This window comes from Kitasatospora sp. NPDC008050 (genome assembly GCF_042957465.1).
In the GTDB taxonomy this organism is placed as follows: Bacteria; Actinomycetota; Actinomycetes; order Streptomycetales; family Streptomycetaceae; genus Kitasatospora.
Genome location: NZ_JBIBIJ010000017.1, coordinates 113,652 through 204,748 on the forward strand (window position 1 = coordinate 113,652; position 91,097 = coordinate 204,748).

Below are 91,097 nucleotides of genomic sequence, written 5' to 3' on the forward strand. Positions count from 1 at the left end.
GCTCGGCGAACGGCCGCAGCCAGGGGCGCGCGTAGGCCGGGGAGATGCCGGCGAACCACATCAGCCAGTCCAGCCGCAGGTGGTAGGGCGCGTACTGGCGGGGCCGGCGGCGCACGTCGCCCGGCTTGCCCCGGAACTCGTACTCGCGCCACACCGTGTGCGCCGTCAGCCGCTCCTCGTCGGTGCCCTCGACGACGACCTCGAAGCGGATCCGGTTGATGCTGCCGAAGGCGCCGTAGGTGTTGACCAGGTGCAGCCGGTTGAAGGAGTAGTTCATCAGCTGCCCGCGCGAGAGCAGGTTGCGGGCCGGCCAGTAGCTGAGCCAGACCACCAGCGCGGTCGCGGCCAGCACCAGCACCTCGTACCAGAGCGGCGCCCGCGCGGTGGCCAGGTGTCCGGCCCCGGGCAGCCGCAGCACGCCGAAGGCCAGCGCGATGGTCAGCCAGTTGAGCCAGGCGAAGTTGCCGGAGGCGACCAGCCAGAGCTGGGTGACCACCATCGCCCCCGCCGCCCAGGAGGCGATCGGCTGCGGGGTGAAGAGCAGCACCGGCAGGCCCAGCTGGGCCAGGTGGTTGGCGGCCACCTCCACGCGGTGCAGCGGCATCGGCAGGTGGTGGAAGTACCAGCTCAGCGGGCCGGGCATCGGCTGGGTCTCGTGGTGGTACTTCAGGCAGCTCAGGTCCCGCCAGCAGCGGTCGCCGCGCAGCTTGATCAGCCCGGCGCCGAACTCCACCCGGAACAGCAGCCAGCGGAACAGGAAGAGCACCAGGACGGGGGGCGCGACCTCGGCGTTGCCCAGGAAGACCGCCAGGAACCCGGCCTCCAGCAGCAGCGACTCCCAGCCGAAGGAGTACCAGGTCTGTCCGACGTTGACGATCGACAGGTAGAGCAGCCAGAGCAGCGCCCACAGCAGCATGGCGGCCCACAGCGGCACCAGGTCGGCCAGCCCCGCCGCCACGGCGGCCGCGAGCAGCGCCCCGCCCCGGGCGACGGCGGCGAAGGCGCGGTCCGAGTAGCCGAACTGGAACAGGCTCGGCGCCTCCCGGAAGGACCGGTAGCGCAGGTAGCGCGGCACCGGCAGCATGCCGTGCTCGCCGATCAGTGCCCGGAACTGCCGGGCCGCCGCCAGGAAGCCGACCAGGTAGACGAGGGCCAGCAGGCGCAGCAGCACCAGCCGGCTGAGCGCGTACCCGGGCGCGGTGAACCACTCCACCCGTCCATCTGACCACCCGGCGCCCCGACACGCCGTCCGGGTGGAGCGCGCGGCCCACGCATGAGGACGGCCCAGTAGAAGAGGCGGGCCCAGGGCGGCATCCCTAGGCTTCCAGACATGTCAGATGCGCACGCGGCCCGCCGGGAGCGGCTCAGCGAGTACTGCAGCGCCAGTGGGGCGGACGCGGCGCTGATCAGCAGGTCCGCCAACGTCCGGTACCTGACCGGCTGCACCCCGTGCGGCGCGGCCCTGCTGCTGACCCGCGAGCGCGCGCTGCTGGTGCTGCCCGCCGAGCTGCCGCCCGACGACAGCGGCGAGCCGCCCCTCGACCCCGGCCTGCCGAGGCTGGCCGCCGACCCGGGCCAGGACACCGTGGCGGCCGCCGCCACGGCCGCCACCCGCCTCGGCGTGGCGGACCTGGCGGTGGAGGAGCACGACCTCACCGTCAGCCGGCACCGCGCGATCGCCGACTCGGCCCCGGGGGTGCGGCTGGCCGACGTCAAGCGCGCGGTCGAGCGGCTGCGGGTGGTCAAGGACGAGCAGGAGCTGGCCGGGCTGCGGATCGCCGCCGAGATCGGCGACCAGGCGCTGGGCGAGCTGCTGGAGTCGATTCTGGTGGGCCGCACCGAGCGCCATCTGGCGATGGAGCTGGAGCGCCGGATGATCGACCACGGCGCGGACCGGGCGGGCTACCCGGTCTCGGTGGGCACCGGCAGCCACTCCGGGCGGGCCGACCACCGGCCCACCGACCGCAGGGTCGAGGAGGGCGACTTCCTGACCGTCTCGCTCGGCGCCCAGTACCGTGGCTACTCGGTCTGCACCACCCGCACCTTCGTGATCGGCGCGGCCCCCGCGGCCTGGCAGGTGGAGCTGCACCGGCTGGTCTTCGAGGCCCAGCGGGCCGGGCGCGAGGCGCTGGCCCCGGGCGTGCCGGGCAGCGAACCGGACCGCGCCGCACGCGAGGTGCTGCGGGCCGGCGGGTACCAGGAGGAGCGGCCCCAGCCGTTCGGGCACGGTGTGGGTCTGGAGGTCAGGGAGGCGCCGCAGCTGGGGCCCGCCGAGATGGGTAAACTGGACAACCGCGTGCCGGTCACCGTCGGTCCAGGGGTTCACCTCCCGGGCCGCGGCGGAGTCCGGATCGAGGACACGCTCGTGGTGCGCCCCCTCGAAGAGGGCGGACCCGAGCTGCTCACCATCACCACCAAGGAGCTCCTCGCCCTGTGACCACCGCTCCCGGTGGGGGCAGGCCCGCACCCTTGGTTCCTTGACAGCTATATCAGGAGTTAGTGCGCCCGTGGCTTCCACGAACGATCTCAAGAACGGCATGGTCCTCAAGCTCGACAACGACCAGCTCTGGTCCGTCGTCGAGTTCCAGCACGTCAAGCCGGGCAAGGGCCCCGCCTTCGTGCGCACCAAGCTCAAGCACGTGCTGAACGGCAAGGTCGTCGACAAGACGTTCAACGCGGGCACCAAGGTCGAGACCGCGAACGTCGACAAGCGCGGCATGCAGTACTCGTACAAGGACGGCGAGTCGTTCGTGTTCATGGACATGGACACCTACGACCAGCTGTTCATCAGCAAGGAGGTCGTCGGCGACGCGGCCAAGTACCTGCTGGAGGGCTTCGAGGCCCTGGTGGCGGTCTACGAGGGCGCCCCGCTGTACGTCGAGCTCCCGGCCTCCGTCGAGCTGGTCGTCGAGGAGACCGAGCCCGGCCTGCAGGGCGACCGCTCCACCGGTGGCACCAAGCCCGCCAAGCTGGAGACCGGCGCCGAGATCGCCGTCCCGCTCTTCATCACCACCGGTGAGAAGATCAAGGTCGACACCCGTGACGGCAGCTACCTCGGCCGGGTGAACAAGTAACCGTGGCGTCAGCACGCACCAAGGCGCGCACGCACGCCTTCCAGATCCTCTTCGAGGCCGACGGCCGGGGCGTCGACCCGTTGTCGGTGCTCGCGAGCTGGGTGGCCCGCGCCCGCGAGCCCAAGCCCGACGAAGGTGTGCCGCAGGTCGGCGAGTACACCATGCAGCTGGTCGAGGGCTATGTGCAGCACGCCCGCCGGATCGACGAGCTGATCTCGACCTACTCCGTCGGCTGGACGCTCGACCGGATGCCGGTCGTGGACCGCAACGTCCTGCGGCTCGGCGCCTACGAGCTGATCTGGGAGGACGGCGTCCCGGACGCGGTCGTCCTGGACGAGGCGGTGGAGATCGCCAAGGAGTTCTCCACGGACGACTCGCCGGCCTTCGTGAACGGCATGCTGGCCCGCTTCATGGAGCTGAAGAGCACGATCCGCCGCGACTGAGGCGGTCTGTTCTGCATCGCCCCAGCGCCCCCTTCGATGGCCGTCGGACCTTCCGGTCCGGCGGCCATCGCGCGTATGTTGTTACTGATCAGTAGCCAATTGCGAAGGGCGTTCCGCCATGACGACTGCGACCCGGACCGACAGCGAGTTCGATCAGGCGATCGCCCTGGAACCGGACCCCGGCACCCCGGGGCGCCACCTCGGTGAGCTGGGCGCCGGCTGGCAGATCGGCGGCGGGGTGAACGGCGGGCTGCTGCTCGCGGTGGCCGCCAACGCGCTGCGCCAGGAACTGCCCGAGCACCCCGATCCGCTGTCGATCAGCGGCTACTACCTGGCGACCTCGCACCCCGGCCCGCTGTCGGTGCGAACCGAGACCGTGCGCCGCGGCCGGTCGCTCTCCACCGCCACCGCCTCGCTCTACCAGGACGGCGCGGACGGCACGCCGGTCGAGAAGCTGAGAGTGCTGGCCAGCTACGGCGAGCTGGCCGCGCTGACCGACGAGGTGCACACCTCCGCCGTGCCCCCCACGCTGCCGCCGGTCGAGGCGTGCGTGGGCATGGAGCACGCGCCCCGGCCGCTGCTGGAGCAGGCCGCGTTGCTGGAGCGCTTCGATCTGCGGCTCGACCCGGCCACCGTCGGCTGGGCGCTGGGGCAGCCGGCCAGGGCGGGCCGGATCCAGGGCTGGTTCAGGCTGGCCGACGGGCGCGAGCCGGACCCGCTGGAGCTGCTGCTGGTGGCCGACGCGCTGCCGCCGGTCACCTTCGACCTGGGGCTGCCCGGCTGGGCGCCGACCATCGAGCTGACCGTCCACCTGCGGGCGGTGCCGGCCGCGGGCTGGCTGCGGGTCAGCCACGCCACCCGGAACCTGGCCGGCGGGTACTTCGAGGAGGACTGCGAGATCTGGGACTCGGCCGGCCGCCTGGTGGCGCAGTCGCGCCAGCTGGCCCGCGCGCCCCGCGGACAGGGCTGAGGGCCGGCCGGCCCGGCAGCCGGATACGCCGACGGCGCGGTCCCCCCGGGGACCGCGCCGTGACGTTTCTGCAGCCTGCGAGGGTGTCCCGCGCTCAGCTCGCGTCCTCGTCGCGCACCGCGCGACGAGCGTCCGAGTTGAGCACACCCCAGCTGATCAGCTGCTCGGTGAGGATGGACGGCGACTGGTCGTAGATCACGGCCAGCGTGCGCAGGTCGTCCTGGCGGATCGAGAGCACCTTGCCGTTGTAGTCCCCGCGCTGGGACTGGATGGTGGCCGCGTAGCGCTGCAGCGGGCCGGCCTTCTCGGAGGGGACCTGGGTCAGTCTCTCCAGGTCCAGCACCAGGCGCGGCGGCGGCTCGGCCGCACCGCCCGGCGTGCCGCCCGGAAGCAGCTCCTGCACCGGGACACCGTAGAACTCGGCCAGTTCGGCCAGCCGCTGCACCGTCACAGCACGGTCGCCACGCTCGTAGGAGCCGACGACGACCGCCTTCCAGCGTCCCTGGGACTTCTCCTCGACACCGTGCAGGGAGAGACCCTGCTGAGTGCGGATAGCGCGGAGTTTTCCTCCGAGCTGCTTCGCGTAGTCGCTGGACATTGTTCTCCCCGGACGAGAATTTCTTGATCATGACGGTCACGGGGGAGTGGGGATGATCCCGTCTCCCAAAGAGCGTCCTACCGGTGGGTTCGACGTCTGTTCCGTAACTCACTGTGAGGTTACGTAGAGTAAGGTAGCTGCGTCAAGCCGAATGGGGCAGTCGTGCGAATGGTCTGCTACCTCTGCGTGAACACGACACGACGGATGGCGGGCGGCCCATGATCGCCCTGGTAGCATGGGCACGGCTCCGGGTGCGACCCGGCGGCCACTCCCGACATCCTTTAAGACCCGTCCCGTGAGGCGGGGAAGGAGGTCCGCTTCGGCATGACCACACCACAGACCGACATTCCGCGTCCGCCGCACCAGGTGCTGGACGGCGCCGACATCTCCCGGGTGATCACCCGGATCGCGCACGAGATCGTGGAGCGCGCGAAGGGCGCCGAGGACGTCGTCCTGCTCGGCATCCACACTCGCGGTGTCCACCTCGCCCGCCGGTTGCACGCCAAGCTGATCCAGATCACCGGGCGCGAGATCCCGCTCGGCACGCTGGACATCACCATGTACCGCGACGACCTGCGGCTCAAGCCCGCCCGGGCGCTGGAGCACACCGAGATCCCGGCCGGCGGCGTCGACGGCCGCCTGGTGATCCTCGTCGACGACGTGCTCTTCTCCGGCCGCACGGTGCGCGCCGCGCTCGACGCGCTGGGCGACATCGGCCGCCCCCGGGCCGTGCAGCTGGCCGTCCTGGTCGACCGCGGCCACCGCGAGCTGCCGATCCGTGCCGACTACGTGGGCAAGAACCTGCCGACCTCGCTGCGTGAGGCGGTCCAGGTCCGGCTCGCCGACGCCGACGGGCAGGACGCCGTCCTGGTCGGTGACCGCGACTACGCCGCCCGCAGCTCGCAGGCACTCGCCAACCCGAACCGCCCGGACCCCCAGATTTCGGAGTAATGGTCCCGTGAAGCGCCACCTCGTCTCCGCCGCCGATCTCAGCCGCGACGACGCGCTGCTGATCCTGGACACCGCCGAGGAGCTGGCCCAGCTCTCCGGACGGGCCGTCAAGAAGCTCCCCACGCTGCGCGGCCGCACCGTCGTCAACCTCTTCTTCGAGGACTCCACCCGCACCAAGACCTCCTTCGAGGTCGCCGAGAAGCGGCTGAGCGCCGACGTCATCAACTTCGCCGCCAAGGGCTCCTCGGTCTCCAAGGGCGAGAGCCTCAAGGACACCGCGCTGACCCTGCAGGCGATGGGCGCCGACGCCGTCGTGATCCGCCACCACGCCTCCGGCGCGCCGGCCCGCCTGGCCCAGTCCGACTGGCTGCACGGCAGCGTGATCAACGCCGGCGACGGCACCCACGAGCACCCCACCCAGGCCCTGCTGGACGCGCTCACCATGCGCCGCCATCTCAACCCGGGCCTGGGCAACGACCTGAGCGGCCGCCGGATCACCATCGTCGGCGACGTGCTGCACAGCCGGGTGGCCCGCTCCAACGTGCTGCTGCTGCAGACGCTCGGCGCGCAGGTCACCTTCGTGGCCCCGCCCACCCTGCTGCCGATCGGCATCCCGAACTGGCCCTGCGAGGTCAGCTACGACCTGGACGCCGCGCTCGCCAAGACCGACGCGCTGATGATGCTGCGCGTCCAGCGCGAGCGGATGAACGCCGCGTTCTTCCCCACCGAGCGCGAGTATGCGCGCCGCTACGGGATGAACGCCCAGCGGATGGCCAAGCTGCCCGAGCACGCCATCGTCATGCACCCCGGGCCGATGGTGCGCGGCATGGAGATCACCGCCGAGGTGGCCGACTCCCCGCGCTGCACCGCCGTCGAGCAGGTCGCCAACGGTGTCTCGATCCGGATGGCCGTCCTGTACCTGTTGCTCGGCGGCGCCGTCTTCAACGACGGTCCCACCGACGCCCCCCGCACCGAAACCAGTGAGGCCGCCCAGTGACCAGCTACCTGATTCGCAACGCCCAGCTCCTCGGCGGCCCCGCGCAGTCCATCCTGATCACCGACGGTGTGATCAGCGAGATCGGCACCGGCCTGACCGCCGAGGCCGACGTCGACATCGACGCGCACGGCCTGATCGCCCTGCCGGGCCTGGTCGACCTGCACACCCACCTGCGCGAGCCGGGCCGCGAGGACGCCGAGACCGTGCTGACCGGCACCCAGGCCGCGGCCAAGGGCGGCTACACGGCCGTGCACGCGATGGCCAACACCTTCCCGGTGGCCGACACCGCGGGCGTGGTCGAGCAGGTCTGGCGGCTCGGCCGGGCCTCCGGCTACTGCGACGTGCAGCCGGTGGGCGCCGTCACGGTGGGCCTGGAGGGCAAGAAGCTCGCCGAGCTCGGTGCGATGCACGACTCGGCCGCCGGCGTGCGGGTCTTCTCCGACGACGGCAAGTGCGTGGACGACGCGGTGATCATGCGCCGCGCGCTGGAGTACGTGAAGGCCTTCGACGGCGTCGTGGCCCAGCACGCCCAGGAGCCCCGGCTCACCGAGGGCGCCCAGATGAACGAGGGCCAGGTCTCCGGCGAGCTCGGGCTCGGCGGCTGGCCGGCGGTGGCCGAGGAGGCGATCATCGCCCGCGACGTGCTGCTCGCCGCGCACGTCGGCTCGCGCCTGCACGTCTGCCACGTCTCCACGGCCGGCTCGGTGGAGATCATCCGCTGGGCCAAGGCCAAGGGCTGGAACGTCACCGCCGAGGTGACCCCGCACCACCTGCTGCTCACCGACGAGCTGGTGCGCAGCTACGACCCGGTCTACAAGGTCAACCCGCCGCTGCGCACCGCCGAGGACGTGCACGCGCTGCGCACCGCGCTGGCCGACGGCACCATCGACGCGGTCGCCACCGACCACGCCCCGCACCCCGCGGAGGACAAGGACTGCGAGTGGGCCGCCGCCGCGATGGGCATGGTGGGCCTGGAGACCGCGCTCTCGGTGGTCCAGCAGGCGATGGTCGACACCGGCCTGCTGACCTGGGAGGGCGTGGCGGACCGGATGTCGCACCGCCCCGCCCGGATCGGCCGGCTCAGCGGTCACGGCCGGCCCGTCTCGGTCGGTGAGCCGGCCAACCTGGTGCTGTTCGATCCCGCGTACCGTGGCAGCGTGAATCCGGACAGTTTCGCCTCCCGCAGCCGCAACACCCCCTACCGCGGGCTGGACCTGCCCGGCCGGGTGCACGCCACCTTCCTGCGCGGGGTGGCCACCGTCCTGGCCGGCGAGCTGGTCGAGCAGGGCGAGCTCGCATGAGCGCGGTACCCACCCTGCTGGCCATGGAGAAGGCCAAGGTGCACGACTGGCCGAACTACATCGGCTGGTCGGTCGGCCTGCTGATCGTGATCGCGGTCGTCTACTGGCTGATGCGCCAGGGCTGGAACTGGCGGCGCACCCTGCAGTCCGACCTGGCCCAGCTCCCCGCTGTGCCGGGCGAGACCGGCACGCCCATCCTGGAGAGCAGCGGCCGCTACCACGGCAGCACCCTCGCCGGGAGCTGGCTGGAGCGGGTGGTGGCGCACGGTCTGGGCGCCCGCAGCCTGGCCGACCTGACCCTCACCGAGCGCGGACTGCTGGTCCGCCGCCCGGGCCGGCCGGACCTCTGGCTGCCCGCCGAGGACCTGACCGGCGCCCGGACGGACTCCGGCATCGCCGGCAAGGTGGTCCCCGCCGGCCTGCTGGTGGTCGGCTGGCGACTGGCCGGCCCCCACGGGGAGGCCGGCACCGAGCTGGACTCCGGCTTCCGGCTGGACCACCCGGACGACCACGCGGCCTGGGTCACCGCGATCGCAGAACTTGCAACACGGCCGGCCACGGCCGGTACGACGAAGACGGAAGGCGTAACACGATGACCGCACCTGCCCCCACCGCGCCGCGCCCCTGGCGCGACCGCGTGCCCGCCGTGCTGGTGCTCGAGGACGGTCGCACCTTCCGCGGCCAGGCGTACGGCGCGATCGGCGAGACCTTCGGCGAGGCCGTCTTCAACACCGGCATGTCCGGCTACCAGGAGACCCTCACCGACCCCTCCTACCACCGTCAGGTGGTCGTCATGACCGCCCCGCAGATCGGCAACACCGGCGTCAACGACGAGGACCCGGAGTCCAAGCGCATCTGGGTGGCCGGCTACGTGGTGCGCGACCCCGCCCGGGTCCCGTCCAACTGGCGCTCGCAGCGCTCGCTGGACGCCGAGCTGATCGAGCAGGGCGTGGTCGGCATCAGCGGCATCGACACCCGCGCGCTCACCCGACACCTGCGCGAGCGCGGGGCGATGCGGGTGGGCATCTTCTCCGGACCGGCGCTGGCCGAGCCGGCCGAGCTGCTGAGCCGGGTGCTCCGGGCACCGGAGATGAAGGGCGCCGACCTGTGCGCCGAGGTGGCCACCACCGAGCCGTACATCGTCCCGGCGATCGGTGAGAAGAAGTTCACCGTGGCCGCGGTCGACCTCGGCATCAAGGCGATGACCCCGCAGCGGATGGCCGAGCGCGGCATCGAGGTGCACGTGCTGCCGGCGAACGCGACGGCCGAGGACATCTACGCCGTCCAGCCCGACGGTGTCTTCTTCTCCAACGGCCCTGGCGACCCGGCCACCGCCGACCACCAGGTCGCGGTGCTGCGCGAGGTGCTGAGCCGCAAGACCCCGTTCTTCGGCATCTGCTTCGGCAACCAGATCCTGGGCCGCGCGCTGGGCTTCGGCACCTACAAGCTCAAGTACGGCCACCGCGGCATCAACCAGCCGGTCCAGGACCGCACCACCGGCAAGGTGGAGGTCACCGCGCACAACCACGGCTTCGCCGTCCAGGCCCCGCTGGACCAGGTGAGCGACACCCCGTTCGGGCGCGCCGAGGTCTCCCACGTCTGCCTCAACGACGACGTGGTCGAGGGCCTGCAGTGCCTGGACACGCCCGCCTTCAGCGTGCAGTACCACCCCGAGGCGGCGGCCGGCCCGCACGACGCCGCCTACCTGTTCGACCGCTTCGTCGAGCTGATCGCCGCTGCCCCGACCCGCACCACCGCAGGGAGCTGACCCGTGCCGAAGCGCACTGACATCAAGTCCGTCCTGGTCATCGGCTCCGGCCCGATCGTGATCGGCCAGGCGGCCGAGTTCGACTACTCCGGCACCCAGGCCTGCCGAGTGCTGCGGGCCGAGGGCCTGCGGGTCGTGCTGGTGAACTCCAACCCGGCCACGATCATGACCGACCCGGAGATCGCCGACGCCACCTACGTCGAGCCGATCACCCCCGAGTTCGTCGAGCGGATCATCGCCAAGGAGCGCCCCGATGTGCTCCTGCCCACCCTGGGCGGGCAGACCGCGCTGAACACCGCGATCTCGCTGCACGAGAACGGCACGCTGGAGAAGTACGGCGTCGAGCTGATCGGCGCCAACGTCGAGGCGATCCACAAGGGCGAGGACCGCCAGCTCTTCAAGGGCGTGGTCGAGGCCGTCAACGCCAAGATCGGCCACGGCGAGTCGGCCCGTTCGGTGATCTGCCACTCGATGGACGAGGTGCTCGCGGGCGTCGGGACGCTCGGCGGCTACCCGGTCGTGGTCCGCCCCTCCTTCACCATGGGCGGCGCCGGCTCCGGCTTCGCGCACGACGAGGAGGACCTGCGCCGGATCGCCGGTCAGGGCCTGGCGCTGTCGCCGACCACCGAGGTGCTCCTGGAGGAGTCCATCCTCGGCTGGAAGGAGTACGAGCTGGAGCTGATGCGCGACCGCAACGACAACGTCGTGGTGGTCTGCTCGATCGAGAACTTCGACCCGATGGGCGTGCACACCGGCGACTCGATCACGGTCGCGCCGTCCATGACGCTCACCGACCGCGAGTACCAGACGCTGCGTGACATCGGCATCGCGATCATCCGCGAGGTCGGCGTCGACACCGGCGGCTGCAACATCCAGTTCGCGATCAACCCGGTCGACGGCCGCGTCATCGTGATCGAGATGAACCCCCGGGTCTCCCGCTCCTCGGCGCTGGCCTCCAAGGCGACCGGCTTCCCGATCGCCAAGATCGCCGCCAAGCTGGCCGTCGGCTACACGCTCGACGAGATCCCCAACGACATCACCGAGGAGACCCCGGCCTCCTTCGAGCCGAGCCTCGACTACGTGGTGGTCAAGGTCCCGCGGTTCGCCTTCGAGAAGTTCCCGAGCGCGGACGCCACGCTGACCACCACCATGAAGTCGGTCGGCGAGGCGATGGCGCTGGGCCGCAACTTCCCCGAGGCGCTCAACAAGGCGCTGCGCTCGCTGGAGAAGAAGGGCTCGCAGTTCACCTGGATCGGCGAGGTGGGGGACAAGGCCGAGCTGCTGACCCTGGCCCAGGTGCCCACCGACGGCCGGATCAACACCGTGATGCAGGCGATCCGGGCCGGCGCCACCCAGCAGGAGGTGTTCGAGGCCACCCGGATCGACCCGTGGTTCGTCGACCAGCTCTTCCTGCTCAACGAGATCGCCGTCGAGCTGGCCGAGAGCGACAAGCTCGACGCCGAGCTGCTGCGCCACGCCAAGCGGCACGGCTTCTCCGACCAGCAGATCGGTGAGATCCGCGGCCTGAAGCCGGACGTGGTCCGCGAGGTGCGCCACGCGCTCGGCATCCGCCCGGTCTTCAAGACGGTCGACACCTGCGCCGCCGAGTTCGCCGCCAGGACCCCGTACTTCTACTCCTCCTACGACGAGGAGAGCGAGGTCGCCCCGCGCAGCAAGCCCGCGGTGATCATCCTGGGCTCGGGTCCGAACCGGATCGGCCAGGGCATCGAGTTCGACTACTCCTGCGTGCACGCCTCCTTCGCGCTCGCCGACGCCGGCTACGAGACCGTCATGGTCAACTGCAACCCGGAGACCGTCTCCACCGACTACGACACCTCCGACCGGCTCTACTTCGAGCCGCTCACCCTGGAGGACGTGCTGGAGATCGTCCACGCCGAGCAGCAGGCCGGTCCGCTGGCGGGCGTGATCGTGCAGCTCGGCGGCCAGACCCCGCTGGGTCTGGCGCAGGCGCTGAAGGACAACGGCGTGCCGATCGTGGGCACCCAGCCCGAGGCGATCGACCTGGCCGAGGAGCGCGGCGCGTTCGGGCGGGTGCTGCGGGACGCCGGTCTGCCGGCGCCCAAGCACGGCACCGCCTTCTCCTTCGAGGAGGCCAAGGCGATCGCGGACGAGATCGGCTACCCCGTGCTGGCCCGCCCGTCCTACGTGCTCGGCGGGCGCGGCATGGAGATCGTCTACGACGAGCCCTCGCTCGCCTCCTACCTGGAGCGGCACGCCGGTCTGATCTCCGAGCACCCGGTGCTGATCGACCGCTTCCTGGACGACGCGGTGGAGATCGACGTCGACGCGCTCTACGACGGCACCGAGCTCTACCTCGGCGGCGTGATGGAGCACATCGAGGAGGCCGGCATCCACTCCGGCGACTCGGCCTGCGCACTGCCGCCGATCACGCTGGGCGGCCACGACATCAAGCGCCTGCGCACCTCCACCGAGGCGATCGCCAAGGGCGTCGGGGTGCGCGGTCTGATCAACATCCAGTTCGCGCTCTCCGGGGACATCCTCTACGTGCTGGAGGCCAACCCGCGCGCCTCGCGGACCGTGCCCTTCACCTCCAAGGCGACGGCCGTGCCGCTGGCCAAGGCGGCGGCCCGGATCTCGCTCGGCGCCACCATCGCCGAGCTGCGCGCCGAGGGCCTGCTGCCGGCCGAGGGCGACGGCGGCACGCTGCCGGCCGACTGCCCGATCTCGGTCAAGGAGGCCGTGATGCCGTGGAGCCGCTTCCGCGACATCCACGGCCGTGGCGTGGACACCGTGCTCGGCCCGGAGATGCGCTCGACCGGTGAGGTCATGGGCATCGACAAGGTCTTCGGCACCGCCTACGCCAAGGCCCAGGCCGGCGCGTACGGCGCGCTGCCGACCAAGGGCAAGGTCTTCGTCTCGGTGGCCAACCGCGACAAGCGCAACCTGGTCTTCCCGGCCCGGGCGCTGGTCGAGCTGGGCTTCGAGGTGCTCGCCACGGCCGGCACCGCCGAGGTGCTGCAGCGCGGCGGGATCCCCTCCACGCTGGTGCGCAAGCACAGCGAGGGCGAGGGCCCGAACGGCGAGCGGACCATCGTGCAGCTGATCCACGACGGCGAGGTCGACCTGATCATCAACACCCCGTACGGCACCGGCGGCCGCCTGGACGGCTACGAGATCCGCACCGCGGCCGTCTCCCGCGGGGTGCCCTGCCTGACCACCGTGCAGGCGATGGGTGCGGCCGTCCAGGGGATCGACGCCCTGACCCGTGGCGACGTCGGGGTGATGTCGCTGCAGGAGCACGCGGCGCTGATCAACTCCGCCCGCCAGTAACGCGATCCTGTGTGGGGGGCACCGTGCCTCGGTGCCCCCCACAGCCATGCGAGGAGCCACCTGTGTACAAGCTGCTGTTCAATCTGGTCTTCCGGAAGATGGACCCCGAGAAGGCCCACCACCTGGCGTTCTTCTGGATCCGGCTGGCCGCCTCGGTGCCGGGCCTGCGGCAGTTGGTCGCCCTGGTGCTGGCCCCGCGCGACAAGGCGCTGCGCACCACCGCGCTCGGCCTGGACCTGCCGGGCCCGTTCGGCCTGGGCGCCGGGTTCGACAAGAACGCGGTCGGCATCGACGGTCTGGCGATGCTCGGCTTCGACTACGTGGAGATCGGCACGGTGACCGGTGAGCCGCAGCCCGGCAACCCGACGCCGCGGCTGTTCCGCCTGGTGGACGACCGTGCGCTGATCAACCGGATGGGCTTCAACAACCAGGGCTCGACCCGGATCGCGGCCCGCCTGGCGCAGCGTCAGCGCGGCTCGCTCTCGCCGGTGGTCGGCGTCAACATCGGCAAGACCAAGGTGGTCGAGGAGGCCGACGCGGTGGCCGACTACGTCAAGAGCACCGAGCGCCTGGCCAAGTACGCGGACTACCTGGTGGTCAACGTCTCCTCGCCGAACACCCCGGGGCTGCGCAACCTGCAGGCCGTCTCGCACCTGGGCCCGCTGCTGAGCGCCGTGCGCCAGGCCGCCGACCGGTCCACCCCGCACCACGTGCCGCTGCTGGTGAAGATCGCGCCCGACCTGGCCGACGAGGACGTGGACGCGGTCGCCGACCTGGCGCTCGAACTGGGCCTGGACGGCATCATCGCCACCAACACCACGATCGGCCGCGAGGGGCTGCGCGAGCCGGCCGCCCGGATCGAGGAGATCGGCATGGGCGGGCTCTCCGGGGCGCCGCTGAAGGAGCGCTCGCTGGAGGTGCTGCGGCGGCTGCGCAAGCGGACGGACGGGCGTCTCACGCTGGTCTCGGTCGGCGGGATCGAGACCGCCGAGGACGCCTGGCAGCGGATCATCGCCGGGGCCGACCTGGTGCAGGGCTATAGCGCCTTCATCTACGAGGGGCCGTTCTGGATGCGCCGGGTGCACAAGGGCCTGAGCCTGCGGCTGCGCCGCGCGGGCTTCAAGAGCCTGGCGGAGGCCGTGGGATCGGCGGCCTGAACGAGCGGGCCCGCCAACAGGGCCCCTCTTTCAGTACGAAAATCTGACGGTATGTCATAAATCGGGGGGATGTGACAGCCGACAGCCTGGTTTGGGAGAGTTCCGGGAGCCAGCCAACCCAGAAGCAGCCAGAGCGGTCGAAAGGGGCCTGACCATGGCCAACCCCCTGCAGCTGCGGGCCGAGGTGCTCGCCAACCACTCCGAAGGGGCTTACCACCGCCTGGTGCTGCACGCGCCAGGGGTACCGCAACGGGTGCGGCCCGGCCACTTCGCCACCCTGGCGGTGGGCGGGCCCAGCTCGGCGCTGGTGCTGCGCCGGCCCTTCGCGATCCACCGGGCCGACCCGCACAGCGGCACCGTCGAGCTGGTGATCGCCCCGCGGGCGGCGGGCAGCCGGGAGCTGGCCGGCGCCCGGGTGGGCGAGCACCTCGACCTGATCGCCCCGCTGGGCACCCCTTTCCCGCTGCCCGAGCAGCCGGTCAGCGCCCTGCTGGTGGCCGGCGGCTACGGCAGCGCGCCGCTCTTCGCGCTGGGCGCCGAGATCCGGCGGCGCGGCGGGCGGATCGGCTTCGTCCTCGGTGCGGCCGGCACCGAGGGGCTCTACGGCGTCGAGCAGGCGCGCGCGCTCACCCAGGACGTGCTGCTGCTCACCGAGGACGGCTCGACCGGGCTGGCCGGGCGGGTCACCGACCCGCTGGCCGAGGCGATCCGGGCGATCGGGGCCACCGTGCTCTACGCCTGCGGGCCGATGCCGATGCTGCGGGCCGTCACCGAGATCGCCGTCGCGCACGAGGTGCGGGTGCACACCGCGGTCGAGGAGGCGATGGCCTGCGGGGTCGGCATCTGCATGACCTGCGTGCTGCCGGTGGTCGGCGAGGACGGGCGCAGCCGGTTCGTCCGCTCCTGCACCGAGGGGCCGGTCTTCGACGGGGCCAGAGTGCGCTGGGCGGACATCGGCAGCGTCCCCGACGACCTGGAGGGCGCCGCCGCGATGGGAGGAGGGCTCCGATGACGGCACGACTCGAACCCCGGGCCATCGACCCCGAAGGCATCGACCCCCAGGACGTGGATCTCAGCGCCCCGCTGGGCACCCTCACCCTGCCCAACCCGCTCAGCACCGCCTCCGGCTGCGCCGGCTACGGGCGGGAGCTGGCCCGGTTCGTCCCGCTGGACGCGCTGGGCACCGTCACCACCAAGACGATCATGCCGTACCCGCGCTCCGGACAGGCCACCCCGCGGCTGGCCGAGACGCCCTCCGGCATGCTCAACGCGATCGGTCTGCAGGGCGCGGGCATCGAGCACTTCGTGCGCCACGAACTGCCCTGGCTGGCCGAGCGCGGCGCCCGGGTGCTGGTGTCGATCGCGGGGGAGCGGCTGGAGGAGTTCACCGAGACCGCCGAGCGCCTGAACGGGCAGCCAGGCGTGGTCGGGCTCGAACTCAACATCTCCTGCCCCAACGTGGCCGACCGCGGCCTGGTCTTCGCCCGCAACCCCGCCACCTCCTACGACGTGGTGCGCGCGGTGCGGAAGATCGCCGACGCCGAGCTGCCGGTCTACGCCAAGCTCTCCCCCGATGTCACCTCGATCACCGAGATCGCGGCCGCCTGCGTGCAGGCCGGGGCCGACGGTCTGTCGATGATCAACACCTCGCTCGGCCTGGCCATCGACCTGGACACGATGCGCCCCGCGCTGGCCGGCGGCACCGGCGGCCTCTCCGGGCCCGCGCTGCGGCCCATCGCGCTGCGCTGCGTCCACGAGGTGCACGCCGCGATGCTGGCCGGCCGGATCCCGCGCGTGCCGATCCTGGGCATGGGCGGCATCCGCAGCGGGCGCGACGCGCTGGAGTTCACCCTGGCCGGCGCCAGCGGGGTGGCCGTGGGGACCGCGCTCTTCCAGGACCCGGCCGCGCCCCAGCGGATCCTCGCCGAGCTGCGCGCCGAACTCGCGATCCGCGGCTTCGCCAAGTACACCGATGCGGTGGGGTACGCCCACCGCCCCTCCTCGCCCGCGGGCTCGCCCCGCCGGCCCTCTCCCACCGAAAGGCCCTCATGACCCTCGCTCCCTTCGGCGCCCGGCTGCGCCACGCCATGGACGACCGCGGCCAGCTCTGCGTGGGCATCGACCCGCACGCCGCCCTGCTCTCCGCCTGGGGCCTGGGCGACGACCTGGCGGGCCTGGAAACCTTCAGTCGCACCGTGGTCGAGGCGCTCGCCGACCGGGTGGCCGTGCTCAAGCCGCAGGCCGCCTTCTTCGAGCGGTTCGGCAGCAAGGGCGTCGCCGTCCTGGAGCGGACCGTGGCCGAGGCCCGGGCGGCCGGCGCGCTGGTGCTGATGGATGCCAAGCGCGGCGACATCGGCTCCACCATGGCGGCCTACGCCGAGGCGTTCCTGCTGCCCGACAGCCCGCTGTTCTCCGACGCCCTCACGGTCAGCCCCTACCTGGGCTTCGGCTCGCTGCGCCCGGCCCTGGATCTGGCCCGCGAGCACGGCTGTGGCATCTTCGCGCTCGCCCTGACCTCCAACCCCGAGGGTTTCGAGGTGCAGCGCGCGATGGGTGCGAACAACGTCAGCGTGGCCCAGCAGGTGCTGCGGCACCTGGCCGCGGAGAACGCCGACGCCCGGCCGCTCGGCTCCTTCGGTGCGGTGGTCGGTGCCACGCTGGCCGACGCGGGGGTGGAACTGGCCATCAACGGACCGCTGCTGGCCCCGGGGATCGGCGCCCAGGGCGCGACGATGGCCGACCTGCCGCGGGTCTTCGGTGCTTCGGTGCCCGACGTGGTGCCGAGCGTGAGTCGCGACGTACTCAAGCACGGACCCTCCGTGACAGCACTGCGGGAGGCCGCACAGCGCTTCGTCGACGATGTGAGGGCTGTCACACTCGCTTGACCATGAGGGCCCAAACCGGGCCGTTTTCTCCCGAAAAGTCCTGGCCTACCTGTGCTGACCAGGACTTTTCGGCTTCTTTTCCTGACGTGGGCGCGCAATACGGGTAGTGTCCGGCGGTAGGTGCCCTCGGTGGTGCGATTCTCGTTGCTCTCGCAGGTCAGAGCGGCTGGGTTGCACTGCGGTCGCAGCCCGAACGGGCTGTGGCAGGCGCCTGGTTCGACCAATGTCCTAGCACTTCATTTCCTTCCAGACCCTGAGGTGAACGGCGTGGCTCTTCCGCCCCTTACCCCTGAACAGCGCTCCGCCGCGCTGGCCAAGGCCGCCGAGGCTCGCAAGGAGCGCGCCGAGGTGAAGAACCGGCTCAAGCACTCGGGAGCCTCCCTGCACGAGGTCATCAAGTCCGGCAAAGAGGACAACGATGTCATCGGCAAAATGAAGGTCTCCGCACTGCTGGAGAGCCTTCCGGGCGTCGGCAAGGTCCGCGCCAAGCAGATCATGGAGCGTCTCGGCATCAGTGAGAGTCGCCGGGTCCGTGGTCTCGGCACGAACCAGATCTCCGCGCTGGAGCGGGAGTTCGGCGCCGCGTCGTCCTGACGCGCGCCGGTTCGGCGCCGGGTGGTCCCGGGTCCGTCCAGGATCCGGGATAATCGGTGCATGAGTGAACGTCCGCGGCTGACCGTGCTCTCCGGCCCTTCGGGGGTCGGCAAGAGCACGGTCGTCGCTCATATGAGGCAACAGCACCCCGAGGTCTGGCTCTCGGTGTCGGCGACCACCCGGCACCCGCGGCCCGGCGAGAAGGACGGGGTCCATTACCACTTCGTCGACAGCGACGAGTTCGACAAGATGGTCGCGAACGGCGAACTGCTGGAGTGGGCCGTCTTCGCCGGCAACAAGTACGGCACCCCGCGCGCGGCCGTCGAGGCCAAGCTGGAACGCGGCGAGCCCGTGCTGCTGGAGATCGACCTGCAGGGCGCCCGCCAGGTGCGGGAGTCGATGCCGGAGGCGCAGCTGGTCTTCCTGGCTCCGCCGAGCTGGGAGGAGCTGGTCCGCCGGCTCACCGGGCGCGGCACCGAGGCCCAGGCGGTGATCGACGAGCGGCTGGCCGCCGCCAAGGTCGAGCTGGCCGCCGAGCCGGAGTTCGACACCACGCTGGTGAACACCTCGGTCGAGCAGGTGGCGACCGAGCTGCTAGCCTTGCTCGGTGTAGACTGATCCGATGTTCTTCTGCTAGCGATCGCACATGATCGGCGGCAGGGGATCCGGTTATCAGGGTTCTGTTTTTTCCACCCTTTCGGAAGGTTTTCGCGTGTCCTCTTCTATGACCGCGCCCGAGGGCATCATCAACCCGCCGATCGACGAGCTGCTTGAGGCCACGGACTCCAAGTACAGCCTGGTGATCTACGCCGCCAAGCGCGCGCGTCAGATCAACGCCTACTACTCGCAGCTCGGCGAGGGTCTGCTGGAGTACGTCGGCCCGCTGGTCGACACCCACGTGCACGAGAAGCCGCTGTCGATCGCGCTGCGCGAGATCAACGCGGGCATGCTCACGGCCGAGGCCGTCGACGCCGCGTGACGTGACTGTGTGAAAGGGCCCGCCGGATTCGTCCGGCGGGCCCTTTTGCGTGCCCTGTCTGCCGGTCGGTCCAACGTGCCGCTCGGTCTAAGGTGAACACGCATCTCTTGAGTGAACGGAGTCCCATGAGCCAGCCCCGGGTGGTCCTCGGTGTGAGCGGTGGCATCGCCGCCTACAAGGCGTGCGAGCTGCTGCGGCGTTTCAGCGAGTCCGGTCACCAGGTCACCGTGGTGCCCACGGCGGCGGCGCTGCACTTCGTGGGGGAGGCGACCTGGGCGGCGCTCTCCGGCCGGCCGGCCGCCACCGAGACCTGGGAGCGGGTGCACGAGGTCCCGCACGTGCGGATCGGGCAGCAGGCCGACCTGGTCGTGGTGGCGCCGGCCACCGCTGACCTGCTGGCCAAGGCCGCCCACGGCCTGGCCGACGACCTGCTGACCAACACCCTGCTGACGGCGCGCTGCCCGGTGGTCTTCGCCCCGGCGATGCACACCGAGATGTGGGAGCACCCGGCCACCCAGGAGAACGTGGCCACCCTGCGCCGGCGCGGCGCGATCGTGCTGGACCCGGCGGTGGGCCGGCTGACCGGGGCGGACACCGGCAAGGGCCGGCTGCCCGACCCGGACGCGATCTTCGCCGCCTGCCGCCGGGTGCTGGCCCGCGGTGCGGCGGGGCCCGACCTGGCGGGGTGTCATGTGGTGGTCTCGGCCGGCGGCACCCGCGAGCCGCTGGACCCGGTGCGCTACCTGGGCAACCGCTCCTCCGGCAAGCAGGGCTACGCGCTGGCCGTCACCGCCGCGGCGCGCGGCGCCCGGGTGACGCTGCTGGCCGCCAACGTCGGGCTGCCGGACCCGGCCGGGGTCGATGTGATCAAGGTCACCACCGCGCTGGAGCTGCGCGAGGCGGCGGTGAAGGCGGCGGCCGAGGCGGATGTGGTGGTGATGGCCGCGGCCGTGGCCGACTTCCGGCCGGCCGAGTACGCGGCGGTGAAGATCAAGAAGCGGGACGGCGTGGAGCCCGCGCCCGTCGCCCTCATCCGCAATCCGGACATCCTGGCGGAGCTGTCCGCCCACCGGGCCCGTCCGGGGCAACTGGTGGTGGGCTTCGCCGCCGAGACCGACCAGGTGCTCGCCAACGGCCGGGCCAAGCTCGCGCGCAAGGGGTGTGACCTGCTGGTCGTCAACGAGGTCGGCGAGGCCAAGGGCTTCGGGGCCGACACCAACGAGGCCGTGGTGCTGGGCGCCGACGGCTCGGAGCACCCGATCGCGCCGGGGCCGAAGGAGGACCTGGCCGACGCGATCTGGGATCTGGTCGCGGCCCGGCTGGGCGGCGCCGGGCAGCCCTGAGCGGAGCCGGGCCGGGTGGCGTGATCTGGCGCACCTGTTCGACCGCGCAGACGCTCGGCCCGCCGGTCGGCCAGGCGGTGGGCCGATGGTTGGCGCGCCCACCAAGTGAGACGCAGCGTCCATGAATCGGTGAAAGGAGTGTCGAAGGTCGATAGCCGACCGTTACACTCCAGAACATCAAGTCTTTCCGGATGCCCTTCGATCGGGGGCATTCAGTCAGCAGCCGCTGCAACCCCAGGGAGCGCTGTGTCTCGCCGCCTGTTCACCTCGGAGTCCGTGACCGAGGGACACCCCGACAAGATCGCTGACCAGATCAGCGACACCATTCTCGACGCCCTGCTCAAGGACGACCCGACCTCCCGGGTCGCCGTCGAGACGCTGATCACCACCGGCCAGGTGCACGTGGCCGGTGAGGTCACCACCAAGGCGTACGCGCCGATCGCGCAGCTGGTGCGCGAGAAGATCCTGGAGATCGGGTACGACAGCTCGAAGAAGGGCTTCGACGGCGCCTCCTGCGGCGTCTCGGTCTCGATCGGCTCGCAGTCGCCGGACATCGCGCAGGGCGTGGACACCGCCCACGAGCACCGGGTCGACGGCGAGGACGACGAGCTGGACCGGCAGGGCGCCGGCGACCAGGGCCTGATGTTCGGGTACGCGTGCGACGACACCCCCGAGCTGATGCCGCTGCCGATCACCCTGGCGCACCGCCTGGCGCGCCGGCTGACCGAGGTGCGCAAGAACGGGACCATCCCCTACCTGCGCCCCGACGGCAAGACCCAGGTCACCATCGAGTACGACGGCGACAAGGCCGTGCGGGTCGACACCGTGGTGGTCTCCACCCAGCACGCCAGTGACATCGACCTGGACTCGCTGCTGGCGCCCGACATCCGCGAGTTCGTCGTCGAGCCGGTGCTGACCGGCCTGGACATCGACACCTCGAACTACCGCCTGCTGGTCAACCCGACCGGTCGTTTCGAGATCGGCGGCCCGATGGGCGACGCCGGTCTGACCGGCCGCAAGATCATCATCGACACCTACGGCGGCATGGCCCGCCACGGTGGCGGCGCGTTCTCCGGCAAGGACCCGTCCAAGGTCGACCGCTCGGCCGCCTACGCGATGCGCTGGGTCGCCAAGAACATCGTCGCGGCGGGCCTGGCCACCCGCGCCGAGGTGCAGGTCGCGTACGCGATCGGCAAGGCCGAGCCGGTGGGTCTGTTCGTGGAGACCTTCGGCACCGAGACCGCCCCGGTGCTGAAGATCCAGGAAGCCGTCACCCAGGTCTTCGACCTGCGTCCGGCCGCCATCATCCGCGACCTGGACCTGCTGCGGCCCATCTACTCCCAGACCGCCGCCTACGGCCACTTCGGCCGCGAGCTGCCGGACTTCACCTGGGAGCGCACCGACCGCGCCGAGCAGCTGAAGGCGGCTGTCGGGGCCTGACGCCCAGCACCACGCGGGGGCCGGTGAGCCCTTCGCGCCGACCGCGGCGGCGGCGTCCATCCATCGGGTGGGCGCCGCCGCCGCGGTCTGTCCGTGTCGCGTGGTACCACTGGACCCGGGTGATCCACGGTGGCGGCACGGGAAAGGGGGCCGGCGAGCCCATGAGCAGCGACGACACGCCCCCGGGCGGGCCGCCGGAGCAGCTGGCGCTGATCCGCGAGACGGTGCGCCGGGCCAAGCCGCGCACCTGGCACGGTGCGCACCTGGCCGAGGAGCTGCCGGTGGCCCGGGTGGTGGTCGACAAGGGCCTGCTCCACCTCGACCAGTTCTTCGACTACGCCGTGCCGCTCGCGATGGCCGAGGCCGCCCAGCCGGGTGTCCGGGTCCGGGTCCGGTTCGGTGCCCGGGTCAGCGCCGCGGGCCGGCGTGAGGGCGGCGAGCTGCACGACGGGTTCATCGTCGCGCGGCTGGCGAGCAGCGACTACCGCGGGCCGCTCGCCCCGCTGGCCCAGGTGCTCTCCGCCGAACAGGTGCTGACACCGGCCCTGCTGAAGCTCAGCCGCACCATCGCCGACCGCTACGCCGGCACCCTGGCCGACGTGCTGCAGCTCGCCGTGCCGCCGAGGCACGCCAAGGCGGAGGCTCAGGCCTCGCCGGCCCCGCTGCCGCCGCCCGCCGCACCGGCCGCCGACAGCTGGCAGCGCTATCCGCAGGGGCCCGAGTTCCTGGCCGCACTGAAGGCCGGGCACACTCCGCGCGCGGTCTGGACGGCGCTGCCCGGGCCGAGCTGGCCGCGGGAGATCGCGCTGGCGGTGGCTGCCACGCTGGCCGGCGGGCGCGGCGCGCTGGTGGTGCTGCCCGACGGGCGGGCGGTGGCCCGGGTGGACGCGGCGCTCACCGAGCTGCTCGGCGGGCCCGGGCACCACGCGGTGCTCACCGCCGATCTCGGCCCCAAGGAGCGCTACCGCAACTGGCTTGCCGTCAGCCGGGGTTCGGTGCGCGCGGTGCTCGGCACCCGGGCCACCGTCTTCGCGCCCGTGCACGACCTGGGCCTGCTGGTGGTCTGGTCGGACGGCGACAGCAGCCACAGCGATCCGCGGGCACCCCATCCGCATGTGCGCGAGGTCGCGCTGCTGCGTGCCGCCGAGGAGGGGGCCGCCGTGCTGGTCGGGGGGCTCGCGATGACGGTGGAGAGCGCGCAGCTGCTGCGCACGGGCTGGGCGCGCCCGCTGGCCGCCGACCGCGCGGTGGTGCGCGAGGTCGCGCCGCGGGTGCGCACCGTCGGTGAGGCCGACCAGGCCAGGGACGCCGCCGCGCAGGTCGCCCGGCTGCCCTCGGTGGCCTGGCAGGCGGCGCGCGAGGCGCTGCGCAGCGGGCCGGTGCTGGTCCAGGTGCCGCGCCGCGGCTATGTGCCGCGGCTGGCCTGCGGGCGCTGCCGCACCCCGGCGCGCTGCGCGCACTGTGCCGGGCCGCTGGAGGCCGTCGGCGCGGGGGAGGCGCTGCAGTGCGCCTGGTGCGGGGTCGCCGCGCTGGACTGGCACTGCGAGGAGTGCGGCTCGTTCCGGCTGCGCGCGCAGGTGGTGGGCGCCCGGCGGACGGCCGAGGAGCTGGGCAAGGCGTTCCCCGGGATCCCGGTGCGGACCTCGGGCCGGGACGCGGTGCTGGGCGGGGTGCCGGCCGAGCCGGCGCTGGTGATCTCCACGCCCGGGGCCGAGCCGGTGGCCGAGGGCGGCGGATACGCGGCCGCGCTGCTGCTGGACGGGTGGGCCCTGCTCAGCCGGCCCGACCTGCGCTCCGGTGAGGAGACGCTGCGGCTGTGGCTGGCGGCGGCCGCGCTGGTGCGTCCGGCCACCGAGGGCGGTCTGGTGGTGGTCGTGGCCGAGCCCACCGCGCGGCCGGTGCAGGCGCTGGTGCGCTGGGACCCGGCCGGGCACGCGGACCTGGAGCTGGCGGAGCGGGCGCAGCTGGGCTTCCCGCCGGTCTCCCGGATGGCCTCGGTCAGCGGGACGCCCGCTGCGGTGGCCGATCTGCTCGGGCTCACCCGGCTGCCCGAGGGGGCGGACCTGCTCGGTCCGGTGCCGCTGCCGCCGCTGCGCGGTCAGGAACAGGAGCGTGCGCTGCTGCGGGTGCGCCCCGGGCAGGGCGGGGCGCTGACGGCGGCGCTGAAGGCGGCGCAGATCGCGCGGGTCGCGTTGCGGGGGGCGGAGCCGGTGAAGGTGCGGATCGATCCGACCGACATCGGGTGACGGGCGGGCGCTCAGGGGGCGGGGCCCGGGGTGCAGGAAGTCGGGGAGGCCGACTTCCTGCGCACTGGGGCTCGGTCGTAGCGCCGACGTGAGGCGAGTTGGTGACGGGGTGACTGGGTGCCTGGGTGACTGGGCGTCAGGTGGTGCGGGGTCAGGCCGTGGCAGGTCAGCCGCGCAGGGGCACGCCGGGCCGGTCGAGGCCGCCCTGGCGGGCAGCCGGGACGGAGCGGGCGAGCGGCGCGGCGGCCGGGGCCTGGTTCGCCGGGGCGGGGGTCTCCTCCGCGCGCAGGTCGTCGCGCGGTGCGGCCGGGGCGGGCAGCGTGGCGCCCAGTGGCGCCGAACCGCCGGGCACCCCGCTCGCCGCCGCCGCGCCGAGCAGCTCGGTCGCCGAGCGGCGCATCCCGTACCTGCGGTGCACCGCCTGCTTGGTCACCCCGAGGGCGGAGCCCACCGAGTCCCAGGAGAAGCCGAGCGCCCGGTCGAACTCCACCGCCGCCGCCACCAGGGTCTCCACGCTCTCGCGCAGCTCCTGGGCCAGGCGCACGGTCGGGGCGGGCGCCCGCCCGTACACCACGAAGCCACCCGAACTGCTGGGCCGCCGGGGCCGGTAGACGTTGCCCAACTGGGCGGTGAGGGTACGCAGGGCGTCGACCTGGCGGCGGACCCGCTCGATGTCGCGCACCAGCAGGTGCAGACTCGCCCGTGCCCGGGTGTCGTGGTTGATCTGCTCGGCCATCGTGCTCAGGCCACCTTCCGTGCAAATGATGGGGCCTCGCGCCGGCCCGGTGAAACTCACGGTCAATCTCTTTTGACCAACGCCGAAGCGGGGTCCGGGGTCACGCGTGAGTGCGTTCCGGGATCCGGGAGGCGGGATCCGGCCTCCCGGCCGCGCCGCATAGACTGACGTGCTGTCCGCGTGAACGCCGTCCTGAGACACCGACCTGAGACACCGACCTGAGACCTCGACCTGAGAAGGAGCCCGCCGCCGTGGCGATCCAGCCGATCCGGATCTTCGGTGACCCGGTCCTGCGCGCCAAGGCGCAGCCGGTGACCACCTTCGACAAGGAACTGCGCACTCTCGTCAAGGACCTGACCGAGACCATGCTCGACGCCCCCGGCGCCGGCCTGGCCGCGCCACAACTCGGCATCTCGCTGCGGGTGTTCACCTACCACGTGGACGGCGTGACCGGTCACCTGATCAACCCCGACCTGTCGCTGACCGAGGAGGAGCAGGACGGCCCCGAGGGCTGCCTGTCGCTGCCCGGGCTGCGGTTCGACACCAAGCGGGCGTTCGGCGTGGTGGCGCGCGGCTTCAACGAGTACGGCGACCCGGTGACCGTCGAGGGCACCCAGCTGCTGGCCCGCTGCATCCAGCACGAGACCGACCACCTGGACGGGATCATCTTCATCGACCGGCTGGACCGGGAGACCCGCAAGGAGGCACTGCGGGCGATCCGTGAGGCCGAGTGGGGCGACGGCCCGGCGCCCGAGGTGCGGATATCGCCCCACAGCACCTTCGGGCCGATCCGCTGAACGCCGCTCTCCGTCTCCACTGATCCGCCTCCACTGATCCGAACCGATCCGAAGGATTACTGCCTTGCGTCTTGTCTTCGCCGGAACCCCCGAGGTCGCCGTCCCCGCGCTGGAGGCGCTGCTCGCCTCGGAGCGGCACGAGGTGATCGCGGTGGTCACCCGTCCCGACGCCCCCGCCGGGCGCGGACGCAAGCTGGTCGCGAGCCCCGTCGGCCAGCGGGCGGCGGAGGCCGGCATCGAGGTGCTCAAGCCGGCCAAGCCGAGCGAGCCCGAGTTCCTGGCGCGGCTGGCCGAGCTGGCCCCGGACTGCTGCCCGGTGGTCGCCTACGGCGCGCTGCTGCGTGAGCCGGCCCTGGAGATCCCCGCACACGGCTGGGTCAACCTGCACTTCTCGCTGCTGCCGGCCTGGCGCGGGGCCGCCCCCGTGCAGCACGCGGTGCTCGCCGGCGACCAGGTGACCGGCGCCTCGACCTTCCGGATCGAGCGCGGTCTGGACTCCGGCCCGGTCTTCGGCGTGATCACCGAGGACATCCGCCCCAGCGACACCAGCGGTGAGCTGCTCGACCGGCTGGCCCGGGCCGGCGCCGGCCTGCTCACCGCCACCATGGACGGCATCGAGGACGGCAGCCTGATCGCCGTCCCGCAGCCGGGCGAAGGGATCACCCTGGCGCCGAAGATCAACGTCGAGGACGCCCGGATCGAGTGGCGCCACCCCGCCCTGGCGATCGACCGCCTGGTGCGCGGCTGCGCGCCCGCGCCCGGGGCGTGGACCACCTTCCGCGGCGAGCGGCTCAAGCTCTCCGGACCGGTGAAGCTGCTGGCCGGCAGCGCGGAGCTGGCCGTCGGCGAACTCGCGGTGAGCAAGAACGCGGTGCGGGTCGGCACCGGCAGCCACGAGGTCGAGCTGGGCGAGGTCCAGCCGCAGGGCAAGAAGCCGATGCGGGCCGCGGACTGGGCGCGCGGGGTGCGGATCGAGAGCGGCGAACTGCTCGGCGGCTGAGGGCCGCGCGGCGGCCGGGCACTGCCCGGCCGCCTGCCGGTGCGATCCGGCGTTACTGTTTCTGATATCCCCGTAGCACTTTTGAGGTCCTCATGAGCACCCCCGCGTCGAAGCCCGCCAAGCGCGCCCCCCGCCCGCACCGCCGTCCCAAGAAGGACCCGGCGCGCAGCGTCGCCTTCCGCGCCCTGCGTGCCGTCGACGAGCGGGACGCCTATGCCAACCTGATCCTGCCCTCGCTGCTGCGCGAGGCCGAGCAGAAGGGCATGGACCGGCGCGACGCCGCGCTCGCCACCGAACTCGTCTACGGCACGCTGCGCCTGCAGGGCACCTACGACGCGATCATCGCCGCCTGCATCGACCGGCCGCTGCGCGAGGTGGACCCGCCGGTGCTGGACGTGCTCTCGCTCGGCGCGCACCAGCTGCTGACCACCCGGATCCCCAGCCACGCCGCCGTCTCGGCCACCGTGGAGCTCGCCCGGGCGGAGATCGGCGACGGGCGGGCCAAGTTCGTCAACGCGGTGCTGCGCCGGATCAGTGCGCAGGACCTGGAGGCGTGGATCGCCCAGGTCGCCCCGCCGTACGAGGAGGACGCCGAGGACCACCTGGCCGTGGTCCACTCCCACCCGCGCTGGGTGGTCGCCGCGCTCTGGGACTCACTCGGCCGCTGGCAGCCCGGTGCCGCTGGGCGGGCCGCCGTCGAAGAGCTGCTGCGGGCCGACAACGAGCGCCCCGAGGTCACCCTGGTGGCGCGCCCCGGGCGGATCGCCACCGAGCAGCTCTCCGCCGAGCTGCCGGACAGCTTGCCCGGGCGCTGGTCCCCGTACGCGGTGCGGCTGGCCGAGGGCGGTGACCCCGGCTCGCTGCCGGCGATCCAGCAGAACCAGGCCGGTGTCCAGGACGAGGGCAGCCAGCTGGTCGCCCTCGCGCTGGCCGCGGCCCCGGTGGACGGCCCGGACCGGCTCTGGCTGGACGGCTGCGCGGGACCGGGCGGCAAGGCCGCGCTGCTGGGCGCGCTGGCCGCCCGGCGCGGTGCCGCCCTGGTCGCCTCCGAGCGGCAGCCGCACCGGGCCCGGCTGGTGGCCCGCGCGCTGGACGGCAACCCCGGCCCGTACACCGTGATCACCGCCGACGGGACCAAGCCCGCCTGGCGGCCCGGCAGCTTCGACCGGGTGCTGGTGGACGTGCCGTGCTCCGGTCTGGGCGCGCTGCGCCGGCGGCCCGAGGCCCGCTGGCGCCGGCGGCCCGAGGACGTGGCCGGCTTCGGCACGCTCCAGCGCGACCTGCTGCGCTCGGCGCTCGACGCGGTCCGGGTCGGTGGCGTGGTCGGCTACGCGACCTGCTCGCCGCACCTGGCGGAGACCCGGGCCGTGGTGGACGACGTGCTGCGCGGGCGCGGGGACGTCGAGTGGGTGGACGCCCGACCGCTGCTGCCCGGCGTGCCGGCGCTGGGGGAGGGGCCGGACATCCAGCTCTGGCCGCACCTGCACGGGACGGACGCGATGTACCTGGCGCTGCTGCGCCGCACCGCCTGACGGATGCGCCGCACCGGCTGGGCGATGCGCCGCACCGCCTGACGGATCGTCAACGGGCGGGTAAGGCACTGGACAAGAGGCCGGTCGCGGCAGAGGCTTGGATCATGGAGTACACCAACCTCGGCCGGACCGGCCTGCGCGTCTCCCGTCTCTGCCTGGGCACCATGAACTTCGGCCCGCATACCGAAGAGCGTCGCCGCTGCACGGCGGACTGCTCGGCGGCGTGCTGCGCAAGGACCGCGAGGGGGTGCGGCGGCTGAGCGGGCGGGCGGCCGACGCGGTGGCCGGCAAGCGCGAGCAGCTCCAGGCGTACGAGGACTTCGCGGTCGAACTGGGCCACGAGCCGGGCGACATCGCGCTCGCCTGGCTGCTCACCCGGCCGGCCGTGACCGCGCCGATCGTCGGGCCGCGCACCCTGGAGCAGCTGCACGCGGCCGTGCGGGCAGTGGAGTTGACGCTCGATCAGAAGTCGCTGGACCGGCTGGACGAGATCTTCCCCGGGTACCGGACGGCGCCGGAGGCGTACGCCTGGTGAGCGGGCCCGGCTCGGGTCAGCAGAGCGCGCCGGCCATCAACTCCGCTGAGAGCGCACGGAGTCGGGTGCGCGCCTCGGGATCGTAGGCCTGGTCGTCCGCGGTGGCGGGCCGGAGTCCGTCGAAGTACCGGCCACTGCGGGCGCCGGCCGGGCCGGTGACCAGCTGGAGGGTCGCCTCGACCCCCTGGGCCACCGTGCTCAGGGGGGGCACCGCGGCCTCCTGCCGGCTCCGAGGGCGCGTCGGGGCGGGTGCGCCGGGGGGTGTGCCGCCCGAGGCTGGTGCTCAGGGGATGATAGGGGCAGGCGACCACGTCGGTGGCCGGTCGGTCGAGTGGTGAAGGTTTCGGAAATGGCGCAGATCAACCCCAGCATCCTGTCCGCGGACTTCGCCCGCCTGGCCCAGGAGGCCGAGGCGGTGCGCGGAGCCGACTGGCTGCACGTCGATGTGATGGACAACCACTTCGTGCCCAACCTGACGCTGGGCGTCCCGGTGGTGGAGTCGCTGGCCCGGGCCACCGACACGCCGCTGGACTGCCACCTGATGATCGAGCAGCCGGACCGCTGGGCCCCGCAGTACGTGGAGGCCGGCGCCGGTTCGGTGACCTTCCACGTGGAGGCCGCCGCCGCGCCGGTGCGCCTCGCCCGTGAGATCCGGGCCAAGGGCGCCCGCGCCTCGATGGCGCTCAGGCCCGCGACGCCGATCGAGCCGTACGAGGACCTGCTCCCCGAGCTGGACATGGTGCTGATCATGACCGTCGAGCCCGGTTTCGGCGGCCAGTCGTTCCTGGACATCATGCTGCCCAAGATCCGCCGCACCCGGGAGCTGATCACCAAGCACGGCCTGGAGCTGTGGCTCCAGGTGGACGGCGGCGTCGCGCCCGCCACCATCGAGCGCTGCGCCGAGGCCGGGGCGGACGTCTTCGTGGCCGGCTCCGCCGTCTACGGCGCGGCCGACCCCGCGGAGGCGGTGCGCTCGCTGCGCGCGCAGGCGCAGGCCGCCACCGCAGGGGCGGGCTGGGCCTGCCGGCACTGAGGCCGGCACTGAGGCCGGTGCTGGGGCCGGTGCTGGGGCCGGTGCTGAGGCCGGTGCTGGGGCCCGGTGCTGCCGCGCACCACTGGATTGTTCTCGTGTGATTGTTCTCTTGGAGGGGGAGCGCGTGTCCCAAGCGGTTGGGGTCGGGCGTCGGGCGCTGGCCTGGTTGGTCGACTTCGCCCTGGTCCTGGCCATCGCCACGCTGCTCGTGATCGTGACGATGCACCGGATCGGGCTGCTGCTCACCAACGTGCCCGGGCTGGCCGGCCAGAGCGCCTGGCAGCTGGTCAAGTCGCACGGGCACCTGGTCGGTGCCGCCGAGGGCCTGGGCCGCTCGCTCTGGCACTCGGCGCTCTCCGACGTCCAGCAGGGCCTGGGCGCCCTGGTGCTGCTGACCTTCGCGTACCAGTTCGGGGCGCTCGCGCTGTCCGGCCGGACGCTCGGCAAGGCCCTGCTGCGGCTGCGCGTCGGCGGCCGGCACGAGCCGTGGGTGCCAGGGCCTGTCCGCCAGGCCCTGGGTGGGCGGCGGGCCGCGATCCGGGGCGCCGTCACCACGGTGGCCGACATCGGCTGCTTCGCGCTGGCCTGCTCGCTGCTGGTCGGCGGATCGTTCCTGCTCGCCGCGGTGTGCTGGGCGCTGGCCGTCGCGCTGTTCTGGGCCAACGCCGTCCCCGCCCTGGTGGGTACCCGGCGCTCGCTCGCCGACCGGCTGGCGGGCACCGGCGTCCGCCGCGCCCCGGTCGCGGGGGCCACGGGGGCGGACGCGCAGGTGGGCAGCGGCGGTCCGTGGGTGAGCCCGGTGGCGGCCGGTCGCCGCTGACTGACCGTCAGGACGCTACGGTGGGACGGTGAGCAACCTCGATCTCAAGCCCGTCGCAACCCGCTGCGGTGGTGACGCCAGTACCGGCCCGGTCCGTGACCTGCTGACCGGCCGGGCCGTGCGGCTCGGCGAGAGCACCGAGGTGCGCCGGCTGCTGCCGACCATGGGACGGCGGATGGTCGGCGCCTGGTGCTTCGTGGACCACTACGGCCCCGACGACATCGCCGACGAGCCCGGCATGCAGGTCCCGCCGCACCCGCACATGGGCCTGCAGACCGTCAGCTGGCTGCACCAGGGCGAGGTGCTGCACCGCGACAGCCTGGGCAGCCTGCAGACCCTCCGCCCGCGCGAGCTGGGCCTGATGACCTCGGGACGGGCCATCTCACACTCGGAGGAGTCCCCGCGCTCGCACGCGCGCCTCCTGCACGGCGCACAGCTCTGGGTCGCGCTGCCCGACGCCCACCGCCACACCGCCCCCGCCTTCGAACACCACGCCCAGCTCCCCGAGATCACCGCCGCCGGCCTGCACGGCACCGTGATCCTCGGCTCCCTCGACGGCGCCACCTCGCCCGGCACCACCCACACCCCACTGGTCGGCGCCGACCTCACCCTCGCCGAAGGCGCCGCCGCCCGCCTCCCGCTGGAGCCCGAGTTCGAGTACGCGGCGCTGGCGATGAGCGGCAGCGTGGACGTGGACGGGGTCCGGGTGGAGCCGGGCTCGATCCTCTACCTCGGCTGCGGCCGCCGCGAACTCCCCCTGCTGGCCCGCACCGACGCCTCGCTGCTCCTCCTGGGCGGGGAGCCGTTCGCGGAGGAGATCGTTATGTGGTGGAACTTCGTTGCCCGTTCCGGTGAGGAGATCGTGCGAGCACGAGAAGAATGGGAGACGGGATTCCGTTTCGGTGCGGTGCATGGATATGCCGGTGAGCGGTTGGCTGCGCCAATGCTGCCGCCGGGGGCGCTGAAGCCGCGGGGGCGGCAGCGCTGAACTGCACAAAGCCGTGGCCAGGCCCTGAATGGCGGTGACCTCTGCTCGAACGGGCAGTTCGCCTGTAAAGATCGAATTTACGGCTCAAGCACTAGTTGATCATTAAATGTCATTGACCTGCATAGCTGATCACATTAGTCTACAGCTGTTTGGGGGCGTAATTTGTGATCTAAGTATCGCGCGACTTCCGGGGGGCGGCGATGGATCAACAGGCGGCGAAGGTTCTTGAACCTCAACTCTTACGACAACACTCTGGTCGGCGAAGACTGCCCCATGCGGGGCCACGGAAGACTAAATCGGCGCTCAGCGTGCTCGTGGTCGAAAGCGATGTCCAGGCTGCCGGAAGCCTGGTGCGGGGGCTGCGCCGGCACGGGTATCAGGCCGATAGCGTGGACACCGGCACCAAGGCTCTCCAGGAGTATCGGAACGCCGATCTCATACTGATGGATCTGGATCTCCCCGACCTGGACGGTATCGAGGTCTGTCGCATTATCAGGTCCGTGTGCAACACCGCGATCATCGTCGTCACCGCCCGCGACAGTGCGCTGGAGCGGGTGCTCGGCCTCCAGGCGGGGTCGGATGACTATGTCACCAAGCCCTACTGCTTCCCCGAGCTGATGGCCCGGATCGAGGCCGTCATGCGCCGGGTCCACCCACAGGGCCCCGCCGCGGGGGACATCATCAACGACCCGTTGAGCATCACCCTGAACACCAGGGAGGTCCGCCTCGACAACCGGCGCATCGATGTGACCCGCAAGGAATTCGATCTGCTGTACCTGCTGGCCTCCCAGCCCGAGAGCATCATCTCCCGCAGGCAGATCATGACCCAGGTGTGGGAGGACTCCCGCTCCCAGCCGGGTCGCACGATCGACACCCACGTCAGCAGCCTGCGCAGCAAGCTCGGTTCGAGCAGCTGGATCACCACGGTCCGTGGTGTCGGCTTCCGCCTGGGGCATCCGGGTCCCGCCTAGCGTTCCGGTGGAGATGGCTGCGGCCATCGGTGATCGCCGTCAGGTCCGCGGACCGACGATGACCACCGGTGGCCGCTCGGCCCGGGCGGTCGGGGGACCGTCAGGCCGCCACCCGCCAGCTCGGCAGTGCGCCGGCCGCCCACGAGGTGGCCACCCGGCGCCGGGCCTCGGCCGGCAGCCACTTCGCATCGACCCGTCGCTGTTGGGCCGGGTGCTCCGCCGGCACGCTCACGCGACCGCAGCAGCGGAGCAACACGGCTGTCAGGGCCGCGAGTTCATCTGCATCCAGGGTGCCGCCGGTGATCCGCCAGGCCTGCTCGGGCAGCATCTCGGGCGTGTCCTGCGCCGTGTTCGCCGCTCCCATCTCAGGGGCTCCTCCCTTGACCGGTCGCTCATCGGGTTCGCCGGGGCCGACTGTGCGGCAGAGGGCCCACCGGGGGTCGGGCCCTCTGTCATCGTGTCGGGCCCGGCCCCGCCGCGCCGCTGGAGAGCCCCGACCGGTCTCGACGGGGGTGAGCGGGGGGCAGATCAGGCGGGGTCGATCGACAGCGGGTTCTGGAAGACGTTCTTGGGGTCGTAGGCCCGCTTGACCCGCTGCAGCCTGGGGTAATTGTCCTTGTAGTACAAGGTCGACCACGGCACGCCGGTGGCGTTGAAGTTCGGGTCCCTGGAGTCCACGTCCGGGTAGTTGATGTAGAGCCCGTCCTGCTGGTCGTTCGGGACCGGGAAGCCGCCCGTCGAGGCGTGGACGCTCTCGCGCAGCGTCCGGATCCAGTCCACCTCGGCCTGGTCCCGCGCCGGGTCCGCCCAGTTGGACGCGTACCAGAGCTTGATGATGGAGTCCCGCTGCGCCATCGCGGTGTCCGAGGAGCCGACGGTGTTGATCTTGCCGCCGTAGGCGGCCAGGTACACCAGACCGCCACCGGTGTGCGTCGGGTCGGTCAGGCTCTGGTAGAGCGCGCTGACCTGCGCCTGGGTGAACGGCTTGCGCAGGTATCCGCCCATGGACTTGTGGCGGGTCCAGTTCTCGTAGTGGACCGACGGAATCAGGGCGAAGTCGAGCCAGGCCAGATCCTGACCGGCGACCGTCGGTGTGGCGGACACCCCGGCCGAGAGCGCGGCGAGGTAGGCGTCGAGCAGGCTCTGCGTGTGGGGCAGCGTGTTGTCCATCGTGATGTCCAGCTGGACGATGGTCGCCATCGAGGACATCAGCTGGAACGAGCTGTGCATCATCGCGTACGGCGAGTCGGCCGAGCTGTTGGCCGCGTGCCAGGCGCCGTGGTTCATGACCAGCCGGGTGAAGTTGGCCTCGGTCAGGTCGGCCCACTGCCAGGTGACCATGGTCTTCAGGACGCGCGCCGGGGGCTTCGGCAGGAACCCGGTGGGATCGGTGCCGGTGCTGCCCGGCGTCCGGAACCAGTACTTCGTCACGATGCCGAAGCTGCCGCCGCCACCGCCGGTGTGCGCCCACCACAGGTCGCGGTTGGGGTCGTCCGCCCGTCGGGTGGCCACCACGGTCCGCGCCTGGCCCTCGCAGCCCGGTACGACGACCTCGACCGCGTGCAGGTGGTCGACCGACAGGCCGAACTTGCGGGACAGCGGCCCGTAGCCGCCGCCGGCGACGTGGCCCCCGACGCCGACCTCCGGGCAGACGCCCGCCGGCAGCCCGACCCCCCACCCCTGGTACAGGGCGGCGTACACCTGGCCCAGCGTCGCGCCGGACTCGACCGCGAACGCCTGCATGTCGGCGTCGTAGGAGATGCGGTTCATTTCCTTGGTGTCGACCAGGAGACGGAACTCCGGATTGTCGACCAGGTCCTCGAAGCAGTGGCCGCCGCTGCGGACGGTAATCCGCTGGTTCTTGCCGACCGCCTGGTTGATCGCCTTCTCGACCTGGTCGGCGGAGTGCACCAGCCAGATTTCGTCGGGAGTGGCGACGAAACGGGTGTTGTAGCCGCGCGAGGCCAATGCGGCGTACTGAATGTCGCCCGGCCGGATAATCACCAAGGGCGCTGGTGGCGGGGTGTCATTCCGCCGCGCCGCGAAAGCCGGCGTCGCCGCGCCGGACAGGCCCACGGCGGCGCCTGTCGCCGCCGCCGCCGCGGAACCTATGAATCCGCGTCTCGAAACCATGTCGAACACCTATCTGTCTGAAGGCCGAACGAATCCCCGGGTGATCGCTCTGGGTGCCGGGGTCTGCCACAGCCAAGCAGTCCGAAGGCGGTATCGCTACGCAGTTGACGCGGATCTGTCGTAGGGCGATCCGAAAATTAGCAAATGCAGCCCAATAGGGTCCGGTGCGGCGGAAGCCTCAGGAGCCGTACGGGCGGATGGCCTTGGCATCCCGCAGGGCCCGTGCCCACCAGGTCACCTGGTCGAGGAGGGTCTTGGCCGCGGCAGCGGGCGCCTCCGGGTTCAGGAGCTTGCCGTCGCCGTCGAACTGCTCCCACGGCCCGTGGAAGCTCACGGTGTCCCGGGTCGTGACGGCGTGCAGCTCCGCGAAGACCACCCGCAGGTGCTCCACGGCCCGCAGGCCGCCGGAGAGGCCCCCGTACGACACGAACGCGACCGGCTTCGCGTGGAACTGGGAGTTGTGCCAGTCGATGGCGTTCTTCAGTGCGGCCGGGTAGCTGTGGTTGTACTCCGGGGTCACCACCACGAAGGCGTCGGCGGCTTCCAGGCGCGGTGTCAGTCCGCCCAGGGCGGTCAGCACCTCGGTGGGCGCCGAGGCCGACGGGGCGGCCTGGCCGATCGGCACCTCCGCCAGGTCCACCAGGTCCACCAGGACGTCGTCGCGGCGTTCGGCCTCGCCCACGAACCAGTTGGCCACGGTCGGGCCGAAACGCCCCTCTCGGACGCTGCCGATGATGACGGCGAGCTTCAGTTGGTTGTCGGACACGGGGTGCTCCTTCGGCCGGTGCGGCAGTGGATGGTGATGGTCGGGCTGGTCGGGCTGGTCAGGAGGCGGGGGTGGCGCCCGCCGCGTTCGAGAGCGCCGCGAACAGCGCGCTCTCGGACTGGGATCCGGTCAGTGGCGGCAGGCCGTCGATGAAGAAGACCGGGACGGAGGTGATGCCGCGGCGGCGCACCTCGTCGAGGCGGGCGCGCAGCTCCTCGGCGCCGGGACCGGAGGTGGCGCCGGCCTCGGCTGTGTCCGCAGCCGCGGCCGTCCGGACGCCGGCCTCGGCCGCGAGCTCGGCGAGCGTGCCGGCGTCGCCGATGTGCAGTCCGTCGGTGAAGTGGGCGCGGAAGAGACGCTCCACCATCTGCTCGGCCCGGCCCTGGGCGGCGGCGCGGGCGATGAGCTGGTGCGCCTCGAACGTGCCGGTGGCCACGGCCCGTTCGTAGTGGAGGTCCAGGCCGTCCTGCTTCGCGCTCTCGGCGAGCTGGACGATCCCGGCCACGGCCTGGGGGCCGAAGGTGCGCTCCAGCACCTCCAGCAGCGGCGCCCCCACCGTCCCGGCGCCGGGGGCGAGTTCGAAGGGCAGGAAGTCCACCTCGACCTGCACGCCGGTGGCACGCAGCCGCTCGGCCGCGCGGGCGAAGCGGGTGTAGCCGAGGTAGGAGTGCACGCAGATCACGTCCAGGACGATCTCCGCACGCACGGTGGTGTGCCGCTGCTGCGTCATTGCTGCTGCCTTCCGGCTGGTAGTGGCTCGGACGGGGGACCGGTGGGGTGCCCGTCGGTCGGGTGCCCGTCGGGAGGGTCAGGCCTGTTCCGGTGCCGAGACGGCCAGTTCGGGGGCCTTGGCGCCGGGCGTCGGCGAACTCCGCAGCGGGGTCTCCTTGATGAACCACGCGGCCACGATCCCGGTTGCGGTGATCGCCGCGCTGACCAGGAAGACCAGGCTCATGCCGGAGGTGACCGCGTGCGCGTACACCGCGCGCACGGCCGGCGGCAGGCCGGTGACGTCCAACTGCGCAGACCCGGCCGGGATCCCCGATGCCGCCCCGGAGTGCGCGCTCAGGCTGCTCTGCACCCGCTGGGCGAAGAGCGAGCCCATCACCGCCACGCCGATCGAGCCGCCGACGGTGCGGGAGAGCGTCACGGTGGAGGAGGCGACGCCCATGTCCTTCATCTGGACGCTCTCCATCGCGATGAGCATGGCGGTCTGCATCAGGCAGCCCATACCGGCCCCGAACACCGCCATGTACGGCACCGACAGCAGCTTCGAGGTGCCGGCGTCCATCTGGGCCATCAGCACCAGGCCCAGCGGGAGCAGGATGCTGCCGGCGACGATGAACACCTTGTACCGGCCGGTCTTGGTGATGACCTGCCCCACGAGCAGGTTGACGCCCATCATGGCGCCGAACACGGGCAGCAGCAGCAGGCCGGAGCCGGTGGCCGAGGCCCCCTGGGCGGCCTGCTGGAACAGCGGCAGGAAGGTCATCCCGACGAACATCCCGATCCCGGCCAGGAAGCCGATCACGGTGCCCAGCGAGAAGTTCGCGCTGTGGAAGATCTGCAGCGGCAGCACCGGCTCGGCCGCCCGGCGCTCCACGAAGAGGAAGACGGCCCCCGACACCAGCGCCAGCGCGATCAGGCCGATGACCGTCGCGGAGTCCCAGGCGTAGCGGTGGCCGCCCCAACTGGTGACGAGCACGATCGTGGCGATGGCGACGGTCAGCAGTGCGGCGCCCAGGTAGTCGGCCCGCGCCTGGGAGCGCCGCTTCGGCAGGCGGATCCCCGTGATGACCATGACCAGGGCCAGGACGCTCAGCGGCAGGTTGAGGTAGAAGCCCCAGCGCCAGCCGAGATGGTCGGTGATCAGGCCGCCGGCCAGCGGACCGCCGACCATGGCCAGTCCCATCACACTGGAGAACAGGCCCTGGGCCTTCCCGCGCTCCCGGCTCGGGACCAGGTCGGCCATGATCGCGTAGGAGCCGACCATCAGACCGCCGCCGCCGAGCCCCTGCACGGCGCGGAAGCCGATGAGTTGACCCATGGACTGGGACGAACCGGCCAGCGCCGAACCGATCAGGAATACGACGATCGCGGCGACGAAAACACCTTTGCGACCGTACATGTCGCTCAGCTTGCCCCAGATGGGCGTCGAGGTGGCCGTCGCGAGCGAATAGGCCGTGACGACCCAGGAGAGATTCGCCAGGCCGCCCAGCTGGCGGACGATGGTCGGCATCGCGGCGGAGAGGATGAGATTGTCGAGCGTTGCCAGGAGCATCGCAATCAGCAGCGCGATCAGGGAAACCCAGAGACCGCGCGGTTGGGATAACGCTCCTTGGGGCTCCGCCGTGACATTGTCCTGGGACATCGCCCTCTCACCTTCCGTCAATCGGCAGCGCCGGCGCCAGGCGCTCAGCTGCCGATGGTGCTACGCCACGAGCTTAGCTGACGATATGTCACTCAAGCACATTGACACCTTAGTTGACCTCAATCATGCTGATCCGTCCGGTTCGTCGTCAAGGATTGCCCGATCGTCCCTTGGACCTAGGTCGTCCGATGGAGCGGCATCGTCCGTCGACGATCTGCCCACCTCGGCGGCCCAGTCGGGAAGCCTGCGAACCGCCACCGACGACGGCCTCGCGCCCCGGATCGCGGCGGCCGCCGCATGGCCCTCGCCGCACGGCACGTCCAGCAGGCTCCAGTTGCCCGGTGGGCGCGGTGCGCCCGGGCCGCCGTCGCCGAGGTACGTCTCGGACGTCCAGGGGCCGATCCCGCTGCCGACGCCCTTGAGGTAGGCCTCCTTGCGCGCCCACAGCCGCGCGAAGAACGCCGCCCGCTGCTCGCCGGGGCGAGCGTGCAACTCCGCCCGCTCGTACGGGTGCAGAGCCGGTTCGCAGAGTTCGACGCCGGCCGGCGCCGGCAGCCGCTGCACATCGACGCCGACCGGGGCGCCGGCCACGCCGATCAGGGCCAGGCCATGGCTGTGGGAGAGCGAGAAGTGCGTGGCCGGGTGCAGCCCGGCGAGCACCGGCCGACCGTGCGGACCGCCGCAGCGCGGGCAGTTGGCCCGGGCGAAGGCCACCTGCCCCGGAGGCACCCGCAGGTGCGCGCCCAGCAGCCGCCGCAGTGCGACGTGCGCGGCCACGTACAGATCGCGGTCGGCGGGCCGGCGGAAGGAGTCCGCGCGGCGCCGCTCGGCCTCGTCGAGTTCGTGGCGCGCGAGCGGCGCCGCGCGCCCCTGCGGCTGCGGCTGTGGGAGCAGCCAGAGATCCAGCCGCCCCCGCATCACCGGAGCGTTCATCCGGTTCCGGTCGCGGTCCCGGGTGAAGCGGCCCGGCGCACCTCGTCGAGCAGCGCCGCCTGCCGGAGCGTGTCCTGGGCCGGGGCCGCCTTGGCGCGCACGGCGGTGACGAACGCGGCGACCGTGGCCGCGACCTGGTCGCACGGGTCCAGCCGGATCTCCTCGCTGTCCAGGCCGCGGTGGAGCCCGATCACGGGGATGTGATCGGCAGGTGGGGTGAAGGCCCGATCGACGGTGATCCGGCCCTGGCTGCCCCACAGTTCGTACGCCGAGCGGTAGGCGTGGTCCATGCCGAAGGTGATCTGGGCGGCGACCCCACCGGGCGTCCGCAGCAGGGCGGCGCCGGCGGTCTCCACCACCCGCCCGCGCCCCACCGTGAGTTGGGCGCCGACGACCTCCAACGCGGGCCCCAGGAAGTGCAGGGCGGCGCGCAGCGGGTAGACGCCGATGTCCGCGAGTGCCCCGCCGCCGAGCTCGGCGGCGTACCGGATGTCGCCGTCCGGCGGTGCGGGGATCGCGAAGGCCCCGTGGAACGAGCGGAGTTCGCCGATCGCGCCGTCGGCGACCAGGCGCCGCACGGCCTCGTGCCGCTGGTGGTGGACGAACATGACGTTCTCCATCAGCGCCAGGCCCAGCTCCCCGGCCCGCTCCAGGAGTTGCCCGGTCCGCAGCCGGTCGGTACTGAGCGGCTTCTCCGCGAGGACGTGCTTGCCCGCGTCCAGGGCCGCCTCGACCCACTGGGCGTGCATCGAGGCCGGCAGCGGCACGTAGACGGCCTGCACCTGTTCCAGTTCGAGGAGTTCGGCGTATCCGTGCACGGGACGGCAGTCGAAGCGCCTCGCGACCTCCGCGGCCTTGCCGGGGTCACGGCTGGCCACGGCCACGATCTCGGTGTCGGGGCAGCTCTCGAAGGCGGGGAGCATCCGGCGGACCGCGATGTCCGCGCAGCCGATCACCCCGATCCGCGTCGGCCCGCTCATCGGGCCCTGACCCCGGCGGCCTCCAGGCAGGCCAGCAGGGTGCGGGCCTGGACGTTGAGGAAGTGGCCGTGCCGGACCAGCGAGGTGAGCTGCGCCGGGGTGACCCAGGCGTAGCCGGGCGGCGGGTCCAGCGGGGCGGTCTCCTCGTCGGCCTCGATGATCAGGTAGCGGCTCTCCGCGTTGAGGAAGCGGCCGCCCTCCTCCGAGTGCACGGCTTCGTAGCGGATCCGGTCCGCCGCGGTCGCCAGCACCTCGTCGAGGTAGCGCGGGCGGTCCTTCCCTTGCAGGTGGGCGTAGTTGGTGGGGGTGTACTGGACGGTGGGGCCCAGCTCGATGGTGTCCAGGAAGCCGCCCTCGACCCGGGCGTGCACCAGCAGGTGCGGGACGCCGGCGAACTTCCGGGTGAGGAAGGCGGCGACGCCCAGGCCGACCGGTTCGAACAGGGGCTGGGTCCAGCCGGTCACCTCGCGGTTGCCCGCCGTCACGGCCACGGCGACGACCTTGAAGTAGCGGCCGGCCTCGTGCTCGATCGTGCTCTCGCCGCGCTTCCAGCCGGGAACGGTGTCCAGCGGGACGCACTCGGCCCGCACGGCGTGCCGGGAGCGCTCGTTGGTGATCCAGGAGAGCAGCTCGATGTCCGACAGCAGCGCTCCCGTGCCGGTGTCCGGGTAGGGCAGGCAGGAGAGCACGGTCCGCGAGTCCATGTTGACGACGTTGTCCTCGCGCAGCAGTTCGTTGATCTGGCCGAGAGTGAGCCAGCAGAAGTCGTCCAGCAGCGGGACGTCGCCTTCCGCTTCGACCAGCATGTTGCGGTTGGACTTGCGGAAGAACCACGAGCCGTGCTCGGACTGGAGGACGTCCGCGATGACGCGGCCGCGGCCGGGGCCGACGAAGTACTCGATGTACTTGACGTCCCCGCCCTGGTGGGCCTTGGTGTAGTTGCTGCGGGTGGCCTGGACGGTGGGCGAGAGCTGGAGCAGGTTCGGGTTGCCCGGCTCCATCTTGGCCTGCATCAGGAAGTGCAGGACCCCGCCGAACTCCTTGACGAGGATGCCGAGGATCCCCACCTCGGGCTGCTTGATGATGGGCTGGTGCCACTGGGCGTACGGGCCGTCGCCGTACGGGCCGTCCTCCTCGGTGACCCGCAGGCCCTCGACGGTGAAGAACCGGCCGCTGCGGTGGACGAGATTGCCGGTGGACTCCTCGAACGACCAGCCGATCAGTTCGGCGAACGGGATGCGGTCCACCCGGAAGGTGTTGGCCCGGCCCCGCTCCGCCAGCCAGCCGCGGAAGTCCTCGGTGCGCAGCTGCGCGCCCTGGGCGGTGGTGGCCGACACGGCGATGCGGGCGGACAGGTTCCCGTCCTCGCGCGGCTGCACCGCGACGCCGGCGACGCTCGGGCGGTCGGGTTGGGACGGCATCAGAGAGCTCCCTGCTTCTGGGACGTGAGTTCGGAGGTCGGGTACGTCATGACCCTGCTCGCTTCTGTTGGACCGGCCGGGGTCATACCCGGGTTCCGGCGGTGAAGGTGTCGAGGATCCGGCGGTAGTAGTCGGGTCCGAAGCCCATCCGCTCGACCTGGGGCACGAGGGCGCGCAGCTTCTCGATCGAGATGTCGTGCTGGCGGCCCGCGTACTGGTACTGCCGATGTGCCGTCAGCCCGAGGCTGTGCTGGAGGTGGTCGACGATCCGCTCCACCGGGATGGCGACTCCCGAGGCCACGTTGACCGTCTCGGCCCGCAGGTCCAGCGCGAGCAGCCGGTCGACCACGGTGACCACGTCGGTGACGTCGATGAGGTCGCGGGCGGCGCCGCGCTGGATGCGGATCGTTCCCTCCCGCAGCTGGCGCAGCAGCGTCGGGAGCAGCTGGTGCTCCGGCTGGTCGGGTCCCACGAGATGGCCCAGCCGCAGGATCAGGTGGTCGGCACCGGTGTCGCGCAGCAGCTCTTCGAGTGCGAGCTTGTGCGCTCCGTAGGGCGTGCAGGGCGTCACCGGGCCGTCCTCCCGGCCGGGGCCCTCGGCCAGGCCGTACATCCCGGTGGCGGCGGTCGAGAAGAACAACAGCCGCAGGCCGTCGGCCGCACACCGGAGCGCGGTCCGCCGCAGCAGCACGGCCTCCCTGGCGAAGTCGGCGTCAGAGGTTCCGCTCGCCCAGGAGACGCCGGCCGCGAGGGCGACGGTGTCCGGATACCTGTCGGCCAGCGGACGCAGATTCCGCGCGAGGAATCCGGTTCCCACAATTTCCATACGCCGTCCTGTACTTCTGGGAGCCAGTGGCCCGGGTGGTCAGCTGTGCGCGGCCAGGAACTCCTTGATCGAGGAGGTCATGTAGTCGAGCATCTCGTCGGTGAGTCCCGGGTAGACGCCGATCCAGAAGGTCTGCTCGGTGATGATGTCGCTGTTGGCGAGGTCGCCGACGACGCGGTGCGGCTGGTCGATGTAGGCCGGGTGCCGGGTGAGGTTGCCGGCGAACAGCCGCCGGGTGCCGATCTTCCGCTCCTCCAGGAAGTCGACCAACTCGGCCCGCTCGAAGGTGGCCTGGGGATCGACGGTGATCACGAAGCCGAACCAGCTCGGATCCGAGCCGGGCGTCGCCTGCGGCAGCAGCAGGCCCGGCGCGCCGTCCAGGCCCTCGCGCAGCCGCCGCCAGTTGCGCCGGCGGGCGTCGATGAAACTGTCCAGCTTGGCGAGCTGGGTGAGCCCGAGCGCCGCCTGGATGTCGGTGGCCTTCAGGTTGTAACCGACGTGCGAGAAGATGTACTTGTGGTCGTACCCGGCCGGCAGGGTGCCCATCTGGTACTTGAAGCGCTTGAGGCACTTGTCGTTCTCGCCGGGCTCGCACCAGCAGTCCCGGCCCCAGTCACGCAGCGACTCGACGATGCGGGCCAGTGCCAGGTTCGAGGTGAGGACGCAGCCTCCCTCGCCCATGGTGAGGTGGTGCGCGGGGTAGAAGCTGACGGTGGTCATGTCGCCGAAGGTACCGGTGAGTTGGCCGTTGTAGGTGGAGCCGACCGCGTCGCAGTTGTCCTCGATGAGGAACAGGTCGTGGTCGGTGGCGAGTTGGGCGATCTCGGCGACCTCGAAGGGGTTGCCGAGGGCGTGCGCGAGGATGATCGCGCGGGTCCTGGGGCCGATCGCCTGCGCGACCCGCTCGGCGGTCGCGTTGTAGGTGGTCAGGTCGACGTCCACGAAGACCGGGATCAGGCCGTTCTGCAGGATCGGGTTGACGGTGGTCGGGAACCCCGCGGCGACGGTGATCACCTCGTCGCCGGGCTTCAGCCGCCGGTCCTCCAGCAGGTGCGAGGTCAGCGCCGAGACGGCCAGCAGGTTCGCCGACGACCCCGAGTTGGTCAGGTGGGCCTTGCGCCGCTTGAGCCTGCGGGCAAAGGACGACTCGAACTTGCGCGAGCTGCGACCCGCGGCGATGCGCATCGTCAGGGCGGCCTCCACCAGGGCCACCCGGTCCTCCTCGTCCAGTACCGCGCCGGACGGCCAGATCTCGGTGGTGCCGGGCACGAACTCCCCGCTGGGCGCCGTCTCCTGGTGGTAGCGGCGGACCTCGTCCAGTACGAGTTCCTTGCGGTCGCTCATCGTCAGTTCCTTCGGTCGAGTGGCGGCGTTGCGGCTTCGAGCAGGTGGAGCAGTGAAGCGTCGAGAGTGCGCCGCGGTTGCCAGCCCAGGAGCTTGCGCGCCCGGGAGACATCCATCTGCTGCCACTCCACGTCGGCGCGGGCCGGCGCCTGGTCGCCGATGTCGACCACCGGGACCTCCAGGCCGCTGAGCGTGATCATCCGCTCGATCAGGCCGCCCATCGGGACGGCCTCGCCCCGGCCGATGTTGATCACCTGGCCCGGGACGTCCGCTCCCGGCGCGGTGGCCGCGGCCACGATGGCGTCCACGGCGTCGCGCACGTCCACGACGTCCCGGCGCGCGCGCAGCGGTGGCAGCCGGAGTTCGGCCGGCCGCTCTCCCCGGGCGTGGGCGAGCGCGGCCTCGCCGAGGTGCGCGGCGACCATGCCGAAGAGGCTGCCCCGGGGGGCGCCGGCGCCGATGGCGTTGGCGAGCCGGAGCACCACCACGTCCACGCCCTGGTCCTGAGCGGCCCGCAGGGCCGCCTCGGTGCCGAGGAGCTTGGTGCGCCCGTACGGCGTGACGGGAGCCGGCGGCTGGTCCTCCGTGGTGCCGAAGCCCGGCGTGCCGGCCCCGTACTCGTGGATGGTGCCGAGCTGGATCAGCCGTGCGGGGCGGGGCAGCGCGGCCAGTGCGTCGGTGACCCGGCGGACCAGTTCGCCGTTGCCCGCGGCCATCTCGGCCTCGTCGGCCCGCCAGACCCGGCCGGCCGCGTTGACCACCACATCGGCTCGGAGCGAGCCGAGGAGTCCGGCGATCTCCTGCGGGCGGGCCGCCAGCAGGTCCAGCCGCAGCGAGCGGACGTCCGCCGCCGGGTCCTGGGCCGCGCTGCGGGACACCAGGTGCACCCGGGCCCCGGTCGCGCCGAACGCCGCGCTGATGTGGGGGCCCAGATAGCCGGTGCCGCCCAGGACCACGACCGAGAGCCCGGCCGCTGCCCCGTCGTCAGTTCGCGCCACGGCCCGCTCCGTACTTGACGGACTTCCACCAGTCGGGGTTGTCCTGGTACCAGGCCACCGTGGCGGCCAGGCCGTCCTCGAAGTCGATCCTCGGGGCGTAGCCCAGCTCCTCGCGGATCTTGGTGTCGTCGATCGAGTAGCGCAGGTCGTGCGCCTTGCGGTCGGCGACGTGGCGGAGCATCTCGGGGCCCGCACCGTGCAGTTCGAGCAGGCGCTCGGTGATGGCGAGGTTGGTCCGCTCGTTGCCGCCGCCGACGTTGTAGATCTCGCCGACGCGGCCGTGGTCGAGCACCAGGTGGATGGCGCGGCAGTGGTCGTCCACGTGCAGCCACTCGCGGATGTTCTGGCCGCTGCCGTACAGCGGGACCTGCTTGCCCTCCAGGAGGTTCGTGATGAACAGCGGGAAGAGCTTCTCGGGGTGCTGGTACGGCCCGTAGTTGTTGGAGCAGCGCGTGACGGAGAGGTTGACCCCGTGCGTGCGCCAGTAGGCCCGGGCGACCAGGTCGGAGCACGCCTTCGAGGCCGCGTACGGGGAGTTGGGCTCCAGCGGCCGCTCCTCGGTCCAGGAGCCCTCGGCGATCGAGCCGTACACCTCGTCGGTGGAGACGTGCACGACCCGCTCGACGCCGCTGTCCTTGACGGCGTCGAGCAGCGTCTGGGTGCCCAGCACGTTCGTCCGGAAGAACTCGCCCGGGCCCTGAAGCGACCGGTCCACGTGGGACTCGGCGGCGAAGTGGACGACGGCGTCGTGACCCGGCATCAGGTCGCGCAGCAGATCGCGGTCGCAGATGTCGCCGCGGACGAACACCAGGCGCGGGTGCGAGGCGGGCAGGTTCTCGCGGTTGCCCGCGTAGGTCAGCTTGTCCAGGGCCGTGACCTGGGCGTCCTCCCAGCCCGCGTACGCGTTCGCGAGCAGGCTGCGGACGAAGTGCGAGCCGATGAAGCCGGCTGCTCCGGTGACCAGGATCCTCATGCCGAAACCTCCACTCGGGTGTGGTCTCCGATGACCAGGCGGTAGTGGTCGGCACCACGGTCGGTGGTGCCGACGGAGGCGGAGCGCCCGAGGAGGGAGCTGCGCAGGCCGCGGACGCCGTCGACCGAGGCACCGTCCAGGGCGATGGAGTCCTCCAGTTGACTCCCGGTCACCAGGCAGTCGCGGCCGATGGCGGTGTGCGGGCCCACGTCGCTGTTCTCGACGACCGTCCCGGCGCCGATGATCACCGGGCCCTCGATGCGTGAGCGCACGATGCGCGCCCCCCGCTCGATGACCACCGCGCCGGTCAGCACGCTGGTGGCGTCGACCTCGCCCTCGATGGAGGGCCGCAGCTCCGCGAGCATGTGGCGGTTGCACGCCAGCACGTCCTCGACGTTGCCGGTGTCCTTCCAGTACCCGTCGTACCGGCTGGCCCGCACCTCGGCGCCCGAGGTGACCAGCCACTGGATGGCGTCGGTGATCTCCAGCTCGCCGCGGGCGCTGGGCTCGATCGAGGCCACCGCCCGGTGGATGGCCGGGGTGAAGAAGTACACGCCGATCAGGGCCAGGTCGCTGCGCGGGTGGGCCGGCTTCTCGACCAGGCGCAGCACCTCGCCGCTCGGCCCCAGCTCGGCGACGCCGAAGGAGCGCGGGTCCTGGACCTTGCACACCACGACCTGGGCCGCCGGGCGCTGCGCGGTGAACTCCTCGGCGATGCCGACGATGCCCTCGGGCAGCATGTTGTCGCCGAGGTACATCACGAAGTCCTCGTCGCCGAGGAAGTCCCGGGCGATGGCGACGGTGTGGGCCAGGCCGTGCGGCGCGGCCTGCGGAATGTAGGTGAGGCGCACGCCGAACCGGGAGCCGTCGCCGAGCACGGCGGAGATCTCGGAGGCGCGGTTGCCGACGATGACGCCGATCTCGGTCACGCCCAGGTCCCGGATGTTCTTCAGAACGTGTTCCAGTACCGGGGTGTTGGCGATGGGTATGAGCTGCTTGGGCATGGAGTAGCTGAAAGGTCGCAGGCGGGTGCCCGACCCGCCCGACAACACCAGAGCCTTCATCAGAGGTCCTCTCGACTCATGTTCCTGCCTTGCCTTTCCGGTGCGGGACGGCTTTCCCCGCACGGCGTCGTACGGCAGTTGCTCAGCCGCTCACCAGCTCCTCCAGTGCGGCCACGACCGACGCGGGCCGGGGCATCTCGGAGATCTCCGTGGAGAGCTCCTGCGCGCGCTTGCGGTAGCCGGGTTGTGCCAGCAGGTCCTGGCAGGCCGCCGAGATGCCCTCGGCCGAGTCCTGGCCCGGCAGCAGCGTGATCGCGGCTCCGTAGTCGGCGATGCGGCGGGCCGGGGTCTCCAGCACGGCTCCCTTGGGGATGAGCAGTTGGGGCACGCCGGCGTTGAGTCCGGTCAGGGTGCTGACGCCGCCGGCGTGGTGGACCAGCAGGTCGCAGGTGGTCGCGACGACGTCCAGCGGAATCCAGCCCGCCCGCAGGCCGGCGTCCGGCAGTTCGGTGCGCAGGGCGGCGGCCACCTCCTCGGGCGCCGCGACGATCAGTTCGACGTCCCAGGCGGCGAGGTCGCCCGCGAGGTCGCGCAGGAACTCGTAGTTCTTGTCGTAGCTCTCCTTGGCGACCCGGCTGCCCGAGGTCACGCACACCCGGCGCCGCTTGCCCCGGGTGTACATCCAGGGTTCGAGCCGGCGCTGCTTGTTCGCGGGGATGTACCGCATCATCTGGGCCGGGGCGGCGTGCGCGGGACGCAGGCTCGGCGGGCAGATGTCGATGAACAGGTCCGGCTCCGGCAGCCGTTCCAGGCCGAGTTCCGCCAGCTCCGGCCGCAGCTCGGCGTCGGCGCCGGGGTGGATGCCGTCGGCGTCGATGGCGTCCCAGGCCTGCCGCACGTGCGGGACGCCGAGGTGGGCCGCGAGCAGCGGTGCGACGTAGGACATCGTGCCGCCGACCACGAGGTCGGGACGCCAGTGGCGGGTCAGCTCCAGCATGCCCGCCAGGCTCGCGGCGGCCATCCGCGCGAACCAGCGGCCGGTGAAGAGCGCCTGTCCGGCCGGGTCGGCGGGAATCGCCTCGGGATCGCCGTTGCGGTCGGTGGTGATGAAATGCCGGATCGGCAGCTCGGTGGTCGGGAGTCCGGGGAGGCCGGCTTCCACGACAACCGGCATCATGTCCGCGTTCGCGGCCATGAAAACCTGGTGCCCGGCGTTGCGTGCGGCGGTGGCCAGGGGGGCCAGGGCGAATACCGTCGCCGGACTTCCAGCGGCGACGAAAAGAATCTTCAAGGTCTCTCCTTGTCAGGTGGCGCCACCGGCTCAGACCACGCTGAACTCGGGCAACAGGCCGGCCGCCACGGCCTGGGCCACGGTGGGGGCCCGCAGATCCTTCGCCGAGATCACGGGTTCCTCCGGACACTCCCAGGGCAGGTCGAGGAAGGGATCCAGCGGATTGATGTCGATCTGCGTTCCCGGCACATAGGCACTGGAGACGACGTAGCAGATGCAGGCGTCGTCGGTGAGCGCGAGGAATCCGTGGCCGACGCCCTCGGGAAGGTAGAGGGAGCGGCCCTCGGCGGCGTCCAGTTCGGTCACCTGGTGCTTGCCGAAGGTGGGCGAGCCGACGCGCAGGTCGACGACGATGTCGCGCAGCACCCCCCGGACACAGGTGATGAGTTTCACCTGCCCCGGCGGGATGGTCACGCTGTGGATACCGCGCAAGGTGTGGCGTTTCGACACCGAGTAGTTGATCTGCTCGGCCCGGAAGGGGATTCCGGTGGCCTTCTCCAATTCGTCGCGCCGGACCGACTCGTAGAAGGTGCCACGTTCATCGGGGATATGGTTCGGTGTGATCAGAAATGTGCCGGGGATGGTCATTTCCTCGATGTGCACGACTTGCTCACCTCATTTGTTCCAGGGCCAGTTGTTCCAGGTCCAGCGCGACCTGGGCGGGCGAAGGCATCCGGCGGATCTCGTCGGCCAGTTCGCGCGCCGCCGCGCGGTACCCGGGGTCGGACAGCAGTTCCTCCAGCGCCGCACCCACCACCCGGGGGTCGTCCTGCTGGTCGGCCTCCTGGTAGGTGAGACCGACACCGACCGCGGTGAGCCGGTCGCCCATGGCGAAGTGGTCGGTCAGCTGGGGCAGCGTGAGCTGCGGCAGCCCGAAGTAGCTGCCGGACATCGCGGTGCCGGAGCCGCCGTGGTGCACCATCACGTCGCAGCTGCCGAGCAGCAGTTGCAGCGGCAGCGGGTCGATCATGCGCACCTGGGCGGGCACCGCACCGATCAGCGCCCGGTGCTCCGCGCCGACCGTGGCGACGATCTCCGTGTCGGGGACCGCCGCGAGTGCGTGCAGCAGCCGGCGGGTGAACGGCGCGCCGTTCAGTTCCAGGGTGTTGCCGAGGGAGACGGCCACCCGCCGCGGCCCGCCCGGCGCCCGCCGCTCCCACAGCCAGGAGGGCTGCTGGCCGCTGCCGCTGAACGGCAGGTACCGGATCGGCGCGCCCTGCTCGACGCCCGGCACCTGGAGGCTGGGCGGGCACGGGTCGAGCAGCAGGGCGGGGTCGGGCAGGGCGGGCACGCCGAGGCTGTCGCACAGCTCCTGGAGGTCCGGGCGGATCGACCGGCGGGCCACCCCCGAGATCTCGTCGACGCTCCAACGGTGGTGGACCACCGGGACCTCCAGCACCGCGCCCATGATCAGGGAGCAGTACTCCAGCGGGTCGGCGATGATCAGGTCCGGGCGGTACGCCTCGGCGTATTCGAGATACCGGGCGAACACGGCCTTCGCGTGGTACATCCAGAGCCGGCCGTAGCCGCCGAGCACCTCCGCGGCAGGGCGCGGCCGCACCTGGAGCGGCCGCTGCTCCTGCCCCAGACCGTCGAGCAGCATGTCGTCACAGTTGAAGAGCTCCCCGATGGTCACCGTGGTCTGGCCGCCGGCCCGCACCGAGCGCAGCACGTCCGGCTGGCCGAGCACCATCACCTCGTGGCCCGAGGACCGCAGGGCCCAGGCCAGCGGGACCAGTGGCAGGAAGTGGTTCGCGATCGGGGTGGAGACGATGAGTACACGCATGGCAGGGAGTCCTCTCGACGCGGAAGTGCCGCGTCATGCCGGCACGTCGGTCCCGTGTGGTGGCAGGGAGTCGGCTCAGCCGCGGTGCTGCTCGGCCAGCCGCTCCAGGACCGGGACGATGTCCTTCGGGGCCGGGGCGGAGAGCATGTCCTCGTACAGGCCGCGGGCCCCGGCCTGGAAGGAGGGCTCCTCGATCAGCCGGACCAGCTGCTTGGCGATGTCGGCCACGTCCAGCCCCTCCGGCTCGACCACCAGCCCGGCACCCCGCTCGACCACGTAGCGGGCCGTGACCATCTCGTCCCACATCGGCAGCGGCACCACGAGCTGCGGCACCTTGAACGCCACGGCCGAGGCGAAGGTGCCGCCGCCGCCGTGGTGGATGACCGCCGCGCTGGTCGGCAGCACCTGGTTGAGCGGGATGTACTCCATGGTGCGGACGTTCTTCGGAATCGGTCCCACGGTGGCCAGTTGGTCGCTGTTCAGGGTGGCGACCAGCTCCAGGTCCAGCTCGGCCACCGAGTCGAAGAGCTCGCGCATCGGGAAGCCGCTGTACTTGCCGAAGATGTTGCGGCGGCTCATGCCCAGGGTCAGCACCGCACGGGGCCGCTCCGGGCGCGAGTGCAGCCAGGACGGGAACTCGGCCGCCCCCGTGTACGGGACGCGGCGGACCGGGACGTAGGTCAGGTCGAGCGGCTGGCGCATCCGGGACTGGGTCAGGTCCAGGCTGAACTGGCCCAGCAGCATCTCCGCGCTGAACTCCAGACCGTGGGCCTCAAGGATCGGGCGCATCCACGCCTCCAGCGGATCCTCGGTCAGCCACAGCCGTGGGTCCTCGCCCGGCTGCTGCGGGATCGGGTCGGCCAGTTCCGCCCGCGTCCGGGAGTGGATCACGCCGATGTTGTCCGTGCCCCACAGGAGACGGGCGTGCGCGGCACCGCAGGCCTTCGCGGCGATCGGGGCGGGCAGCACCAGCGGGTCCCACAGCACCAGGTCGGGGCGCCAGGCGCGGGCGAACTCCACCAGGTTGTCGACGATGGGACGGCGGCCGTCCTCCGTGAGCTTGGTGGGATAGTGCAGGTTGAGCATCCCCGCGACGAACCACCGGGCCAGGCGCCAGGTGTCCGGGTTCTCGTCCAGCGGGTCGAACGCCAGGGTGGGACGGTCCGGCTTGATCTCGCTGGTGTGGCGGCCCAGCGCGTCGGGCAGCTCCTCCTTGCGGCCGAGCGACAGCGCGGTGAGGCCGGCCTTGGTGATGTTCTTGATCACGTCCGGGTCGACCACACCCTCGTGGGCCGCCACGACGACCTCGTGCCCGGCGGCCTGCAGCGCCCACGCGAGCGGGACGACCGGATAGAGGTGGGCCGATGCCGGGAAGACGGTGAACAGGACACGCATCGATGAGCTCCATTCGTACGGTCGGCCGGGTCCGGCCGGTGGAGGGTGGATCAGGAGGCGGCGGGGCGCCGGCGTCGTACTCCGGTGAGCGCGACGAGCGAGCCGGCGGCGCCGACGGCGGTGATGAGCAGGAGCGCGGGCCGGTACCCGCCGTGACCACCGATCAGCGCGGCGACCGCCGGCAGCACCAGCACGGCGCCGAGTTGGACGGCGGTCTGGTAGAGCGGCACGGCCAGCCGCTTCTCCGCGGCCGGGATCGCGGAGGTGGCCTGCATGTTGAGGGCCGCGAAGGAGAGGACGAAGCCCGCGCCGACGAGCAGCATGGTCGGCAGGACGCCGGTGGGATACGAACGCGGCGTGCCCTGCCAGAGGTAGAGGGCGTCGCCGAGGGTCGCCGAGAGGGCGCCGGCCACGATCAGCCGGTCCGTGCCGAGGCGTCCCACCAGCCGCCCCGCGAAGGGCAGCGAGAGTGCGAGCGGCACGCAGGCCGGCAGGTAGGCCAGCGCCGTCTGCCAGGAGTTCCAGCCCAGTTGGGCGTGCAGCTGGAAGGTGACCAGGAGCAGCAGGCCGAGGTAGGCGCCGTTGAGCGAGGCCGCACAGAGCGCGGAGCGCAGCAGCGGGCCGTTGCGCAACAGCGCCGCCTTCACCCGCGGCGCGCTGCCGGTGGCGTGCTGGTCGCCGGGGACGAGCCGCAGACCGAAGACCAGCAGCACCAGCGCCACCGGCGCGGAGCAGACGACGCTCCAGCGCCAGCTCAGCTCGGTGAGCAGCCCGGAGCAGAGCAGGCCCGCGGTGAAGCCGACCGCTCCGAAGAGCGAGTAGACCGACACGGCCCGGCGCTGTTCGGGCCCCTCCCGGAAGGTGGTGCTGATGATCGCCAGCCCGGTCGGGGCGGTCAGCGCGGCGCACATCCCCTTGACCACCCGGGTGAGGATCAGCAGCGCGCCCTGGTCGGCGAGTCCGCCGAGCAGTGAGGCCGCCACGAAGACGACCAGGGCCGCGAGGTAGACCCGGCGCCGGCCCCAGCGGGCGGTGATGGCGGGGCCGAGCAGCAGCAGCGCGGCGAAGCCGAGCGCGAAGCCGCTCATCACCCACTGGGTGTTCCACAGCGACAGGCCGAGGTCGTCCTTGACGGCCGGCATCGCGACCAGCAGCACCGACACCTCCAGGGCGTCGATGAGCATGTTGCCGGCCAGCACGAACAGCAGGGCCCGTTGCCTGCGGCTGCGGCCCGCGCCGGCCGTGGTGGTGGCGGGATCGACGGGGAGCGTGGTCATCAGCCGAGCAGCGTGCCGCCGCTGGCGTCGAGGTAGGAGCCGGTGATCCAGCGGGCGTCACCGCCGGCCAGGAAGGCCACCACATCGGCGACGTCGGAGGTCTGCGCGACCCGGTTGAACACCGACAGCTGCGCCATCTGCGCCACGGCCTGCGGGTTGTCGAAGATCGGGGTGCCGTTGTCGGTGATGCCGGGGCCCACGCTGTTCACGGTGATGTTGCGCGGGCCCAGGTACTTGGCGAAGTGCAGCGTGAGCTGGTCGATGGCGCCCTTGGTCATCGCGTACGCCACCTCCTGCGGGTTCGCCACGCGGGTCAGTCCGGAGGAGATGTTGATGATGCGGCCGCCGTCCGGGATGAGGCTCAGCGCCCGCTGGACGATGAAGAACGGCGCCCTGGCGTTGACGGCGAAGAGCCGGTCGAACTGCTCGGGGGTGACGTCCTCGGGGGCGACCCCGCCCATGACCCCGGCGTTGTTCACCAGGATGTCGAGCGTGGTCCGCCCGGTGCGCTCCTTCAGGCCCCGCTCCACGGCCAGGAAGAGCTCGTGGACATCGCCGGGGACGCCCAGCTCGGCCTGCACGGCGAAGGCCCGGCCGCCGTCCTTCTCGATCGTCGCCACGGTCTCGTCGGCGGCCTGCTTGTTGTGCGAGCAGTGCACCGCGACCAGCGCACCCTCGCGTGCCAGCCGCACCGCGGTCGCCCGTCCGATGCCTCGGCTGGAGCCGGTGACGAGCGCGGTCCTGCCGGTGAGCTTGCCCATGGTGGTGGTCCTCCTGTGCGTGGTCCGTTGACGGTCGGCGTGGGGCCGGGCGGAGCCGGGACGGTCGGCGTGGGGTTGGCCGGCGTGGGGTTGGCCGGCGTGGGGTTGGCCGGCGTGGGGCCGGGCGGAGCCGGGACGGTCGGAGCGGGGGCGGTCGAGTCCGGCGATCGTGGCGGCGAGGTGGCGGCGGGCCGCGCCGGTCGCCAGCAGCTCCCTGAAAACCGTTCGCAGCGCGTCCATCTCGGGGCCTGCGAACATCAGCTGGGCCTGCGCCTCGATGGTGCCGAGCACGCGTGCGCCCACCGGATGACGCTCGGCGTGGTAGGTGTCGAGCAGGTCCTCGGCCGCGCGCCCCGTGGTGTGCGCCGCGAGCTTCCAGCCGAGGTCGGCCGCGTCCTGGAGCCCGAGGTTGAGCGCCTGCCCGCCGACCGGCAGTTGGACGTGGGCGGCGTCCCCGGCCAGGAACACCCGGCCCTGTCGGTAGCGGGTGACCTGTTGGCGGGCGTTGTGGAAGGCGTTGACCCAGACCGGTTCGGCACCGCTGATGTCCTCGCCGGTGACGCGCGCCCAGACCCGGCCGACCTCCGCGAAGTCCACCGGCGGCCCGCCCGGTTCGGGGGCCCGGCCGAACTCGTGCACCATGACGCGGGTGATGCCGTTCGGCCCCCGGCGGGCGTTGGCCACCCCCTTCGCGTTCCGTTCGAAGCGGCGGTCGGGTATCTCGATCCCCGCGAGGTCCGCGCGGAGCAGCTCCTTGGTGGGGCGGTCGCCGACGAGGTCGAAGCCGGCCAGCCGCCGCACCGTGCTCCGCTCGCCGTCGCAGCCCACCAGGTACGCGGCGCTCAGCCGCTGCCGCACACCGCCCGGCCCGGTGGCCGCGACGAGCACCCGGTCGGCTCCCGCGGCCAGACCCGTCACGGTGTGCCCGCGCCGGACCTCGGCCCCGAGCCCGGTGGCCCACGCCTGGAGCACCGCCTCGATCAGGGTCTGCGGCGCCTTCCACTGCCCGGCGAAGGGACTGGGGCCCGCGGCGGTCAGGTCGAGCGGGATGCCGCCGAAGTGGCCGGGGCCGGCGTCCGGCGGCGGTCCCAGCCGGTCGAGCAGGCCCCGGTCGTGGAGGATCTCCATCGTCCGGGCGTGCAGGACCGAGGCACGGGACTCGGTGGTGGGCGAGGCCAGCTGTTCCAGGACGATCACTCGCGCGCCGCCGGTGCGCAGCTCCCCGGCGAGCAGCAGTCCGACCGGGCCGGCGCCCACCACGATCACATCGGTGTCCAGCACACCGTTGCTCTGGTCGCCCACCGCTCAGCGCCGCGCTTCCGCGTACTCCTTGGCGTGGCCGAGCGTCGCCCGGCTGTTGGTGCCCAGCGCGTGGCGGATGAACTCGCGTGCCTGCGCGATCCCGGCGTCCTCGCCCAGGACCTTGGCGATGTTCTGCGTGTTCAGCACCACCGTGTGCTGGGAGGTGGCGGTGGTGACGCCGTCGGCCCCCTCGTCGAGCTGCCAGTACCCGGTGTGCAGACTCATCAGCGCCGGCAGCGTCGTCTGCTTGTAGGCGATCCGGTGGTGCGCGAAGCAGACCCGGACGGACTCGGTGGTGTGGACGGAGCCGTCCTTGGTCGTCGTGTCCATCCGCAGGACCTGGAGCCCCGGGGTGTTCTCCGTCAGCGAGACCTGCGCGACGTGCGGCAGCCGCTCGCTCCAGAGCTGGGCCTCGTTGATGAAGTCGTAGACGTCCTTGGCCGAGCCCTTGATGTCCACGCTGTCGGTGAAGGAGAGGGTCAGCTCGGCGGCGCCGGTGACGCGCTCCACGTTGCTCTTCAGCGAGGCGAGCTCGGAGCGGCTGTTGCGGTCGACGGCCTGGTCGATCCAGGCGAGCTTCTCGGCGTCGTCGTCGATGGCCCGGTAGTCGTGCAGCAGCCTGACCCGGGACTCGTCCGTGCCGAGCGGCTCGATGATCCAGGTCCCGCCCATCGCCGCCACCGGGGGTGCGGGCACCTCCTGCCGGAAGGTGATCCGCAGCGCCTGCGGGTCCAGGGTGCGGCGTGAAGTCCAGCCCTTGGCCTCGCCGTTGGCGGTGGCCCAGATCCGGATCCGCTCCTCGCGCTCGCCGCGTTCGACGTGGTCGACGTAGACGGACGGGGGAAAGATCAGCGGCCAGTTCTCGACCTCCGCGATCAGCCGGTACACCTGCTCCGCGGCCGCGGCAATGGTGATCTCGTGCTCGACCTCGCGCACGGTCATCGCTCTCTCCTTGTCTGGGGCTTGTCTGGTACGGGTCCGGGCTGTCCGGGGGCTGTCCGGGGGCTGTCCTGGGACTTGTCCGGGGCTGGTCCGGGCTCAGAAGTTGCCCAGGCCGCCGCAGACGTTGAGCGCCTGGGAGGTGATGGAGGCGGCGGTGTCCGAGGCGAGGTAGCCGACGAGGCCGGCGACCTCCTCCGGGGTGGAGTAGCGGCCGAGCGGGATCTTGGCCTGGAACTTCTCCAGCACCTGGTCCTCCGTCACCTCCCAGGCGGCCGCGTAGCCCTGCCGCACCCGGTGCGCCATCGGCGTCTCCACATAGCCCGGGCAGACGGCGTTCACCGTGATGCCGGTGGGGGCCAGCTCGTTGCCGAGCGCCTTGGTGAAGCCGACCACCCCGTGCTTGGAGGCCGAGTAGGGGGCGCCCAGGACGACGCCCTGCTTGCCGGCGGTGGAGGCGATGTTGATGATCCGGCCGCGGTCCTTGGCCGCCATGCCGCCGGCGTTCAGCACCTCGCGGGTCATCAGGAAGACGCTGTTGAGGTTCGTGTTGATGACGTCGAACCAGAGCTCGTCGCTGATACCGGCGGTGGGGCCGCCGCCGCTCCGGCCCGCGTTGTTGACCAGCACGTCGATGGTGCCGAAGCGGTCGACCGCCTGCCCCACGAAGCGCTGGATGTCCGCCGTGGAGCGGATGTCACAGGGCGCACCGTCGACGTCCAGCCCCTCGTCCAGCAGCTCCTTGACCGTCCGGGTCACGCTCTCCTCGGTGCGGGCACAGATGAACACCCGGTGGCCCTGCTGGGCGAGCAGCCGGGTGACCGCGAGGCCGATGCCACTGGTCGCACCGGTGACGACGGCGGCTTTCGGATTCTGCTGCGTCATGTCCTTCTCCTGGAAACATCGATGGGCGGCGGCTGGTACTTCCGCTGCCGCGGTGCGCGCGACCGGGCACGGCGGCAGCGGAACGGGACGCACGGGCCGGCCGGGCGCGGCGGCGCGGCGGGACTCAGTGGATCCGGCGGGACTCAGTGGGTCGGCGCGGGCACCAGGTGGGCGTTGACGACCTCGATCAGGGTGCGCGGTGTCCCGCTGCCGGTCAGCGTGTCGTCGTCCAGGACGATGTCGAACTCGCGCTCGATCCGGCCGCCGGTCTCCAGCAGCGCCAGGGATTCGTAGCCCAGCGACTCGAAGTCGGTGTCGAGGATGTCACCGTCGAGGTCGACGCTCTCGTCCGCGCCGGCGGCCTCGTGCAGGATGCGCTTGAGGTCGTCGAGGGTGAATTCACGGGCAGGCATGGCTGTCCTTACGTTGTAGGTGCTGTCGCACGTAGCGGGTCCGGTGGTCACTGGTCGACGGCACGCACGACGACGGCCGAGTTGAAGCCGCCGTAGCCGCGGGCGAGGACCAGCGCGGAGCGCACCGAGGCGGTCCGCGGCCGGTCGGTGACCAGGTCGATGTCGTAGTCGTCGGACGGGGACACCCGGATGGACGGCGGGATCACTCCGTCCCGCAGGGTGAGGAAGGCCGTGGCCAGGTCCAGCGGAGCCGCGCCGGAGTACAGCCGCCCGGTCATCGTCTTGGGCGCGGTGACCGGCACGCCCCGGGGCCCGAAGACCCCGGTGATCGCCTCGGCCTCGATCCGGTCCAGCTCGGGGATGGCCGCCGCATCGGCGAACACCACGTCGATCTGCTCCGGCCGCATCCCGGCGTCCTCCAGTGCCAGCTCGATGGCCTTGCGCAGGCCGGGCGCACGCTCGCTGCCCGGCTTGGGGTCGAAGGTGGACCCGTAGCCGGCGATCTCCCCGTAGATCCGCTGGGCGCCGCGCTCGCGGGCCCGGTCGAGGTTCTCCAGCACCAGGAGCGCGCCGCCCTCGCCGGGCACGTGCCCGCGGGCACCGGAGTCGAACGGCAGGTAGGCCCGCTCGGGGTCGTCGCTGGTGCTCAACCGGTTGCCGGCCAGCTGGGCGACCCAGCCCCACGGGCAGATCGAGGCGTCGATGGCACCCGAGACCATCAGATGGGTGCCCTTGCGGACCTGCCGCCGGGCGTGGGCGACGGCGTCCAGCCCGCCGGCCTGGTCGCTGACGACCACGCCGCTGGGACCGCGCATGCCGTTGCGGATGGATATCTGGCCGCTGTTGACCGCGTAGAACCAGGCGAAGGACTGATAGGCGCTGACGTACCGGCTGCCCTGGCTCCACAGCGCCTTCAGCTCGCGCTGGCCGAACTCGAAGCCGCCCGAGGCGCTGGCGGTGATCACGCCCATGTCGTACTCGGGCAGCGTCGCCAGGTCCACACCGGCGTCGGCGAACGCCCAGTCGGTGCTCGCCAGGGCGATCTGGGTCATCCGGTCGGTCTGCGGGAGGAGCCGGCCGGGCAGGTGCTCCTTGGCGTCGAACCCGGTGATCTCGCCGGCCAGTTGGGCCGGGTAGCCGGAGGCGTCGAACCGGGAGATGCGGCCGATGCCGCTGCGGCCGGCCCGGGTGGCCTCCCAGTAGTCCGCCACACCGAGGCCGTTGGGGGCGGCGACGCCCATTCCGGTGACGACGACCTTGGCGGTGCCGCCGGTCATCCGGCACTCCTCTCGGGACGGGCCAGCACCACCGCGCTCTGGAACCCGCCGAAGCCGCTGCCGACCGAGAGGACGGCGTCGGTCCTCCAGTCGCGTGCGGTGATCGGCACGTAGTCGAGGTCGCACTCGGGGTCGGGGGTGTGCAGATTGGCCGTCGGGGGCACGACGTTGTGCTCGATGGCGAGCGCGGAGGCGGCGATCTCGATCGCTCCGATGGCCCCGAGCGAGTGGCCGACCATCGACTTGATGGAGCTGACCGGCACCGCGTAGGCGTGCTCGCCCAGACTGCGCTTGAAGGCGGCGGTCTCGTGCCGGTCGTTCTGCTTGGTGCCGGATCCGTGCGCGTTGATGTAGTCGATGGACTCGGGGTCGAGCCGGGCCTCGTCCAGCGCGACCCGGATGGCCTCGGCCATCTCGCGGCCGTCGGAGCGCAGCCCGGTCATGTGGAAGGCGTTGCTCCGGCTGGCGTAGCCGACGATCTCGGCGTAGATGCGGGCACCGCGCTTGCGGGCGCTCCGCAACTCCTCCAGGACGAAGACGGCCGCGCCCTCGCCCAGGACGAACCCGTTGCGGGTGCTGTCGAAGGGGCGTGAGGCGTGTTCCGGGTCGTCGTTGCGCGGGGTGGTCGCCTTGATCGCGTCGAAGCAGGCCACGGTGATCGGTGAGATCGGGGCGTCCGCCGCTCCGGCGACCATGACGTCCGCCGTGCCCTCGCGGATCAGCTCGGTGGCGTACCCGATCGAGTCGAGACCCGAGGTGCAACCGGTGGAGACCACCGTGCTCGGCCCTTCGGCGCCCACCGCCCAGGAGACCTCGGTCGCGAAGGAGCTGGGGACCAGGAAGTTGTAGAGGTGCGGCACCGCGTAGGTGTGGTCGACCAGGTCGAGCCGGCCGCTGTCGCTGACCGTCCGGTACTCCCGGTCCAGACCCATGGTCGCGCCGACCGCACTGCCGATGGTCACCCCCAGCCGGTGCGGATCCAGGCTGGCGAATTCGAGCCCGCTGTCCGCCACCGCCTCCCGGGCGGTGAGCACCGCGAACTGCGCGGCGCGGTCCATCCGCCGGATCTCCTGCGGGCTCAGACCGAGCAGATCGGCGTCGAAGTCGACCTCCGCCGCGACCTGGGAGCGGAAGGGGGAGGGGTCGAAGAGGCTGATCCGCCGGGTGGAGGTGCGGCCGTCGGTCAGCAGGCTCCAGAAGGCCTTGGTCCCCACCCCGCCGGGCGCCATGACGCCGATGCCGGTGATCACGACCCGCCGGTCGTGCGGCGCGGTCACAGCGCCGTCCACTGGTAGAAGCGCTGCGCCATCGCATCCGCGGGGGAGCGCCAGGTGGCCGGGTCGTAGGCGGTGATGAACGGCTTGAGATCCTCGCTGATGCCGACGAACCGTGGGTCCGTCTTGGCCTCCTCGATCCGCTCCTTGCCGTCCTCGGAGTCGAAGTCCTGGAGGTGGAAGTAGAGCCCCTTGTACGAGAAGAGCTGACGGCGTCGCGTGCCCATCCGGTGCGGCATGTCGCTACCGTCGAACTCGCTGAAGAGGCGGGCGACGTCCTCAGCCGAACGGGGCTCCATCCGAGCCACGATCAATGTGCTGTGCATCTGTCTCTCCTTGTCAGGCCTACTGGATTCGAGAGGGCCTGGTCAGGCCTGCTGGATTCGAGAGGGGCCGAACCAGCGCTCCAGTGCCATGGGCAGGTCGTGATGGCTACCGGGCGCGGCCCATGCCACGTGTCCGTCGGGGCGGACCAGCACGGCCGCGGTGCCGTGGAGCGGGCTGTCCTGCGGGACTCCGTGCGGCGCCGCCGTCACGATGTCCACCCGGTCCGACCAGCCCGCCGCCCGGTTGCGGAGTTCGGCGTTGTCCTCGAGGTCCAGGAGCACGCCCCGCGCCGGGTGCAGCAGCGCGGTGCTGCTGGTCTTGCGCGTGTCGTCGACCAGTTCGAGGTGCGGCATGCGCAGGCCGAGCAGCGGGTGGCTGCCCCGGCCCACGTCGTAGCGGATCTCCAACCCGCTCACCATGCCGGCGAGATGGCGGCTGACCTCCTCGTAGCGGATCAGCTCGCCCAGCACGTCACGCAGCGGCTGGATCTCCGGGCCGCTGAGGAAGAGCAGCCCCTGGGCCTTGGTGTTCAGCATCAGCCGCTGCCCGACCGGGAAGCGCTCGCCGTGGTAGGTGTCGAGCAGCGTCGCCGGGGCGGTGCCGCGGACCACCGCCGCCAGCTTCCAGCCGAGGTTGACCGCGTCCTGGATGCCGGTGTTCATGCCCTGGCCGCCGGCCGGCAGATGGATGTGCGCGGAGTCCCCGGCCAGCAGGACCCGGCCCCGCTGGTACTCGGTGACCTGGCGGGTCGCGTCGCCGAAGGCGCTGACCCAACCGGGCTCGGCGTGCGAGATGTCGATGCCGGTGATCCGCTGCCAGGCGGCGGCCACCTCCTGGAAGGTGGGGGGTTCGGTCCGCTGCCGGGGCTGGGCCCCGTGCTCGCAGACGATGATGCGGGTGAAGCCGCCGTCGCCGAGCGGGCCGGCCATGACCATGCCGCCCGGCAGCGTCTCACCGATCAGGCGCGGCTTGAGGTCGACGCCCCGGACGTCGGCGAGGAACATCTCCATGGTGGCCGCGGTGCCGGGGAAGTCGAAGCCCGCGGCCTTCCGCACGGTGCTGCGGCCGCCGTCACATCCCACCAGATAGGCGGCCGTCAGCTGCTGCTCGCCCTCCGGCCCCCGGACCACGACCTCGACGCCGTCCCCGTCGTCCCGCAGTGAGAGCAGCTCCCAGCCGCGCCGGAGGTCCGCTCCCAGGCTCACCGTCCACTCTTCGAGGATCGTCTCGGTGGTCGACTGCGGAACGGTCTTCGCTGCCTGGTGGACGCTGTCGAGAACCCCGAAGTCCACTGGCAGGCCGCCGAAGTGACCCGCGTTGCTGGTCCCCATGTCACCGAACCGGGACAGCAGCCCGCGCTGGTCGAAGACCTCCATCGTGCGTGTGGTGAACCCCAGCCCGCGGGACTCCCCGGTCCGCTCCGCGAGGCGGTCCAGGACGATGACATCGACGCCCGCGAGACGCAGCTCGGCGGCGAGCGTGAGTCCTGCCGGGCCAGCACCGGCGACTATGACTGAAGCATCCATGTACCTGTCCTCGGGGTCGGAATGGTCTGGACGTCAACGCAGCGCACCGGAGCCGGTCTTCGGTGGGCGGGGCTGCAGAGGCGGCACGTGATTCCGCGAATGAGCGGGGTCTCGCAGGGAGCGGCCATTCAGACAGGCCGACAAGCGCTCATCGGTGAATCCATACAGTGCTGCGGAGACTAATAACCAGCCTCTTCGGAAGAGCGATCCATGTCAAGGTCACTCTTTCAAGGGAGCAACAAGCTTGCGTCAGATCAATGTCAAGTCCGCACTTCCGGCCGCTCTTGCAACTCGGCCGACCGGCCGGCCGGTTGACTGAAGGGTCAGCCAAGTCCCGTTTGTTTCAGGAGAGTTACATGACGTTCGCGAGGCCGGCCGCAGGTCGCCGACGCTGCGCCCGGCCCCACCGGGGAGGGTCGCGGTGGCGGGCCATTGGCCCCCGAAGGCCAGGAGGGTGCTGTGCCGGCGGGCTTCGGATCAGAGGCAGGACAGGTTTCCCAGGGGAAGGAGAAATCCACTACACAGAACCTACAGAAAACGGCCTCCCGTCTTGCTCGTTCACGAATCGGCGAATTACCTTCGCGGTACACGGAGAAGTGGGGGGAGACCATGACCCGGGACCTGGCGCACGCGCCGGCGGCGGGAACGGCGACGGCGACAGCGGCGGGAAGGGCGACAGCGGCGGGAACGGCGATGGCGCTCTGCGAGGGCGTCGCGTGCCGTGGAGCGGAGCGGACGGGCCGGGCCCGGCGTCTCGCCGTCACCGGGACCCGGCTCTGCCCGGCCTGCGGCGACCGCCTGGTAGGGGAGTTGAGGAGACTGCCCCGGCTGTACGACGAGTGCGGCCTGCGACTCGGCGGCTCCGACCGGCGTCGCGAGAAGATCTCCGGCGGCCCGCTGCCCGGCATGCCCTTCAACACGGCCGCGGCCGATGCGCGAACGTCGATCGTCTCGGTGCTCCGCTCCTGGGCGTCCTTGGTCGTCGACGAGCGGCAGGTCGGCGTGCCGCCGGTCGCGGTGACCGGTTCGGCGGCGGGCGCGGTGACCGGTGCGGCGGCGGATGCGGCGGCGGGTGGGGTGGCCGGTGCGGCGGTTGGTGGGGTGGCCAGGCTCGCCGAGTTCCTGATCCGGCACTCCGGTTGGCTGACCTCCCACTGCGCTGCCGGTGAACTGTCCGACGAGGTGGCGACGTTGGTGCGCCAGGCACAGCGGGTGATCGACCCCTCCCAGCTCCGCCGGGTGCCGATCGGTGACTGCGTCGAGGCGGACTGCCGCGGGGGGCTGACGGCCGTCACGCAGGTGCGGCGGCCCGGCGCACCGGCCGAGATCAGCTGTGACGCCGTGCCGTCGCACCGCTGGGCGGCGGACGAATGGCTCAAGCTGAGCAGCCGTCTGGCGCAGGGTGGGGCGCAGGGTGGGCCGGCTGCGGAGGTCTCCGAGGTCTCCGAGGTCTCCGAGGTTTCTGAGGTCTCCGAGCAGAACGTGCGCTGGGTGAGCGCCGGCCAGATCGCCGAACTGTGGGGCATCGCGCCCGGCAGCGTCTACCGCCACGCCAGCGAGCAGCAGTGGCGCCGCCGCAGTGCGCGGGGCCGTACCTACTACCACGACGTCGACGTGCGCCGAACGCTCGATGCGCGCACCCGGACCTGACACCGTGTCAACCAGCCCGGAGCAGTGACTTCCCTGATCAGCGTGCCCGTCGCCGTCCAGGTCCTGACACATCATCAGGAGGACCAGCTGGAGCGGGAACTGTGGCGCAGGTTTCGCAGTTAGCGGAAGAGGACCAGGCCGTACCGTCAGAGGTGTGGCCACCCCTCGATAGAGAGTGAATGTCTTGCCTTCCAGTGACTCGACCGCGCGCACCACGAGTGTTCTAGACCGCCCCTTCTCCCTGGGCGGCCTCACTCTCCGGAACCGGATCGTCATGGCCCCGATGACCCGTGAGTTCTCGCCCGGCGGGGTGCCGGGCGCCGATGTGGCGGAGTACTACGCCCGCCGGGCGGCCGGTGGGGCGGGCCTGATCGTCACCGAGGGGACGTACATCGGGCACGACTCCGCGGGCAGCAGCGACCGCGTCCCCCGGTTCTACGGCGAGGAGGCGCTCGCCGGCTGGGGCAACGTGGCGCAGGCGGTCCACCAGGCGGGCGGGAAGATCGCGGCGCAGCTGTGGCACGTGGGCATGGCGCGCGTCGCCGGTGCGCCGCCGGTCCCGGAGGCCCCGCGGGTCGGCCCCTCGGGCATCTCCATCGACGGCTCGGAGCCGGGCAAGGAGATGACCCTGCAGGACATCGACGACGTGGTCGCGGCCTTCGCCGCCGGCGCGGCCGCGGCCGAGGCCCGCGGCTTCGACGGCATCGAACTGCACGGAGCCCATGGCTACCTCATCGACCAGTTCCTGTGGGCTCGGACGAACCAGCGCACCGACGCCTACGGCGGCGACATCGCCTCCCGGGCCCGGTTCGCCACCGAGGTCGTGGCCGCCTGCCGCCAGGCCGTCGCACCGGACTTCCCGATCCTCTTCCGGCTCTCCCAGTGGAAGGTGGGCGCCTACGAGGCGAAGATCGCCGAGACGCCGCAGGAGCTCGACGAGCTCCTCGCCCCGCTCGCCGAGGCGGGTGCCGATGCCTTCCACTGCTCGACCCGCCGCTTCTGGCAGCCGGAGTTCGAGGGATCGGACCTCAACCTCGCGGGCTGGGCGAAGAAGGTCTCCGGCAAGGCGGCGATCAGCGTCGGCTCGGTCGGCCTCGACGTCGACTTCACCAAGGCGCTGTTCGAGGGCGAGCGTTCCAGCGTCACGGACATCGAGGCACTGCTGGACAGGCTGGAGCGCAACGAGTTCGACCTGGTGGCGGTCGGCCGCTCGATGCTGGGCGACCCCGAGTGGGCCGCGAAGATCCTCAGCGGTCGCGCCGACGAGGTCAAGCCCTTCGAGTTGCAGGTCCTCGGCTCCCTCCACTGAGCCGCGGAGGGGCCGGCGACGTGGGTCGCCCGCCCCTCCCGTGCAGCCCGTGGGTGGCGGGCGCGCCCGTTGGTGGGCATGCAGACGGCCGAGGTGGACACGCCAGTCACGGGCTGCAGACCCAGGCGAGCCAGGTGCCGCCGCCCGCATGGTCGATGGCCGACTCCTCGGCCTCGGCCTGGGTGGCTCCCTGGCCACCCCAGTACACGCGGGTGGCGGGGTTGTACGCGATCGCGCCGCAGCTGTTGGCGAACGTCACGAGGACCTTGCAGTCGGAGCGGGGGCACTGGGCCAGCGCTCCTTGATCGGCGGCGTTCGCGGACGGGTAGTCCCATGCGCGCCCGGTACTGCCGTCGTGGCTCGCGGCGATGGCGCCGTAGTGGGCTGGTGGTGGCGGAGGCGGAGGCGGTGGCGGTGGTGGGGGAGGAGGAGGAGGCGCCGGCGGCGGGGGTGGTGGAGGTGGCGGCGGTGGAGGTGGTGGTGGTGGCGGCGGCGGAGGTGGTGGCGGCGGAGGTTCGGGCAGGGTCGGTGGGTCGATGTTGGGCGTTGCGAGGGGCGGCACCGTCGGTGGGTCGATGTTGGGCGTTGCGAGCACCGGCACCGTCGGCGGGTCGAAGGCGGGTGTATCGGCCGCCGGAGCGACCGTGGGCACCGTCAATCTCGGTGTGGGATCGCCCTGTTGACCGTCCGAGTGCCGGCTGCTGATCACGGCCGCGCTCCCGAGGGCGACCAGCACGATCGTGCCGATGACCCCACCGACGCGGCGGGGCCGCTGCCGGTGGGTGCGGGCCGGCTCCTGCGGGGGCTGAACCCGGCGGCGCGGCGGGAGTTGATCGGGCCGGCCGCGGACGTTCCGGTTGGTGGGTATCGGGTCAGCCATGAGAGCCGTCCCCGACGGCGGTCAGGCGGGCGGCCGGTGGCGAGGCGGGAGGGGCCGCGCTCTGCAGCGGTGACAGGTCGCCCAGCGCGGTGACGCCGTCGGCCCCGCAGGTCGGGCAGCCGTCGACGGCTGCGGCTGTGACCGGGGTGAGGGAGGGAGTGAGCAGGTCGTAGAGCGTGATCGCGGGGACCGATCCGCCGTGCCGTGTGGGCAGTGCACCCGAGAGCAACTGCACGGCCTGTGCCACCAGGAGGGAGGCGACCACTCCGTTCAGGAACACCACCGACGGTGCCGGCGTGCGGGTGCCGTACCCGTGGGCGAGCTCCCGGGACCGGACGTGCGGCGGCGCGAGATCGAACGCCGCCTGGCGTGCGTCGATGAACCCTCGGCACTCCAGGCACCCCAGGCCGGGCAGGACGGCCTGGACCTGCCCGCCGACGTGGGTGACCCGGAGGTCGGTGTCGAGTCGTGTGCCGCTGCCGGCGTCGAGGTAGGGGATGACGTACTGGACGGCGAGCTGGTTCAGGACCAGCCGGGCGCCGTGGCTGTCGACGCAGCCCAGGACCAGGTCGGCGGTGCGCACCAGGGCCAGGGCCTCGGCACTCAGGATCTCGTCGTGCACGGCTTCGACGGCTCCCACGGCTGCGCCGTCTGCGCCGTCTGTGACGCCTGCGCCGTCTGTGACGCCTACCGAGCCTGCCACGGCTGCGACGGCGCTCGTCGGCGCGATGGCGCGCACCAGGTCGGCGTACACCTCGACCTTGGGACGCCCGACATCCGCCTGCGTCGCGCCGAGCAGCCGGTTGAGGTTGGAGCGTTCGACCGTGTCCGGGTCGACGAGGACGAGCCGGCCGAATCCGAGGTGCGCGCATTCGAGGGCGGCGAAGGAGCCCAGCCCCCCGAGTCCGACGACGGCTACCGTCGTCTCCGCCAGCAGCTCCTGTGTCTTCTTGCCGAGCAAGGGGAGTTGGCGGCTGTAGCGGTCGTCCTCGGCAGTGGCGTCCGGGTTCCCGGACCGCCGCCCCCACAGCCGTCTCCGTGCGGGGCCCGGCGGGTTCGCCGCCCCCGTCGGAGTGATCCTCATCAGCTGCGGGGTGCCGGCCTGGACGCCGAGCACGCGGATCCGGTGGATCGGCCGGATGCTCGCCGATCCCCGGTCGTAGTAGTGGGCATCGAGACTCGACCGACCGAGGACCATGGTCGCGTGCAGGGTGTGCTCGGGCAGCAACTCGGCCACCCGGGGCATCTTCGCGCGATCGCTGGACCAGTCGACCCCGCTGAACGTGGTCCCGGGGCCGTGGCTGAAGGGATGGGAGTGGACCTCGACCAGGCTCCACCCCTCCTGCCTGCAGCGGGACAGGGCGGCCGCGACGAACTCGGCGGTGGGGGCGATCGCCACCGGCGACCGGTGTTCCAGGTCCTGCGGCCGGGCCGGAACGACCTCACGGATGGTCAGCCGCACGCCGGTTGGCGACTGGACGGGAGCGGCCAGGGCGAACGCGAGCTGTTCGTCCGATCCATGGCCACCGGGGTCCGGTGCCGCTTCGAACAGGTGCCGCTGGAGCAGTTCCCACTGCGGGCTCGGGAAGACGATGTCAACGTTCACGGGTCGCGCTCTGTTCACGGGTCACGCTCCGGCGAGCCGCTTGCGGTCGCGGAACACCGCCGCGATCAGGTCGAGGTAGGAGAGCAGGGTGTGGCCCTCGCGCAGGCGCAGGCCGTTGGAGGAGTGCCACGACGTGACGTGGATGCAGAAGTGGCCCCAGCCCTTGTCGAGGTAACTCTGGTCCGCGAGGCTGTAGTCGGCCGAGGTGAAGAAGTGCTGGATCGATCGGCCGTCGGACGTCCGGAGGTCGCGGTCGGTCCAGAACCACTGCGGGGCCACCGACGGGTACCCGGGGTTGCCGTGCGGGACGTCGATGAGGATCTCGACATGCGGCCGGTTCCAGCCACGTGGCACCGGAAACCTCCCGACGTGCAGCCAACTGGCGTCCTTCGTATCGAAGTTGACTTCGCGATAGTGTTGGGCGATCAGTTGTACCTCGGCCTGCAGACGGCTTCTGCGGCGGCCTGCCGCGGTGAGGTCAGCAGCCATATTCGTAGCGGGGGACGATCGTCACGTCGGTCACGCCGTTCGGCAGCGGATCCTGGTCCGCCACCCGCTTGATCTCGCCGTTCGGCAGGGTGGCCATCACCCAGTCGTCCTCCCTGATGCCGGTCGCCAGCTTGAGCTGGCCCCCGGTCGGCCGGTCCTCTCGCACATCGACCACTTCACCGTTGATCACGTAGCGTCCCATCTCCTGCTTCCTCTGGTCTGGTTGATGAGTTTCACATCGGAGGTTCGGTCGCCGCCGGCCTCGGAGCGGGGCCCGGGCGTCCGTGGTGCACGAAGGCCGCCCAGACCGCCGGCTCGGCCAGTTGCGGCTCGCCCGCCTGGCGCAGCAGCTCCGGGCTCAGTCCCGGGGGCGGGACGCGGTGTGGATCGAGCATCCACTGCTGGGCCGCTCGCAGGGCGTGCGCCGGAGTCAGCCCGCGCACGGCCAGGTGGTGGTGGAAGACGGCCATCATCAGCGCCGACGTGGCGTCCCGGGTGGCCCAGCGCGAGCCCACCACGTCCGTGGCCCCGGCGGCGAGGAAGGCGGTGGCCAGGGTGAGTGCCTCGTCGTGATCGCGGGTGCTCAGGTCCGTCTCGCAGGCACTGAGCACCACCAGCGGACCGGGCGCGGCCGGCTCGCTCGGCGCGGGCCGCTCCAGCAGCCGGGCCACGGTCAGCTGTCCGGCGTCCGGCCCGTCCGGCCCGTCCGGCCCGTCCGCCGGCTCCGCCCTCGCCAGGTCGGCCAGGTACAGCGCCGAGACGGTCGGGCGCACCCCGGCCGACCCGTGCGAGGCCACGTGCAGCAGCGATGGCGGCCGCTCCGCCGCCCGGCCGCCGCCCGGCAGCAGGGCGAGCACCTCCTCCGGCGTGCCGATGGCCACCGGTTCGTCCGTCAACTCGTAGTACTCGCCGTAGAGTTCGGCGGACGGATAGCAGCTGTCGCGCAGCGCCAGTACCTCTTGCTCGGCCCAGGTCAGGTCCATCCGGGGATCGGCGAGCAGCACCGGGCGACTGGCCGGGGCGAGCCGCCGCCGAGCGGCCGACCGCAGGAACTCCCGGCCCGACGCGGCATAGGAGAGCACCATGAGTTCGCAGACGTAGCGCTGCTCGCCGCCCTCGGGCAGCCGGGCCGCGTGCCAGGGCACTACGCCGAGGTTGCCGCATGGGACCAGCACCAGGCGCGGCGGCCCGTCGGGCCGGTCGCCCGGCCACCCGGGGACCTCGGCCAGCTTCTCCGCGATCCCCTGGATCATCGGCCTGACCGCCGCCGGCCAAGCCCAGCCGCACAGCTCGGTGAGCGCCTGCTCCCAGCGCGCCTCGGCCTCCGCCAACCGGCCGTCCGGGTCGTCCTCGCGGAGCCGGGAGCGTTCGGCGCAGACGTCGACGTAGGCGTCCAGCGGGTCGCGGCCGGCCCTGCCGAGCTGCGGCAGACTGAGCGCGCAGGGCTCGATGTCCGGGCCCAGGATGACGGCCAGCCCGTGCTCGGTGGCGCCGCCCGGCACCAGGTACACCAGGGCGTCGGCGTCCGCCGAGCGCAGCGCGGACCTGATCTCGGGCAGCGGCGGCGGCTTGAACGGCCCGCTGCCCGCCCGGTATCCGAGCGCGGCGAGCGCCTGGCCGCGAAGCCGGCTGGGGACCGCGGCCTTCTGTGCGTCGCTCTGCTCGGCCGCCCGCCACTGGCGGGCCAGCTCCGGATGGCCGGCGGCGGCCAGCCGCTCCGGCACCCGGGCCGACACCGCCGCTGCCTGGAGCACCATCGAGCGGCCCAACTCCAGCATGGTGATCGCGTGTTCGGCCCGCCCGTTGGCGCCGGACCACCAGGCGCCCTGGACCGCCCGCGCCGCGCCGTCCCTGGCCTGCTGCAGACGGTGCTCGGCATCGGACTCCAGCAGGACGGCGGCGGCGGTAGCCTCCAGGGACTGGATCATCGCCTGCGTGGCCGGGGCCTGGTCACCGGAGTCCTGGGCATCTCGGCGGCGGTAGAGCTGTGCGAGGTCCCAGAGCAGCATGCCGTCCGGCCAACTGCTGTCGCCCCGGGCCGGATCGGGGCGGACCTGTTCCAATGCCTCGATGGCGTGGTGGAGATCGGCCGGGTCATCGGTGAGGCCTGCGAGGAGCCCATGAGCCATCGCCTCGCTCGTCCGGCCCCACCACGTCCCCGGCGACGCGCCGCTCCGCTCGGCCGCAGGCGCCGCCAGCGCCTCTCGCAGCTCTTCCGGATTGCCATCGATCAGCGCCTGCAAGCTCGCGATCTGGGTGCGAAGGCTCCCCGACCCCAGGACGGATGCCAGGTGGGGGACGATCGACTGGGCCTGCTCGATCTCGCTGAGAAGGCGGATGGTGCGGCGGCCCGCCTCGGGGTCGTTGGTGATCCGCCAGAGCTCGCCGTTGAGTACACCGAGCATCATGGCGGCCGCCGCCTTGTCGTCATCCTTGGCGAGGGTGTCGCGGATCGCGACGATCGTGGCGATGCACTCCCGCAGACCGTCGGCGTTCCCTTCGCGGGCGTGACGGCGCCCGAGCAGAACCGCCCTGAAGATGCCGGCCAGGTCGGCCAGGGGATGCTCGGGACTGTTCAGCGGCGACCCCTGGAGCTGTTCGATCCCCTTGGCGAGCTGCTCCTCGGCGGCTGCGGCGTCCTGCAGGCTCCCCGTCAGGCTGTGAGACCCGCCGATCAGGGTCGACAGCATGGTGCCCAGCGCGGGGAGCCACCCGTTCGTCGGTGACACACGATCCGCTTCCTGCCGCACGGACTCGGCGGCATCGGCGAGTTGTTGCAGGTCACCGGGCTGCCGCACTTGCGCCACCTGGGCCATGGCGTGGATCAGGGCGCCGAACGGGGCGGCCTCGGGGCCTGCCGACCTCTGGGCGGTCCCGGCGAGTTCGGCGAGGGCGGCCAGCTGGTCGGCCCTCGCGTCGCCCCGCAGAACCGGTGCCAACAGGTCCAGCAGGGTGGCTTCGGGCTCCTGTTGGCCGGTCGTCGGGACCGTCGGATCGGCCGGTCCGGACGGCGTCCCGCCGGTTGGCGCCGTCCGGAGCGGACCGGTGCTCAGCAGCGTCCGCAGCTGTTCCGCGATGGGGAATCCCGGCGGTAGCAGGTCGAACATCGTCTTCAGTTGCGCGACCATCTCGTCGGGCCCAGGCGGCGCCGTGCGGAGGGCGGCGGACATCACGCCGAGCTGCCGGCGCAGCTGCGGCGGCAGCGGAGCCTCGTCGAGTTCGGCGAGCAGATCGCCGAGTTCGTCGTGCGCCGGGCTGTCGGGGCTCAGGACCGTGGCGTACCTGCGGCCCCACTCGGCCAGGCCTCCGAAGTCGCTCACCGCCTCGCGCGGATCGCCATGCGGCAGCGGAATCAGCAGGGTGTACAGGTACAGGGCGGCCCGCTGCCGGTCCCAGCGGGACAGACCAGCGCCGTCGGCCCGTGCGGCACGCAGCAGGTGCAGGGCCCGCGACCGGTCCCCGGGCGTACCGGGGCGCTGCTGCTGCCGGATGGCCAGCAGCCCGCCGAGCCGCGCCGCCAGCACCGGCCAGAGCACCTCGTCCCGCTCCAACAGACGTACCAGGTCGTTGAGTTCGGCGATCAGCTCGTCCTCGGCCGCCGGGTTGGACAGCTGGAGCCGGAACGGCCCGTTGGGGTCCGGCAGCAGAACGAGCTCGGCCCGCCCCAGTGCCGCCTCCGCCCAGGCCCGGACTCCTCGAAGTCCCCCGTCGTCCGTCATGAACGACCCTCCTGAAGAAGAATTCTGACTGATCATCAGGCTCCAGCCCGGTCGGTTGGAGCAGCGCCAAACAGCTCACATCATGCCCCGCTCGCCGCTCCAGCGGGTCGGGTTCGGCATGCTCAACCGGATGGCAGCCAGGAATCGACCAGGAACCGGCCAATCCGGCGAGCACAGCGGCCGTTGCCCCGTGCCCGTCCCGGAGAACGCCACCTTCGGCCGGCGAGCGCTTCCGCAGGAGGTGGCCAACGCCCAGCGGATCCACGGTCTGTACACCGCTGCCCCCACCCGACTCGCCTGACTGTTACGACCGTGCCCGGCCCCGGGCGGACGCCTGGGGCCGGGCACGGTCGAATGGTCCAATCATCGCGCAGCCGGGGCTACTTGATGGTCCAGCTCTGTGCGGCGGACTTGTTGCGGACATAGAGCTGCAACTGCGTGCCGGCTGTGGTGCTGCCGTTGCAGCCGAAGATCTGGATCCGGTTGCCGTCGCTCGTGTTGGCCTGGCTGTTGTCCACGCACTTGTTGCTGCCGCTGATGTTGCTGCTGATCTGCTGGCGCGGCACGTTGTAGAGGCCGGCGACCTGCTGGCTGGTCAGCTGGAACGGGTAGCTGCGGACGTCGGAGACCTCGCCGTTGAGCTGGTTGATGATCTTGCTGTGGTCGTTGTTGGCGTAGCAGCCACCGATGGTCGTCTCGCGGTTCGCGACCCACGGCGAGGTCATGGGTGTGGAGCTCACCGGGTAGCCGTTGAGAGAGAAGGTCAGGATCTGGTTGTCGGCCGAGTGGGTCGCCGTGATGTGCGTCCAGGCTCCGGTGTAGCCGCTCCAGCCGGCCGAGCCTGTGTAGATCCAGCCGGCGTTGCCGCTGTCCTGGCTGGTGGTCATGACGGCCCACGAGTGCGTCGCGTCGCGGTACTGCAGGTTGACCGAGGGGACGCTGTTGCCCTGTTGGCAGACCGCGCTCTGGTCGGCGCCGGTGCCCCCGGTGAGCTTGACCCAGGCCGAGACGGAGTAGCTGCCGTTGCTCGGGATGCCCGGTGCGGCCTGCTGGTAGGTGTTGCTGTTCCAGAGCGCGGCGCCCGTGCTGCTGTACAGCACGAGGTTGCGGTCGTTCTGCACGGTGATGGCGGCGCCGGTGTGATGCTCGTCTTGGGTGCGAAGTGGCCGATGATGTCGTCGGCGCTGGTGCCACCGCGGGTGGATCCGCGGTGGGTCAGCTGGTGGACGTTCGACCAGGACTCGCCGTCCGGGCTGTCGGACGCGTACGAGAGGACCGAGGTGGACGGGCTGGTCGCGGTCGCGTTGCCCGGCACGGGGACCCGACGCGAGCAGGCCTCGCTGCTAGCGCCTGGCTCCAGCCGTAGATCGTGAGCACGGATGGGAAGGTCAGGCCCGGGACGCTCCGAGGAACCGCAGCACGGCCAGGACGCGGCGGTGGTCCGCGTCGACCACGGGCAGGTCAAGCTTGGCGAAGATGTTGTTGATGTGCTTCGCCACGGCGCTCTCGCTGACCACCAGCGCCTGCGCGATGCCGGCATTGGAGCGCCCCTCGGCCATCAGGCCGAGCACCTCCCGTTCGCGGGGGGTCAGCCGCGCGAGCGGGTCGCTGTCGCGCCGCAGCAGCAGCAACTGGGCGACGACCTGCGGGTCCAGGGCCGTGCCCCCGTCCGCCACTCGCCGGACCGCCGCCACGAAGTCGGCGACATCGGCAACCCGCTGCTTGAGCAGGTAGCCCACACCGCTGGTGTTCGCAGACAGCAGGTCAGCCGCGTACCGCTCCTCCACGTACTGCGAAAGCAGCACCACCGGCGTCCCCGGCCAGCGCCGACGGATCTCCAGCGCCGCCCGCACCCCCTCGTCGGTGAAGCCGGGCGGCATCCGGACGTCGATCAAGGCGAGTTCGGGCCGGTGCTCCGCCACTGCCGCCAACAGCCCCTCCGCGTCGCCGGCTTCTGCGACGACCTGGAACCCGCCCATCTCCAGCACCTTGATCAGGCCGACCCGCAACAGCACCGAATCCTCGGCGATCACCGCGCGCACGGCAGCTCCGCGGTGATGGTGGTGGGCCCGCCAACGGGGCTGCTGACGTGGAAGGCCCCGTCGAGGGAGCCGACCCGCTTGGCCAGCCCGGTCAGCCCCGTGCCGGCGGCGGCGTCGGCACCGCCCAGCCCGTCGTCGGTAACGCGCACGCGCAGTACCTCGCCGACCTGACGGACTATCACCTCTGCATGCATCGCGTTGGCGTGCTTCGTTGCATTGGTCAGCGCCTCAGAGATCACGAAGTACGCGACTGACTCCACGTTGGGCGCCACCCGCTCCTCCAGATTGACCCGCAGCCGCACCGGCAGGGGCGTGCGGGCGGCCAGGCCGGACAACGCCGCGTCCAGACCTCGGTCTTCGAGCACGGCCGGGTGCAGCCCCCGCACCAGATCATTGAGTTCGGTGATCGCCTCCTTCGCCTCCAGGTGCGCTCTCGCGATCACCTCGCGGTCATCACTCGGCAGGTCCGGGCGGGTGGCAAGGGCCAGACCCAGGTTGACCGCGAGAGACACCAACCGCTGCTGGGTGCCGTCGTGCAGGTCGCGCTCGATCCGGCGGCGCTCCGCGTCGACGGCCTCGATCAAGTCGGTCCGGCTCACGGCCAGCTGATCGACCCGCTCCTGGAGCCGCTGCGCCCGGCTGGGCCCGAGCAGGCCCAACGCCAGCCGCGCCTCGGCCCGGGCTACTGCCCGCGCGGTCCAGGGCAGGGCGCACAGGAGAAGGAGTCCGGCCGCTGTGTAAGCCGGCAGCTGGGTCAGGTAGCCGAACCAGTCCTGGCGGATTCCGGTTGGCAGCGCCCATGACCAGGCGGAGGCGATGACGCCCGCCAGGCACGCCGCTGCCACCGCGAGCACCAGCAGCTCCAGCAGCGCGAGCAGCGGGCCCAGCAGGAGGTGGTAGCCGATCTTGCGCCAAGGCCGCGTCGCCGCGAGCCACCGGGCGGTCGAGGCCAACGTCCATTGTTCCGGCGCGGTGGGGGTGAGCCGGGGGACGTCCACACCGATGAGCACCCGGTAGCGAGCCCGCTGAACGGCCGTCAGCACCGGGGTTCCGAGCAGGACCAGGGCGGTCGACATGGAAACCGTAAGGAGCCAGTTCCCCGTCCTGGCGGTAGTCGCCGCCGCCCAGGCCCACACGGGCACCAGCGCCAGGTGCGGCAGCACACCAGCGGCAAGAAAGCAGGTGTCCCGCCGGGCCCGGAGGGCCGTGCGTCTCAGTCGAGCTGGAATCGTCATGGCACGACGCTAGGGCACCGCAGGAGGACGGTGCCATGAAACCTGTACCCGATCTCATGGTGAACCTAGTACCAGCTGTAGATCTTGATCTTGGCCTGTGGGCGGACAGCATCTCGGGTCGGTAGGTCGGCCTCTGCTGCCACGGAAGAACTGCTGGACGATCGCGGAGCATGCCGGTGACAGCAGTCCGGCCGGTGTGCAGCACCTGCTCAGCCGCGCGTCCTGGGACGCGACGGAGTCCGCCGCTGGACCTCCTGGCATCGCGGGACCACGCCGGCCATGCTCGCGCACGCATTCCTCGTGGTCACGGCCGCCATCGAACGGACCACCGTGACCACGCCGCCAGGGCTCGCCCCGCTGACCTGCGGCGAGATCCAACGTCTCTTCACCGCCTTCGCCGCACCGCAACCACACGGCCTGGCGCACTGGCTCAGTTGGTCATGCCGGCGTCGACGACACCAGGCCCGTGCACGGAGCAGCCACTACCAACGTCAGGCCCTCCAACAGGCGTGATCAAGATCTACAGCTGGAGTACTAGCTAGTGCTGGAAGAGTACTTCCGGATTGTTCGGCGAGGGGCCGTCCAGCAGCGGACTGTGGATCCCCTTCAGCGTCTGATCGAAGAACGCCGTCACGTACTCACGCGTGATCACGATTCCATGTTCGGGGTCGAGGGGCGGCGTCGGGAACCCGGCCTCCTCCTCGAGCAGGTCCACGTCGGTGAAGCTGGGGTGGTTGGCGCCTGCGACCGCCAGCCACTTCTTGTAGCCGCCGAGGGCGGCCCAGGCCTGCCCCCAGTTGTCGCCACCGCCGGCCGAGTGGTAGGCGGCCGCACCCAGCATGAGGAACGGCCGGTTGATCTGGCCGGGCATCGGGGCCGGGTCGAAGCTGCCGTCCATGTTCACTCCGGCCAGAACTCGCGGGTCGGCGATCATCGTGGTGGCGGCCGCCGCTCCGCCGATGGAGTGTCCGGCCATGCCGATCTCGTGCTTGTCGATGAGGTGTGCCAGGCGCCACGCGGTATTGCCATGCGTCAACTGGTCGATCACGAAGGACACGTCCAGCGCGCGGCTGGCGGCGACCGTGTCCATGTCGAAGTTCGGGTCATCGCAGATCGCGCACGGCGGCGTCTGGCCGTTCGCCAGCGTCTCGCCGCTGTCCTCGTGGGTGTGGCCGACGAGCGCGACGACGTAGCCGTGACTGGCCAGGTCGGTCGCGAGCGAGGTGAGCACCATGCGCGGGTCCCCGAACCCGGGTGAGAGGACCACCAGCGGATACTTGCCCCTCTGCGGCCGCGCGCGGTCGAAGGCGTGAGTGGTGACGCTGGAAAGGTTCTGCGGGGTGATGCCGGAGCTCGCCGGTATCTTCACGTGCTGGATGTGTCCGGCTGCCTCGGCGAGGGTCATGTAAGGGGCCGGAGTCCCGGTCCCCGGGACGGCCGGGTAGACCATCGTGACGGTCAGTTGGCGGGGGCCGGACGACGGCACCCACGGGTCGGGACGGCTCGCGTCGGTGAGGTGGATGACGTCCTCGCCGGCGGCGTAGGGGCCGGTCGGCGCGGGGAGCGTGCCCTGGAAGGACCGCGGGGGCGCGGCGGCAGCTGTGGCGGCGGTCGCGTGCACGGTGGACGGCGGGGTCGTGGCGGCGAGTCCGGTGCCGGTCGCGGCCACTGATGCGGCGAGACCCAGGATTGCGACAGCGCTGATACGGCGCTTGCGGTTCGAGGTAGTGTTCACGGGCACGATCCTGCCCGGCCCCGCCCTGACGCTCGATCATGCGGGCTTCCGTCTTGAGGGTGGTGCTGGCTACACCCCGCGCGGGCTGATGACCAGCTACGGGCAGGAGTACGGCACGCAGTGGGAATACGACAAGGCCACCGCCTATGACGCCTACGGCCGCCCGATCCGCACCACCGTGAACCCGTGGGGCACCGAGATCGTGGTGACGAACTCCTACGACGAGCCGACCGGCCGTCAGGTCTACCAGTTCGTCGACGCCCAGCCGAACCCGACCGGCGCGGTGCAGCAGACCCGCTACGCCTACAACCAGGTGGGTCAGGTCACCTCGATCCTCTCGATCCCGAACAACACCCCGGCCTCGACGGACAACCAGTGCTTCAGTTACGACCACCTGGGGCGCCTCACCACGGCATGGTCGGACACGGGGGGAGTCAACATGACTCCGCAGCCCTCGGTCGGATCACTTGGCGCGTGCAACAACAGCACCCCCACCAGCGGCGCCCAGGTACCCAACCGCACCACGGTGGGCGGACCGTCCGCCTACTGGCAGTCCTACAGCTACGACCTCACCGGCAACCGCACCCAGCTGGTCCAGCACGACACCGGCGGTGACACCAGCAAGGACCTCACCACCAACCAGTCCTTCTCCGCTGCCGGCACCGTGAACAACGGCAACGGCAACGGCAACGGCGGCCCGCACGCCCTGACGAGCAGCCAGAACACGGTCACGGCGCTGCCTCTCCGGCGGGGAACGACCAGTACGACGCCGCGGGCAACACCACGAAGACCGTCACCCCCTCGGGCGTCCGCACCCTGGCAGGCGGCGCGGTCCTCGGCTCCGGCCAGAGCATCGCCTCCAACAGTTCCCGACTGTCGATGCAGCCCGACGGCAACCTCGTCCTGGTCTCCCTGCGCACCGGCGCGGTGACCTGGAGCAGCCACACCAACGGCCACTCCGGCGCCTGGGCCACCATGCAGCCCGACGGCAACTTCGTCATCTACGACACCAACCACAACGCCCTCTGGTCCTCCGTGACCTGGGGCAACAACGGCGCCTACCTGGCTCTCCAGGACGACGGCAACCTGGTCGTCTACAAGTCGTCGCAGAACCCGAACCAGAACCCCCTCTGGAGCACCTCCACCTGGAACGGCACGGACAACGCCACCGCCAACGGCAACGGCGTCACCCTGACCTGGGACGCGGAGGGCAAGCTCGCCTCCCAGACCCAGGCCGGCCAGACCACCACCTACCTCTACGACGCCGACGGCAACCTGCTGCTGCGCCGCAGCCCGGACAAGACCACCGTCATCCTGGGCGACACCAACGACGAACTGACCTACACCCAGGCCACCAAGACCCTCACCGGCACCCGCTACTACTCCATGCCCGGTGGCGTGAGCATGGTCCGCACCGCCACCGCCAACACCTACGAGATCGCCGACCAGCACGGCACCAACACCCTCTCCCTCGACGCCACCTCCCTGTTCCAGACCCGCAACCCCGTCGACCCCTTCGGCAACCCGCGGGCGACGAACACCGACACCAGCAACTGGGCCGGCGACCGCGGCTTCGTGGGCGGGGTCAAGGACACGACGACGGGCCTGACCAACCTGGGGGCACGGGAGTACCAGCCGAGCACGGGGCGCTTCCTCAGCGCTGACCCGATACTCTCAACCACCGACCCACAGCAGCGGAACGGCTACGCCTACAGCAACAATGCCCCTGTCAATCTTGAGGACCCGACCGGCCTGAAGGCTTGGGACCCCGACACCGGAACCGAGGCAGGAATTGCCTCGAAGCTCCAGGACAGCGTCAACACGATCCGCTCCAACCCGAATTTTGTTGAATCTGCTCCAGCGCTCGATGACGACACGCGGCCGCAACCGCAATCGCAACCGCAGTACAGTAACGAAAAGTGTGGATTTGAATGCCATGCCTCTCTTGTGAAGCCGGACTCTGTCAGGAAGTGGCTGGCGCCGTCCAAAAAGTACGGAGAAGAGGCTGACGTCGACCCTGCTCTCCTGTTGGCATTTGCGATGAAGGAGACGTCGGGAAAAATGGAATATGTAGGCGAGGAATCCTACTCGTATCAGAGCTGGGAGCTGGCTGGTATTGTCGGCACAAAGCTAAAGGTCTGGCCGAATGGCGGAGCGTCCCTCGGTGTCACCAATGTGAAGCCAGACATATTTGGTACGGTACGGAAGAACTTCCCTGATCAGTTCGGCGGGGAGAAATGGTCCGACCTCTCCCTTGATGACAGCCTGGCTATCAAGGTGACTGCATACTACGTTAAATATCTTCGCGCGAAATACATCCAGAGTGCGCCAGTCAAGATAAGTCGCGACTATAGCCCGGCGCAGATCGCAGAGGGTTTGTACAATGCCGGGGAGAGTAACTACCGTGGTAGTGTTGTGCCAAATGGTCAGTTCGGTCCGAGGGCAACCGACTACATAGAGAGTATGACCGGTTGGGTTGGCCAGGCGCAGGCCATCTTTCGGGGATATGAAGATGATAACAGAGGGGTGAATTCCTAGTGTCGAGGCGTCGACGGCGACTGATCATCCTGGCCTCCGCAGTATATGTCACTGTAGGCCTTGGTGGCCTTGGGTACTGGGCCTATACTATCTATGGTCCAACCGCGGCAGATAATTACCTGGACAAGGTGTCAATCTCACACTTCACTCTGGTGTCGACTCATGGCCGGGTCGATCCTGGAAGCTCCTCTGCCACAGGCATTTTCATCGGATCAGGGTCCAGTGGGGCACTGACATCCATCGTGTCGGCTCCCGGGCTTTCGTTGCGCCAATCCAGTAACAGTGATCTCGGAATTGCCACCCAGAGCGGGGATGCATTCGAAGCTGCCGCTATCGGATCAGGTCCGGATCAGTGTGGAGTCGTGGTAGAGACCTTTCGCCGCGGTTTGGTGTCGACTGATGGATTGGGATTAACGACTCGGCAGCAGGCTGCAGTGGCTGACGGGAGCCTGGAACTTTTGCAGGTTGACGTCAGCTGTGGCTCTGGATAGGGGGCGCTGCCGGAGTGGCCTCAGCTGTGGAGCGGGGATGATCGATCGCCAGTCTTCCCTACTTTGCGCCGGGCCTGCTCGGTGCTCAGGGCGAAATCAAGGGTGGCCTCCGGCGATATCATGTCGCTCTGGGCGAGCGAAACGGTGACAGCTATGCGCTGTATTTCTATGCGCATCGAGACTGAGAAATCGCTTACTTGACAGGCATGTCATGGATGCGAGTGCTGTGCTCGAAGGTGCGCCTGCTTACCTGGGGGCGCTGCCCTTGCTTTCGCGCTCGGTGGCGCCTGCGCATGTTCCGGGTCTCAACCTGTAGGACAGGTGAGTGTCTTGTCTGGTGAAGTCGCGCTGCGAGACCTTGTGGCTGAGGGCGCAACTTTTTTGGAATTGCTCGAATTCCTCTCTCGGCGAGGGTCACAGGCTCTTACGCCGCTTGAGTTCCTCAGAATGTTCCAGGAGGAGCTTGGAATCTCGTTCATCGAATCGCGGAACATGTTGGAGTATTTTGACCCCAGCATGAAACCGATTGTCGATGTGGAGGTCATCGACGAGCGTTGGTGCCTCCTCCTGCAGAGGTTCAATCTAATTGACTGACAGGCCCTGAGTCGAGATGTCATCTCTCGGCCCGCATCGTGATCGGCGCGTCATTGGTGCGGACGCTCTGTTAAAATGCCGCGAATTGGCCAGGTGAGCCACAAGGGAAGGGCCTCGTCGAACGTTTCGGCGAGGTCCTTCTGGTCATCTTGACGGCAGTACCTGACGGCAAGGTCAATGGACGGGTGCTGCACAAAGTGGTGGGTCGTCGCCGTCGTCGGGCTCAGAGGTCGGCTCCGCGACGTCACGGAGGGCGTGGTCGAGAAGCTCCTTGATCACGACGAGTTCTGCTCCTTGCTCCAGGGGGAAGGGGCTGCTGAGTGCCGGAGGTCGTGGGTGCGCCGTGAGGCGCTGAACTCTGTCGGCCGGGCTCCGATTATGAGCCTTCTCGCCGCAAAGGCGCCGCGTGATCTTGAGATCTGGCAAGAGTAGGGCTAATGAGATTGTTGTTGATCTGCGGCTGTTAGGAGGTCTCGCCGGATTTAATTCCGGCGGGGCCTCTTGAATGTTTGACGTCGCCAGTCGGCGTCGGTTGGTCGGGAGGGCGATCCCACTCTATGCGGATCAGAGGCGATCCTGACACGCAATCGTTGCCAAGGATGTTGGCCGGGCCCGGGGGTGGGGCGGTCTTTCGGTCGGCTGTTGCCAATCGCTCGGTTCGTACGGTTGGGTCTCGGGGCAGCCGGGGCGGGATGGTTGTGGTGTTGGTCGGGGGGTGCGTCAGGGGCTGATCCCTGTCGTGCACAGGGGAGGGGTAGGTCTCCCGTGCGAGGTGTGCCGGGCGTACCGGTCTGCGGTGACAGCCCCAACGTGGATGCTGAGGAGCTGGCCGCCCGCTCTGGCTCCGGACGTCCCCAAGGTGCTCGAAGTCGGAGCTGGGGATTACTCCAGTGGTTGCGCCGCCGCCTCTCGTCCCATGGCTGATCCCGTGGGCCGCGCTCGCGATCATGACCGAGTACACGCTGTCGGCGACCGCGCCGCGTGCAGGGGGATCGGGCATGGGAGCGGCGGGGATGGCGGGTAGGTGCGATCACTCCCGGGAGCGTCGGGGCGGCGTGTGGGATCAGGAGGTCACCGTTCCGCTTCTGAAAGATCACGGATCGGTGTAACCAAACGTCAGGTACGGCGCGTTCTTAGTTGTTGAGCGGCGTGGGAGTCGCCGGCCTGTCCCTGGTGTGGGGTGGGTCCCGCCCAGTGGGGGAGTGTGAGGCCTTGCACGAGCAGGTCGGTTTCCGGTCTGTCCGACGGCTGTGGGTGGGTCGGGTGCGGGTGGGCGAGGTGGGCTCCGGGGTGGTCGGCGTGGGCGGTGGCGCGGGCGGTCGGCGAAGACCGGTTCGGTAGTCGCGACGTTCGTGCGTCGGTGTGTCCGGCGCTGACCCTGCGGATGTCCGCGGGGTGCTGCGTGCTGCCCGCGTCCGGGGGGTCTCGCGGGGGCGCGTTCGGCGGCTGTTTCATGATCTTTCGCGCATTGACAGGTCCGTTGGCGGGCTCCTAGGTTGAAAGTGCCGCACGACTGCTGATGTGACGTCAACTGGGGGGTTGATGTGAGGTCGTGGGCATTCGAGGGGGGTTGGCGGGCCGGCGTCGTGCGCACTGTGCCGGTCGGTTCCGCGGACTCTTCGGATTCCTTCCTGCCGCCGAGTGCGCGGCGCTGCCGCATTCCTGATTCCTGCCGGCAGAAGACGAAAAGGTGAAGCATGACCAATCCGTTTGAGAACGACGACGCCCAGTACTGCGTTCTGGTCAACGACGAGGGACAGCACTCGCTCTGGCCTGCGGTGATCGAGGTGCCGGCCGGCTGGACGGCGCGGTTCGGACCGTCGTCGCGCGGGGCGTGCCTCGCTCATGTCGAGGAGCACTGGACCGACATGCGTCCGCTCAGCCTGGTCCGCGAGATGGATGCGCGGTCGTGATGGATGCGCGGTCGTGATGGATGCGCGGTCCTGATGGACGCGCTCTCCTGACCCGCGGTTTCCCGATGTCCGACCGGGGTCTCCCGATGTCGCGGATTCGCCGATTCGCCGAACCAATGGGGTGTAAGAAAAGCCATGCCTGCGCATGAGTCGGCCCTGGTGCCGCTTTCCCGAGCACAGCACGGAATCTGGCTGGCCCAACAGCTGGATCCGCAGAGCAGTGCCTACAACGTGGCCCAGTACACCGATATCCGGGGGCCGTTGACGCTCTCGGTGCTCGACCGGGCGGTGCGCCGACTGGTTGGTGAGGTGGAGACCGCGCACGTGCGGCTGCGGCCGGACGGGGTCAGCGCGCTGCAAGTGCGGCATGACGGACCGGTCCGCCCCCTGGACTCGGTCGACCTGAGTGGTGAGCGGCTGCCGCGGGAGGCCGCCGAGCGCTGGATGCGCGAGGCGGTCGAGCGGCCGGTCGACCTGCTGGCCGGGCCGCTGTTTCGCACCGTCGTGCTCCGGCTCGCGCCCGACTGGCACTTCCTCTACGTGGGCGGCCACCACATCATCACGGACGGCTTCAGCGGCTCCCTGGTGAGCACCCGGATCGCGGAGCTCTACACCGCGCTGGAGCGCGGTGAGGAGCCCGCTGCCCACTCCTTCGGCACCCTCGGCCAACTGCTGGAGCAGGACGCCGCCTACCGGGCCTCGGAGCGCTTCGAGGAGGACCGGGCCTACTGGCAGGCGCACTTGAGCGACCTGCCCCGGCCTGCCACGCTCTCCGCCCGGCCGAGCGGTTCGACGTACACGGGTGGCGCGGCCAGTGCCACGCGGCGGGTGGGGCGGATCGGCGCCGCGCAGACGGACACCGTGCGCGCCGCGGCCCGCCGGGCCAGGACCGCCCTGCCCGCGCTGGCGGTCGCCGCGGTCGCCGCCTACACCCAGCGGATGACCGGCGAGTCGAGCGTGGTGCTCGGCCTGCCGGTGACCGCGCGGAGCAACGCGGTGCTGCGCGCCACCCCCGGCATGGTGTCCAACATCGTGCCGCTGCGCCTGGAGGTCGGCGCGGACCTGCGCTGGACCGACCTGGCGCACCAGGCCGCGGCCGAGATGAAGCGGGCGCTGCGCCACCAGCGCTACCTCCACCAGGACATGCGCGCCGATCTGAGCCGTGCCGAGGGACTGAGTGGTAGCGAGAGCCTGTTCGCGACCCAGGTCAACGTCCTGCCGGCCGGCAGCGGGCTGCGCTTCGGCGCCGCCACCGGCACCCAGATCTACCTGGCCGGGCCGGTCGACGACCTGTCCGTGCTGTTCCAGGACCATGGCACCGAGGGCCTGATGGTGGAGGTCGAGGCCAACGCGTCGCGCTACCCGGCCGATGAGGTGGCCGGTCACCAGCAGCGGATCTCCGCCTTCCTGTGCACGGCCGCGGCGGACCCCGAACGGACGGTCGGCCGCACCGAGTTGCTGATGCCGGCCGAGCGCCGCTGGGTGCTGGTCCAGGGCAGGGCGACCCCGCACCGCGAGGATCCGACGGCGACCACGCTCACCGGGCGGTTCGCCGCCCAGGTGGCGCGCACGCCGGAGGCGACCGCGCTGAGCGCGGACGGTGTCCGGTACAGCTACCGGGAGCTGGACCAGCGGGCCAACCGCCTGGCGCACCGGCTGCTCGCCTCGGGGGTGACGGCCGAGACGCCCGTGGTGCTGCTCCAGGAGCGGACCCCGGACCTGGTGGTCTCGATGCTGGCCGTGATCAAGGCGGGCGGCGTCTACCTGCCGCTGGACATCCGGCACCCGGTGCAGCGGCTGCGGAGCACGGCGCGCGACAGCGGCGCGCTGCTGGTGCTCTGCGACGCCGCCACCCGGGAGCTCGCCGAGCGGCTGGAGCTGCCCGCGGTCCCGGTCGACGCTCCGGGGACCTGGCAGGACGGCCCGGCGACCGATCCGGCCGTGACCTGCGCACCGGCGCAGCTGGCGTACGTGATGTACACCTCCGGCTCCACCGGCACGCCCAAGGGCGTCGCCATCACGCACGAGGACATCCTGGGGCTGGCGCTGGACCAGGTCTGGGACGGCGAGGCGCACCGGCGGGTGCTGTTCCACTCGCCCGCGGCCTTCGACCTGGCGACCTACGAGGTGTGGGTGCCGCTGCTGAACGGCGGTCAGGTCGTCGTCGCGCCGCCCGGCGAACTGGACATACCCACCCTCGGCGCCGTGCTCGACCGGCACCGGGTGACCGCGCTCTGGCTCACCGCCGGGCTGCTGCGGCTGGTCGCCGAGGAGGACCCGGGGTGCCTGGCCGGGCTCCGGGAGCTCTGGGCGGGCGGCGACGTGGTGCCCGCCGCGACGGTACGCCGGCTGCGCGAGGCCTGCCCGGCGCTGGTGATCGTCGACGGCTACGGCCCCACCGAGGCGACGACCTTCATCACCTACCACCGGCTGGCCGCCGCCGACCCGGTGCCCGACCCGGTGCCGATCGGCCGGCCGTTCCAGGGGATGCGCTGCTACGTGCTGGACGAGCGGCTGCGGCCGGTCCCGGCGGGCAGCGTCGGCGAGTTGTACGCCGGCGGCATCGGACTGGCGCGCGGCTACGTCCGGCACCCGGGCCGCACGGCCGAGCGCTTCGTGGCGGACCCGTTCGCCGGCGACGGTTCGCGGATGTACCGCACCGGGGACGTGGTGCGCTGGAACAGCGGCGGGGAGCTGGAGTTCGTCGGCCGCAGCGACGACCAGGTGAAGATCCGCGGCTTCCGGATCGAGCCGGGCGAGATCGAGTCCGCGCTGGCCGACTGCCCCGGTGTCGGCCAGGTGGCGGTGGACATCCGCACCGGGCCGCGCGGGGACAAGCGCATCGTCGCCTATGTGGTGGCGCAGACCCCCGAGCAGGCACTGCGGGCCCACGCGGCCGCCACCCTGCCGAGTTACATGGTGCCCGCGGCCTTCGTAGGGCTCGACGCGCTGCCGTTGACCGGCAACGGCAAGGTGGACCGACGGGCGCTGCCCGCACCGGACTTCGGCGCGCTGGAGGTGGCCGGGCAGGCCCCGGCCAGTGCGGCCGAGGCGACGCTGTGCGCGCTCTTCGCCGAGATCCTCGGCCTCGCCTCGGTGGGCACGGACGCCGGGTTCTTCGAGCTCGGCGGGGACAGCATCATGGCGATCCAGCTGGCAGGGCGAGCCCGGCGGGCCGGCCTGGTGTTCACGCCCCGGGAGGTCTTCGACCACCGCACGCCGGCCGCGCTGGCCCGGGTCTGCCGCACCGAGCAGGCCGAGCCTGCCCAGGAGCGCGACCCGGATGCCGGCGTCGGCCCGGTCCCGGCCACCCCGATCGTCCACCACCTGCGCGCCCTCGGCGGGCCGATCGACGGCTACCACCAGTCCGTGGTGCTGCGCAGCCCGGCCGGTCTGGACGAGCCGACGCTGCACCGGGCGGTGCAGTACCTGCTGGACCGGCACGACGCGCTGCGGCTGAGGCTGGCCCCGGCCGACCGGGACGGTAGCTGGCAGCTGTCGGTCGCCCCGCGCGGCGAGGTGTCCGGCAAGGCGTGCGTGACCCGGGTCGACGTCGAGAACGCCGCCGACGTCGAGAACGCCGCCGACGTCGAGAACGCCGCCGACGTCGAGAACGCCATCGACGTCGAGAACGCCGCCGACGTCGACCACGGTGAGGCCGCGATGGCGGGCCCGGTGCGCGAGGCCCGGCTGCGGGCCGCGCGCGAGCTGGCGCCGCAGGACGGTGCGCTGGTCCGGGTGGTGTGGCTGGACCGCGGCCCCGACCTGCCGGGCCGGCTGGTGCTGGTGCTGCACCACCTCTGCGTGGACGGCGTCTCCTGGCGGATCCTGGTGCCCGAACTGCTCGCCGCCTACCATGCGGAGAGCGCCGGTGCCGCGCCGCGGCTGGACCCGGTCGGCACCCCGCTCAAGGAGTGGGCCGAGCACCTGGTGGCCGCCGCCGACCAGCCCGGGACGGTCGACGAACTCGCCTACTGGCAGCAGGCGCAGGCCGGCGACGACCCGCTGCTGGGCTGCGGCAGACCGGACCCGGCGCGCGATGTCGTGGCCACCGAGGCCCGGCTGACCCGCACCCTGGCGCCCGAGCTGGCCGAGCCGCTGCTGACCACCGTGCCGGCGGCCTTCTACACCGGCACCAGCGAGGTGCTGCTGGCCGGCCTGGCGCTGGCGGTGACCGACTGGCGCGAGCGGCACGGCCGCCCGGACGGCCCGGTCCGGGTGGACCTGGAGGGCCACGGCCGCGAGGGCGAGCGGTACGGCGCCGACCTGACCCGCACGGTCGGCTGGTTCACCTCGCTGTACCCGGTGCGGTTGGTCGAGGACGCCGCGCAGACGGCCGGCGCCTGGGCGGCGGGCCCGGCGGCCGGCGCGCTGATCAAGCGGGTCAAGGAGCAGCTGCGGGCGGTGCCCGGGCACGGGCTGGGCTACGGCTTGCTGCGCCACCTCAACGCGCGGACCGGGCCGCTGCTGGCCGCCGCGCCGACCCCGCAGATCTGCTTCAACTACCTCGGCCGCACCGCCGGTCTCGGACTCACACCCGAGGGCCGCACGCCCGCGGACCTCAGGTCTGAGGGCCGCACACCCGAGGGCCGCACGCCCGCGGGGCTCACGCCCGGGGCCGACTGGTCGGTGGCCGTCGAGGACGGCGCGTTCGCCGGCGGCGGTGATCCGCTGATGCCGCTCGGCCATCTGCTCTCGATCGACGCGGTCGCCCAGCAGGGGCCGCACGGCGACGAGTTGAGCGTCAGCTGGCGCTGGCCGCGCGCCCTGCTGGAGGAGCACGAGGTGGCGGACCTGGCCGACACCTGGCAGCGGGCGCTGGAGGTGCTGGTGCGCCACGGGCAGTCGCCACAGGCGGGCGGGCACACCCCCTCCGACCTGGCGCTGGTGGAGCTGGCGCAGGAGGAGATCGAGGGCTTCGAGGCCGACTTCGCCGCTGACTTCGCCGCCGACGCGGCCCGGGGCGACGGCTGGGGCGCCGGCTGGGGCGAGGACACGGACGAGGCCACGGACAAGGACGAGGACGAGGACGCATGGGGGACCGGCCGGTGAGCACGAACGCGATCGAGGACATCCTGCCCGTCACATCCGTCCAGGAGGGGTTGCTCTTCCACGCGCTGTACGACCGGAGCGCGGCCGACGTCTACACCGCGCAGTTCGTCTTCGAGCTGCACGGTCCGCTGGACGGTGCGGCGCTGCGGGCCGCCGCCGAGGCCGTGGTCCGCCGCCACCCGGCACTGCGCAGCGCGTTCCGCCAGCGCGCCACCGGCGAGTGGGTGCAGGTGGTGGCGAGCCAGGCCCCGCTGCTCTGGCGGGAGCTGGACCTGAGCACGCTGCCCGAGGCGGAGCGCGAGGCGCGGCTGGAGCGGCTGCTCGCCGACGACCGGGCCCACCGCTTCGACCTCGGCCGGCCCCGGCTGGTCCGGTTCAGCCTGCTGCGCCTGGCCGAGGACCGGCACGTGCTGGTCCTGATGAACCACCACTTGGTGCTGGACGGCTGGTCCACCGCGCAGCTGATGGGCGAGCTGTTCAGGCTGTACGCAAGTGGCGCAAGTGGCACTGCGGGCACTGCGGGCACTGCGGGCGCCGCGGGCGGCGCGCTACCCGCGGTCCGCCCGTACCGGGACTTCCTCGGCTGGCTGGGCGGGCAGGACCGGCAGCAGGCGCTCGACGCCTGGCGCTCCGCGCTCGCCGGGGTCGAGGAGCCCACGCTGCTGGGGCCGGCCCCGGCCGGGCAGCAGCACGCCGCCGTGGCCGAGCAGCCGGAGCGGGTCGAACTGGAGTTCTCCGCCGAGCAGACGCAGGCGCTGCTCGACATGGCCCGCGGCCACGGACTGACCCTCAACTCGCTGGTGCAGGGCGCCTGGGGCATCCTGCTGGGCACCCTCACCGGCCGATCGGACGTGCTCTTCGGCGCCGCCGTCTCCGGCCGTCCGGCGGAGCTCGCGGGGGCCGAGGAGATCGTCGGGATGCTGGTCAACACCGTCCCGGTCCGGGTCCGCCTGGACCGGAACGAGACGGTGGCCGAGCTGCTCACGACCGTGCAGGCCGAGCAGGCGGCGCTGACCCCCTACCACCACACCGCCCTCACCGACCTGCACACCGTCACCGGCCAGGGCGTCCTCTTCGACACCCTGCTGGCCTTCGAGAACTACCCCGTGGACCTCGCGGCGCTGCGGCTGCCCGGCGGTCCGGCCGTCGCCGACGTCCAGGTCCGGGACGGCGCCCACTACCCGCTGCGCCTGCTCGTGGTGCCGGGGACACGGCTGCGGATCGCCCTCGACCACCGGCCCGACCTGCTCGACCGGGCGGCGGTGGAGCGGATCGCGCAGCGCCTGCGCCGGCTGCTGCCGGCCATGGCGGCGGACCCGCAGCGCCCGGTCGCCCGGCTGGACCTGCTCACGGCCGAGGAACGCGAGCTGGTCCTGACGACCTGGAACAGCACCGCGCACCCGGTGCCCGACACCACCCTGCCCGCGCTGATCGAGCGGCAGGCCGCCCGCACCCCCGACGCGACGGCCCTGGACGGCGAGGGCGGCAGCCGCACGTACGCGGAACTCAACGCCGACGCCAACCGGTTGGCGCACCTGCTGGCCGAGCTGGGCGCGGGCCCGGAGACGACGGTCGGCGTCGCCCTGCCGCGCTCGCCGGACCTCGTGCTCGCGCTGCTGGCCGTGCTGAAGAGCGGTGCGGCCTACCTGCCGCTCGATCCCGACTACCCGCCTTCGCGCACCGCCGACATCCTCGCCGACGCCGCACCGCAGCTCGTGCTGACCAGCCAGGCGCTGGCCGCCGCGGTGCCCGCCCGGCTGCCGGCCCTGGTCCTCGACGACGAGCAGGTCCGGGCCCGGCTGCGCGTGCGGCCGGCGACCGACCCGGCGCTCGGCCGGCCGCACGGCGGCTCGCCGGCGTACGTCATCTACACCTCCGGCTCCACCGGCCGCCCCAAGGGCGTCGTGGTCGAGCACCGCGCGATCGTCAACCGGCTGCTGTGGATGCAGGACCGGTACCGGCTGGACGGCACCGACCGGGTGCTGCAGAAGACCCCGGCCGGCTTCGACGTGTCGGTGTGGGAGTTCTTCTGGCCGCTGATCAGCGGTGCGGCCCTGGTGGTCGCCCCGCCCGGCGTGCACCGCGAGCCCGACCGGCTGGCCCGGCTGATCCAGGACGCCGGCGTGACCACCGCGCACTTCGTGCCCTCGATGCTGCGCGCCTTCGTGGACGAGCCGCAGGCCAAGGCCTGCACCGGCCTGCGCCGGGTCTTCTGCAGCGGCGAGGCGCTGCCCGCCGAGCTGGTCGGCGACTTCCACGCCGTCTGCGCCGCACCGCTGTTCAACCTCTACGGGCCCACCGAGGCGGCGGTCGACGTCACGCACTGGAGCTGCCCCGCGCAGGGCACCCCCGAGGCCGTGCCGATCGGGCGTCCGGTCTGGAACACCCGGATCCACGTCCTGGACGCGGCGCTGCGCCCGGTGCCCCCGGGCGTCGTCGGCGAGGTCTACCTGGCCGGCGTCCAGCTCGCCCGCGGCTACCTGGAGCGGCGTGGCCTGACGGCGGAACGTTTCGTCGCCGACCCGTACGGCCCGCCCGGCACCCGGATGTACCGCACCGGCGACCTCGGGGCCTGGGAGCAGGACGGCTGCCTGCGCTACGCCGGCCGGACCGACCACCAGGTCAAGATCCGCGGGCAGCGGATCGAGCTGGGCGAGATCGAGGCGGTGCTGGGCCGCCACCCCGGCGTCGCCCAGGCGGCCGTGACCGCGCAGGACGCCCGGCTGACGGCGTACGTCCGGCCCGCGGACCAGGGCGCTGAGGGCAACGAGCAGGTCGCGGACAGCGCCGAGCAGTTGGTCCCGACGCTCAGGCACTACCTCGCCGAGCGGTTGCCGGCCGGCTGGGTGCCGAGCGCCTTCGTGCTGCTGGAGCAGTGGCCGCTGACGCCCAGCGGCAAGCTGGACCGCAAGGCCCTGCCGCGCCCCGAGCTCGCCGCCTCCGCCGCCGGCCGCGCTGCGCGCACCCCGCAGGAGGAGCTGCTCTGCGGGCTGTTCGCCGAGGTGCTCGGCGTTGACCGGGTCGGCATCGACGACGACTTCTTCCACCTCGGCGGCCACTCCCTGCTCGCCGCCCGGGTGATCGGTCGGATCCGTACCGCGCTCGAGGTGGACCTGCCGCTCAGCGCCCTGTTCGAAAACCCCACCGTGGCGCGCCTCGCCGAGGCCGCCGCCGCACAGTCCGGTATCCCCAAGCGCCCCACGCTGCGCCGGATGCCGCGTCCCGAGGAGGACGAGTGATCCCGCTTTCGTACGGACAGCGCCGGCTCTGGTTCCTGAACCGCCTGGAGGGCGGGGGCGCGCACTACAACATGCCGTTGGCGCTGCGGCTGACCGGAAAGCTGGACCGCTCCGCGCTGATCGCGGCGCTGGACGATGTGGTGGAGCGGCACGAGAGCCTGCGCACGGTCTTCCCCGAGCGCGACGGCGAGCCGCGTCAGCGCATCCTGCCGATGGCGCGGGTGGCGCTCGTGCTGGACGAACAGGACTGCACCGAAGAGGAGTTGGGGAAGCGGCTGGCTGCCGAGGCGGAGTACGCCTTCGACCTGACCGGTGAACTGCCGCTGCGACCGGTGCTGTTCTCGCTCGCCGGGGACACCCATGTGCTGCTGCTGGTGCTGCACCATGTGGCGGGTGACGGCTGGTCGTTGGCGCCGTTGGCGCGCGATGTCTCGATGGCGTACGCGGCGCGGGTGGCCGGCGGGGCCCCGGACTGGGAGCCGCTGCCGGTGCAGTACGCGGACTACACGCTGTGGCAGCGCGAGCTGCTGGGTGAGGAGGGCGACCCGCAGAGCTTGATGATGCGTCAGGTCGAGTTCTGGCATGGCGCGTTGGCCGGTCTGCCGGACGAGGTGTCGCTGCCGGGTGACCGGTTGCGGCCCGCGGCGGCCGGCGGAGCGGGCGGGAGCGTGCCGTTCGCGGTGCCCGCCGGGGTGCATGCGGCCATCGTGCGGCTGGCCCGCGAGTGCGGGGTGAGCGTGTTCATGGTGGTGCAGGCGGCGCTCGCCGCTCTGCTGGCCCGGCTGGGCGCGGGCGACGACATCCCGATCGGCTCCCCGGTGGCGGGCCGTAGCGAGGAGGCCCTCGAAGACGCGGTCGGGTTCTTCGTCAACACGCTGGTGCTGCGCACCGATGTGTCGGGCGACCCGACCTTCCGGGAGCTGCTGGGGCGGGTGCGGCAGGGTGACCTGGCCGCGTTCGCGCACCAGGACGTGCCGTTCGAGCGGCTGGTCGAGGTGCTGAACCCGCCGCGCTCGATGGGCCGCCACCCGCTGTTCCAGGTGATGCTGGCGTTCCAGAACACCGAGCTGCCCGAACTCGATCTGCCGGACCTGCGGGTGGCAGTGGAGCCGGTGGCGCGCTCGGCGGCCAAGTTCGACCTGTCGGTCGATGTGGCGGAGCGCTTCGAAGCCGGTGCGCCCGCGGGCATCGAGGGGTGCGTCGACTACGCCGATGACCTGTACGACCGGGGGACGGCGGCCGCCTTCGCCGGTCGGCTGGCCGCCTTCCTGACCGCGGTGACCGCCGAACCGGACCACCGGATAGGCCGGTTCGACCTGGTCACGGCGGATGAGCGCGAGCTGGTGCTGCATCGGTGGAACGACACGGTGCGCCCGGTGCCGGAGGGGCTGATCCACGAGCACTTCGAGCGTCAGGTTGGGTTGGCGCCGGATGCGGTGGCTGTGGCATGCGAGGGTGTGGAGCTGTCGTATGCGGAGTTGAATGCGCGGGCGAACCGGTTGGCGCGGTTGCTGATCGCGTGTGGTGCCGGTCCGGAGCGGTTCGTCGCGTTGGCTTTGCCGCGTAGTGAGTTGATGCTGGTGGCGTTGCTGGCGGTGTTGAAGTCGGGGGCGGCGTATCTGCCGGTGGATCCCGAGTATCCGGCCGACCGGATCGCCTACATGCTGGAGGATGCCGCACCGGCGCTGGTGCTGACGGTCTCGGCGGTGGCGGATCGGCTGCCCGCGGGCGACCGGACGGTCCTGGTGCTGGACGAGTCCGCGGTCGAGGCGGAGTTGGCGCAGTGGTCGGAGGCGGATGTCGACGATCTGGAGCGGGCCGCGCAGCTGTTGCCTGATCACCCCGCGTATCTGATCTATACGTCGGGGTCGACGGGTCGGCCGAAGGGTGTGGTGATTGCGCATCGTGGGATTCCGAGTCTGGCGCATGCGAA

At 71.5% G+C, this 91,097-nt stretch carries 77 protein-coding genes (1 of these 77 only partly in view); 38 read left to right on the forward strand and 39 right to left on the reverse strand.

Going from position 1 to position 91,097, the window contains the following annotated elements:
* Nucleotides 1-1,213, reverse strand: partial view of a lipase maturation factor family protein gene (locus tag ACFZB9_RS28115; protein WP_391451705.1) — the 5' portion only. It extends 194 nt beyond the left edge of the window; the window shows 1,213 of its 1,407 coding nt (coding positions 1-1,213); it begins with the start codon at nucleotides 1,211-1,213; its stop codon lies off the left edge, out of view.
* A gap of 117 nt (nucleotides 1,214-1,330) precedes the next feature.
* Between ACFZB9_RS28115 and ACFZB9_RS28120 the strand changes: the two genes are divergently transcribed.
* The 4 genes from ACFZB9_RS28120 to ACFZB9_RS28135 all read left to right on the forward strand — a co-directional run bounded on the left by ACFZB9_RS28120 (nucleotide 1,331) and on the right by ACFZB9_RS28135 (nucleotide 4,487).
* The gene (locus ACFZB9_RS28120) at nucleotides 1,331-2,437 is read left to right on the forward strand and encodes a M24 family metallopeptidase (protein ID WP_391451706.1); all 1,107 of its coding nucleotides are present in this window, start codon (nucleotides 1,331-1,333) and stop codon (nucleotides 2,435-2,437) included.
* Nucleotides 2,438-2,507: 70 nt separating this feature from the next.
* The gene (efp, locus tag ACFZB9_RS28125) at nucleotides 2,508-3,074 is read left to right on the forward strand and encodes an elongation factor P (protein WP_391451708.1); all 567 of its coding nucleotides are present in this window, start codon (nucleotides 2,508-2,510) and stop codon (nucleotides 3,072-3,074) included.
* Between the two features lie 2 nt (nucleotides 3,075-3,076).
* Nucleotides 3,077-3,517: a transcription antitermination factor NusB gene (gene nusB, locus ACFZB9_RS28130; RefSeq protein WP_391451710.1), complete on the forward strand. Its 441-nt coding sequence runs from the start codon at nucleotides 3,077-3,079 to the stop codon at nucleotides 3,515-3,517.
* Nucleotides 3,518-3,635: 118 nt separating this feature from the next.
* On the forward strand, nucleotides 3,636-4,487 hold the full coding sequence (locus tag ACFZB9_RS28135) for a thioesterase family protein (protein ID WP_391451711.1): 852 nt from the start codon (nucleotides 3,636-3,638) through the stop codon (nucleotides 4,485-4,487).
* A gap of 94 nt (nucleotides 4,488-4,581) precedes the next feature.
* Here the strand turns inward: ACFZB9_RS28135 and ACFZB9_RS28140 are convergent, their stop codons facing one another.
* Nucleotides 4,582-5,085 carry a transcriptional regulator gene (locus ACFZB9_RS28140; protein ID WP_327065685.1) on the reverse strand — a complete coding sequence of 168 codons (504 nt, stop codon included), beginning with the start codon at nucleotides 5,083-5,085 and terminating at the stop codon, nucleotides 4,582-4,584.
* A 324-nt stretch (nucleotides 5,086-5,409) separates the two neighbouring features.
* Between ACFZB9_RS28140 and pyrR the strand changes: the two genes are divergently transcribed.
* The 16 genes from pyrR (at nucleotide 5,410) to ACFZB9_RS28220 (ending at nucleotide 24,058) form a co-directional block, all read left to right on the forward strand.
* Complete coding sequence (pyrR, locus tag ACFZB9_RS28145; RefSeq protein WP_391451712.1) at nucleotides 5,410-6,036, forward strand: bifunctional pyr operon transcriptional regulator/uracil phosphoribosyltransferase PyrR; 627 nt, start codon at nucleotides 5,410-5,412, stop codon at nucleotides 6,034-6,036.
* Nucleotides 6,037-6,043: 7 nt separating this feature from the next.
* The gene (locus ACFZB9_RS28150) at nucleotides 6,044-7,033 is read left to right on the forward strand and encodes an aspartate carbamoyltransferase catalytic subunit (protein ID WP_391451713.1); all 990 of its coding nucleotides are present in this window, start codon (nucleotides 6,044-6,046) and stop codon (nucleotides 7,031-7,033) included.
* The gene (locus tag ACFZB9_RS28155; protein ID WP_391451715.1) at nucleotides 7,030-8,334 is read left to right on the forward strand and encodes a dihydroorotase; all 1,305 of its coding nucleotides are present in this window, start codon (nucleotides 7,030-7,032) and stop codon (nucleotides 8,332-8,334) included. The genes ACFZB9_RS28150 and ACFZB9_RS28155 overlap by 4 nt, the downstream gene beginning before the upstream one ends.
* Nucleotides 8,331-8,930: a hypothetical protein gene (locus ACFZB9_RS28160; protein ID WP_391451717.1), complete on the forward strand. Its 600-nt coding sequence runs from the start codon at nucleotides 8,331-8,333 to the stop codon at nucleotides 8,928-8,930. The genes ACFZB9_RS28155 and ACFZB9_RS28160 overlap by 4 nt, the downstream gene beginning before the upstream one ends.
* Nucleotides 8,927-10,102, forward strand: coding sequence for a glutamine-hydrolyzing carbamoyl-phosphate synthase small subunit (carA, locus tag ACFZB9_RS28165; protein WP_391451719.1), 1,176 nt, complete (start codon nucleotides 8,927-8,929; stop codon nucleotides 10,100-10,102). The genes ACFZB9_RS28160 and carA overlap by 4 nt, the downstream gene beginning before the upstream one ends.
* Before the next feature lie 3 nt (nucleotides 10,103-10,105).
* Nucleotides 10,106-13,414 (forward strand): carbamoyl-phosphate synthase large subunit, encoded by a 3,309-nt coding sequence (gene carB, locus ACFZB9_RS28170; RefSeq protein WP_391451721.1) that lies wholly within the window; start codon nucleotides 10,106-10,108, stop codon nucleotides 13,412-13,414.
* A 62-nt stretch (nucleotides 13,415-13,476) separates the two neighbouring features.
* On the forward strand, nucleotides 13,477-14,571 hold the full coding sequence (locus tag ACFZB9_RS28175) for a quinone-dependent dihydroorotate dehydrogenase (protein WP_391451723.1): 1,095 nt from the start codon (nucleotides 13,477-13,479) through the stop codon (nucleotides 14,569-14,571).
* A 154-nt stretch (nucleotides 14,572-14,725) separates the two neighbouring features.
* Nucleotides 14,726-15,583 (forward strand): dihydroorotate dehydrogenase electron transfer subunit, encoded by an 858-nt coding sequence (locus tag ACFZB9_RS28180; RefSeq protein WP_391451724.1) that lies wholly within the window; start codon nucleotides 14,726-14,728, stop codon nucleotides 15,581-15,583.
* Nucleotides 15,580-16,623, forward strand: a complete 1,044-nt coding sequence (locus ACFZB9_RS28185; RefSeq protein ID WP_391451726.1) for a dihydroorotate dehydrogenase — start codon at nucleotides 15,580-15,582, stop codon at nucleotides 16,621-16,623. The genes ACFZB9_RS28180 and ACFZB9_RS28185 overlap by 4 nt, the downstream gene beginning before the upstream one ends.
* Nucleotides 16,620-17,456 carry an orotidine-5'-phosphate decarboxylase gene (gene pyrF / locus ACFZB9_RS28190; protein ID WP_391451728.1) on the forward strand — a complete coding sequence of 279 codons (837 nt, stop codon included), beginning with the start codon at nucleotides 16,620-16,622 and terminating at the stop codon, nucleotides 17,454-17,456. Before ACFZB9_RS28185 ends, pyrF begins: the two co-directional genes overlap by 4 nt.
* A gap of 267 nt (nucleotides 17,457-17,723) precedes the next feature.
* A complete protein-coding gene (gene mihF, locus ACFZB9_RS28195) occupies nucleotides 17,724-18,050 on the forward strand; it encodes an integration host factor, actinobacterial type (RefSeq protein ID WP_391451729.1) in 327 nt (108 codons plus the stop codon).
* Nucleotides 18,051-18,110: 60 nt separating this feature from the next.
* A complete protein-coding gene (gmk, locus tag ACFZB9_RS28200; protein WP_391451730.1) occupies nucleotides 18,111-18,668 on the forward strand; it encodes a guanylate kinase in 558 nt (185 codons plus the stop codon).
* 94 nt (nucleotides 18,669-18,762) lie between these two features.
* Nucleotides 18,763-19,029 carry a DNA-directed RNA polymerase subunit omega gene (gene rpoZ / locus ACFZB9_RS28205; RefSeq protein ID WP_035840778.1) on the forward strand — a complete coding sequence of 89 codons (267 nt, stop codon included), beginning with the start codon at nucleotides 18,763-18,765 and terminating at the stop codon, nucleotides 19,027-19,029.
* Between the two features lie 125 nt (nucleotides 19,030-19,154).
* Nucleotides 19,155-20,372, forward strand: coding sequence for a bifunctional phosphopantothenoylcysteine decarboxylase/phosphopantothenate--cysteine ligase CoaBC (coaBC, locus tag ACFZB9_RS28210; protein ID WP_391451732.1), 1,218 nt, complete (start codon nucleotides 19,155-19,157; stop codon nucleotides 20,370-20,372).
* Nucleotides 20,373-20,618: 246 nt separating this feature from the next.
* The gene (metK, locus tag ACFZB9_RS28215) at nucleotides 20,619-21,812 is read left to right on the forward strand and encodes a methionine adenosyltransferase (RefSeq protein ID WP_391451734.1); all 1,194 of its coding nucleotides are present in this window, start codon (nucleotides 20,619-20,621) and stop codon (nucleotides 21,810-21,812) included.
* Nucleotides 21,813-21,973: 161 nt separating this feature from the next.
* The gene (locus ACFZB9_RS28220) at nucleotides 21,974-24,058 is read left to right on the forward strand and encodes a primosomal protein N' (protein ID WP_391451735.1); all 2,085 of its coding nucleotides are present in this window, start codon (nucleotides 21,974-21,976) and stop codon (nucleotides 24,056-24,058) included.
* A 166-nt stretch (nucleotides 24,059-24,224) separates the two neighbouring features.
* Here ACFZB9_RS28220 and ACFZB9_RS28225 read toward each other — a convergent pair whose 3' ends face one another.
* Nucleotides 24,225-24,794 carry a hypothetical protein gene (locus tag ACFZB9_RS28225; protein WP_391451736.1) on the reverse strand — a complete coding sequence of 190 codons (570 nt, stop codon included), beginning with the start codon at nucleotides 24,792-24,794 and terminating at the stop codon, nucleotides 24,225-24,227.
* Nucleotides 24,795-25,045: 251 nt separating this feature from the next.
* Between ACFZB9_RS28225 and def the strand changes: the two genes are divergently transcribed.
* The 4 genes from def (at nucleotide 25,046) to ACFZB9_RS28245 (ending at nucleotide 28,658) form a co-directional block, all read left to right on the forward strand.
* The gene (gene def / locus ACFZB9_RS28230) at nucleotides 25,046-25,591 is read left to right on the forward strand and encodes a peptide deformylase (protein WP_391451738.1); all 546 of its coding nucleotides are present in this window, start codon (nucleotides 25,046-25,048) and stop codon (nucleotides 25,589-25,591) included.
* A 64-nt stretch (nucleotides 25,592-25,655) separates the two neighbouring features.
* Nucleotides 25,656-26,591, forward strand: a complete 936-nt coding sequence (fmt, locus tag ACFZB9_RS28235) for a methionyl-tRNA formyltransferase (protein WP_391451740.1) — start codon at nucleotides 25,656-25,658, stop codon at nucleotides 26,589-26,591.
* Nucleotides 26,592-26,683: 92 nt separating this feature from the next.
* Complete coding sequence (locus ACFZB9_RS28240) at nucleotides 26,684-28,123, forward strand: RsmB/NOP family class I SAM-dependent RNA methyltransferase (protein WP_391451742.1); 1,440 nt, start codon at nucleotides 26,684-26,686, stop codon at nucleotides 28,121-28,123.
* 97 nt (nucleotides 28,124-28,220) lie between these two features.
* Entirely contained in the window at nucleotides 28,221-28,658 is a 438-nt protein-coding gene (locus ACFZB9_RS28245) for an aldo/keto reductase (RefSeq protein WP_391451744.1), read from the forward strand.
* Nucleotides 28,659-28,674: 16 nt separating this feature from the next.
* On the opposite strand, the gene ACFZB9_RS28250 is transcribed toward ACFZB9_RS28245, so the two are convergent.
* The gene (locus ACFZB9_RS28250; protein WP_391451745.1) at nucleotides 28,675-28,869 is read right to left on the reverse strand and encodes a hypothetical protein; all 195 of its coding nucleotides are present in this window, start codon (nucleotides 28,867-28,869) and stop codon (nucleotides 28,675-28,677) included.
* 138 nt (nucleotides 28,870-29,007) lie between these two features.
* Here ACFZB9_RS28250 and rpe point away from each other — a divergent pair, with 138 nt between their 5' ends.
* The 4 genes from rpe to ACFZB9_RS28270 all read left to right on the forward strand — a co-directional run bounded on the left by rpe (nucleotide 29,008) and on the right by ACFZB9_RS28270 (nucleotide 32,470).
* Nucleotides 29,008-29,691, forward strand: coding sequence for a ribulose-phosphate 3-epimerase (rpe, locus tag ACFZB9_RS28255; protein WP_391451746.1), 684 nt, complete (start codon nucleotides 29,008-29,010; stop codon nucleotides 29,689-29,691).
* 124 nt (nucleotides 29,692-29,815) lie between these two features.
* Nucleotides 29,816-30,511: an RDD family protein gene (locus ACFZB9_RS28260; RefSeq protein WP_391451748.1), complete on the forward strand. Its 696-nt coding sequence runs from the start codon at nucleotides 29,816-29,818 to the stop codon at nucleotides 30,509-30,511.
* A gap of 28 nt (nucleotides 30,512-30,539) precedes the next feature.
* The gene (locus ACFZB9_RS28265; protein ID WP_391451749.1) at nucleotides 30,540-31,499 is read left to right on the forward strand and encodes a pirin family protein; all 960 of its coding nucleotides are present in this window, start codon (nucleotides 30,540-30,542) and stop codon (nucleotides 31,497-31,499) included.
* Between the two features lie 308 nt (nucleotides 31,500-31,807).
* Nucleotides 31,808-32,470 carry a response regulator transcription factor gene (locus tag ACFZB9_RS28270; protein WP_391451751.1) on the forward strand — a complete coding sequence of 221 codons (663 nt, stop codon included), beginning with the start codon at nucleotides 31,808-31,810 and terminating at the stop codon, nucleotides 32,468-32,470.
* A gap of 100 nt (nucleotides 32,471-32,570) precedes the next feature.
* On the opposite strand, the gene ACFZB9_RS28275 is transcribed toward ACFZB9_RS28270, so the two are convergent.
* The 26 genes from ACFZB9_RS28275 to ACFZB9_RS28400 form a co-directional block, all read right to left on the reverse strand.
* On the reverse strand, nucleotides 32,571-32,834 hold the full coding sequence (locus tag ACFZB9_RS28275; RefSeq protein WP_391451753.1) for a hypothetical protein: 264 nt from the start codon (nucleotides 32,832-32,834) through the stop codon (nucleotides 32,571-32,573).
* Between the two features lie 164 nt (nucleotides 32,835-32,998).
* Nucleotides 32,999-34,474 (reverse strand): FAD-binding oxidoreductase, encoded by a 1,476-nt coding sequence (locus tag ACFZB9_RS28280; RefSeq protein WP_391451755.1) that lies wholly within the window; start codon nucleotides 34,472-34,474, stop codon nucleotides 32,999-33,001.
* A 307-nt stretch (nucleotides 34,475-34,781) separates the two neighbouring features.
* On the reverse strand, nucleotides 34,782-35,369 hold the full coding sequence (locus ACFZB9_RS28285) for an NADPH-dependent FMN reductase (RefSeq protein WP_391451757.1): 588 nt from the start codon (nucleotides 35,367-35,369) through the stop codon (nucleotides 34,782-34,784).
* A 58-nt stretch (nucleotides 35,370-35,427) separates the two neighbouring features.
* Complete coding sequence (locus ACFZB9_RS28290; protein ID WP_391451758.1) at nucleotides 35,428-36,099, reverse strand: DsbA family protein; 672 nt, start codon at nucleotides 36,097-36,099, stop codon at nucleotides 35,428-35,430.
* Nucleotides 36,100-36,177: 78 nt separating this feature from the next.
* Complete coding sequence (locus ACFZB9_RS28295) at nucleotides 36,178-37,740, reverse strand: MDR family MFS transporter (protein ID WP_391451759.1); 1,563 nt, start codon at nucleotides 37,738-37,740, stop codon at nucleotides 36,178-36,180.
* A gap of 123 nt (nucleotides 37,741-37,863) precedes the next feature.
* Nucleotides 37,864-38,658 (reverse strand): 4'-phosphopantetheinyl transferase family protein, encoded by a 795-nt coding sequence (locus ACFZB9_RS28300; protein WP_391451760.1) that lies wholly within the window; start codon nucleotides 38,656-38,658, stop codon nucleotides 37,864-37,866.
* 11 nt (nucleotides 38,659-38,669) lie between these two features.
* The gene (locus ACFZB9_RS28305; RefSeq protein WP_391451761.1) at nucleotides 38,670-39,653 is read right to left on the reverse strand and encodes a Gfo/Idh/MocA family protein; all 984 of its coding nucleotides are present in this window, start codon (nucleotides 39,651-39,653) and stop codon (nucleotides 38,670-38,672) included.
* Nucleotides 39,650-41,074: an NDP-hexose 2,3-dehydratase family protein gene (locus tag ACFZB9_RS28310; protein WP_391451763.1), complete on the reverse strand. Its 1,425-nt coding sequence runs from the start codon at nucleotides 41,072-41,074 to the stop codon at nucleotides 39,650-39,652. Before ACFZB9_RS28310 ends, ACFZB9_RS28305 begins: the two co-directional genes overlap by 4 nt.
* An 82-nt stretch (nucleotides 41,075-41,156) precedes the next feature.
* Nucleotides 41,157-41,900: an NAD-dependent epimerase/dehydratase family protein gene (locus ACFZB9_RS28315; protein WP_391451764.1), complete on the reverse strand. Its 744-nt coding sequence runs from the start codon at nucleotides 41,898-41,900 to the stop codon at nucleotides 41,157-41,159.
* A gap of 39 nt (nucleotides 41,901-41,939) precedes the next feature.
* Entirely contained in the window at nucleotides 41,940-43,244 is a 1,305-nt protein-coding gene (gene rfbH / locus ACFZB9_RS28320) for a lipopolysaccharide biosynthesis protein RfbH (RefSeq protein WP_391451765.1), read from the reverse strand.
* Nucleotides 43,245-43,246: 2 nt separating this feature from the next.
* Nucleotides 43,247-44,242 carry an NAD-dependent epimerase/dehydratase family protein gene (locus ACFZB9_RS28325; RefSeq protein WP_391451766.1) on the reverse strand — a complete coding sequence of 332 codons (996 nt, stop codon included), beginning with the start codon at nucleotides 44,240-44,242 and terminating at the stop codon, nucleotides 43,247-43,249.
* Nucleotides 44,229-45,215 carry a dTDP-glucose 4,6-dehydratase gene (gene rfbB, locus ACFZB9_RS28330; RefSeq protein ID WP_391451768.1) on the reverse strand — a complete coding sequence of 329 codons (987 nt, stop codon included), beginning with the start codon at nucleotides 45,213-45,215 and terminating at the stop codon, nucleotides 44,229-44,231. Before rfbB ends, ACFZB9_RS28325 begins: the two co-directional genes overlap by 14 nt.
* The gene (locus ACFZB9_RS28335) at nucleotides 45,212-46,279 is read right to left on the reverse strand and encodes a glucose-1-phosphate thymidylyltransferase (RefSeq protein WP_391451770.1); all 1,068 of its coding nucleotides are present in this window, start codon (nucleotides 46,277-46,279) and stop codon (nucleotides 45,212-45,214) included. Before ACFZB9_RS28335 ends, rfbB begins: the two co-directional genes overlap by 4 nt.
* An 82-nt stretch (nucleotides 46,280-46,361) precedes the next feature.
* Nucleotides 46,362-47,510, reverse strand: coding sequence for a nucleotide disphospho-sugar-binding domain-containing protein (locus ACFZB9_RS28340; RefSeq protein WP_391451771.1), 1,149 nt, complete (start codon nucleotides 47,508-47,510; stop codon nucleotides 46,362-46,364).
* Nucleotides 47,511-47,540: 30 nt separating this feature from the next.
* The gene (locus tag ACFZB9_RS28345; RefSeq protein ID WP_391451773.1) at nucleotides 47,541-48,113 is read right to left on the reverse strand and encodes a dTDP-4-dehydrorhamnose 3,5-epimerase family protein; all 573 of its coding nucleotides are present in this window, start codon (nucleotides 48,111-48,113) and stop codon (nucleotides 47,541-47,543) included.
* A 7-nt stretch (nucleotides 48,114-48,120) separates the two neighbouring features.
* On the reverse strand, nucleotides 48,121-49,296 hold the full coding sequence (locus tag ACFZB9_RS28350) for a nucleotide disphospho-sugar-binding domain-containing protein (protein WP_391451775.1): 1,176 nt from the start codon (nucleotides 49,294-49,296) through the stop codon (nucleotides 48,121-48,123).
* A gap of 75 nt (nucleotides 49,297-49,371) precedes the next feature.
* Nucleotides 49,372-50,691 carry a nucleotide disphospho-sugar-binding domain-containing protein gene (locus ACFZB9_RS28355; RefSeq protein ID WP_391451777.1) on the reverse strand — a complete coding sequence of 440 codons (1,320 nt, stop codon included), beginning with the start codon at nucleotides 50,689-50,691 and terminating at the stop codon, nucleotides 49,372-49,374.
* 50 nt (nucleotides 50,692-50,741) lie between these two features.
* Nucleotides 50,742-51,968, reverse strand: coding sequence for an MFS transporter (locus ACFZB9_RS28360; RefSeq protein WP_391451779.1), 1,227 nt, complete (start codon nucleotides 51,966-51,968; stop codon nucleotides 50,742-50,744).
* Nucleotides 51,968-54,031 (reverse strand): SDR family oxidoreductase, encoded by a 2,064-nt coding sequence (locus ACFZB9_RS28365; RefSeq protein WP_391451781.1) that lies wholly within the window; start codon nucleotides 54,029-54,031, stop codon nucleotides 51,968-51,970. The genes ACFZB9_RS28360 and ACFZB9_RS28365 overlap by 1 nt, the downstream gene beginning before the upstream one ends.
* A gap of 3 nt (nucleotides 54,032-54,034) precedes the next feature.
* Nucleotides 54,035-54,973, reverse strand: a complete 939-nt coding sequence (locus ACFZB9_RS28370) for an aromatase/cyclase (protein ID WP_391451782.1) — start codon at nucleotides 54,971-54,973, stop codon at nucleotides 54,035-54,037.
* Between the two features lie 96 nt (nucleotides 54,974-55,069).
* Entirely contained in the window at nucleotides 55,070-55,855 is a 786-nt protein-coding gene (gene fabG, locus ACFZB9_RS28375) for a 3-oxoacyl-ACP reductase FabG (RefSeq protein WP_391451784.1), read from the reverse strand.
* 143 nt (nucleotides 55,856-55,998) lie between these two features.
* Nucleotides 55,999-56,268, reverse strand: a complete 270-nt coding sequence (locus ACFZB9_RS28380) for an acyl carrier protein (RefSeq protein WP_391451785.1) — start codon at nucleotides 56,266-56,268, stop codon at nucleotides 55,999-56,001.
* Nucleotides 56,269-56,315: 47 nt separating this feature from the next.
* The gene (locus ACFZB9_RS28385) at nucleotides 56,316-57,545 is read right to left on the reverse strand and encodes a ketosynthase chain-length factor (protein WP_391451787.1); all 1,230 of its coding nucleotides are present in this window, start codon (nucleotides 57,543-57,545) and stop codon (nucleotides 56,316-56,318) included.
* A complete protein-coding gene (locus ACFZB9_RS28390) occupies nucleotides 57,542-58,822 on the reverse strand; it encodes a beta-ketoacyl-[acyl-carrier-protein] synthase family protein (protein WP_391451788.1) in 1,281 nt (426 codons plus the stop codon). The genes ACFZB9_RS28385 and ACFZB9_RS28390 overlap by 4 nt, the downstream gene beginning before the upstream one ends.
* Nucleotides 58,819-59,145 carry a TcmI family type II polyketide cyclase gene (locus tag ACFZB9_RS28395; RefSeq protein ID WP_391451789.1) on the reverse strand — a complete coding sequence of 109 codons (327 nt, stop codon included), beginning with the start codon at nucleotides 59,143-59,145 and terminating at the stop codon, nucleotides 58,819-58,821. Before ACFZB9_RS28395 ends, ACFZB9_RS28390 begins: the two co-directional genes overlap by 4 nt.
* A gap of 42 nt (nucleotides 59,146-59,187) precedes the next feature.
* Nucleotides 59,188-60,672 (reverse strand): FAD-dependent monooxygenase, encoded by a 1,485-nt coding sequence (locus ACFZB9_RS28400; RefSeq protein ID WP_391451791.1) that lies wholly within the window; start codon nucleotides 60,670-60,672, stop codon nucleotides 59,188-59,190.
* A gap of 609 nt (nucleotides 60,673-61,281) precedes the next feature.
* On the opposite strand from ACFZB9_RS28400, the gene ACFZB9_RS28405 reads away from it, so the two are divergent.
* A complete protein-coding gene (locus ACFZB9_RS28405; RefSeq protein WP_391451793.1) occupies nucleotides 61,282-62,322 on the forward strand; it encodes a hypothetical protein in 1,041 nt (346 codons plus the stop codon).
* Nucleotides 62,323-62,506: 184 nt separating this feature from the next.
* Entirely contained in the window at nucleotides 62,507-63,631 is a 1,125-nt protein-coding gene (locus ACFZB9_RS28410; RefSeq protein ID WP_391451794.1) for an NADH:flavin oxidoreductase, read from the forward strand.
* 106 nt (nucleotides 63,632-63,737) lie between these two features.
* On the opposite strand, the gene ACFZB9_RS28415 is transcribed toward ACFZB9_RS28410, so the two are convergent.
* Genes ACFZB9_RS28415 through ACFZB9_RS28435 form a run of 5 tightly spaced genes read right to left on the reverse strand, consistent with a single transcriptional unit; the run spans nucleotide 63,738 to nucleotide 70,325 of the window.
* On the reverse strand, nucleotides 63,738-64,511 hold the full coding sequence (locus ACFZB9_RS28415; RefSeq protein WP_391451796.1) for a DUF4189 domain-containing protein: 774 nt from the start codon (nucleotides 64,509-64,511) through the stop codon (nucleotides 63,738-63,740).
* A complete protein-coding gene (locus ACFZB9_RS28420; protein ID WP_391451798.1) occupies nucleotides 64,504-66,117 on the reverse strand; it encodes a HesA/MoeB/ThiF family protein in 1,614 nt (537 codons plus the stop codon). The genes ACFZB9_RS28415 and ACFZB9_RS28420 overlap by 8 nt, the downstream gene beginning before the upstream one ends.
* Before the next feature lie 21 nt (nucleotides 66,118-66,138).
* Nucleotides 66,139-66,606, reverse strand: a complete 468-nt coding sequence (locus ACFZB9_RS28425; RefSeq protein WP_391451800.1) for an E2/UBC family protein — start codon at nucleotides 66,604-66,606, stop codon at nucleotides 66,139-66,141.
* On the reverse strand, nucleotides 66,596-66,808 hold the full coding sequence (locus ACFZB9_RS28430) for a hypothetical protein (protein WP_391451802.1): 213 nt from the start codon (nucleotides 66,806-66,808) through the stop codon (nucleotides 66,596-66,598). The genes ACFZB9_RS28425 and ACFZB9_RS28430 overlap by 11 nt, the downstream gene beginning before the upstream one ends.
* A 31-nt stretch (nucleotides 66,809-66,839) precedes the next feature.
* Nucleotides 66,840-70,325 carry a CHAT domain-containing protein gene (locus tag ACFZB9_RS28435; protein ID WP_391451804.1) on the reverse strand — a complete coding sequence of 1,162 codons (3,486 nt, stop codon included), beginning with the start codon at nucleotides 70,323-70,325 and terminating at the stop codon, nucleotides 66,840-66,842.
* 82 nt (nucleotides 70,326-70,407) lie between these two features.
* Between ACFZB9_RS28435 and ACFZB9_RS28440 the strand changes: the two genes are divergently transcribed.
* On the forward strand, nucleotides 70,408-70,626 hold the full coding sequence (locus ACFZB9_RS28440; protein ID WP_391451806.1) for a hypothetical protein: 219 nt from the start codon (nucleotides 70,408-70,410) through the stop codon (nucleotides 70,624-70,626).
* A 79-nt stretch (nucleotides 70,627-70,705) separates the two neighbouring features.
* On the opposite strand, the gene ACFZB9_RS28445 is transcribed toward ACFZB9_RS28440, so the two are convergent.
* The 4 genes from ACFZB9_RS28445 to ACFZB9_RS28460 all read right to left on the reverse strand — a co-directional run bounded on the left by ACFZB9_RS28445 (nucleotide 70,706) and on the right by ACFZB9_RS28460 (nucleotide 75,337).
* A complete protein-coding gene (locus ACFZB9_RS28445; protein ID WP_391451808.1) occupies nucleotides 70,706-71,446 on the reverse strand; it encodes a LamG-like jellyroll fold domain-containing protein in 741 nt (246 codons plus the stop codon).
* Between the two features lie 267 nt (nucleotides 71,447-71,713).
* A complete protein-coding gene (locus ACFZB9_RS28450) occupies nucleotides 71,714-72,367 on the reverse strand; it encodes a response regulator (protein ID WP_391451810.1) in 654 nt (217 codons plus the stop codon).
* The gene (locus tag ACFZB9_RS28455; RefSeq protein ID WP_391451812.1) at nucleotides 72,355-73,602 is read right to left on the reverse strand and encodes a sensor histidine kinase; all 1,248 of its coding nucleotides are present in this window, start codon (nucleotides 73,600-73,602) and stop codon (nucleotides 72,355-72,357) included. The genes ACFZB9_RS28450 and ACFZB9_RS28455 overlap by 13 nt, the downstream gene beginning before the upstream one ends.
* Before the next feature lie 538 nt (nucleotides 73,603-74,140).
* Entirely contained in the window at nucleotides 74,141-75,337 is a 1,197-nt protein-coding gene (locus ACFZB9_RS28460; protein WP_391451814.1) for an alpha/beta hydrolase family protein, read from the reverse strand.
* Here ACFZB9_RS28460 and ACFZB9_RS28465 point away from each other — a divergent pair.
* The 7 genes from ACFZB9_RS28465 to ACFZB9_RS28495 all read left to right on the forward strand — a co-directional run.
* Nucleotides 75,315-76,268 (forward strand): hypothetical protein, encoded by a 954-nt coding sequence (locus ACFZB9_RS28465; RefSeq protein WP_391451816.1) that lies wholly within the window; start codon nucleotides 75,315-75,317, stop codon nucleotides 76,266-76,268. The genes ACFZB9_RS28460 and ACFZB9_RS28465 overlap by 23 nt on opposite strands.
* Entirely contained in the window at nucleotides 76,217-77,875 is a 1,659-nt protein-coding gene (locus ACFZB9_RS28470) for an RHS repeat-associated core domain-containing protein (RefSeq protein ID WP_391451818.1), read from the forward strand. Before ACFZB9_RS28465 ends, ACFZB9_RS28470 begins: the two co-directional genes overlap by 52 nt.
* A gap of 821 nt (nucleotides 77,876-78,696) precedes the next feature.
* Nucleotides 78,697-78,960, forward strand: a complete 264-nt coding sequence (locus ACFZB9_RS28475; protein WP_391451819.1) for a hypothetical protein — start codon at nucleotides 78,697-78,699, stop codon at nucleotides 78,958-78,960.
* Between the two features lie 1,697 nt (nucleotides 78,961-80,657).
* A complete protein-coding gene (locus ACFZB9_RS28480) occupies nucleotides 80,658-80,873 on the forward strand; it encodes an MbtH family protein (protein ID WP_391451821.1) in 216 nt (71 codons plus the stop codon).
* A 135-nt stretch (nucleotides 80,874-81,008) separates the two neighbouring features.
* On the forward strand, nucleotides 81,009-85,925 hold the full coding sequence (locus ACFZB9_RS28485; protein ID WP_391451823.1) for an amino acid adenylation domain-containing protein: 4,917 nt from the start codon (nucleotides 81,009-81,011) through the stop codon (nucleotides 85,923-85,925).
* Nucleotides 85,922-89,164 (forward strand): amino acid adenylation domain-containing protein, encoded by a 3,243-nt coding sequence (locus ACFZB9_RS28490; protein ID WP_391451825.1) that lies wholly within the window; start codon nucleotides 85,922-85,924, stop codon nucleotides 89,162-89,164. The genes ACFZB9_RS28485 and ACFZB9_RS28490 overlap by 4 nt, the downstream gene beginning before the upstream one ends.
* On the forward strand, nucleotides 89,161-91,097 hold a 1,937-nt coding region (locus ACFZB9_RS28495; RefSeq protein WP_391451827.1), incomplete at its 3' end, for a condensation domain-containing protein. The genes ACFZB9_RS28490 and ACFZB9_RS28495, both read left to right, overlap by 4 nt.

Excerpts from the sequence above, each read along its gene's own strand:
- ACFZB9_RS28120 (WP_391451706.1), top strand. The coding sequence starts at position 1,331 with ATGTCAGATGCGCACGCGGCCCGCCGGGAGCGGCTCAGCGAGTACTGC.
- ACFZB9_RS28135 (WP_391451711.1), top strand. The coding sequence starts at position 3,636 with ATGACGACTGCGACCCGGACCGACAGCGAGTTCGATCAGGCGATCGCC.
- ACFZB9_RS28140 (WP_327065685.1), bottom strand. The coding sequence starts at position 5,085 with ATGTCCAGCGACTACGCGAAGCAGCTCGGAGGAAAACTCCGCGCTATC.
- pyrR (WP_391451712.1), top strand. The coding sequence starts at position 5,410 with ATGACCACACCACAGACCGACATTCCGCGTCCGCCGCACCAGGTGCTG.
- ACFZB9_RS28160 (WP_391451717.1), top strand. The coding sequence starts at position 8,331 with ATGAGCGCGGTACCCACCCTGCTGGCCATGGAGAAGGCCAAGGTGCAC.
- carA (WP_391451719.1), top strand. The coding sequence starts at position 8,927 with ATGACCGCACCTGCCCCCACCGCGCCGCGCCCCTGGCGCGACCGCGTG.
- ACFZB9_RS28180 (WP_391451724.1), top strand. The coding sequence starts at position 14,726 with ATGGCCAACCCCCTGCAGCTGCGGGCCGAGGTGCTCGCCAACCACTCC.
- ACFZB9_RS28185 (WP_391451726.1), top strand. The coding sequence starts at position 15,580 with ATGACGGCACGACTCGAACCCCGGGCCATCGACCCCGAAGGCATCGAC.
- pyrF (WP_391451728.1), top strand. The coding sequence starts at position 16,620 with ATGACCCTCGCTCCCTTCGGCGCCCGGCTGCGCCACGCCATGGACGAC.
- gmk (WP_391451730.1), top strand. The coding sequence starts at position 18,111 with ATGAGTGAACGTCCGCGGCTGACCGTGCTCTCCGGCCCTTCGGGGGTC.
- coaBC (WP_391451732.1), top strand. The coding sequence starts at position 19,155 with ATGAGCCAGCCCCGGGTGGTCCTCGGTGTGAGCGGTGGCATCGCCGCC.
- ACFZB9_RS28220 (WP_391451735.1), top strand. The coding sequence starts at position 21,974 with ATGAGCAGCGACGACACGCCCCCGGGCGGGCCGCCGGAGCAGCTGGCG.
- ACFZB9_RS28225 (WP_391451736.1), bottom strand. The coding sequence starts at position 24,794 with ATGGCCGAGCAGATCAACCACGACACCCGGGCACGGGCGAGTCTGCAC.
- ACFZB9_RS28240 (WP_391451742.1), top strand. The coding sequence starts at position 26,684 with ATGAGCACCCCCGCGTCGAAGCCCGCCAAGCGCGCCCCCCGCCCGCAC.
- rpe (WP_391451746.1), top strand. The coding sequence starts at position 29,008 with ATGGCGCAGATCAACCCCAGCATCCTGTCCGCGGACTTCGCCCGCCTG.
- ACFZB9_RS28275 (WP_391451753.1), bottom strand. The coding sequence starts at position 32,834 with ATGGGAGCGGCGAACACGGCGCAGGACACGCCCGAGATGCTGCCCGAG.
- ACFZB9_RS28290 (WP_391451758.1), bottom strand. The coding sequence starts at position 36,099 with ATGACGCAGCAGCGGCACACCACCGTGCGTGCGGAGATCGTCCTGGAC.
- ACFZB9_RS28295 (WP_391451759.1), bottom strand. The coding sequence starts at position 37,740 with ATGTCCCAGGACAATGTCACGGCGGAGCCCCAAGGAGCGTTATCCCAA.
- ACFZB9_RS28300 (WP_391451760.1), bottom strand. The coding sequence starts at position 38,658 with ATGCGGGGGCGGCTGGATCTCTGGCTGCTCCCACAGCCGCAGCCGCAG.
- ACFZB9_RS28305 (WP_391451761.1), bottom strand. The coding sequence starts at position 39,653 with ATGAGCGGGCCGACGCGGATCGGGGTGATCGGCTGCGCGGACATCGCG.
- ACFZB9_RS28310 (WP_391451763.1), bottom strand. The coding sequence starts at position 41,074 with ATGCCGTCCCAACCCGACCGCCCGAGCGTCGCCGGCGTCGCGGTGCAG.
- ACFZB9_RS28315 (WP_391451764.1), bottom strand. The coding sequence starts at position 41,900 with ATGGAAATTGTGGGAACCGGATTCCTCGCGCGGAATCTGCGTCCGCTG.
- rfbH (WP_391451765.1), bottom strand. The coding sequence starts at position 43,244 with ATGAGCGACCGCAAGGAACTCGTACTGGACGAGGTCCGCCGCTACCAC.
- rfbB (WP_391451768.1), bottom strand. The coding sequence starts at position 45,215 with ATGAGGATCCTGGTCACCGGAGCAGCCGGCTTCATCGGCTCGCACTTC.
- ACFZB9_RS28335 (WP_391451770.1), bottom strand. The coding sequence starts at position 46,279 with ATGAAGGCTCTGGTGTTGTCGGGCGGGTCGGGCACCCGCCTGCGACCT.
- ACFZB9_RS28350 (WP_391451775.1), bottom strand. The coding sequence starts at position 49,296 with ATGCGTGTACTCATCGTCTCCACCCCGATCGCGAACCACTTCCTGCCA.
- ACFZB9_RS28355 (WP_391451777.1), bottom strand. The coding sequence starts at position 50,691 with ATGCGTGTCCTGTTCACCGTCTTCCCGGCATCGGCCCACCTCTATCCG.
- ACFZB9_RS28360 (WP_391451779.1), bottom strand. The coding sequence starts at position 51,968 with ATGACCACGCTCCCCGTCGATCCCGCCACCACCACGGCCGGCGCGGGC.
- ACFZB9_RS28370 (WP_391451782.1), bottom strand. The coding sequence starts at position 54,973 with ATGACCGTGCGCGAGGTCGAGCACGAGATCACCATTGCCGCGGCCGCG.
- fabG (WP_391451784.1), bottom strand. The coding sequence starts at position 55,855 with ATGACGCAGCAGAATCCGAAAGCCGCCGTCGTCACCGGTGCGACCAGT.
- ACFZB9_RS28380 (WP_391451785.1), bottom strand. The coding sequence starts at position 56,268 with ATGCCTGCCCGTGAATTCACCCTCGACGACCTCAAGCGCATCCTGCAC.
- ACFZB9_RS28385 (WP_391451787.1), bottom strand. The coding sequence starts at position 57,545 with ATGACCGGCGGCACCGCCAAGGTCGTCGTCACCGGAATGGGCGTCGCC.
- ACFZB9_RS28395 (WP_391451789.1), bottom strand. The coding sequence starts at position 59,145 with ATGCACAGCACATTGATCGTGGCTCGGATGGAGCCCCGTTCGGCTGAG.
- ACFZB9_RS28400 (WP_391451791.1), bottom strand. The coding sequence starts at position 60,672 with ATGGATGCTTCAGTCATAGTCGCCGGTGCTGGCCCGGCAGGACTCACG.
- ACFZB9_RS28405 (WP_391451793.1), top strand. The coding sequence starts at position 61,282 with ATGACCCGGGACCTGGCGCACGCGCCGGCGGCGGGAACGGCGACGGCG.
- ACFZB9_RS28415 (WP_391451796.1), bottom strand. The coding sequence starts at position 64,511 with ATGGCTGACCCGATACCCACCAACCGGAACGTCCGCGGCCGGCCCGAT.
- ACFZB9_RS28425 (WP_391451800.1), bottom strand. The coding sequence starts at position 66,606 with ATGGCTGCTGACCTCACCGCGGCAGGCCGCCGCAGAAGCCGTCTGCAG.
- ACFZB9_RS28430 (WP_391451802.1), bottom strand. The coding sequence starts at position 66,808 with ATGGGACGCTACGTGATCAACGGTGAAGTGGTCGATGTGCGAGAGGAC.
- ACFZB9_RS28435 (WP_391451804.1), bottom strand. The coding sequence starts at position 70,325 with ATGACGGACGACGGGGGACTTCGAGGAGTCCGGGCCTGGGCGGAGGCG.
- ACFZB9_RS28440 (WP_391451806.1), top strand. The coding sequence starts at position 70,408 with ATGCCCCGCTCGCCGCTCCAGCGGGTCGGGTTCGGCATGCTCAACCGG.
- ACFZB9_RS28455 (WP_391451812.1), bottom strand. The coding sequence starts at position 73,602 with ATGACGATTCCAGCTCGACTGAGACGCACGGCCCTCCGGGCCCGGCGG.
- ACFZB9_RS28470 (WP_391451818.1), top strand. The coding sequence starts at position 76,217 with ATGCAGCCCGACGGCAACCTCGTCCTGGTCTCCCTGCGCACCGGCGCG.
- ACFZB9_RS28480 (WP_391451821.1), top strand. The coding sequence starts at position 80,658 with ATGACCAATCCGTTTGAGAACGACGACGCCCAGTACTGCGTTCTGGTC.
- ACFZB9_RS28485 (WP_391451823.1), top strand. The coding sequence starts at position 81,009 with ATGCCTGCGCATGAGTCGGCCCTGGTGCCGCTTTCCCGAGCACAGCAC.